This is a genomic window from Streptomyces sp. NBC_01016 (assembly GCF_026341035.1).
GTDB lineage: Bacteria > Actinomycetota > Actinomycetes > Streptomycetales > Streptomycetaceae > Streptomyces.
Map to the genome: position 1 here is coordinate 1309817 of NZ_JAPEOQ010000002.1, position 113377 is coordinate 1423193.

The window sequence follows — 113377 nt, forward strand, 5'->3', positions numbered from 1 at the left end:
GATCGACCCGGCTGATCGCCGTCGGTTCCGGTCTCCTCGCCGTGGCAGCTTTCGCGATTCCCTCCGCCAACGCGTCCGACACAGCGAACACGTTCAGCGCAGCGGAACTCACGCAGACCCGCGACGCGGTGCGCTCCGCCGATGTCGCCGGCACCGCGTGGGCCGTCGACGCCAAGACCAAACAGGTCGTCGTCACCGTCGACAGCACGGTCTCGCAGGCCGAGATCAACAAGATCCAGAAGGAAGCGGGTGACACCGCGGGCGCACTCAAGATCGAGCGCACGGCGGGCACCTTCAAGAAGCTGGTGTCCGGCGGCGACGCCATCTACGCGAGCAGCTGGCGCTGCTCACTCGGCTTCAACGTCAAGAACAGCGCAGGGGCCTACTACTTCCTGACCGCCGGGCACTGCACCGACGGCGCCGGGACCTGGTGGTCCAACTCCGGTCACACCACGACCGTCGGCAGCACCACCGGGTCCAGCTTCCCCGGCAACGACTACGGCATCGTCAAGTACGCGAGCAGTTCCCCCGCTCCTCCCGGCACCGTCGGCAGCGTGGACATCACGCGTGCCGCCACGCCGTCCGTGGGCACCACCGTCACCCGCCGCGGCTCCACCACCGGCATCCACAGCGGCCGGGTCACCGCCCTCAACGCCACCGTGAACTACGGCGGCGGCGACATCGTCTCCGGCCTCATCCAGACCACGGTCTGCGCCGAGCCCGGCGACTCCGGCGGCCCGCTGTACGGCGGCTCCACCGCCTACGGCCTCACCTCCGGCGGCAGCGGCAACTGCTCCTCCGGCGGCACCACGTTCTTCCAGCCGGTGACCGAGGCACTCAGCGCGTACGGCGTGAGCGTCTACTGATCCGACCGCTCCACCTCGCGTCACGTTCGGCAGCCGCAGCCAGCAGCAGGAGCCCCCGTCCGGCCATTTCGGCCGGGCGGGGGCTCTCCCTGTGTGCGGGCTCTCCCTATGTGTCCCTTACGGGGCTACCGTCGAAGTACACGCCTTTTGCGCCCACTTCGGACCCTGGGGGACCGTGAGATGGTCGAGGAACTGGTGACGGCGGGAGTGGCCGTCTTATGCGCCGGCGGGGTCTACGTGATGTCCGCGGCGCGGGTCGTCAAACAGTACGAGCGCGGGGTGGTGTTCCGGCTCGGCCGGCTCACCCGGTCGGTGCGCGGGCCGGGGTTCACGATGGTCGTGCCGTTCGTGGACCGGCTCCGTAAGGTCAACATGCAGATCGTGACGATGCCGGTGCCCGCGCAGGACGGCATCACGCGGGACAACGTGACGGTGCGGGTGGACGCCGTCATCTACTTCAAGGTGGTCGACGCGGCCGAGGCCGTGGTGCAGGTCGAGGACTACCGGTTCGCCGTCTCGCAGATGGCGCAGACGTCGCTGCGCTCCATCATCGGCAAGAGTGATCTCGACGATCTCTTGTCGAATCGCGAAAAGCTCAACCAGGGCCTGGAGTTGATGATCGACAGCCCGGCCGTCGGCTGGGGTGTGCAGATCGACCGGGTCGAGATCAAGGACGTGTCGCTGCCGGAGACCATGAAGCGGTCGATGGCCCGGCAGGCCGAGGCCGACCGTGAACGGCGGGCCCGCGTCATCAACGCCGACGCCGAGCTGCAGGCCTCGAAGAAGCTGGCCCAGGCCGCCGAGGTGATGTCCGACCAGCCGGCCGCGCTCCAACTCCGGCTGCTGCAGACCGTGGTGGCGGTCGCCGCCGAGAAGAACTCGACGCTGGTGCTGCCGTTCCCGGTCGAGCTCCTTCGCTTCCTGGAGCGGGCCACGCCCGGAGACGCGGCGCACGCGGCGAAGGCGGCCGTCACCCAACTCGCCGAGGGGGCACTGCCGGGGCTCACCGAGACACCGGCACCCACGCCCGTGTTCGAGAAGAAGAGCGCGGCGGGCACCCCCGAGCCCGTGGTCAACGGTGAGCAAGCAGGGGCGAAATCCGGACAGGACTAGACCTCGCCCTCCGCTCATCCGCGGGTGCACGGTGTGTTTGCAGTGGGGATCGACGTGCGGCGCGGGGGCGCACCCAAGTGGTGAAGGGCGTACGACGTTTGGCGAACGCGCGTCCGGAAGTCGACCTTGTGTGCTCCCTGTGACGGTCGGGATAGTGGGCCCGTCAGCCTCACGGATCCGGTCCGTCCCCACTCGAACCGGTATCCCAACCCCCCACAGGAGGACGTGAGTTGAAGCACCGACGCATACCCAAGCGGCGCGCCGCAGTGGTCGGAGCGGGAATCTTCGCCCTGGCCGCAGCGGGCATCACCTTCCAGACTGCGAACGCCAGCACCGACGCACCCGACCTGGTGGCCCAGAAACTCTCGATCGCCAAGGCCGGAACTCTCGCCTCGAGCCTGACCAAGGACCTGGGCGAGGAATCGGCGGGCAGCTACTACGACGCCAAGACCAAGCAGCTCGTCGTCAATGTCCTGAACGACGAGGCCGCGCAGACGGCGCAGGCCGCCGGCGCGAAGGCCAGAGTCGTCCAGAACTCGCTGGCCGAGCTCAAGGGCGCACGGACGACCCTGAAGCAGGACGCGACCATCCCGGGCACGTCCTGGGCCGTCGACCCCGCCACCAACAAGGTCGTCGTCACCGCCGACCGCACGGTCAAGGGCTCCGACTGGAACCAGCTCACCGGAGTCGTCGAGAAGCTCGGCGGCAAGGCCGAACTCAAGCGCAGCCAGGGCGAGTTCAAGCCGTTCATCGCGGGCGGCGACGCCATCTCCGGTGGTGGCGGCCGCTGTTCCCTCGGCTTCAACGTGACCAAGGGCGGCGAGCCGTTCTTCCTCACGGCGGGCCACTGCACCGAGTCGATCTCCACGTGGTCGGACTCCAGCGGCCAGGAGATCGGCACGAACGCCGACTCCCAGTTCCCGGACAACGACTTCGGGCTCGTGAAGTACTCGGCCGACGTCGACCACCCCAGCGAGGTCAACCTCTACAACGGCTCCGCGCAGCAGATCACCAAGGCGGCGGAAGCCACCGTGGGCATGAAGGTGACCCGCTCCGGCTCCACCACGCAGGTGCACGACGGCACGGTGAAGGGCCTGGACGCCACCGTGAACTACGGCAACGGCGACATCGTCAACGGCCTCATCCAGACCGATGTCTGCGCCGAGCCCGGTGACAGCGGCGGCTCGCTCTTCTCGGGCGACTCGGCGGTCGGCCTCACCTCCGGCGGCAGCGGCGACTGCACGTCGGGCGGCGAGACCTTCTTCCAGCCGGTGACGGAAGCGCTCTCCGCCACGGGCACGGAAATCGGCTGACCGGCACGTTTGTACCCCGCCCCCGGGAAACCGGGGGCGGGGCTTTTTTCGTGGCCGAAGGCCGAGACGTACAGGGCGCCCGAGCGGCTGCAGGACATCGCGAAGATGCCCGGCCTGTCGGCGGCCACTCCCGAGGAGGGCGTGGAGTCGTACGCGAAGGCGGTCGAGGAACTGCGCGAGCGGTGCGGGATCGTCACGATTCGGCGGGCTCCGTCGCGGCCGCCGTCCGCACACCCCGCCGCTTCTCGCGCAGGCCCGACACGATCAGTGTCGCGGCGATGCCCACCACCGCCCACGCGGACAGGACGAGCAGGGACTGAGTGAGGTCGTTGCCCTTGAAGTAGGCGATGGAGCGGGCCGCCCAGGTGCCCGCGCCCGGCGGCAGCCAGGGGCCGATCGCCTGCCAGAACGGCGGCAGCATCGGCAGCGGGAAGGCGCCGCCCGCGCTCGGGTTGCCCGCGACGACGATCAGCAGCACCGCGAGACCGATGCCGACGACGCCGGTGAGTTCCTCCAGGGCGAGCGTGATCGCGCCGACCGCGAGGGTGATCAGGGCGCCGAGCCCGGCCAGGCCCCAGAAGGATCCTGGCAGCGCGCCCAGGATCGAGTCGCCGATGATCAGCGAGCCGCCGATGCCGCCCACGATCGAGAAGACCGCGAGCGAGCCGAGCCGGATGGCGGCGCGCTGCGGGCTCGCCGGCTTGGACCCGGCGCTGATCGACATGATCGAGGCGCACAGATAGCCGCCGACGCACCAGCCGACGACGAGGTAGAAGGCCGAGAGGCCGTCGAAGTCCTGCACCGATGCCGGCGCCACGTCGACGGTCTTCACCGTGCGCTGCTGCTGGGCGTCGATCGTGGTGGCCAGCCCCTCCAGCGCGGACGCCAGAACGGTGCCGCCGCCGGACGCGACGTAGAGGGTGTCCTGCGCGCCCTTCGCGTGGAACACCAGGGCGCCGTCGATCTCCCGGTTCAGGACCTGCTCGCGCGCCGTCTTCGCGTCCTTGACCACCCGCGCGTCGAGCGGGGACCCCTGCAGCTTGTCCAGCTGCTGCGCGAGCTGCTTCGCCGCCGCGGGCTGCGGCGCGACGACGCCGAACGCGACGTCCTTCGGCTTCGGATTGTGCAGCGCGCCCACGTACGAGGTGATGAACAGGAGCTGGAGAGCCAGGACACCGATGACGAGGAGCGCGGCTCTGGGTGTGACGGCGTTCTTGAACTCTTCGGCGAACTTCATGCCTCAACGCTCGGGTGAGGCCCCGGCTCATGCAGTCGGGGAGGGCCGAACGGGTGGGTGGCGGGTTCCTGGGCGGTGGCTCCCGGGTGGCGGTTTCGACTCGCACAAGTATTCGAACATGGTTTACGGTGAGGGCATCGGCCCTGATGAGGCTGGTGTGACAGGTCGGATAGAGGGGGGAGTAGTGGCGAGGTGGTTCGGATGCGGGGTTTTACGCATCTGCACACCGCCTCAGGCTTCTCCCTGCGGTACGGGGCCTCGCACCCGGACGCGCTCGCCGAGCGGGCCGCCGCGCGCGGCCTCGACGCGCTCGCCCTGACCGACCGGGACACCCTCGGCGGCGCCGTCCGCTTCGCCAAGGCCGCGAGCCGGGCCGGCATCCGGCCGCTGTTCGGGGTGGACCTCGCCGTGGCCGCGCCGGTCGAGGCGGCCGAGCGCACCGAACGGCGGCGCGCACCGGCCAGGGGCGGCGCGTTCGTCGACGAGACGGCGCAGCGTGTGGCGTTCCTCGCCCGGGACGGCGCGGACGGCTGGGCCGAACTGTGCCGGCTCGTCACCGCGGCGCACCGGGATGTCACCGCCGTTTCCGGACAGGGCCGCCGCCCGCTGCTGCCCTGGGACGCGCTCGGCGAAGAGGGCGCGGAGCACGTTTTCGTACTGCTCGGCCCCGACTCGGACGTCGGCCGCGCGCTCGCCGCCGGTCGCCCGGACCGCGCGGCCCGGCTGCTCGCGCCCTGGCGGGAGCGGTACGGGAGCGCGGCGCTGCGGATCGAGGTCGTCTCCCACGGCCTGAGCGGCACCGGACCCGGCTCGCTGCGGCATGCCGCCCGCGCCCTCGGGTTCGCGGCGGACCAGGGGATCGCCCCCGTACTCAGCAACGCCGTCCGCTACGCCGACGCCGGACAGGGGCCGGTCGCGGACGTGCTTGACTCCGCGCGCCGCCTGGTGCCGATCGACCCGCGCGGCACGCTCGACAGCGGCGAGCGGTGGCTCAAGCCCGCGGGGGACATGGCGGCCATCGCCCTGAAGGTGACCGAGGCCGCCGGATACCGCGAGAACACCGCGCGCCGCCTCCTCACCGTCACCGAGGAGACCGCCCAGGCCTGCCGTGTCGACCCCGAGGACGACCTGGGGCTCGGCCGGGTGCACTTCCCCGAACCTGACCTCGTCGGCGCCGCCCGGCGCACTCCCGACCGGGTCCTTCGCTCGCGCTGCGATGCCGCGATGCTGGCCCGCCGCTACGACTACAAGCGCCGGTACTGGGAGCGCCTGGAGGACGAGCTGGGTCTCATCGAACGGCAGGGCTACGCCTCGTACTTCCTCACCGTCGCCCAAGTGGTGTCCGACACGCGGGAGTTGGGCATCCGGGTCGCCGCGCGCGGCTCCGGCGCCGGCTCGCTGGTCAACCATCTGCTCGGCATCGCCACCGCCGACCCGGTCGAACACGGACTCCTCATGGAGCGCTTCCTGTCCGAGCAGCGCATGGAGCTGCCCGACATCGACATCGACGTGGAGTCCGCCCGCCGCCTGGAGGTCTACCGGGCGATCCTGGACCGCTTCGGGCCCGAGCGGGTGGCGACCGTGTCCATGCCGGAGACCTACCGGGTCCGCCATGCCGTACGAGATGTGGGCCTCGCTCTCGGCATGGAGCCGGCCGAGGTGGACCGGCTCGCCAAGTCCTTCCCGCACATCCGCGCCCGCGACGCCCGCTCCGCGCTCCAGGAGCTGCCGGAGCTGCGCGGCATCGACCCGGAGGCGTATGGGGGGAGCAGGATGTGGGACCTGGTCGAGGCGCTCGACGCGCTGCCGCGCGGGATCGCCATGCACCCGTGCGGGGTGCTGCTCTCCGACACGACCCTGTTGGGCCGCACCCCGGTCGTGCCGACCAGCACCGAGGGCTTTCCCATGTCCCAGTTCGACAAGGAGGACGTGGAGGACCTCGGGCTGCTCAAGCTCGACGTGCTCGGGGTGCGGATGCAGTCCGCGATGGCGCACTCGGTGGGGGAGATCGAGCGGGTGACCGGCCGGCGTATCGAACTCGACGACCCGGAACAGGTGCCGCCGGGCGACCCGAAGACGTATCAACTCATCAAGTCCTCCCAGACCTTGGGCTGCTTCCAGACCGAGTCGCCGGGGCAGCGCGATCTGCTCGCGCGGCTGCTGCCCGAGACCTTCCACGACCTGGTCGTGGACATCTCGCTGTTCCGTCCCGGGCCGGTCGCGGCCAACATGGTCGACCCGTTCATCAAGGCGCGGCACGGCAAGCAGGCGCCCGCGTACCCGCATCCGGATCTGAAGGACGCGCTGGAGGAGACGTGCGGCGTGGTCGTCTTCCACGAGCAGATCATCCGGATCCTGCACGTGATGACCGGGTGCAGCCTCGCCTTCGGCGACTACACGCGGCGGGCGCTCTCGAAGGCGGACCAGGTCGGGCGGGTGCGGACCTGGTTCGGGCGGCAGGCGCGGGGGCGCGGATACGCGGAGGAGGTCGTCGAACGGACCTGGGAGATCATCGAGGCGTTCGGTGCGTACGGGTTCTGCAAGGCGCACGCCGTCGCGTTCGCCGTGCCGTCGTACCAGTCGGCGTGGCTGAAGGCGCACCATCCGGCCGCGTTCTACGCGGGGCTGCTCACGCACGACCCCGGCATGTACCCGAAGCGGCTGCTGCTCGCGGACGCGCGGCGGTGGGGGGTGCCGGTGCTGCCGCTCGATGTGAACGCGTCGGACCCGGCTTATCGAATCGAACTGGTGTCTGATGGTGGGGATGGTTCCGGCCGTCTCGGCGGTTTCGTTCACGGGATCCGGCTTGCGCTCGACGATGTGCGCGGCATGAGCGAGGCCGAGGCGGAGCGGATCGTCGCGGGGCGCCCCTACGTCTCGCTCCAGGATTTCCTCTCCCGCGCCCGCCCGTCCCGGCCGGTCGCCGAACGACTCGCGCAGGTCGGTGCGTTGGACGCTTTTGGTCGCAACCGGCGGGACCTGATGCTGCACATCGCCGAGTCGCAGCGGAGCGGGCGGGGCGGTGCGCAGGGGCAGTTGGCGCTCGGCGAGACCGACGCGGCCCCCGACACGGTCGCCCCCGCCCAGCTGCCCGACCTCGACGACGTCGAACGGCTCGGCGCCGAGCTCGGCGTGCTCGGCATGGACACCTCGCGCCATCTCCTGGGCGACCACCGGGAGTTGCTCGACGAGCTGGGGGTGGCCTCCGCGCACCGGCTGAAGGATCTGCCGCATGGGCAGGTGGTCCTGGTCGCCGGCGCGAAGGGCGCCGTGCAGACGCCGCCGGTCCGCTCCGGCAAGCGCGTCATCTTCACGACGCTCGACGACACCTCGGGCCTTGTCGACTGCGCGTTCTTCGAGGACAGCCACGACGCGAGCGCGCACACCGTCTTCCACTCCTGGCTGCTGCTCGTACGCGGCGTGGTGCAGCGCAGGGGCGGCGGCAGCGGCAAGGCGCTGTCGGTCACCGGGTCCGCCGCCTGGGACCTGGCCGAACTGGCCGAACTGCGCCGCACGGGCGGCCTGTCCGCGGTGACGGACCGGCTCACCGCGGAGCGCCCCGCGACGGACACGGCGGTGGACGGCCGCAGTATCCGCCTGGAGACGGGATACGACCTGCATCCCTGGGCGGACCTTCAGCCGCCCGGCGAACCCGTCAAGCAGAGCCGCAAGTTGTGGCATCAGAGTCCGGGGAGCGCGGGATGACGCGGACGACGCGAGGAAGTGAGGAAGCGGTGCCGACGCAGATCCTGTACGTCCACTTCCACGACCTGGTGGACGAGCAGCTCTACCTCCATCTGCTCTCCCTGCTGGCCGAGTTCACGCCCCTCGTGCAGGCGCTGCCGCCGGACGCGGCGCTCGCCGATGTCACGGGCAGCCTGCGCTACTTCGGCACGGACGCCCCGGCTCTGGCCGAGCGGATCCGGGCCCGTACGGGGGGCCTGTACGGCCTCCGCTCGACCATCGGCGTCGCCGCGAACCCGATGCTGGCCCGCATGGTCGCCGCCGACGGCCCGCCCTCGGCGGTCCGCGAACTGCCCGACGACCTCGACATGGTCACCGCCTTCCTCGCGCACAAACCGGCCGCCGCCCTGCACGGCGTGGGGCCCGCGACCGCCCGCACCCTGTCCTCGTACGGCCTCGACAGCGTCGGCAGGATCGCCGCCGCGCCGCTCGGCACTCTGCAGCGGATCCTCGGCGCCGCCGCGGGGCGCCGACTGTACGACGCGGCCCGCGGCCTCGACCCGACACCGGTGGTCCCGGCGGCCCCGGCCCGCTCGATCCGCGTCGAACACGACTTCCCGCAGGACGAGTTGGACCGCGACCGGCAGCGCGCCGCACTGCTCGCCCTCACCGACCGGCTCGGCCTGCGGCTGCGCGCCGAGGAGCAGACGACCCGCTCCCTCACCCTCACCGTCCGCTACGTGGACCGCAGCGCGACCACGCGTACCCGCGCCCTGCGTGAGGCGTCCGCCCACACCCCGACGCTGACCTCACTCGCGTACGAACTCCACGACCGGCTCGGGTTGCAGCGGGCCCGGGTCCGCTCCATCGCCCTGCGCGCCGACCGCCTGGTCCCGGCCGAACTGGCCTCCCGGCAGCTCCTGTTCGACCCGACCGACGAGCGGGACCGCCGCATCGAGGACGCGGTCGACCGCGCCCGAAGAAAATTCGGCCCGACCGCGATCCGCCCGGCCGCGGCGCCACCGCACGCGGCCTGACCGGACGGCGCTACCGGGCCCACGGCGGAGCGATACGCGTCCCGTCCGCCAGCTCCGCCTCAAGACCCACCGACGTCGTCACCCACATCGTCGCCGGCTCGTCCGCCGGGTTCTCCACCCCGAGCGTCGTGCCCGCGTTCACGATCGCGGTGTCGCCCGGCGCGAGGGTGTGCGGGGCGCCGTCGAGGGAGAGTCGCAGGGTGCCGGTCAGCAGGTGGAGGATCTCCTCGCGGGAGACCGTGTGTGCGGGCCCTTTCGTGCCCGCGGGGATCTCGCCCCGCCAGGCGCACAGCTCCTCGCTGCCGGTGGCGGGGGTGGCGTACGAGACGAAGCGGACGCCGTGCAGTTCGTGGACGACGGCCTCCGAGGCGCGGATCACCGGCATGGCTTCTCCTTCATGGCTTGTCTTGACGGCTCTTCTTGCACGATGGCCAAGCGGCTTGTCTTGCGGGATGGTCAAGCCGCTTGACCATATAGTCAGGCTGCTTGACCATCTCGTCAAGGGTGTTTGAATGGCCGCGTGCAGAACGCCGAAGCCCTGAGCCTGACCTCCGCCCTGCTCGCCGCCGCGAGCGAGCTGACGCGACGTATCCACGAAGGGGTCGTGGCCAGGGGGTTCGGCGACATCCGGCCCGCCCACGGCTTCGCCTTCGTACGGCTCTCCTATGGGGACGCCACCGCCACGGAACTCGCCGCCCACCTCGGTGTGACCAAGCAGGCCGCGAGTCAGCTCGTCGACGAGCTGGTGCGCAAGGGGTACGCCGAGCGGCGGCCCCACCCGCAGGACGCGCGGGCCCGGCTCGTCGTGCTGACCGGGCGCGGGTGGGACTGTACTCGGGCCGCCGAAGAGGCCGCCGCCGAAGCGGTGCGGCCCTGGGTGGAGCGGCTCGGGGAGGGGGAGGCTCACGCGCTCGCGGAGCGGTTGCTCGCCATTGCGCCCAACGGGCCGATCCGGCCCATCTGGTGACGGTCCGTCCGATCCACGCATGAGGACCGCCGCCTCCCGAAGGACAGGGAGGCGGCGGTCCGGTCGGTGGTGCTGCGGTCAGCGGCCGTGGCGGCCCGTCGCCGTCGCGCGGCGGCGCATCGAGGCGAACAGGCCCGCCGCGCCGATCGCCAGGGCGGCCGCGCCACCCATCGCGATGTACGGGGTGGTGGAGTCGCCGCCCGTCTCCGCGAGGTTCTGCGAACCACCCTGCGCGGCGGGGGAGTTGGCGTCGGCGGCGGGCGCGGCCGACTCGTGGGTCTTGTGGGTGTCGTCGCCCATGTCCATGCCGCTGTGGTCGACCGTCGACTTGTCGGCGTCCGCCGCGATCTGCTCGTCCGAGGGCGTCGTCGCCTCCTTCGTCGTGGCGGAGGCGGTGGACGCGCCGCCGTACGTCACGTCCGAGCAGGAGTAGAACGCCTCCGGGCTGTCCGAACGCTGCCAGATGCCGTAGATCAGCTGGCGGCCCGTGCGGTCCGGGAGCTTTCCGGAGAACGTGTAGTAGCCGCCCGATGCCGTCGGGTCCGTCTTCGTCGCGACCGGGTTCGCCAGGTCTAGGTCGGACCACTTCAGCGGCTTCGACGGGTCGTAGCTCTGCTTCGTCATGTAGAGGTCGAAGGTGCCCTTGTGCTGGGCGGTCACCTTGTACTTGAAGGTGTACGAGCCCGCCGAGACCTTCGTCGCCGGCCAGTCGTCGCGGGCCAGGTCCATGCCCTTGAACTCGTCGGAGTTCGCAGAGCACAGCTTGCCGTCGGGGATGTTCTCCTGGGACTTGCCGCCGGCCTCGCCGTCACGGATGCCGTTCCAGTCGTACAGGGCCTGCGGGCCGCCCTCGGCGACCGCCGCCTTGCACGCCGCCGACGTGGGGCTCTCGGCGCCCTCCGCGTAACAGGCGGCGACCCGGCTGGCCGGATCGCCGAGCGTGCCGTGCGCTGCCGCGGGCGTAGCGGACAGGGCGGTGAGGGCGAGGGGGATCGCTCCGACCGTGGTGAGCGCGGCGAGCTTGCGACGGCTTGCGGGCATGGGGGTACTCCTTGATCGAGTGCATTGGGGGGTGCGGCAAGGAAGTTAGCCCGAAAAAACGCGCTGTTCGGCCCTTGGGAGCGCTCCGAGTGGATCTTTATGGCCCCCTTAAGACGCCCCTCAGACTCCGCTCAGGACACCCACGCGTACCGCCCTCGGGGCGCCCATGCGTCCCGCCTCAGGACACCCACCGATACCGCCGCTCCGGCCGCCCCGTCCCGCCGTACCGGAGCGTCACCCGCGCCCGCCCCGTCCCCGCGAAGAACTCCAGGTACCGGCGCGCGCTCACCCGCGACAGCGAGCCCGCCTCCTGGGCGCACTCCGTCGCCGACAGGCCGTCCGGGTGGGCGCGCAGCGTCTGCTCCACCAGGTCCGCGGTGTGTGCGGCGAGGCCCTTCGGCAGTTCCCGCGAACCCGGCGGGCGGGCGCCGAAGATCTGGTCGACGTCCTCCTGACGCGCCTCGTCCAGGTCGTCGAGGCGGGTCCGCAGCGCCGCCACATGCCTCAACTGCTCCTGCAACGCGGCCTGGTTGAACGGCTTGATCAGATAGTGCAGCGCCCCCGCCCGCAGCGCCGCCCGCACCACCTCCGCGTCCCGCGCCGCCGTGATGAACAGCGCGTCCACCGCGGTACGGGCCGGATCCCGCTCCTCCGCGGCCCGCAGCGTCCGCAACACCTCGATGCCGTCCATGTCCGGCAAGTACACGTCCAGGAGCACCAGATCGGGCCGCAGCGACTCCGCGGCACGCAGCGCCTCCGCGCCGCTGTGTGCCACCCCGGCCACCACGAACCCGTCCATCGCGGACACGTACCGGCTGTGCAGCTTCGCAACCATGAAGTCGTCGTCCACGATCAAGACCTTGATCAAGACCTTTGTCACTGGCGCAGAGTAGGTGCGCGACCACAAGGACCACAACGTCCGTTGCTTGCGGAAGGGAGACAGCTTGTTAACGCGTGGGCAACATGTGGGCCACCTCACAACCAGCCCGCCGTCAAAACGATCCCAAGAAGTAGGTGGCACACGTGCGCCTGCGCACACCCCTCGCCCTGCTCGGGGCCGCGCTGCTCGTCCTGGTGGGGCCGCCGCTGCTCACCACGGGCAGCGGCGCCGACACCGGCACCCAGATCCCCGGCCTGCGCCTCATGGTCCCCAACACCCCCGGCGGCGGCTACGACATCACGGCGCGCACCGCCGCCAAGAACGCCGAGGACGCCGAACTCACCCACAACGTCGAGGTGTTCAACCTGCCAGGCGCCGGCGGCACCGTCGGCCTCACCCGCCTCGTCGGCGAACACGGCAACGGAAAACTCGCGATGTCCATGGGCCTCGGCGTCGTAGGAGCCGCCCGCTCCAACCACTCCCCGAAGACCCTCGCCGACACCACACCCATCGCCCGGCTCACCGAGGAGCCCGATGTCGTCGTGGTCGCGAAGGACTCCCCGTACAAGAACATCAAGCAGCTCATCGACGCCTGGAAGAAGAACCCCGGCAAGCTGCCCGTCGGAGGCGGCTCCTCGCCCGGCGGCCCCGACCACCTGGCGCCCATGCTGATGGCGCGCGCCGCCGGCATCCAGCCGAAGAAGGTCAACTACGTCCCGTTCGACGGCGGCGGCGAACTCCTCGCCTCCATCCTCGGCAACAAGGTCGCCTTCGGCGTCTCCGGCGTCGGCGAGTACCTGGACCAGATCAAGAGCGGCGAACTGCGCCTCCTCGCCGTCACGGGACCCGAACGCGCCGCCGGCCTCGACGGGCCCACGCTCAAGGAGTCCGGCTACGACGTGAACTTCACCAACTGGCGCGGCATCGTCGCCCCGCCCGGCCTGTCCGGCACCCAGCGCGACAAACTCACCAACCTGGTACGGAAGTTGCACGCTTCCAAGGAGTGGAAGAAGTCGCTGAAGACGAACGGCTGGGACGACGCCTTCCTCGTCGGCGACGACTTCGGGACGTTCCTCGACGCCGAGGACAAGCGGGTCGTGTCCGTACTGAAGGAGCTGGGCCTGTGAATCCGGTAGAGCCCGTGACCGCCACCGAATCCCGCCCGGACGAGGCCACGCGCACGTCCTGGCTGCGCGAACACTCCGAACTCGGCGTCTGCGTCCTGCTGTTGGCGCTCGGCCTGCTCGTCCTCACCGACGCGCTCACCATGAACGTCGACATCGCCCAGCGCGGCCCCGTCGGCCCGAAGACCGTGCCGATCGTCGTCGGCATCGGGCTGCTCGCCGTCGCCGTCCTGCTCGCCGTCGACGTACTGCGCGGCGGCAGGGGAGAGGCCGAGGCCGGCGAGGACGTCGACCTGTCCGAACCCGCCGACTGGCGCACCGTGCTGCTGCTCGCGGGCGTCTTCCTCGCCACCGCCGTGCTCATCGAACCGCTCGGCTTCCCGCTCGCGGGCGCGCTGCTGTTCTGGGGCGCGGCGTACGCGCTCGGCAGCCGCCACCTCACCCGCGACCCCCTGATCGCCGCCGGGCTCTCCCTCCTCACCTTCGTCCTCTTCAACAACCTACTCGGCGTCCCCCTGCCGGGCGGCCCCCTGATGGAGGTGCTGTGACCCCATGAACGCCCTCAACTCCCTCCTCGACGGCTTCGGTACGGCCCTCACCCCCATCAACCTCCTCTGGGCGGCGATAGGCGTCCTGCTCGGCACGGCCATCGGCGTCCTGCCCGGCATCGGCCCCGCGATGGCGGTCGCCCTGCTGCTCCCGGTGACGTACGGACTCGAACCCACCGGCGCGTTCATCATGTTCGCGGGCATCTACTACGGCGCCATGTTCGGCGGCTCGACGACCTCGATCCTCCTCAACACCCCGGGCGAGAGCGCCGCCGTGGTCGCCGCCATGGAGGGCAACCCCATGGCGAAGTCCGGACGCGGCGCGCAGGCCCTCGCGGCCGCCGCCATCGGACACTTCGCCGGCGGCATGATCGGCACGATCCTGCTGGTCGCCCTCGCCCCGAAGGTCGCCTCGCTCGCCGTCGACATCGGCGCACCCGACTACTTCGCCATCATGGTCCTCGCGTTCATCGCGGTGACCTCGGTGCTCGGCTCCTCCCGCGTACGAGGACTGGCGTCCCTGTTGATCGGTCTCACGCTCGGCCTGGTCGGGTTGGACCAGATGACCGGCCAACAGCGGCTCACCTTCGGCTCGTTGCAGCTCGCCGACGGCATCGACGTCGTCATCGTCGCGGTCGGCCTCTTCGCCATCGGCGAGGCCCTGTGGGTGGCCGCCCATCTGCGCCGCACGAGCGGCGAGGCGATCCCGGTCGGCCGCCCCTGGCTCGGCACCTCCGACGTGAAACGCACCTGGAAGTCCTGGCTGCGCGGCCCGCTCATCGGCTTCCCGTTCGGCGCGATCCCCGCGGGCGGCGCCGAGATCCCCACGTTCCTCTCCTACGTCACCGAGAAGCGCCTGTCCAAGCACAAGGACGAGTGGGGCAAGGGCGCCATCGAAGGCGTCGCCGGACCCGAATCGGCATCCTCGGCATCGGCCGCCGGCACCCTGGTCTCGATGCTGACGCTCGGCCTCCCGACCACGGCGGTCGCCGCGGTCATGCTCGCCGCCTTCCAGCAGTACGGCATCCAGCCCGGCCCGCTCCTCTTCGAACGCGAACCGGAACTGGTCTGGGGCCTCATCGCATCCCTCTTCGTCGGCATGGTGCTGCTCCTGGCGCTCAACCTGCCCCTGGCCCCCGTCTGGGCGAAGCTGCTGCGCATCCCCCGCCCGTACCTCTACGCCGGCATCCTCTTCTTCGCCGCGGTCGGCGCGTACGCGGTCGGCGGCGAGTCCATCGACCTCGTCATCCTGCTGGTCATCGGCCTCATCGGCTTCGGCATGCGCCGCTACGGACTGCCCGTGCTGCCCGCCGTCATCGGCGTCATCCTCGGCCCGAACGCCGAGCAACAGCTGCGCCGCGCCCTCCAGATCAGCGACGGCAGCGTCAGCGGTCTGGTCAACACGCCGTTCTCCGTGACGGTCTACGCGGTCGTCCTGCTCATCGTGGCGTGGCCGCTGCTGAAGAAGTTGGTGGTGCGCGGGAAGGGTAGTGACGTAGACAGGACGGCATGACCAACGAGAGCCGAGAACTCGCGATCCGCCGGGCAACGGACGCGGACGTGCCCGCCGTCAAGGCGGTCACGGACGCGGCGTACCACCACTACATCGAGCGCATCGGCGTCGTGCCCGCTCCCATGGAGGCCGACCACGCGGCGAACGTGGCGGCGGGCCGGGTGTACGTCACCGGGGAACCGGACGTGCTCGGCCTGGTGGTCGTCGAGGCCCGCCCCGACCACCTCTTCCTCGACAGCATCGCGGTCCACTCCGACGCCCACGGGCAGGGGGTGGGCCGCCGTCTGCTCACCTTCGTGGAGGAGCATGCGCGTGCTCTTGGGTTGTTCGAGGTGCGGCTGTACACGAACGCACTCATGTGGGAGAACCAGGAGCTGTATCCGCGCTACGGATACGAGGTCGTGGAGCGCCGCGCGGACGGCCCCTACGACCGCGTCCACTACCGCAAGCGACTGGGGCCGTCCTGACGGATCAGGGTCTCGGGTCTCAGCAGCATCCGTCCGGCCCCGCTCACTCGTCCGGCCACCACGTCTTGCGGACGTCCTTGCGCACTTCGGGGCGGTCCTGCTTCATGTCGGCCGCATCTTCGCGCAGCCGGCGCGTGATGGTGCTCGCTCCGGTCGGCTTGTGCATGGTCACTCGGCGCATGGTGCCTCCTGTACCTGCCTACACGCGTTCCAACGTTGCGTCGTTGTAGACCTTTTCCCGGAGCGTGGCCCTTCGAAGCGCAATTGTCAGTGGCGGATGTCACGGTGGGGCCATGACGACATATGGGGGAACGTCCGAAGGCGCGATCGACTGGGACGCGATGGCGGGGGAGTTCGACGACGAACCCGACCATGGGCTGCGGGATCCCGAGGTGCGTGCCGCCTGGGCCGAGAGGCTTGCCGGGTGGCTGCCGGAGGAGGCCGGTGACGTGGTCGACATCGGCTGCGGGACGGGGAGTATGTCACTCCTCGCGGCCGAGCGGGGGCATCGGGTGACCGGAGTGGACAGTGCGCCGGGAATGCTGGAACTAGCCCGGCGCAAGCTCGTGGGGCGTGACGCGGAGTTTCTGCTCGGGGACGCGGCGGAGCCGCCGGTGGCGGCGGGGGCGTACGACGTGGTGTTCGCACGGCATGTGTTGTGGATGCTGCCCGATGTCGCCGCCGTGCTGGGGCGGTGGGTTTCGCTGCTGCGGCCCGGTGGGCGGCTCGTGCTGGTGGAGGGGGTGTGGGGTGAGGTGAGGCCGGCCGGGATACCTGGGGTGCGGCTGGCCGACGCGCTCGCGCCGCTCGTCGCGGACGTCCGGCGGGAGCCGCTGGCGGGGGACGCGCGGCTGTGGGGGCGGGAGGTCGCGGACGAGCGGTACGCGGTGGTTGCTGTTATGTGAGCGGTTGGCGGGCGAGCAGGGCGGTGAACCCGCCCTGCTTGGCGAGGCGTTCGAGGTCGTCCAGGGCCCGCGTCGCCGCCTGTGCGGCGGCCGGGTCCCGGTCGGTGAGGCCGCTGTCGGCGAACTCGTCCTCGTCCAGGCGGATCACCTGGCTGCCGTCCGCCGACACCCACAGGTCGAGGTCGAGGTCCTCGGAGCGGATGTCGCCGTCGTCCGTGCGCACGGCGGGGCGGGTGATGTCGCAGTACCAGCCCTTGAGGGAGCCGTCCGCCGCGCGGACCTCCTTCACCGCGTACCAGCGGTCACGCCAGTAGTGCTCGGTGAAGACGTCGCCGGGGGCGAACTGGACGAAGCCGAAGTCGCGTACGCCGTCGCCCGCCCAGGGGCCGCGGACCGTGATGCGGGTGCCGTCGTCGTGGAGGAGGTCCACCGGGTAACTGATCTTTGTGCGGCCCGCTTTGATCAGGTGTACGTGGGGGGCGTTGTCAGTGGGGGAGGCTGAGGGTGAGGGTGCGGACATGGCGGATCTCCGTCGTGTCGAGGGTGTAGCCGAACCATTTGTTGATCGCGAGCATCGGTTCGTTGCCGGCGTCGTTGCCCGTGTACGCCACGGTGATGCCGGCCGTGCGGGACCGGTGCAGGGAGTCGTTCTTGGCGAGCTTGGCGAGGCCGCGGCCGCGGAAGGCGCGGGCTGTGCCGGTCATGCCCGAGAGGTAGCGCCCTTCGCCGTCGGTGAGGGCCGCGGTGAAGGCTGCCGGGGTGCCGTCCACGACTGCGACCGTCGTCAGGTCGTGGTTGAGGAGGGGCTGGTGCCAGGTGTCGCGCAACCACTGGTCGTAATCGGTGAGTTCGGCCTGGATGTCGCCCGGTTCGTCGCTGGTGGCCTCCGCGTCCAGGTGGAAGAGGGGGCGCGGGTCCGCCGCGTAGTCGGAGGCGGTGCGCAACTCCACGTTCGGCGGAGGGAGTTGGCGGGGTGGGAGGGTGTCGGCCGTGAGGTCGAGGCGGAGGAAGTGGGCGCTGCGGCTTGCGCGGTAGCCGCGGGCGGCGGCCCAGGCGAGATTGCGCGGGGCGTCCAGGGCCCAGCAGTGCACCTCCGTGGCGCCGTGCTGGGCGAGATGCTCCTCCGCCGTGCGCAGGAGGAGGGTGCCGGCGCCGCGGCCCGTGTGCTCCGGGTGAACGTATACGTTCGCGTAGCCCTGGCCCGGCTCCGGGCTGTCGTACGCGACGCCCACCTGCGCCGTGCCGATCACCTCGCCGTCGCCGGTCTGCGCGAGCAACTGGCGGTAGTGGGCGTCGGGGTGGGCGTTTGCGGCGGCGTACGCGACGGAGGCCGGGGTCGCGAGCATGGCGGGGAGGCAGGCGCGGCGGATCCGGGCGAAGGCCTCGGTGTCGGCCGGACGGTCGAGGTGCAGCGCGCGCACGATCACGGTCATGGGGGCGCACGCTACGCGCCGCGCGCCACCGGGTGCCTCCTATTTTTCGGTGCTGCGGGAGAATCGACCGCGTGACCTTGAAGATCCGCATTGACGACAGTGCCGCGCCCTACGAGCAGGTGCGGGCCCAGATCTCCGAGCTCGCCCGGTCGGGGGTGCTGCCCGTCGGGTATCGGCTGCCCACGGTCCGCGGGCTCGCCGAGGAGCTCGGCCTCGCCGCGAACACGGTGGCCAAGGCGTACCGGGCCCTCGAGACGGACGGGGTGATCGAGACGCGGGGGCGCAACGGCACGCTTATCGCGTCCGCTGGGGATGCGGCGGAGCGGGAGGCGTCGTCGGCGGCGCAGGCTTACGCGGAGCGGGTCCGGCGGCTGGGGCTGTCGGAGGACGCGGCCCTCTCCGCGGCCCGGGACGCGGTGCGCGCGGCATACGCGTAGGCGGGGCCGGGCCACTCGTAGCGGTGCGCGGCACCGGGGTGCCGCCTTGCCCACCCTGCCGCCCAAGGCGGCAGATTGCCCAAGGCGGAGCGGTACCTCGAGCCCCGGGGCGTAAGGGGACCAGGGGCTACAGGTACAGGCCCGCTTCCGTTCCGCCCCGCTGGTCCGGGACCGATGTCGGAGACACCCCGCGGCGCAGCGCGTACAGCTCCGCCAGGGTCGCGCCCTCGCGGCCCACGCCCTCGTCCGTGCCGAGCCAGTCCGTGGCCTCGTGGCGGGTCAAGGGGGAGACCTCGATGCGGGCCAGGCAGCGGCCGGGGCGGACCACCGCGGGGTGGAGGCGTTCCAGGTCTTCGTTGGTGGTGACGCCGACAAGGACGTTGCGCCCTTGGCCCAGCAGGCCGTCGGTCAAATTCAGCAACCGCGACAACGCCTGGCCCGCCGTGTGTTTCGCCTCGCCGCGGATCAGTTCGTCGCAGTCCTCCAGGAGGAGCAGGCGCCAACGCCCGTTCGCCGAGCCGTCGTCCTCGCCGATCGCGATGTCCATCAGATAGCCGACGTCCGAGAAGAGCCGCTCGGGGTCGAGGACGCAGTCGACCTGACACCAGTCACGCCACGAGCGGGCCAGGGTGCGCAGGGCGGACGTCTTGCCCGTGCCCGGCGGGCCGTGCAGGAGGAGCAGGCGGCCCGCGATGTCCTCGGGGCGCGTCTTCATCAGCTCGTCCATCGCCTCGGCGACCGGCGCCGTGTAGTTGGGGCGCACCTCCTCCCAGGTGCCGGCCGAGATCTGGCGCGTCGTGCGGTGCGGGCCGCGGCGCGGGGACACGTACCAGAAGCCCATCGCCACGTTCTCCGGCTGCGGCTCCGGCTCGTCGGCCGCACCGTCCGTGGCCTGCCCCAGGACCTTCTCCGCCAGCTCCGCCGTCGTCGCCGTCACGGTGACGTCCGCGCCCCTGCTCCACCGGGAGATGAGCAGCGTCCACCCGTCGCCCTCGGCGAGCGTCGCGCTGCGGTCCTCGTCGCGCGCGGAACGCAGCACCCGGGCGTTCGGCGGCAGCAGTGTCGCGGCGGTGCGCACCCGGTCGATGTTCATCGCGTGCGAGTAGGGCTGCTCGCCCGTGGCGAAGCGGCCGAGGAACAGCGCGTCGACGACGTCGGAGGGCGAGTCGCTGTCGTCGACGCCCAGCCGGACCGGCAGCGCGTCGAAAGGGTTCGCAGACATGCCGCCATGATCCGGCACGAACGGGTCTCCCGCAGGCAATTTCCGCAGCGTGCCCCGGCCTCGTACCGGCCGCCACGCGCACCCCGGCCGTCGAACCTCGTTACGAGTCCGTGGCAGCGGAGCTGGTCCTTCCGCCAACTCCCCTCGTTACCCTTGTCCTTGATGGGACGTCATGGGTGGGAATCGGGGGCGCGGCGATGGCGACTCATCGCCCTGCTCGGCGTGGGCATGGCCGTACTGGCGCTGGTGCTGACCGTGATCAACACGCTTCCGGACGGCAAACAGAGCACCGCGGGCACCACCACGGACGGTGACAGGGTGCACGGCACGCCCGGTGCGCCGCCGAAGGAGCTGGGTCCGCAGGTCGGTTGGGGGTTCACGCACACGCAGTTCTCCGCCGACGAGGGCTCGTCCGCAGCGACCGAGCGCGCGGAGAAGCTGCTGGGGGAGCGGCCGATGCCGCAGAACCAGCACATCATGGGCTGGGGCGCGAGCAACCCGGAGCCGGTGAAGGGGCGTTACCAGTTCGAGGAGATGGACCGGCGGATCGACTTCATCCGCAAGTCCGGCGGTACACCCGTGGTCACGCTCTGCTGCGCGCCCGACTGGATGAAGGGCGGCAAGGCCGGCGTCGGCAACACGGACTGGAGCCAGGCCAGCCTGGAGACCGCGCCGTCCCCCGAGCACTACAAGGACTACGCGAACCTCGCGGCGACGGTCGCCAAGCGGTACCCGTACGTACGGCACTTCATCGTCTGGAACGAGTTCAAGGGCTTCTGGAACGACGGCAAGGGCCGCTGGGACTACGAGGGGTACACGAAGCTCTACAACCTCGTCTACAAGGCCCTGAAAAAGGTCGACAGAGACATCATGGTCGGCGGGCCCTATCTCGTCATGGACAGTCACCATCCCCAGCAGACCGACGGCACCTCCGACGAGGTCAAGGGCGCCTGGGGGCGGATGGACCAGCGGATCGTCGACGCCTTCGACTACTGGAACAAGAACAAGGCGGGCGCCGACTTCGTCGTCGTCGACGGGTCCAGTTATACGAACGACGACGAGATGCTGCCGGACGAGTTCGCCGCCACCGACAAGTTCACCGACGTCAGCGAGTGGATCGAGCGGGAGACCGACGGGCTGCCGCTGTGGTGGGCCGAGTACTACGTGGAGCCCGCCGACAGCAGGGACGAGCGGCAGGGCTGGAGCGAGCCGCACCGCGTCGCCGTGCAGGCCTCCGGGATGATCGCGATGGTGATGGGCGGGGCGACGTCCGGCTTCTACTGGAACCCCGAGGACGAGAAGGGCGCGGGCTGCGCCGGCTGTCTGTGGCGGCCGACCGACCGTGCCTCCGGCGGCGGCGCGCTGCCGATGTACGGCCTGGTGTCGCGGTTCAACGAGGAGTTCGGGCCCGGCACGAAGTTCGAGAAGGTGTCGGTGGCCAAGGACGACGTGCCGAACGTGCGGGTGCTCGCCGACGACAAGACCGTGCTCGTCGTGAACACGCTGAAGCGGCCGATCAACGCGAAGATCGACGGCAAGCGGTTCGAGATGCGGGGCTACGAGGTGAAGTGGCTGCGGCGGTAGTGCCGCCACAGCCACTTCAGCCCCTGCGCGCCGTCAGTTCAGACCCGTCCTCAGTTCAGGCCCATGGTGATGAACCGCTGGATCAGCGACGCGAGCACCACCGCGAGCAGCGGCAGCGAGAACCAGAACGTGCTCTGCAACCACTGGAGTTGACGCACGCTCGGCCGCAGCGCGACCCGGACCACCTCGCGCGCCGTGAGCAGCACGATCAGGGCGGCCGCCGCGAGCGCGCCCACCAGCGACCACGGCGTCCAGGTGATCTGCGGCCCGATCGGCCCCGGCTCGGCCTTCGCGACCGGGCCCGGCGGTTCCTTGCGGAGCTGGTACATGGTCACGTCCGCGTTGACGTAGACCTTCTTCAGCTCCTCGCGCCGGTCCAGGTTCTCGACGAGGCGCGTGGGCCAGGCCTTGGAGTAGCCGACGTCCATCTGGAGATAGACGACCTGACTCTTGTTGAGCATGAGGTACGAGTTGGGGCCCGCGTCCTTGAGTGCCTTGACGAGGGAGCCGACGAGCACCGGGTCGACGGGCGCGAGCGTCGGCACGTACTGGACCTTCTCCATGTCGCGGGCGCCCCACGGCAGCGAAGGCGTCACGTTCTCGACGGTGTCGTTGCTCATCCACAGGAGGCGGACCGTCGGGTCGTCGTGGGCGTAGACGTAGTCCATCGCCGCGACCTCGCCCGGCCGGATCCGCTCGAACGGCTCGTTGCCCCAACGGGCCACCAGGAAGCCGCCCATGAGCACCAGGCCCGCCATGAGCGCGGCCAGCGGGGCGAGGCTGATGCGGTCCTTGTCGCGTTCCTTCGCCGTGACGCCGGTGCGCGGGAACAGCGCGAGGCCTGCGAGGAGCGCGACGCCGGGCAGGGCGAACATGAAGACCCTGAGCGCCATCTCGCCGCCGTAGGACTGCATGCCGAAGCCCAGGAACGGCACGAAGGCCAGCACGAGCAGCGAGCGCTCGCGGTACTTCCAGTCGCGGCGCCGCCACCAGCCCCAGCAGGCGAACGCAAGGACGGAGCCGGCGAGCAGCACGCGCGTGTAGAGGACGAGCTTGTGGGACGAACTGCCGTCCTGGATACGGCCGGAGACCGAGGACGTCACATTGCCGCCGACGCCTCCGATGCCGCCGAAGAGGTCGTTGAAGTGCCCCGACCAGTACGGCTCGGCGAGGAAGCCCAGCCAGACGACGACGATGACGCCGAACAGCAGCGGCAGGCCGCGCAGTTCGGACCTGCCGACCACGACCAGGACCGCGAGGACGCCCAGCATCACGAACGGGGTCAGCTGGTGCGCCGGGACCGTCGCCGCGAACAGGGCGATCAGGACGACGAGCAGCACCGCGCGCTGCCGTCTGTCGGTCGGCGCGACCTCGGTCTCCCCGGGGCGCCGCTTCGACCACAGCATCCGGGGCGCCCGGAAGTAGACCAGCAGGATCGCCACGAAGACCAGATAGAGGAGATACGTGAAGCCCTGCGGCGAGAAGTAGTCCTGGCCCACCCAGCCGCTCAGGACGAAGATCCAGACACCGGTCCACTTGGCACGCCAGCTCGCCCGCACGGAGCGCAGCAGCAGGAACATCGGTGCCAGGTAGAGGAGTTGGATGGCCGTCGGCCACCAGCGAATGACCTCGGTCAGATCGTTGACGCCGCAGGCCTTCGCGAGGAACGCGGCCGCGGCGAAGAAGCCGGGCCAGCTCCAGCGGGCGTCCAGGTCGGGGACCGCGGAGCCGGTGCGGTCGATGTAGTCCATGAAGCCCAGGTGCTGCCAGGCCGTCGCGAACCGCGGCTCCGCCTCGATGACGGCGGGCAGCGCGTGCAGGGACACGACCGTGGCGAGAAGCGTGAGCAACAGCAGGCGCTTGTGCGGCCGTTCGAGCCACAGGAGCGAGGCGAAGACGCCGATGAGCAGGGCCGCGCCGAGCAGCGTCACGGGGGGCAGGACGGAGATCAGTCCGAGCCCGCCCATCCGGTCCAGATCGGCCTCGCCCATCCCGAGGACGGGCCCCCAGTAGAGCCCGATGGCCGCCACGAGCAGCAGCGCGAGGACGACGACGGTGGGGGTGAGCCGCGTCCGCTCCGCCGGCTGGGCGGGGCGTGCCGGGGCGGCCGGATCCGGATCCGAGTTCGGCTCGGCGGTCGGTCCGGAGCCGGAGCCGGGTTCGGACTCGAGATCGGACTCGAAGTCGGATTCGAAGTCGGATTCGGGATCAAATTCGGTTTCGGTGTCGAAGGCCAGGTCGACGGCCTCCGGATACGGGTCGGGAAGGACGGTCGAGTCGTCCTCCCCGCGGATGTCGCTCGACGCCTGCGAGGCGGAGGCGGCAGCGGAGGCAGGGACGGATGCGGAGGCGGCGGCGGACGGGGAGGGCGGCATGGTCACCCACGTGGGCCTGCGCGTGCCGGCCGGCGGTGTCACCGGGCCCGGGCGGATGTCGGGCCGGCGCTCCTGGTGGTCCAGGTTCAGCTGCACCGCGAGCTGCAGCGTGTCCGAGTCCATCGCGTCCCGCAGCGCCCACTTGGGGCCGTCCTTCGTGGCCGGCTCCATCTTCGGCGTGCCGAGGTCGGCCAGGTCGCCGTCGCGCGGCGCGTCCTCGGGCGGCGCCGTGGCGGGCGCGGCGCGCACCACGCGCCACAGCTTCGGCGCGGCGATCGCCACGATCACGGCGAGCGAGGAGATCTCGGCGACACCCGCGCCGGTGAGCCCCATCCGGGGCAGGAGCAGCAGCGTGAGACCGAGCACGAGCAGGCACAACAGGCCCTGGAGCCAGGCGAGTCCGGAGGTGCGGCTCTGCGCGCGCAGCACCGCGAAGTACGTCTCCATGACCACCCGCAGCGCCGCCCCGACCGCGAACCAGCGCAGCAGCGGGGTCGCCGCGTCCGCGTAGGCGGCGCCGAAGACGTGCAGCACGAACGGCGCGAGGATGAAGAGCAGGGCGCAGATCGGGAGCATGATGCGGGCCATGCGGCGCAGCGCGGCCCGGGTGTTGGCGGCGAGCTGCGCCGGATCGTGCGAACCCTCCACGGTCAGCGAGGCACCCATGTTGATGGCCAGCAGGTTGACCGTGCCGCCGATGGTGGTCGCGATGTAGAAGTACGCGTTGTCCGCCGAGCTGACCTGCGAGGCGATGAGCACCGGCACCAGGTAGACGACGGCGAGCGAGAACAGCGAACCCGTGTAGTCGCCCGCGAGGAACCGGCCCATCTCGCGCAGCGACGGCGGTTCCGCCTTGCTGTCCGTGGCCGCGATGTGCCGCGGCACGAGCCGCCGGAACACGAGCAGGCCCAGCGGAACCACCGAGAACGCGATCGCGACGACCCACGACACGAACACCCCGGTCGCCGCGAACGACGCCGCGAACGCGACGAGCAGCCCCAACTTCACCAGCGAGAACACCGTGTTGCCCACCGGCACCCACAGCGCGCTGCGCAGCCCGGTGAGCACCCCGTCCTGCAGCGTGAGCAGCGACCAGGCGATGACGGCGGCGATGAACCCGAGCCCGTTCAGCGTCCCGTGCAGGAAGCTGTACGAGGGTCCCCACACGTCGAGCGTGAGCAGGAAGATCAGCGCGGCGAACGCGACGGCGACCGAACTCCCCGCGTACGTACGGAAGATGAACCGGCCGGTGGCGCGCCCCGCGACCGGGATGAAGCGGGCGAGGGCCCCGGTCAGCGTCACGGCGGTGAGGCCCGCGAGGAACTTCATCGCCGCGATCGCCGCCGAGCCCTGACCGACCGCGTCCGCCGTGTAGTAGTGCGCGGCGGCCAGCCAGAAGCCGACGCCGAGCACGCCGGATATGCCGGTGTTCAGCATCAGCGCATAGGCGTTCCGGAACAGCTGGCTCCCGCCCCCCGACCCGCCCATGCCGTTTTCTGTGCCCTTCTTGCCGCGCCCTATGCCGGGCAGCCTGAGCCGGCGTCCTGAGAGGGCCGGGGATCCGGCGTCGGTCGTGGTGGCCGGGTCGGCCTTGGCGCGGGTGGTCGTCGTGTCAGACACGGGTACGTGGGCCCTTCTGGCGGAGCGGGCCGGGCAGCAGGGCGGTCGCCTTGCGGCGGGCCTGCCGGGCTCTGCGGACCACGGCGTACCCCTTGGTGAGGGCACGGTCCCTGGCGAAGGTGCGGCCGATGGCACGGCCGTCGATGAGCCGCTCGAACTCGGTGACGTCGGTCGAGCGGCGCACGGTGATCCGCCGCAGGGCGTAGGGGCCCTGGGGCCGCCGGGCCAGCGCGTTGCCGACGGCGAGCGACTGGGCGAACCCGGCCGCGCGCACCGCCTGCCGCACCCGCCGGTCGGAATGCCCGTACGGATACGCGAAGGAGACCGGCGCCGGGCCCAGCTCACCGGCGACGATCTCCCGGCAGCGCAGCAGCTCGAACTCCAGGTCCGTGTCGTCGAGTTGGTCGAGCTGCGGATGCGTGTGGCTGTGCCCGCCGATCTCCATACCCTGCCCGGCGAGCGCCCGCACCTGGGGCCAGTCGAGCATCGCGTCGAGCCCGCCCCCGGTGTCGTACGCGCCGCGCAGCCACCCCGTCGAGATGAACAGGGTGGATGCGAAGCCGTGCTTGGCGAGGCTGGGCAGGGCGTGCGTGTGCACGCCCTCGTAGCCGTCGTCGAAGGTGATCAGGACGGGCCGGTCCGGGAGCGCCCGGCCGCCGCCGCGCCAGATCCCGGCGAGTTCGGCGGTGGTCAGCGGCGTGCAGCCGTGATCGGCGAGCAGTTCCATCTGCTCGGCGAACTGGGCTGGTGACACCGACAGTTGACGGGTCTCGGGGTTCGGGTCGGGAGAGACGGCGTGGTACATGAGGATCGGCACGGACCCGCCGTAGGACCACCGCTGCTGGGCGCTCACGCCGCCGTCTCCGTTCTCCCGACTTCCTTCGCGGGCGCGTCGATCTCCGCCACGGTGAATGTCGCGCCCGCGCCGCGCGCCCGCCAGCTGCCGAGCGCATAGCCCCCGGCCGCCGCCAGCACCCCGGCCACGATCGCCCCGGCGCGGCCCGCGCCCCCGGCCCGACCCAGCGCGAAGTCCCGTACGCCGCGCGCCGCTCCGACCGGCAGCACCCGCGTCGAATAGGCGCGCTCGGTCTCAAGTCCCTTGCCCGCGCCGACACTTCGGGCGACCAGCGCCTTGGACAGGCCTTCGGCGTAGGCGCGCGTACGGAAGTAGGCGAAGCGTTCACGGCCGGCCGGCACCCGGTGGTGGATGACGGCCCGGTCGTCGATCAGGAGCACCGCGTCCGGTCTCGCCCGCGTGATCCGGATGCACAGCTCCGTCTCCTCGCAGCCCAGCGGGCGCTTGTCGCCGTCCCGGCCGATGCCGGTCGCGAAGCCGCCCGCGATGTCGAAGGCGCCGCGCCGGAACGAGGCGTTGCCACCGAGCACGTTGCGCACCTCGACCTTGCCGCGCGGCAGGCCCTTGTACGAGCAGCCCACCACCCAGTCGAACTCCTCAGGGAACCAGCGGGGCCTGCGCCCCGAGGCCCAGATCGGCTCGGTGTGCCCGCCGACCGCGAGGACGCGCGGGTCGGCGTATCCGGCGGCGAACCAGTGCAGCCAGTCCCGCTCGGCGACGGCGTCGTCGTCGAGGAACGCGACGATGTCGCCGCGCGCGGCGGCGATCCCGGTGTTGCGCCCGGCGGAAAGACCCCGAGGCCCCGCGTTCGCCAGCACCTCGACGCCCTGCTCGCCGTCGAACTCCTTGGTGAGGCGGTCGAGGAGGGCCGGGTTGTGGTCGACGACGAGGAGCGTCTCCAGGGCGGCGTACGACTGTGCGCGCACGGAGTCGACTGCGGCGAGGATGTCGCTCCAACGGTCTTCGGTGTACACGCAGATGACGACGGACGCCGTCATCTGCGTGCCGTGTCGCTCCGTCAAGACCCGTCCCCCCGCACGAGGGTGAGCTTCGATGCGGTCTGCCTGCTGCGCAGGGCGCGACGGTTCGAGCGCTCCTTCATGATGACCTTGAGTACGCGCAGGCCGTCCCGGACGGCGCGCAGGTTGCTGGCGCCGTGGATGCGCAGGTACTCGTGGCTCGGTATCTCCTGGACCTTCAGGCCGGCCTTGACGACCCGGATGTTCATCAGGGTCTCCACCTCGAACCCGGTGCAGTCGAGGTCGATGTCGTCGAGGCAGTGCCGCCAGAACGCGTTGTACCCGTAGCAGAGGTCGGTGTAGCGGGCGCCGAACTTGGCGTTGACCGCCGAGCACAGCGCCCAGTTGCCGAGCTTGCGGATGGGCGTCATGTCGTCCGTGCCGCCGCCGTTGGCGAACCGCGAGCCCTTGGCGAAGTCGGCGCCGGAGACGAGCGCGGAGACGTAGGAGACGATCTCCTGGCCGTCGGCGGAGCCGTCCGCGTCGACCATGACGATGATGTCGCCGCTGCAGGCCGTGAAGCCGGTGATCAGGGCATCCCCCTTGCCCTTTCCGCGCTGCGGTACGACCACGACTTCCGGCCACAATTCCCTGGCCACTTCCACGGTGTTGTCGGTGGAATTTCCGTCCACCAGAACGACTTCGTGGATCCAGTCGGGAAGAGTCTTGAAGACGTACGGAAGATTTTCCGCCTCGTTCATGGCCGGAATGACCACGCTGACCCGCGGCGCGATCGCCAGGTGCGTGGAGATGGCCCGGTAACGGGCGGGAATTCTGCCTTCCGGCGATGTCCCCTCGGGTATCACTGGAGGCACAACGGAACTGCTCATGAGTCTGGTCCCTCTCGTCCGGTGGACCGCCCGCCCCCGGGCGGTCCGGCTTCGTGTCCGGTTCGAAAGGGGGGTTCTCACTCACGGCCGTGCCGGAAGACCTCTCCGTACAGGCCGGGTGAGCTGGCATTGCACACCGGTTTGTCGGACCGGTCGCGCGGCACGCGACCCGGCTCCCCCGGACGCCGGAGCGAGCGGGCTCACCGGAACGCGGCACCCCCCTGCCGCGCCCCGCCCCGGACCTTCGCGACCTCGGTCCCTCCCCTAGATCGCATTTCGTGCTGGTCCGATGCGGGTGGATGTACGACGGTATTGATGATTGAGACTGTATGGCAAGACCTGGAACGAGGCCTCACGTTTTTATTGTTTTGGCCATTTCCTTAACTTCCGTCCCCTCTTAGTGGATTTTCCCGATCCGTTTGCGAATCTCCTGGGCCGCGCCCCCACGCAGCTGTCGGATGATCCATTGCAAAAGAAAAGCGGAAGCGCTGAGTACCGCCACGGCGATCACTCCGCCGTCCACCGACCAGCGGTGCACGGCGAGCATGCCCTGGGCGACCAGCATGACGACCGCGATCGCGCCGGCCACCGAGGTGAGCGCCCGGGCCCACGGATCGAGCCCGCGCAGGGCGGCCGCGAACGCGACGCCGGGCGCGGCGAGCAGGAAGAGGAGCGCGAGTGGTCCGCGCAGCGGGGATCCGGCGTGCGAGAGCGCGAGAACGAGACCCGCGCCTCCCGCGACGACGCCCGCCCCCGCGAGCAGCTGAAGGCCGTCCGATGAAGACGGCTTGATGCCGATGGTCTGCATTGGCGACTTTGCCCCCCGACGCGCCGGATGCCGGGCTTCAATGTGGCGCAGTCCCGGGCCTGCGTCAAGGAGGCCACAGGGACAACTCCGGAGCCCTGCGGTCCAGTTGGTCGGCGCTCTACGGGCGTAGCGTCGATGAGCTGAGGGTATGTCATATCCCTGGCATGAACCTGCAACGCGAGCGGGCGGCAGAGACCCTGCTGATCCTGCTAAAGGGAGGTTCCATGAGATCTTTCCGGATTGCGGCCCACGTCTCCTCTTTCGTCCTTGCCGCGGTGGCAGCCCTGACCGGGGCCACAGCCGCGCAAGCCGCCGACTCCGCAGCCGCCACGGGCTATGTGGCCCTCGGCGACTCCTACTCCTCCGGCGTCGGCGCCGGCAGCTACGACGCCGACAGCGGCGCCTGCAAGCGCTCCACGAAGGCGTACCCGGCCTTGTGGGCAGCGGCCCACTCACCCTCAAGCTTTAATTTCACCGCGTGCTCGGGTGCTCGTACGGGTGATGTCATCGCCAACCAGCTCGGCCCGCTCGGCGCGGGGACCGGGCTCGTGTCCATCTCGATCGGCGGCAATGACGCGGGCTTCGCCGACGTCATGACGACCTGTGTCCTGTACTCCGAGTCCACCTGCGTGAAGCGCGTCAACGAGGCTCGTGCGTACGTCACTTCGACCCTGCCGAGCAAGCTCTCCGACGTCTACTCGGCGATCAGCACCAAGGCGCCCGCCGCCCACGTGGTGGTGCTCGGCTACCCCCGCTTCTACAAGCTCAGCGGCACCTGCGTGGCGGGCCTCTCCGAGAACGAGCGCTCGGCCATCAATGGCGCCGCGGACCTCCTCAACTCCACCATCAAGGAGAACGCCGCGACCAGGGGCTTCGCCTTCGGCGATGTGACCAGCACGTTTACCGGGCACGAGATCTGCTCCGGCGCCGCGTGGCTGCACAGCGTCAACTGGGCGAACATCGGCGAGTCGTACCACCCCACGGCCGCCGGGCAGTCGGGCGGCTACCTGCCCGTGTTCGCCTCCGCCGCGTAGCCGGATCCCGGTCCGCGGACCTCGGTGCGCGGACCTCAGTACGTGGGTGAACCGGTGGTGGCCCCGCTCGTCGGGGTCACCACCTTGCACGTGATCGCGTACGAGACGTAGTTGGACGTCACCGCCACCGGGCTGCGCACCTCGACACCGATCTGCCCGCGCAGCGTCCCGCCCTCCTCGTAGTGAGTCTGCGTGGTGGTGACCGTACGGGCCTTGTTCGCGGCGCCCTTGGGGACGATCAGCGTCTTCCAGCCGGGGTCCGAGGCCTCGCCGCCCCGCACCACCCAGCGGTACTGCACGGAGGCGGGTGCGCGGCCCACCGTGATCGTCGCGGCGAAGGCCGGGGCCGCGGCGGCCGGCGGCGGGCACGGGCCCGAGTAACTGCGGCGCACCGCGCGGACGTTGACCTTGACGGACTGGGCCGGGGTGGTCGTGTGGCCGCCGCTGCCGGAACCGCCGTCGCCGCCGTTCCCCCCGTTGGTGGAACCGCTATTGCTGCTGCCGCCGTTGTCGCCGGTGGTGCCGCCGCCGGTGTCGCCCCCGCTGCCGCCGTTGTTGTCGCCCGTGGTGCCCCCGCTGTTGCCGCTGTTGCCGCCCCCGGACGTGCCGCCGCCGTTGTTCGCGTTCCCGCCCGGGTCCGCGTCGCGGTTGAGCATGGCGTACGTGAGTCCCCCGATGGCAAGGAGGAGGACCACGATGCCCGCGATCATGGCCCTCGACGCGCGGCGCGGGTAGCGGGAGTCGGGCTCCGCGCGGACCGGGGCCGTGGTGGCCGTCTGCGGGGCGCCCATCGGGAGCGGAGTCAGGGGAGGGACGGGCGTGTGCGCCTGCTGCGACGTCATCGTCGGCTGCGAGGCGAGCGGGGAGGCCTGCACCGGGCCCGCGCGCAGGGTGCCGCCCGAACCGACGATGCGCAGGTTCTGCTCGGCCTCGGACGCCGGGGTCCGCTCGGCCGGATCCTTGCGCAGCAGCCCCTCGATCACGGGCGCCAGCGGCCCCGCGCGGTGCGGCGGCGGCAACTCCTCGTCCACGATGGCCCGCAGCGTGCTGAGCGGGGTGTCCTGGCGGAACGGCGAGTGCCCCTCCACGGACGCGTACAGCAGCACTCCGAGCGACCACAGGTCCGACTCGGGCCCCGGGGTTCGCCCCAACGCCCTTTCCGGGGCGAGGAATTCGGGCGATCCGATGACCTCGCCCGTCATGGTGAGTGCCTGCGTCCCCTCGACCATGGCGATGCCGAAGTCGGTGAGCACCACCCTGCCCTCGTTCGACAGGAGTACGTTGCCGGGCTTCACGTCGCGGTGCAGCACGCCCGCCTCGTGGGCGGCGCGCAGCGCGGCGAGCACCTCGGCGCCGATGTGCGCGGCGTAGGCCGGGGGCATCGGGCCCTCCGCGTCCAACTGCTCGGCGAGCGAGACGCCGCGGACCAACTCCATGACGATCCAAGGGCGTTGTTCCTCGGTGGCCACGTCGTAGACCGTCACGACGTTGCGGTGCGTGATCCGCGCCGAGGCCCACGCCTCCCGCTCCAGGCGCGCGTACATCCGCTGCACCTCGGCGTCCGGGAGCCCGGCGGGCGCGCGCACCTCCTTCACGGCGACCTCGCGCCCGAGCACCTCGTCGCGGGCCCGCCACACGGTGCCCATGCCGCCCTCGCCGAGGGGGTCGAGCAGCCGGTACCTTCCGGCGACCACACGCTCAACCACGGGCGCCCCCATTCGTGGGAAGACAAGCAAGCGTGACACGACAAGTCTGAACAAAAGTAGCTCAACCGAGCGCTGTTGCGGCCCCCCTGAACACCAATCCGCAGCCGAGGGCCACCACGACGAAGGCCGAACCGAACGGCACCGCGCGGCTCAGGCCGCGGCGTACGAACGCGGCGAGCGGGCCGCGCCCGGGCCGCGGCAGATCCGCGAGGGACTGCGCGATCCGGCCGCCGATGCGCACCACCGTGAAGCCGACCGCGGTGAGGGTGAGCGCGAGTCCGGCACCGTAGCCGAACACGAGTAACAGGCCGAACCACGCCTTGCCGAGCGCGGAGGCGCCGACGAGCACGACGACGGCCGAGGGGCTGGGGACGAGGCCTCCGGCGAATCCGAGGAACAGGGTTCCACGGAGGGTGGGTTGAGGCATCGGGTGCGGGTGCGGGTGCGGGTGCGGGTGCGGGTGGGGATGCGGATGCGCGTGGCCGTGATCGTGCCCGTGCCCGTGGTCATGCGTGTGCTCGTGCTCATGCCCGTGCTCATGGTCATGGGCGTGTGTGTGCGCCCGTACCGCCGTGCGGTAGCGCCACGCCCTGCGGAGGAGACCCACCCCCGCGGCCGTGACGAGCACACCGCTCGCCAGGCCCAGCCAGGCGATCACCGAGGGCGCGGCCGCGGAGCCGGCCGTGACGAGGATGCCCAGGGCGATCACGCCGAGCGTGTGCGTGACCGTCACCGACGCGGCGAGCGGCAGCACGTCCCGGAGCCTTGCCCGGCTGCGGGCCGCGGCGGCCGCCGCCATCAGGGTCTTCCCGTGTCCTGGCGCGAGCGCGTGCAGCGCGCCGAGGACCATCGCGATGCCGAGGGCCAATGCCCCGAATCCGGGGCCGAGTTCGTGCCGTGACACGAGTCCTGTGAGGGCCTCGGTCCAGCGGTCGGCGCCGCGGGGGAGCACCTCGGAGCCGGCCGGACGTCCGCGGTCGGCGTCGGCCGCGCCGCCCGCCGCCGGGGCCGCCGGGCCGCCGGGCACGGCCGTGACCGAGGCCGCGACCCGGTCGGGCGGCGAGGACAGCAGGTCCTTCGGGTAGCGCGTCAGCCGGTCCGAGATCGACGTGGCGGGCACGTTCGAGGCCTTCAGTGTCATCCGGTCGCCGCGCGCCGTGATCTCCCGCCAGCCCGGGCCCTTGGCGACGCCGGTGCGCAGCTCGACGCGCACCTTCTCGCCGTGTGTCTCGCCCTGCTTCTCGCGCAGCGGCGCGGTGAACGCGCACTCCACGCGCAGCGTCTTGAGTCCCGCCTGGCCGGGGCGCAGGCGTGCGTCGGCCGTACGCACCTCAAGGGCGGCCCGACGCCCGTCGACGTCGGCCTTGGCACTCCGCGCGGCACTCGCGCAGCGTTCCTTCGCCCACACCGCCCGCCCCCGCTCGTCGAGTTCGGGCCGCACCTGCTGCGTCGGGATCTCCGCCAGGTCCTCCACGTGGTCGACGCGCAGGGCGTCGCGGCCGACGAGCAGCCCGTCGTAGTGGTTGACGGTGAAGTTGCCGAGCGGGTGCGCGGCCGCCCCCGGGGCGCCGGCCAGGAGGAGCCCGACCGTGGCGGCGCCGAGAGCCGTGGGCAGCGCGACGTACCGCTTCCAGCGCCTCATCGTCCCGCCTCCTTCCCCGTGGCCCCGGCCAGTGCCGCCCGCGCCGCCTTCGCGCCCAGCGGCGAGAAGGCGGGGTTGCGGTCCAGCGCCTCGCGCAGCAGCTCGCGGCCCTCGGCCCGGTCGCCCGCGGCCAGTTCGATCACGCCCCGGTGGTAGAGGAACGCGGCCTCGCCGAATCCGGTGGCCGTGGCCCGCCGCGCGTACGGCAGCGCCTCCTTGTCGCGCCCGGCCGCGTGCAGCGCCCAGGCGAGCGCGTCCGCCGTGTGCACGGTGTGCCGGCGCTGCCACTCGGCGCGCGCCGCCTTGAGGCCCGCGGCCCGGTCGCCGTGCTCCGTGGAGGCGAGCGCCGTGTCCAGGTCGACGTCGACGCCGCCCGCCCGCGCGAGCCGCAGCCAGGTGCCGACGAGGGCGTACTGGCGCTTCGCCGCCCTGTCGTCGCCGCGCGCCTCGTAGAGCTCGCCGAGCTCCACCAGCGCGGTCGGCAGCGGGGCGCGCGCGACGACGGTCTTCAGGTCACGGATCGCGCCCGCCGTGTTCCCGCTCGCGGCCCGCGCCCTGCCGCGCCCCTCCAGGGCGGCGACCGCGGCCGGGTCCGCGCGCAGCGCCGTCGCGTAGTGGCGCAGAGAGTCCTTGTACTGGCCCTGGCGCCAGGCGAGTTGGCCGAGTGCGGTGGCCACGTACGAGACGTCGCCGGGCGCCGTGGCGCCGGCGAGCGCCCGGTCCAGGACCTTGCGCGCCGTCGTGACGTCGCCGCGCAGCTCATGTACGTATGCGAAGCGGGTGAAGCTCGGGATGCCGGGGCGGCGCGAGTCCGCGACGTCGGACGCCTTCAACGCGCCCTTGTAGTCGCCGAGTTCGACGAGCGCGTCGACGCGGAGCGCCAGTGCCGCCTCGCCGTAGGGGTTGACCTTCAGGGCCTTGCGCGCGAGCCGCAGCGCCCCGTCGAAGTCGTGCCGGGCCGCGGCGAGCGCGGCCTGCCCGGCGAGCGCCGGGTCGTTGCCGGGGCGCAGCTTCAGGGAGCGGGCCAGGGCGCGCTCGGCCTGGGGGTAGCGGGACGGGTCCGCGCTCACCCGCGCCTGCTCGACGTACGCCGTGCCGAGCGACGCCCACGACGCGTGGTCCCTGGGCTGGGCCTTCAGGTGCTTCTGCAGCTGGGACACGCCCCGGTCGAGGTCGCCGGAGGCGAGCCGGGCCGGAGCCGGGTTCGGGGCGGTGCCCGTGGTCACGGCCTTCGGCGGGGAGCCGTCGTCGGCGACCAGGGCGCCCGCGGTGAGGGCGAGGGCGAGCGCGGCGCCCAGGGCGAGCAGCCGCCCGAGCCCCGACGCCCCGATCCCCTTGCCGGACAAGGCCTGCATGCGCGCTCCTAGGGACGATTTCCGAGAGACGAAGAGGTGACGACGTGACGAGGTGACGAGGTGAGGTGACGAGGTGAAGAGACGAAGCGGTGAAGAGACAAAGAGACGAGTGGAAGGCGCGGCCCGCGGTGGGGAGGATCAGGCACGCGGGCCGCGCCGGTCGGTGGGTTGCCTGGGACGACCAGAAACGCTCAGCCGGAGAACGGCGGACCGAAGCCCGCGCGCCGCCTGCTCCGGCTGCGCCACCACACGAGCGCGGTGCCGATCAGCAGGAAGCCGGCGCCGGCCGCCGCGAGGGAGGCCGTCACGAGCGTGTCGTCGTCGCCGGAGTCCGAGGACACCGAGCTGCCGGTGAGCTGGTCGCGGACCTCGGTGTCGCTCTGCGTCTTGTTCTTGGCGAGCGGCCCGCGCGAGCCCTCCGTGGGCAGCGCCACGTACGGGAAGGTCGACTCGAACTTCTTGTCGTTGGCGTCGACGGCGTCGCCCAGGTCGTTCTTCTTGCCGAGGAGTTCGCCCTCGACGACCTGGAGCTCGGCGTCCACGACGTCGTCGGAGAGCCGACGCCCGTTCGGGAAGCCCGCCTTGTCGCCCTCGAGGACACCGAGACGCTTCGGTGAACTCGTCGGCGGTATCGACGTGTTGAGGCGCAACATCTCCGAGGGGCGCACGCCCGGCGGCTGGTTGAGGCCCTTCACGCCCTTCAGGAAGACGTCCACCAGATCGTTGCGCGGCGTCTTCGGAGCCTTGATCTTGTAGATCGACTCGATCAGCTTGGGCAGTTCGGGCTCGGTCACGAACGGCAGGAACTGGCTGTCGTTCCACGGCGAGGACGCGTTGAAGCGGTCCTTGACCTTCTGCGGGTTCACCACTTCGTTGACCAGCGGGCTGCCGAGCCTGGACACCTGCGTCCAGTCGCCCTTCGCATCCTTGCGCGAGGTCGTCGACCACACGCCGATGGTCGGCTGGTCCTTCGACTCCGTCAGGAACGCGGTGGGCACCTGGAGGGCGACCGTGTTCACGTTGTAGCCCTTGAGCGTGTCCCGGCCGACCTCCGAGAGGTTCCCGCCGTACAGCAGGTCGAAGACGCGCAGGTCGAGGAAGAACGGGTCGTCGGCCTGGCCCACGTACGAGGTGACGCCGCCGCCGACCTTCTTGACCGCCTGGTCGCGCAGCGTCTTGTAGTCGGGCATCGACGCCTTGCCGACGTTCGACGGCGCCACCGGGGCATCGTCGGCGATCTTCGACTTGGACACGATCTTCTGGTCCTTCAGGCGCAGCAGATCGATGTCGTAGGTCTGCGTGACGTTGAGGTTCGGGTCGTCGAGGCTCTTCACCGGGCCGGTGTTGTAGAGGAACGTGTTCCCGTTCTTGGTGTGGGTCTTGAACGTCCACCGGTACAGCAGATCGCCCTGCGCGTCGCCGTCGCTGTCGATGTGCACGTCGTAATGGGCGTCTTCGGGGAACGGGTAGAAGTTCGGGCCGCCCGCGGGCTCCTCGAAGGGGGTCCAGTTGGCCACCAGGGTCGTGGTGTCCGGCTTGTCGGGGCTCACGAACGCGTACACGTCGGTGTTGTCGTACTGGGGCTGGCCCGAGATCAGGGGGGCCTCGCGGTGGCTGGAGGCCTCGGCCCGCTGCGGGCCGAGGCCCGTCGCGCCGGCGGCCGCGACACCGCCCGCGGCGAGGCCGCCGCAGACCAGGAGCGCCAGGCCCTGTCGCCGGCGCCGCATGCGTGCGCGGGGTGCGCCGCGTGCCATGTCTGGGCTTTCCGAAGCCGATGCTTTCGATGGCTTCGCTGACTGAGAGGTCATGGGTCCGTCCTCACGCGGTCCGTGCACGAAGTGCGGTTGACGCCAAGCCATTCGGCGCACCGCGCCCGGCGGATTGGTCGTCCGCGGATCGATGCGTCGCGGATTGCCGCGCGGTGGGCCCGCGTTCCGCGCCCGTCCGCCCGTACTTCCTTCACGAAACTTCGCGGCGCCCCCGATCCGGACCGGGCCCGGCCGCGAACCACGTAGTGGGGGCGGCGCGGCACCGGGCCGCGCCGCCGGGCGGGAGGGGAACCGATGCGGGCGGACAAGTTGCTGCCATTGGTCGGGCAGGGGGACGTGCGGGCGTACGAGGAGCTGTACGAGCTGGTGTCGGGCGCGGTGTACGGGCTCGTGCTCCGGGTGCTGCGGGACCCCGCCCAGTCCGAGGAGGTCGCCCAGGAGGTGTTCCTCGAACTGTGGCGCGACGCCGCCCGCTTCGACCCGCGCCGGGGCACCGCGATGGCCTGGGTGCTCACCCACGCCCACCGCAGAGCGGTCGACCGGGTGCGCAGCGCCCGCGCGTCCAGGGAGCGCGAGGAGCGCGCCGCGAGCCGCTGGCACCGCACCGCCTTCGACGAGGTCGCCGAGCAGGTCGAGACCAACCTGGACCGCGAGTGGGTCCGCCGCTGCCTCGCAGGGCTCACCGAACTCCAGCGCCGCTCCGTGACCCTCGCCTACTACGAGGGGTACACCTACCGGGAGGTCGCGCAGCGCCTCTCCGTTCCGCTCGGCACCGTCAAGACGCGGATGCGCGACGGTCTCACGCGGCTGCGCGCCTGCCTGGGGGACGCCGCATGAACGACCGCATCCCGAAGAGCCACAGGGGCCTCTGGGGCCCGCGGGCCCACTCCCTCGCCGCGCCCTACGCCCTTGACGCCCTGGAAGACCGCGAACGGGCCCGGTTCGAGCGGCACTTGACGCGCTGCGAGTCCTGCGCCGACGAGGTGCGCGCGCTGACGGAGAGCTCGGTGCGGCTCGCCTGCTCGGCCTCCGTGGCCCCGCCCGCCGAGCTGCGCGAGCGGGTGCTGACCGCCGTACAGGTCACGGCCCAGGTTCCCGCGGCCCAGGCCCCCGCGGCGGACCGGCCCCGCACCGCGCCACGCGCGCGTGGGCTCCTCGTTCCGCTCGGCGTGGCCACGGGGGCAGGCGCGCTCACCGTGGCCGCGCTCTTCGCCGTACAGCTGGAGCGCACCTCGGACCAACTCGACGAGCAGCGGGCCGCCGCGCGCGAGGTGGCGGCGGTGCTCGCGGCTCCGGACGCCAGCGCGGTCCGCGCGGACGGGCTGAATGTCGTCGCTTCGCCGGAGCGGGGCAGCGCGGTGATCACTGTCACAGGTCTCGAAGCGCCGCCCCGCGGCAAGGCCCACCAGTTGTGGCTGATGGAGCCCTCGGCGCCGCCGCGCTCCCTCGGTGTGCTGCCCGAGGACGGCTCCGACACGCCGGTGGTGGCCACCGGCTTGACTCCGGACGCCTCCTCACTCGCTGTCACGACGGAGCCGGACGGCGGTTCTGAGCGCCCCTCAGGAGCCCCACTTGTCCAACTCGCCCTGGAATCGGTCGGATTCGGAGAGTGATCGCTTTCGAACCGTCAACCCCCTTACGGGGGAGGTGAATACTGCGACCGGGATACACGAGTGTCGCGCTGGGGCGATAGGGTTAACCTGCCCGGGCTGGGTGCCCTCGTACGGGTGGGGAGTGACATGGAACAGATAACAGTGCGCAGCAGGCCGCGAGTGCCTGCGATCACCTGCGGGAACAGTGCGACCAGTTCGCGCCTTGACCGCCATCTCTCGGTGCTCGGCGGTCCTGCCGTCCCGCAGCGCGAGACGGTGGAGGCGACGTCGCTGATGCGCGAGCTGACCACGCGTGACACGGCGCACAAGCGCAGCGACAGCCGCGCACGGATGCGGAGGGTCTCGCTCTTCGCGCCACTGCGGCGGCTTCGCCGCTCGCTTTTCGGCGGTCACTAGACAGCGGCCGCTCCAGCGACAGACAAGGCCCGTATCGCGCCTCCGCGCCGTCCGGTGTATCGCCGCGCATCACAGCGACCGTCATCCCCACGGCACGCGGCGGACACTCCGGCAAGGAGGACGATGCGGGCCTTTGTCGTGCCGACTTGTCGGCACATCGCGTAACGCCCTTGTCACGCACAGATGTTGACGGGGCAACCTCAAGGGTCCACTGTGGCGCGTGATCGTCGATGGCAGTTACAGCTACACCCACCTCACCCCCGGGAGGTACGCGTGTGTGACCTGCACGACCACCACGAGCACGAGCTGCCCGAGTCCACGCCCGGACCGCAGATCAGCAGACGCCGCATCATGCAGATGCTCGGCGCCGCCGGAGTGACCACCGCGGCGATGACCGCCCAGGCGGACCCGGCGATGGCCGCCGCGGTGGACGCCTCGGACGCGGCCCCGCTCGAATACAAGGCGCCCGAAGGCCTCGCGGAGGACAGTCCGGCCAAGACCGCCGCCCTCGGCTGGATCGGCGCCAACAGCTCCCGCATCACGGGCCTGAACGAGGAGATCTGGGAGCACGCCGAGCTGTCGCTGCGCGAGTGGAACTCCTCGCTCGCCGAGGCCGGCTTCCTCGAACGGGCCGGATTCGACGTGAAGTTCGGGACCGCCGGCTTCCCGACCGCGTTCACCGCGACCTACTCCTACGGCAGCGGCGGCCCGGTGCTCGGGTTCAGCGGCGAGTACGACGCGCTGCCCGGCCTCTCGCAGAACAAGGGCGTCGGACACCACGACCCGCGCGAGTACATCCACGACCCGTTCGCCCCGAGCTACGGCCCGGGACACGGCTGCGGGCACAGCGCGCTCGGCACGGCGGCCGCCGCCGCGGCGGCAGCGGTCGCGCAGGCCGCCAAGCAGCACAAGCTCCCGGTCACCGTGAAGTTCTTCGGCTCCACCGCCGAGGAGACCCTGATCGGCAAGACGTACGCGGTCAGCAAGGGCGTGTACGAGGGCCTCGACGCCTTCCTCGACTGGCACCCCTCCACCGCCAACGCCACCGGCTGGGGCACCAGCAACGCCATGACCGCCGTGACCTTCACGTTCCTCGGCGTCGCGGGACACGGCGGCACCCCGCTCGGGAACAAGTCCGCGCTCGACGCCGCCGTGATGATGGCGACCATGTCGGAGTTCCTGCGCGAGGAGAACATGGCGCCCTCCGCCCGGCTGCACTGGGTGATCAACAACGGCGGCGACATCCCCAACGTCACCCCGGAGATCGCCGAGATCAGCTACTACGTGCGTGAGGGCAGCACCGCCCGCGTCCAGGTGCTGCTCGACAAGGTGATCGCGATCTCCGAGGCCGCCGCCAAGGCCTCGCAGACCACGGTGCGGCACCGCATCACCTCCGCCTGCTGGAACCAGCTGCCCTCCAAGTCCTTCGCGGAGCTGCTGCACGACAACATGCGGCAGATCGGCCCGCCGAAATTCAGCGCGGAAGCACACCAGTTGGCGAAGGATCTGCAGAAGTCGCTCGGGCTTCCCGAGGCCGGAATGCACGACAAGGTGGGTGAACTCAAGCCGCCGGACCCGGTGTTCCTCGGTGGCGGCTCGACCGACGTCGCGGACATCAGCTGGAACGTGCCGACCGTGTCGATGGGTTCGGCGCTCGCCCCCATCGGCACGAAGATGCACACCTGGTCCACCGCGGCCTGCGCCGCCGCGGCCCCCGGGCAGGCGGCCGTGCTCGCCGCCGCGAAGTATCTGGCGGCCACGGCGGTCGACCTGATCACCCAGCCGGAGCGGCTCAAGGCGATCAAGGACGAGTTCAAGGACCGCACGAAGGACGTCGAGTGGAAGACGGCGATCCCGGACGGCTATGAGCCGCCCATGTACGAGCCGCCGGCGTGGTTCCAGAAGAAGACCGGGCAGAAGTGGCCGCCGAGCAACATCACGTGGCCGCCGAAGCGGGTCGTGTCCCAGGAGAAGTTCTCCTCGCTGGGACCGGCCCTGGAGCCGCAGAAGTAGCCCTCACCGTAAGGATGTTCACCGTCCGCCGCGTGTGTAGCGGCGGACGGCGAGCGGCACGCACACCGCGAGCAGCACCGCGCACCAGGCCAGTGAGCCCGCCACCGGATGCGCCACGGGCCAGGCAGCGCCGTGCGGCACCGGCGCGTTGCCGAACAGCTCGCGCACGGCCGTGGCCACCGCGCTGATCGGGTTCCACTCGGCGAGGGTGCGCACCCACCCCGGCATCCCGTCGGTCGGGATGTACGCGTTCGACAGCAGCGGCAGCATGAAGGTGGCGCCGCCCAACTGCCCCGCCGCCTCCTCGCTCTGCGAGGCGAGCCCGAGCAGGATCCCGACCCACGTCGCGGCGAACCGGAAGAGCAGGAGCAGCCCGAACGCGCCGAGCGCCGCAGGCAGCCCGCCCTCGATCCGCCAGCCCATCGCGAGCCCCACGAGCACGAGCGGCACCAGGCCGACCGCCGTCGTCAGCAGATCGGCGACCGCCTGCCCGAGCGGCACCGCCGCCCGGCTCATCGGCAGCGTACGGAAGCGGTCCATCACGCCCCGGTGCGAGTCCTGGGCGGCGCCGAACATCCCGGTCATGATCCCGTTCGCCGCGGTCGCCACGAGCATGCCCGGCACCAGGAACGCCCGGTAGTCCGAGCCCGGCATGGCGAGCGCGGAGCCGAAGACGTAGCCGAAGAACAGCAGGAACACGATCGGCATGGTCTGCGTCATGATCAGGATGGCCGGGGCGTGCCGGACGCGCTGGAGGTGCCGGCCGAGCATGGCCGTGCCGTCGTAGAGGATGGCGGTGCTCATGCGGCGACCTCCTGGGTCCCTGTGGGGGCGCGATCGGTGACGGTGAGGCGCAGGAACACCTCGTCGAGCGTGGGCGGACGCAGCGTCGCGTCGAGCAACGGGACGCCGGACGCGTCGAGTTCGCGTACGACGCGGGGGAGCGTGACGGCAGGGTCGAGGACGACGGCGCCCACGGTGCGGCGCTCCGCGTCCAACCGGGGCCGGGTGCCGGTGAGTTGGTCGAGTACGACGGCCGCCGCGTGCAGCGCCTGCTCGCCCGCCTCCTCGGCCACGACGACCTCCGCGTAGTGGCCGATCTGCGCCTTGAGCTCGGCGGGCGTGCCCGAGTGGGCGGCGCGGCCCTCGTCGATCAGCACGATGTCGTCGGCGAGCTGGTCGGCCTCCTCCAGGTACTGCGTGGTCAGGACGACGGTCGTGCCCTCGTAGGACAGCTCGCGCACGGCCTCCCAGATGCCGTTCCTGCTGTGCGGGTCGAGGCCGGTGGTCGGCTCGTCGAGGAAGAGCACGGCGGGGCGGGTGATCAGGCTCGCGGCCAGGTCGAGGCGGCGGCGCATGCCACCGGAGTACGTACGGGCCGTGCGGTCGGCGGCTTCGGTCAGATCGAAGCGCTCGATCAGCTCGTCGGCGCGGGCCCGGGCGCCCGGCGCGCGCAGCAGGCGGGCGAACAGGCGGAGGTTCTCGCGGCCCGTGAGGTCGCCGTCGACCGACGCGTACTGGCCGGTGACGCCGATGCGGCGGCGGACGGAGTGCGGGGCGGCGGTGATGTCGTGCCCGGCGACACGCGCGGTGCCCGCGTCGGGGCGGAGCAGCGTCGTGAGCAGCCGGACCGCGGTGGTCTTGCCGGCCCCGTTCGGCCCGAGCAGACCGCACACCGTGCCCTCGCGCACCGCCAGATCAAGGCCGCGCACGGCATGCACGGCCTTCGGCCCCTTGCCGAAGTGCTTCTCCAGACCTTCACTAAGTACAGCGTACGTAGAAGTCATGCCGCCACCGTAGCGCACTACGTACGGTGTACGTAACTAGGATGGTGCGCGAGGTGATGATCAATGGCGGGCCGAGCGGCCGAACCCGAAGTGATCTGGGCGCGCCCCGAGCGCGCCGGGCGGGGGCCGAGGCCTGCGCACAGCAGGGCCGACGTCGCGGCGACGGCGGTCCGCGTCGCCGACGCCGAGGGCATCGACGCGGTGTCCATGCGGAAGATCGCCGGTGAGCTGGGCATGGGCACGATGTCGCTGTACAACTACGTGCCGCGCAAGGAGGACCTGTACGAGCTGATGGTCGACGCCGTCAGCTCCGAGTACACGTTCTCGGAGCCGAGCGGTGACTGGCGGGCGGACATCCTCGGCCTCGCCCGGCAGTCGCGGGCGCTGATGCACCGGCATCCGTGGCTGCCGGGGCTGATGTCACCGGTCTACGGCTTCAGCCCGAACGCGCTCGCGTACCTGGAGTACTGCCTGACCTGCCTCGACCCGCTCGACCTGCCGTACGGCACGAAGATGGAGCTGGTCGCGGCGGTGACGAGCGTGGTCACGACGTACGTCGCCAACGAGATCGCGACGGCCGAGCGGACGCGCTCCCTACCGTGGAGCGCAGAGCAGGAACAGGCGGTACGGATCGCCTACTTGGGCGGGCAGGTGGCCTCGGGCCGGTACCCGCGCCTCGCGGCGTCGTTCGCCGAGGACGCGGGCCCGATCGACCTGGAGGCGGTGTTCGAGCGGGCGCTGAGGAGGACGTTGGAGGGGTTCGCGGCGGGGTGAGCGCGCCCGCCGGGCGGCCTGGGAGGCGGGCGAACAGGTCGCCCGCGCCCGCTTCCTGACAGCCCGGGCCGACGGCCGGCCGGATACTCGCGCTCTAATGCCGGGAGCGTTCGCCCCCGAGATCTCCCGAGTTTCACAGGATCGCGAACTGGCCTCCCGGGCCCTCCTCCTGGTGGTCGAGAACCGAGGCGGGGCGGTGGGCGGAGTCCGGGACCGGGAGGACGCGGGCCCGTTCCAGGTCCTTCGTCGTCATCGGGTCCGCGATGGCGGCCTCGCGCAACTCGTCCTGCTGCGGGCCGAGTTCCGCGAGGAGCGTCAGGACCGTGATGAGTTCCAGGAGTTGTGACGTCCACGGCTGCGGCCAGGTGGTCGGGCGCAGGGCCGCGAGCGTGCCGGCCTCGGCGGGTGCGGTGCGGCGCGCGAACCACTGCTCCAGGACCCCGACCCCGCTGACGTGGAAGTCCCAGGCCGCCGCGGGGACCGGGGAGATACGTCCGTCGCCGGCGACCAGGGCCTCCTCCTCGCGGTCGTAGAGGAGCTCCGTGGGCCGGGCAGGCAACGGGGAGCGCACATACGGGCGGCGGCCGCCCGGCAGCTTGGGGCGGTCGGCATCCGTGCCGCGCCGCTCCAACCACAGGACGCGGCGCCCGAGTTCGACCCCGCGTTCCCACACGTCCGCGTCGTCCGGCAGCGGCACGCGGATGTCGGGGGAGCCGTCGCGGGCGCCCGCCACCAGGATCCACGCGAACAGATCGGCCGCCGTCACCTCCTGGTCGTACGCGCCGGAGAGGTGGGTGAGCAGGCCCGGCGCCACGTTCGGCTCCGTGCCACCGGGGCGGCGGTACAGCGGGCGGATGCGGCCGGGGCGTCCGGCGGGGGAGCGGCCCTCCGGGAGGACGGCGGACGCGAGCAGCGCGGGGCCGCCGGCGTCGGGCACGTACCCCTGCTCGACGAGGAACAACTGCCGCTCGTCCGCGACCCGCCACAGCTCGGGGCGCGCCGCGTCGAGCAGCCGCTGGTCGGGGATGAGCCACTGCTCGTCGAACGGGCCGTGCAGCAGCGGTACGGGGTCCGGGCAGGGCCCCTCGGCGTGCGCGAGCGGCTCCGTGCCGGTGCGTTGGCCGGGGAGCTGGGCGGCGGCGGTGTGCAGGGTGCGGGTGCGTGAGGGTTCGAGGAGCGCCTCGCGCTCGGCTGGTTCGGCGCGCACGAAGGCGTTCCAACGGGCCTTCAGGGACGCGGCGTCCGGAGCGACCGGCCAGCCGCGTCCCGTACGCAGCGGTGCCACGGACCACGGCATGAGGTCCGCGAGCCCGATGGCCTCGGTGAGCGGGTCGTTCGTCACGACCGGCATGGTACGTCTCCCCCTTTCGCGGCAACGGTGTTGCGGTCGCGGGGCTCCGCCCCGGACCCCGCGCCTCAAACGCCGGCGGGGCTGAATTGGTCAATCCGCGTCCAACGTCACCGTGAACGAGAACCGGTCCCCCCGGTAATGGATCACCGCCACATCCAACACCCTGCCCTCCTCGTCGTACGTGACACCCGTGTAGTGCAGGATCGGACTGAGCAGCGGCACTTCGAGGAGCCGCGCCGTCTCCGGATCCGCGAGCCGCGCCTGCACCGAGTCCGTGATCCGGCTGATCCGCACGCCGACCACGTCCCGCAGCACCTTCGTCATCGGCCATCGCTCCAGGTCCGCGAGGTCCACGCGGGCGCCGAGGTCCGGACGGAGGTAGTTGCGGGCGTGGTTCGTCGGTTCGCCGGTCTTCTCGTCGAAGCGCAGCCGGTGGTACGTGGGGACGGCCCCGACCCCCGGGAAGTACTCGGCGAAGGCCACGGGGACCGGCACCGTGTCGTGGTCGAGCAGCCGTGTCGTCATGCCGGACTGCTGCGCGACGATCGCGTCGACCGAGCCCAACAGGCGCACCGGCGCGCCCTGTTGGGCATCCGGCTCGATGAACGTGCCGCGGCGCCGGTGCCGCGTGATGAGTCCCTCGTCCTCCAGTTCCTTCAGCGCCTGACGCATGGTGAGCACGGAGACCCCGTAGTGCCCCGCGAGTTGCTCCTCGGTGGGCAGGCGCAGTGGGTCCTGCGGCGATCTTCCAAGTATCGAGGCGCGCAGGGACTGCGACACCTGATACCAGAGCGGCAATTTGCGGTTCAGGACGATCGAGTCCGGGGCGAATGACGTCACGGGTTATCCGTACCGGTCGTCGGGGGAGTGGTGCAATGCGGCGGCCATGGGGTCTATCCGCGGAAGTGGCGCTCCAGGCCACGCCACACGTCGTCGTAGCCGCGCTGCAGATGCCCGGCGGTCGAGGCCTGCGGGGCGAGGGTGACGGGCCAGCGCGTCTCGAACATGAAGGCCAGGCCGTCGTCGACCTTCTGCGGCTTGAGGTCGGCCGCGCTCGCCTTGTCGAACGTGTCCCGGTCAGGACCGTGCGCCGACATCATGTTGTGCAGCGAGCCGCCGCCCGGCACGAAGCCCTCGGCCTTCGCGTCGTAGGCGCCCTCGATGAGCCCCATGTACTCGCTCATCACGTTCCGGTGGAAGTACGGCGGCCGGAACGTGTCCTCGCCCACCAGCCAGCGCGGCGCGAAGACGACGAAGTCGACGCCCGCGAGCCCCGGGGTGTCGGACGGCGACGTGAGCACCGTGAAGATCGACGGGTCCGGGTGGTCGTACGAGATGGTCCCGATGACGTTGAAGCGGCGCAGGTCGTATACGTACGGGACGTGGTTGCCGTGCCAGGCGACGACGTCGAGCGGGGAGTGGTCGTAGGCCGCGGACCAGAGGTTCCCGCAGAACTTGTTGACGACCTCGACGGGGCGGTCGACATCGTCCTCGAACGCGGCGACCGGCGCCCTGAAGTCCCGTGCGTTCGCCAGGCCGTTGGCGCCGATAGGCCCGAGGTCGGGCAGTTGGAACGGGGCGCCGTAGTTCTCGCACACGTACCCGCGTGCGGACTCGTCGAGGAGCTCGACCCGGAATCGCACGCCGCGCGGGATCAGTGCGACCTCGCCCGGCTCGGCGGCGAGCACCCCGAACTCCGTGCGCAGCAGCAGTCCGCCGTGCTCGGGGACGATCAGCAGTTCACCGTCCGCGTCGCTGAACACCCGGTCGTTCATGGGGGAGTTGGCGTGGTACAGGTGCACGGCCATGCCGGTGCGCTGCGTCGCGTCGCCGTTGCCGCCCAGCGTCCACAGGCCGGCCAGCCAGTCCGTGCCGGGTGCCGGCTCGGGCAGCGGGTTCCAGCGACGGCGGTTGGGGTCGGGGGCGGTCTCGGTGAACGGGGCCGTGCGCACCCCGCCGTTGTCGACACGGCTGAACTCCGGGTGCGCCGCCGACGGGCGGATCCGGTACAGCCACGAGCGGCGGTTGTGCGCCCGCGGCTCGGTGAAGGCGGTGCCGCTGAGCTGCTCCGCGTATAGGCCGAGCGGCGCGCTCTGCGGCGAGTTGCGCCCCTCGGGCAGGGCCCCCGGCACGGCCTCGGACCCGTGCTCGTTCCCGAAGCCGGAGAGGTAGGTCAGCCCCTCGGCGGTCTTGCGTACGTCCCCGCTCATCATCGCTCCCTGGTCAATGATTCCTATGCAACACCGTAGGATTCGCGGGTGGGCGGCGCAAGACCATCACCGTCCGTCGTATGGCTGACGCGTGGCGGTACCAGCGGCCGAGGGGAGGCCCGCGAGCGTCCTCCCCGCGAGGGATCCGCCGAACGCCAACGGTCCTCTACCGTCCCGAACATGCCCAGCCTTCCTGCTCTCCGCGCGGCCGCCGCGGCGCTGCTGACCTGCGCCCTGCTCGCCGGAGCCGTGGGCTGCGGGGCCGATGACAACGGACCGCGAGATGCCGGGGAGGTCCTCTCGCGCACCGACGCCGCGGGCCGTCACTACCGCCAGGTCCCGGTGGAGGGCGCACCCGAGATCGGCCTGATCGTGAAGCCGCAGACGGGCCCCGAGGGCGGCTGGGAGGTCCGCATCTGGGTACGCCGCTTCCGCCTCAGCCCCCACGGCACCCCGGCCCGGGCCGTCGAGCGCCGCGGCTACGCCCGGCTCTACCTCGACGGCCGCTGCCTCGCCCGGCTGCGCGCCGTCGACTACCGCCTCCCCGGCACCCGCCTGCACCGCGGCACCCACCACCTCACCGCCCGCCTCTACGCCGACGACCACACGGTGTGGGCGGTCGCGGACAAGCCCGTCCAGGCCACCGCGGACCTGACCGCGTCACCGTAGTCTGGCCTTCATGGAGCATCCAACGCCCCTGCGCCGCAAGCCCGTTCAGCGGCGCAGCGCCGAGCGTCTGACCCGGATTCTCGACGCCTGTGCCGAACTTCTCGACGAGACGGGCTACGACGAGCTGAGCACCCGCGCCGTCGCGCACCGCGCCGAGGTCCCCATCGGCTCGGTCTACCGCTTCTTCGGCAACAAGCGGGCCCTGGTCGACGCGCTGGCCGAGCGCAATCTCGACCGGTACGTGCGGCGGGTCACCGCGCGCCTCAGGGACGTCCCCACCGGCGACTGGCGGGCCGCGATGGACGCGGTGCTCGACGAGTACCTCGCGATGAAGCGCACGGCGCCGGGCTTCTCCCTGGTCGACTTCGGCACCCAGCTCCCCGTGGGCGCCCCGGACGCCGACCCCAACCACCGCGTCGCCGACACCCTCACGGACCTCCTCGCCCCACGCCTCGACCGCACCCCGGACCCCGCGCTGCGCCGCGCGTTCCTGGTCGCCGTCGAATCCGCCGACGCCCTGGTCCGGCTCGCGTTCCGCATCGACCCGGAGCGCGGGGACGCGGCGGTGATCGGGGAGGTGCGGGAGCTGCTGCGGGCGTACCTGGCGCGCGTGCTCGACTGACGCCTTTCGCGCAGCACGCGGGTGAACCGCTCGTGACCTGGAGTTTTGCGCTTATTGCTCGCGTGTCAACGTCTTGTTAACGATTGTTCGGCCCACCTAGCGTCGCGCTGGCTGCCTCCCCCACGGCGGCTGTTCGAAGGCGAACGTAGACGTGAGAAGGCCCCTCCCCATGCTGACCATCCTCGGTTTCGGCATGATCGCCACCTTCCTGGTGCTGATCATGATGAAAAAGGTGTCGCCCATCGCGGCGCTCGTGCTCATCCCGGCGCTGTTCTGCGTCCTGGTGGGCAAGGGAGCGCACCTCGGTGAGTACGTCCTCGCGGGCGTGGGTGATCTCGCGCCCACCGCCGCCATGCTGATGTTCGCGATCGTCTACTTCGGCGTGATGATCGACGTCGGCCTCTTCGACCCGATCGTGCGCGGCATCCTGAAGTTCGCGAAGGCCGACCCCGTCCGCATCGTCGTCGGCACGGCCCTGCTCGCCGCGATCGTCTCGCTCGACGGCGACGGCTCCACCACCTTCATGATCACCGTCTCGGCGATGTACCCGCTGTACAAGCGCCTGAAGATGAGCCTCATCGTGATGACGGGTGTCGCCGCGACCGCCAACGGCGTGATGAACACGCTGCCTTGGGGCGGCCCGACGGCCCGCGCCGCCACCGCCCTGAAGGTGGACGCCAGCGACATCTTCGTGCCGATGATCCCGGCGCTCGGCGTGGGACTGCTCTTCGTGTTCGCCCTCTCGTACGTGCTCGGGCGCCGGGAGCGCAAGCGGCTCGGCCATCTCTCCCTGGACGAGGACCTCACGGTCACCGAGACCGTCGAGGAGAAGGTGCTCGTCGGCGCCGGGAGCGGCAACAAGGGGACCGGCGCGGGCGCCGGCGGCGGATCCGCCTCCACCCCCTCGTACGAGAACGACGAGGGCGAGACGTTCTCCGGGCTCGACCCGAACCGGGCCACCCTGCGCCCCAAGCTCTACTGGTTCAACGCCGTGCTCACGGTGGTGCTCCTAGCCTCCATGATCATGGAGCTGCTGCCGATCCCGGTGCTGTTCATGCTCGGCGCCGCGCTCGCGCTCTCGGTCAACTACCCGAACATGACCGACCAGAAGGCCCGGATCGGCGCACACGCCGAGAACGTCCTCAACGTCGCGGGCATGGTCTTCGCCGCCGCCGTCTTCACGGGCGTGCTGCAGGGCACCGGCATGGTCGACCACATGGCGAAGTGGGTCGTGGGCGGCATCCCGGACTGGATGGGCCCGCACATGGCACTCGTCACCGGCGTGCTGTCCATCCCGTTCACGTACTTCATGTCCAACGACGGCTTCTACTTCGGCATCCTGCCGGTGCTCGCCGAGGCCGGGAACGCGCACGGCGTCTCGACCCTCGAGATCGCCCGCGCCTCGCTCGCCGGACAGCCGCTGCACATGTCGAGCCCGCTGGTCCCGGCGGTCTACGTGCTCGTGGGCATGGCTAAGGTCGAGTTCGGCGACCACACCAAGTTCACCGTGAAATGGGCGGCGTTGACCGCGCTGGTCGTCCTCGGCGCGGGTCTGCTGTTCGGAATCGTGTGACCGATGAATCCCGAGAACTGATGAATCCCGAGAGTCGATGAGTGCCGAGACCCGATGAGTTCCAAGAGCCGATGAGTGCCGAGACCCGATGAATCCTGTGACCTCATGAGCCGTGCCTGGCTGCTCCGCCTCGTCATCGCCTTCAGCTTCGCGCAGGGGGCGGTGTCGATGGCGCGGCCCGCGGTCTCCTACCGGGCCCTCGCGCTCGGCGCCGACGAGCGTGCCGTCGGCGTCATCGCGGGGGTCTACGCGCTGCTCCCGCTGTTCGCCGCCGTGCCGCTCGGCCGGCGCACGGACCACGGCCGGTGCGCGCCGCTGCTCCCGGTGGGCGTCGTCCTCATCGCGGGCGGGTGCGCGATGAGCGGACTCGCGAACAGCCTGGTGTCGATGGCCGCCTGGAGCGGTGTCATGGGGCTCGGGCATCTGTGCTTCGTCATCGGCGCCCAGTCGATCGTGGCCCGGCAGTCCGCGCCCGAGGACCAGGACCGGAACTTCGGCCACTTCACCATCGGCGCCTCCCTCGGCCAGCTCGTCGGGCCGATCGCCGCCGGAGCCCTGATCGACGGCCACGACATGGTAGGTACGAGTGCGCTCGCGCTCCTCGTGTCGGCGGGCGTCTGCGCGCTGGCCGTGACCTCGCTGTGGCGCATCGAGTCCCGTCGTACGCAGCCGGGTTCGCGCACGAAGGAGGCCTCCCGGGTCCCCGTGCACCGCATCCTGCGCACCCGCGGCGTGCCCGGCGGCATCTTCATCAGCCTCGCCGTCCTGTCGGCCACCGACATCCTCACGGCGTATCTGCCGGTGGTCGGCGAGCACCGGGGGATCGCGCCGTCCGTGGTCGGCGTGCTGCTGAGCCTGCGCGCGGGGGCGACGGTCGCCTGCCGCCTGGTCATGACCCCGCTCATCAACTGGCTCGGCAGGACGGCCCTGATCGCCACCACGTGCCTGCTCGCGGCGGTGCTGTGCGCGGGCATCGCGCTGCCCGTGCCGGTGTGGGCGCTCGGCGCGATGCTGATCGTGCTCGGCTTCTGCCTCGGGGTGGGCCAGCCGCTCTCCATGACCACGGTCGTCCAGGCCGCCCCTGCCGAGGCCCGCTCCACCGCCCTGGCGCTCCGGCTGACCGGCAACCGCCTCGGCCAGGTCGCGGCGCCCGCGTCGGCGGGCCTGATCGCGGGCGTGGCCGGGACGGCGGCGCCGTTCGTGATGCTGGGCGGGCTGCTGTTCGTGGCCGCCGGGCTCGGGGTCCGGGGCGGCGACAGGCGCGGCTCCGTGCGGGCGAGGACACGGGCTCCGCGCCTCCGTCGACGCGAGAAGGATCACCAGCGGCACTGAGCCTCCACCCCGGTACCCCCTGGACCCCAGAAACTAGCGACGCTAGTTTGGATCGGCACGTACGTGACATCCCGCACTCGCTCAGGGAGTTGTGCTCATCATGGTCCGCGCCGCTGTACTGCCCGCCGTCGGCTCCCCGCTGGAGATCGCCGACATCGACCTGCCCGAACCGGGGCCCGGCCAGGTCCGGGTGCGGCTGGCCGCCGCCGGTGTCTGCCACTCCGACCTGTCCCTGACCAACGGCACCATGCGGGTCCCGGTCCCCGCGGTCCTCGGCCACGAGGGCGCGGGCACCGTCGTCTCCGTCGGCGACGGCGTCACGCACGTGGCCCCCGGTGACGGCGTCGTCCTCAACTGGGCGCCCTCCTGCGGCAGCTGCCACGCCTGCACGCTCGGCGAGGTGTGGCTGTGCGCCAACGCCCTCACGGGCGCCGCCAACATCCACGCGAAGCGCGCGTCCGACGGCAGTGACCTCCATCCCGGCCTGAACGTCGCCGCGTTCGCTGAGGAGACGGTCGTCGCCGCGAACTGCGTGCTGCCGGTGCCGGACGGCGTCCCGCTCATCGACGCGGCCCTGCTCGGCTGCGCCGTGCTCACCGGCTACGGCGCCGTGCACCACTCCGCCCGCGTACGGGAGGGGGAGACCGTCGCGGTGTACGGCGTCGGCGGCGTCGGCCTCGCCACGCTCCAGGCCGCGCGCATCGCGGGCGCCTCGAAGATCATCGCGGTCGACGTCTCCCCGGAGAAGGAGGCGCTGGCGCGCGCGGCGGGCGCCACGGACTACGTGATCGCCTCCGAGACGACCGCGCGCGAGATCCGCGGGCTCACGGACAAGCAGGGCGTCGACGTGGCCGTGGAGTGCGTCGGCCGTGCCGTCACGATCCGTACCGCCTGGGAGTCCACCCGGCGCGGCGGCCGCACCACCGTCGTCGGCATCGGCGGCAAGGACCAGCAGGTCACCTTCAACGCCCTGGAGATCTTCCACTGGGGCCGCACGCTGTCCGGCTGCGTCTACGGCAACTGCGACCCGGCCCAGGACCTCCCGGTGCTCGCCGAGCACATCCGCGAGGGCCGCCTCGACCTGAGCACGCTCGTGACCGAGCGGATCGCGCTGGACGGGATCCCGGCGGCGTTCGACAACATGGTGGCGGGCAAGGGCGGCCGGGCGCTCGTCGTGTTTTAGCGATGCGGCGGTTTTGGCGATGCCCCGGTCTTGGCGTTGCTCCGGTTTTGGCGATGCCGCGGCCGATGAGTTCCCGGCTGGCGTCCGGTCTGTAGGAGGAGAAGCCTGATACAGGCCGGCACCGCGCCGGATCGGGAACCAGGAGGCCCACCATGCCCGCCACCGCTCAGAAGATCCGCCCCTGTCTGTGGTTCGACGGCAAGGCCGAGGAAGCCGTCGACTTCTACATGTCGCTCTTCCCCGGTTCCGACTCCGAGATCCTGGAGGTCCAGCGCTGGGGCAAGGAGGGGCCCGGTGTGCCCGGCTCCGTCCTCACCATGGAGTTCCGGCTCGCGGGCAACGAGTACCAGGCGCTGAACGGCGGCCCCGAGTTCAAGTTCAACGAAGCGGTCTCGCTCTCCGTCGACTGCGCCGACCAGGCCGAGGTCGACCGGCTGTGGGAGCGGATCACGGCGGACGGCGGCGAGGGCGGGCCGTGCGGCTGGTGCAAGGACAAGTTCGGGCTGTCCTGGCAGATCGTTCCGCGCCGGCTCGTCGAACTCCTCGCCGACCCGGACGAGGCGCGGGCCGCGAGGGTGCTGGCCGCGATGATGAAGATGGGCAAACTGGACGTCGCCGCGCTCGAGTCGGCTTAAAGGATCGGGGCTCCGCCCCGTACCCCGCGCCTCAAACGCCGGCGGGGCTGGATATGCCGATCCCCAGCGGGGTCCGGGGCGGAGCCCCGAGAGCGTCACCACGGACCCCGCGAGACGGAACACTCAGGCCGCCCCCGGTGACACCAACCGGGGGAACGACCTCGCCGCGACCAGGAACACCAACGTCGTCAGTGCGAACGGCCACGTGAACATGTGGCCGCCCACCGGCGCCGCCAACGCCCCGAACGCAGGCGCGCACACCGTCGCGGCGACCGCCCCCGCCACGGCATACGGCACCGTACGCCGCGTGCCCTCGAGGAACACCCCGCAGAGCGCGAGCGCGACCAGCACCGCGTTGTACGCGGACGTGCCGTCGGCCAGCTGCGCGGCGGGCTCGCCGAGGGCCCACGCGGTCGCCATGCCCGCGACGTTCCCGAGGCAGGCCACGCCCGCGACCCGCGGCCCGGCCACCAGCAGCCCGGCGAGCACCAGGGCCCCCGCGTACCACTGCGGCATCAGGAAGATCTGGCCGAATCCGGCGAAGAACCCCCGTACGGCTTCGTCGAGTTGGAGTCCTGTCCTGGCCCCGGACACCGCCTGCGGGAACGCGGCGATGCCGCCCCCGCCGGTCCACACCCGCGCGAACCCGGGCGCGGCCAGCGTGATGACGCTCGCCACGAGGCAGAACGGCAGCGTCAGGGCGGGCAGCCCCCACGCCCCGAGGGCCCGCCCCGCGGCGGCGGTGGCCACGGTCGCGGCGGCGCAGCCGAGCAGGGCCACGAGCACCGAGGACAGCTGGTCGGGGTTGAGGAAGACGGCACAACTCACGCCCACGAGGCAGGCGTTGAAGCCCTCCATGCCGAGCGTGAGCCGCTCCTTCTCCACGCCGAGCAGCGCCGCGACCAGCGTGCCGACGGCCGCGCCCCCGACCCCGTAGAGCCCGTACTCCCACCCGGCGGAGAACAGGGCCGCGGCGAACAGCGCGCCGGTGAGCGCGCGCGGCAGGAACGTCACCTGCCCGATCCCGCGCAGCACGCGCAGCGCGAACTGTCTACAGTCGGTTGCCCAACTCTGCCCGATTTCCTGGTGAATCGCGGCATCCACCGTCTGCGCCATGCGCCGCTCCCGTGTTACGAAGATGTTTCCCGGCCCGGCGAATGTACGCTACAGCTACTTCCGGGGAAGATCCCGGGCGGGGGCGGGAACGCGCCACGGCGCCCGCTCAGCGCAGCGCCGCCACTCCCAGCTCGGCCCGCAGCGCCCGCTCCCCGGCCCCGGTCACCCGCACCGCCCGCTCGGAGCCGACCCGCTCGACCCAGCCGGCCGCGAAGGCGTGGGCGCACAGCGCGGCGCCCGCCCGTCCGGCGAGGTGGAGACGGCGCTCCGTCCAGTCGAGGCAGCCGCGCGTCAGCGGCCGCCGCGGTCCGGGCTCCAGCGGCGCCCCGAGCGCCCGGAACCAGCCGTGCCCGGCGTCGGTGAGTGCGAAGGTGGAGGGGGCGGGGGAGTCGCCGGATCCGCCCAATCCGCCCGATGCGCCCAATCCGCCGGATTCGGCGTCGGCCCGCAGCAGCCCCCGCTCGACCATCGCGTCGGTGACCGTGATCCCGAGCCGGCCCGCCAGGTGGTCGTAACAGGTCCGCCCGCGGGCCATCGCCGTCCGCGCCGACGCGGCCCGCAGTGTCGGAGGCCGCTCGCCGCCGTCCGGCACGGCGTACCCGGCGAGGCCCTCCAGGAGCTGCGCGACCTGCGCGTCGGCGAGCCGCAGATACCGGTGGCGGCCCTGCCGCTCCTCGGCGAGCAGCCCGCCCGCGACGAGCTTGCCGAGGTGCTCGCTCGCGGTCGACGCCGCGACGCCCGCGTGCCGCGCCAGCTCGCCCGCCGTCCACGCCCGGCCGTCGAGCAGCGCGAGCAGGCAGGCGGCCCGCGTCTCGTCGGCGATCAGCGAGGCGAGGGCGGCGAGGCGCGGAGCGCCGGGTTCCTTCGAGGCGGCCATGCGTCAAGGATGACCCCGGCACGCTTCGGCGGCCGCCGATACGTCAGCGGTCGGTGGCTGCCGATACGTCAGCGGTCGATGGCTGCCGATACGTCAGCGGCCGGTGGGCTGCCGAAATATCAGTGCGTCCCCGCCGCCACCTGCTCGTACTGCACCGCGAGCCCGTCGAGCAGCGCCGTGAGCCCCGTCTCGAAGGCCCGGTCGTCGACGATCTCCTGTCGCTCGGCGAGCAGATGCGCCTGGCCGAGGTGCGGATAGTCGGCGGGGTCGTACGCCGCCTCGTCGTCGGGGAAGCCGCCCGCGAACGAGCCGAGCGCGGATCCCGTCACGAAGTACCGCATGAGCGCGCCGATGGACGTGGCCTGCGGCGGCGGCCACCCGGCGTCGACCATCGAGCCGAACACCGCGTCGGCGAGCCGCAGTCCGGCCGGGCGGCGGCCGGGGCCCTGCGCGAGCACCGGGACGATGTTCGGGTGCGCGCGCAGCGCCGCCCGGTAGGAGACGGCCCAGTCGTGCAGCGCGGTGCGCCAGTCCCGCCCGTCGTCCGTGTCGAACATCGACAGGTCGACCTGCGCGCTCACCGAGTCGGCGACCGCCTCCAGGATCTGGTCCTTCGTGCGGAAGTGGTTGTACAGGGAGGGCCCGCTCACCCCGAGCTCGGCGGCGAGCCGACGCGTCGAGACGGCGGCGAGGCCCTCGGTGTCGACGAGGGCGCGGGCCGCGTCGACGATGCGATCTCTGCTCAGGAGGGGCTTGCGCGGTCGGGCCATGCGGCACATAGTAGGGCTGCAAGCCAAAAACTAGCAGTGCTAATTAACTGCTTTACGATTCGATTCACGCGGGAGTGGCCATGAACCTGGAGCTGAGCGAGGAGCAGACGGCGGTGCGCCGGCTCGCCAAGGACTTCGTGGACCGCGAGATCGCGCCGAACGTGGTGGCGTGGGACCGGTCCGAGGAGGTCGACCGGGGCATCGTCAAGAAGCTCGGCGAGGTCGGCTTCCTGGGCCTGACCATCGACGAGGAGTACGGCGGCTCGGGCGGCGACCACCTCGCGTACACGCTGGTCACGGAGGAGCTGGGGCGCGGGGACTCGTCGGTGCGCGGCATCGTCTCGGTCTCCCTCGGCCTGGTCACCAAGCCGATCCAGCAGTGGGCGAGCGAGGAGCAGAAGCGGCACTGGATCCCGAGGCTGACCGCCGGCGAGGCGCTCGGCTGCTTCGGTCTCACGGAGCCGGGCCACGGCTCGAACCCGGCCGACCTCCAGACGCGTGCCGTCCGCGACGGTGACGACTACGTGATCAACGGCACCAAGATCTTCATCACCAACGGCACGTGGGCCGATGTCGTCCTTCTCTTTGCCCGCACCAACGACACCCCGGGCCACAAGGGCATCTCCGCCTTCCTGGTCCCGACCGACACCCCGGGCCTGACCCGCAACACCATCCACGGCAAGCTCGGCCTGCGCGGCCAGACCACGGCCGAGCTGGTCCTGGAGGACGTCCGCGTGCCGGCTTCCGCGCTGATGGGCCCGGAGGGCAAGGGCTTCTCGATCGCCATGTCCGCGCTCGCCAAGGGCCGGATGTCGGTGGCCGCAGGCTGCGTGGGCATAGCCCAGGCCGCCCTCGACGCGGCCGTCGGATACGCGGGCGAGCGCGAGCAGTTCGGCAAGTCCATCGCCTCGTACCAGCTGGTGCAGGAGCTGATCTCGGACATCTCCGTCGACGTGGACGCGGCCCGGCTGCTTACCTGGCGCGTCGCCGATCTCATCGACCGCGGCGAGGACTTCGCGACGGCGGCGTCCAAGGCGAAGCTGTTCGCGTCCGAGGCGGCGGTCCGCGCGGCGAACAACGCCCTCCAGGTCTTCGGCGGCTACGGCTACATCGACGAGTACCCCGTCGGCAAGCTGCTGCGCGACGCCCGCGTCATGACCCTCTACGAGGGCACGAGCCAGATCCAGAAGCTGATCATCGGCCGCGCGCTGACGGGTGTCTCGGCGTTCTGAGTACGCAGTTGAGTACGGGAGCGGATGGGGCCACGACCCCATCCGCTCCATGCTGTGCGGCATGAGTGACACACCGGTCAAGCAGCAGAACACCGTGGCCTTCTACGGACAGGCCGTCGCATCCTTCGTCGTCGCTCTCACCGCGACGGCCATCGGCATCTACAGCCTCGACGTCAGCGGCTGGATCCGCGCGTTCCTGGCGATCGCCGTCCTCTACCTCACGACCTCGGCGTTCACACTGGCCAAGGTGATCAGGGACCGCCAGGAGGCGGGCCAGATCGTGAGCCGCGTCGACCAGGCCCGCCTGGAGAAGATCCTGGCGGACCACGACCCGTTCAAACCGGTGGTGTGACGGGGGCAGCGTGACGGGGTCAGGAAGACGCCGGAGCGGACAGCAGTTTCGGGACGTCCAGGGCGCCGCCCGCCTCCGCGAACTCCCTTTCCACCGCTGCCCGTAGGGATGCGTCCGCGAGATGGTCCGCGGCCGTGCGGGCCAGTGCCGCCGCGCCGTCGAGGACCGCCCGGTCGGCCTCCGCGCCCCGCGCGCACGCCGCGAAGTCGGCGGTGTGCAGGGCCGTTCCGGCCGGGGCGACGGACAGCATGGGATGGATGGCCGGGATGCGGACGCTGACGTTGCCCAGGTCCGTGGAGCCGCGGGCGGAGTCCGGCGCGGCGCTGCCGGGCAGCACCGTGCGGCCCCGGCTCGTCAGGTGCTGGGCGAAACGCGCCGCGAGGACGTCGTTGTGCCGGACGGGGACACAGGGCGGGCAGTCGTCCCAGCGGGTGGTGACGGTCGTGCCGGTCATCGCCGCGGCGCCCTCGAAGATCCGCTGGACCCGGTCGGAGAGCTCCGCAAGCGACTCCACAGTGGCGGCCCGCAGATAGAAATGGGCCGCCGCGCGCTCGGGCACGACGTTGGGGCGCGAGCCGCCGTCGGTGATCACGCCGTGCACCCGGTCGTCCGGGAGGATGTGCTGACGCAGCGCGGCGACCCCCTGGTAGGCGGCGACCACCGCGTCCAGGGCGTTGCGGCCCATGAACGGTGCGGCGGAGGCGTGGGCGGCGAGCCCCGTGTACTCGACGACCACCTCGCGAAGGCCGAGGAAGGGCGCGTCGGAGAGGTCGGGCCCCGACGAGGGGTGGATCATCACGGCGGCGTCGATCCCGTCGAACGCCCCGGCGCGGGCGAGGAGTTCCTTGCCGGTGCCGTTCTCCTCGGCGGGCGTGCCGAGCAGCACAGCCGTGCCGCCGGTCCGCTCCAGGACGGGGACCAGCGCGAGGAAGGCGCCGACGGCCGCGGCGCAGATGATGTGGTGACCGCAGCCGTGACCGATGCCGGGCAGCGCGTCGTACTCGGCCAGCACCGCCACGGTCGGCCCGCTGCCCGAACCGGCTGAAGCCCGCAGGGCCGTGGGCAGTCCGTGCACCCCGACCTGTGCCGTGACGCCGTGGGCTCGCAGCAGATCGGCGACGCGGGCCACGGCGCGATGCTCCTCGAAGCCCGGCTCGGGGTCCGCGTGCAGGGCGTGGCCGAGGCCGAGCAACTCCGCGCCGAGGTCCTCGACTTCGGCGTCGATCCGGGCGTACACCTCGGGGCCCGCCCCCTCGTACGGGGAGGACCAGGCGGGCGCCGAGGCGGCGGCGTCGGCCGCTCGCCGGGCGATCCGCTCGAGATGGGCGCGCCCGGAGTCACTCGCGGCGGGAGCGGCGGGAGATGTGGTGGTGTCGGTCATCGGGCCTCCTGCGGCACGGTGTCGGCGACGGGCGGGGTGGACGGGGTGGAATCAGGTGCGACGGAATCAGGTGCGGCGGAATCCGATGCGGTCATCCGCCGGTGGAGGGCCACGCAGCCGATGCTGACCAGCGCCATCACGATGAACAGGACTGCCACAGGGGTCCAGGAGGCGCCCGAGGAACCGGCCATCCACTGCGCCAGGGGCGGCACCGCGCCGCCGCCGATCAGGCCGGCGATCTGGTACCCGAGCGAGAGCCCCGTGTAGCGCACGCGCGGCGGGAACCACTCGGTGACCATCGTGCCGACGGTGGCGTACGCGATGGTGCTGGCGAGCATGCCGAGCCCCATGCCCGCCCACAGGCCCACGAGGGTGTGCGATCCGGCGAGCCAGAACATCGGGAACGCCACGACCAGATGGGCCGCCATCCCGACGAGCGTGACGCGCCGGACGCCGAACCGGTCGCCCAGCAGCGCGGTGAGCGGGGTGAAGACGATCACCACGACCGAGGCGAACATCCCCGCGGCCGACGTCTGCGCCTCCGTGAAGCCCAACTGGGACACGGCGTAGGCCGACATGAACGTGACGATCACGTAGAAGCCGCCGACGGTGACGAGGAAGGCTCCGGTGGCGAGCAGCCAGGTCCGCCACGAACTGCGCGCGACGTCGAGGACGGGCAGCTTGCCTGCGGCCCCGTCCGCCTCCCGCTCCTCGCGCAGCGCCTCCTTGATCTCCGGCGCCTCTTCCAGGCGGCTGCGGATGATCAGGCCGGTGACCACGAGCACGCTCGACAGCAGGAAGGGGATGCGCCAGGTCCAGGCGAGCAGCGCGTCGTGGCCCGGCAGCGAGGCGAGGGTGAAGACCCCGGTGGCGAGGAAGAAGCCGAGGCCGTCGCCGACTTGGGGGAAGGAGCCGTACAGCGCCTTGCGGTGCGGTGGTGCGTTCTCCACCGCGTAGAGGACCGCGCCACCCCATTCGCCGCCGACCGCGAGCGACTGCAGGACGCGGATGATCAGCAGCAGTACGGGGGCGAGCGCCCCGGCCACCGCGTAGCCGGGCAGCAGCCCGATCAGGAACGTGGACGCGCCCATCAGGAGCAGGGAGCCGATGAGGGCGTGCTTGCGCCCGTAGCGGTCGCCTATGTGCCCGAAGAGGAGCGCGCCGAGCGGCCGGCCGAGGGAGCCCACGGCGAGGGTGGCGAAGGAGCTGAGCACGCCGAGCGCGGGGCTCATCTCGGGGAAGAACAACTTGGGGAAGACCAGGGCGGCGGCGGTGCCGTAGATGGCGAAGTCGTACCACTCGACAGTGGTGCCGATCAGTGTGGCGGTGGCGATGCGCAACGGGCTGCGCCCGCCGTCGACTTCGGGCGGGGCGTCCGCGTCCGCGGTTGGTCGGGCTGGGGGAGTCGTCATGGACCGGGGCTCCTTCTGAGGGCAGGACGGCGGGCCCGCGGGGGGCGCGCGGGGCGGGGACGGCCGACCGGGGAACAGGGCCAAGGACTATGGATTCGATTGGACCCATAAAGTGGTACCGGGACGCTACGAGCGGCGGAGAAGCCCTGTCAATAGGGTCCGCACCGAATCCAATAAGGCTTTGGGGCGGGCGAGTTCGCGTCCGGAGGCCATCCGATGGCGACGAGGACGACCGGGAGGACGCGTGGTGAAGGCGGAAGCCGGGAGCGGGACCGACGGCGCGGGCGCGGGGGCGCGCCACCCCGATCCGCTGGAGCGGCCGGGGCAGCGCAGGCCCTCGCGCGACATGGTCACCGAGATCCTGCGCAAGCGCATCGCCCTGGGCGGCTTCGCGCCGGGCAGCAGGCTGCCGGCCGAGCGCGAGCTCGCCGCGTCGCTTGGCGTCGGGCGCAACACCGTCCGCCAGGCGGTGCGCAGGCTCGCCGAGGAGGGCCTCGTGGTCACCACGCTCGGCCGTTCCGGCGGGACACGGGTGCGCCCCGCCCCGGCGGTGGAGGGCGAACGGGCCGCCGTGGCCGCCGACTTCAGGGCCACCATCCGCGACTACATGGAGTACCGGACGGCGGTCGAACCGTTCGCGGCCGCGCTCGCGGCGCGGCGCGGCTCCACCGCCGACCGGCGGGCCCTGGTGCGGATGCTCGACGAGGAGGTCGCCGACCTCGCCGCCTATCACCAGGTCGACTCGCGCTTCCACCTGGCGGTCGCCGCCGCGGCCGGCAACGAGGTCCTCGGCGAGGCGGTGGAACGGGCCCGCGCCGAGATGTTCGTCCGCGGCAACGCGCTCTGGTTGGACTGCGACTGGACCCTCGTCTACCCGCCGGACCGGGACCTCTCGCGGGTGTTCTGCGAGGAGCACCGGGCCATCGCGCTCGCCGTCCTGGCCGGTGACGCGGAGACCGCGGAGGCCCGGATGCGCGAGCACCTGGAGGACTCCGGCCGGCAATTCCTCGCGCTGCTCGACCACTTCGAGGCGAACGGCGGGAGCTGACGGCCCCCCGAGGGGGGCGAACTCGTTGACCAGCGACGCGGGTTGTGGTTAGCCTCCGAAATGGGTCCGGCCGAGTCCAAATAGCGAACCGTGCCCACCGGGAACCCCCGGCACCCGCGTCCCTGGAGGTACGGCACCTTGCACAGCCATGACGAAGCCCTCGCCCGCACGGTCCTCGACCACGTCGAGCAGCGGCTGCGCCTCGACCCGGCGCCGCTCGGCAGGCTCGGTGACGCGGCCGAACTCGAAGCCGCCCTCAAGGGCGCCCTGGGCGACGGACCGACCGCCCCGGACGACGTGCTGCGGCTGTTCACCGACCACATAGAACCGACCGTCGTCTCCTGCGACAGCCCGGGCTTCCTCTCGTTCATCCCCGGCGCCCCGACCAAGGCCGCCGCCCTCTTCGACATGGTGCTGTCCGCCTCCTCGCTGCACGGCGTCTCCTGGCTGGAGGCGTCCGGCGCCGTCGCCGCCGAGAACCAGGTGCTGCGGCTGCTCGCCGATCTCGCGGGGATGCCGGGCGGGGCGGGCGGCTGCTTCGTCAGCGGTGGGTCCGCGGGCAACCTGTCCGGACTCCTGGTGGCCAGGGACACCGCCCGTACGGCCGAAGGGAGCCCCGTGGAGCGGCCCCGGATCGCGGTCAGCGACCAGGCCCATTCGTCGATCGGCAGCACGTTGCGGATCATGGGCGTCGAGGCGCTCGTGGTGCCCACCGACGACCACCGGCTGACCGGCGACGCGGTGCGCGCCGCGCTCGCGGCCGACGGCGACCCCGAGAGCGTGGTCGCCGTCGTCGGCACCGCCGGCACCACCAACGCCGGCATCATCGACGACCTCGCGGGCATCGCCGACGCGGCCCGCGACCACGGCCTGTGGTTCCACGTCGACGCGGCCTACGGCGGCGGCGCCCTGTTCTCGCCGCGGCTGCGCGAGCGGTTCGCCGGCATCGAGCACGCCGACTCCCTCGTCATCGACCCGCACAAGTGGCTGTTCACGCCGTTCGACTGCGGCGCGATCCTGTACCGCAACCCCGCCCTGGCCCGCGCCGTCCACACCCAGGACGCCTCCTACCTGGACTGCATCCACACCGACGCCCCGCAGGAATGGAACCCGAGCGACTACGCGTACCACCTCACGCGCCGCCCCCGCGGCCTCCCGCTCTGGTTCTCGCTCGCCGTGCACGGCACGGAGGCCTACCGGGAGGCCGTCGAGGCGGGTCGGCGGCTCGCCGAGGAGAGCGCCGAACTGATCCGCGCCACGGACGGCCTGGAACTGCTGCGCGAGCCCGAACTCTCGGTCGTGCTGCTGCGCCGCACCGGCTGGGGGCCCGCGGACTACGACGCCTGGTCGCGCCGGCTCCTCGAACGGCAGATCGCCTTCGTGGTGCCGACGGTGTGGGAGGGCGAGACGGTGGCCCGCTTCGCCTTCCTCCACCCGGACCTCGGCCTGGACACGGTGCGTACGATCCTGGCCGACATGGTGGGGGACATGACGGCGGACATGACGGCGGACGCCGGATGAATCGCGTCCCGTTCCCGGAAACCGGGCTCTAAGCGCTCGCTCACCCCGGAGGGTAGGGTGTGGCACCAGCCCCACGGGAGGATGTGAGTGCAGCGATGACGCAGGACGAGCGCGGTGCGGACGAGGCCATGGACGAGATGCCGTGGGCCGATGTCACACCCGACGCGGCCCGGCGGCTGCTCGTCGCGGCGGTGCAGGCGTTCGCCGAGCGCGGCTACCACGCGACCACGACCCGCGACATCGCGAGCCGCGCCGGTATGAGCCCGGCCGCGCTCTACATCCACTACAAGACCAAGGAAGAGCTGCTCCTCAGGATCAGCCGGATCGGCCACGACAAGGCCCTGGCGATCCTGCGCCGTGCGGTCGAGAGCGAGGGCACGGCCGCCGAGCGGCTCGCCGAGGCCGTCCGGACCTTCGTCCGCTGGCACGCGGGGCACCACATGACCGCGCGCGTCGTCCAGTACGAGCTGGACTCGCTGGGCGAGGAGAACCGGCCCGAGATCGTGGCGCTGCGCCGGCAGAGCGACGCCTCGGTGCGGGAGATCATCAACGACGGTGTGAAGGCCGGGGAGTTCGATGTCCCCGACGTGCCGGGCACGACCGTCGCGATCCTCTCCCTCTGCATCGACGTCGCCCGTTGGTTCAACGCGGAGGGCCCCCGCACGCCGGACGAGGTCGGCGCTCTCTACGCCGACCTCGTGCTGCGCATGGTGAGCGCCCAGAGGTAGCTCAGAGGTAGTAGCGGGACACCGACTCCGCGACGCACACCGGCTTGTCGCCGCCCTCACGCTCCACGCTGAACGCCACGGTGACCTGTACGCCGCCGGCCACGTCCGCCACATCCGTGACCTTCGCGGTGGCGCGCAGTCGCGAGCCCACCGGGACGGGGGCGGGGAAACGGACCTTGTTCGTCCCGTAGTTGACGCCCATCTTCATGCCCTCGACCGTCATCAGCTGCGGGCCGAAGAGGGGCAGCAGCGACAGGGTGAGGTAGCCGTGCGCGATGGTCGTCTTGAACGGACCCTCCTTCGCGCGCTCCGGGTCGACGTGGATCCACTGGTGGTCGCCCGTGGCCTCGGCGAACCGGTCGATGCGGCTCTGCTCGATCTCGACCCAGTCGCTGTACCCGAGCTGCTCGCCGACGGCGCCCTTCAGGTCGTCGACGTCCTTGAAAACGCGCGGCTCCGCCATGTTCAACAGCCTCCGTGTCGATATGCCTAAGCGCTTGCTCAGCGCCCTCCGCATGCTAACAATGCAGCCCGCTTTATCAAGCCCCTCTCCGGAACGAGAGGCAGCGGGGTCCGGGGCGGAGCCCCGCGGCCTCAGCCCCGGCGCGGGCCGAACGGAACACCCGTACCCTCAAGCTCGTGCCACAGATTCCGGAGAAGATCCACGAGCTCACCGTCGGCCAGGTGTCGGCGCGCAGCGGCGCCGCCGTCTCCGCGCTCCACTTCTACGAGTCCAAGGGCCTGATCACCAGCCGCCGCACCTCCGGCAACCAGCGCCGTTACTGCCGTGACACCCTGCGCCGCGTCGCCTTCATCCGGGCCGCCCAGCGCGTCGGCATCCCGCTCGCCACGATCCGCGACGCGCTCGCCGAACTCCCCGAGGAGCGCACCCCGAACCGGGACGACTGGGCGCGCCTCTCGGAGGTCTGGCGGTCCGAACTGGAGGAACGGATCAAGCAATTGGGGCGGCTGCGGGATCACCTGACCGACTGCATCGGCTGTGGCTGCCTGTCCCTGGAGACCTGTGTCCTGTCCAACCCGGACGACGTCTTCGGCGAGCGCCTCACGGGCTCCCGTCTGATGGGGGAGCGCCGGGAGCGTCCCGCGGAGGCGTGAGCCTCGGGCCGAGCGCCCGGAAGACCGCGCTGAGCACGACCGCCGCGATCGCCCCGGCCGCGACCCCGCTGCCGAACAGGGTGCGGGCCCACGTCGGCAGCTCCGCGTACATCTCCGGAGACACGATCGGCAGCATGCCGATCACGAGGGCGAGCGCGATGACGACGCTGTCGGTTCCGTGCGAGAGGTCCGTACGGGAGAGCATTCCGAAGCCCATGACCGCGATCACCGCGTAGATGACGAGGCCCGCGGCGCCGACCACCGGCTCCGGGATCGCCGCGAGCACACGGGTCAGCGGCGTGATCAGCCCGCACAGGATCAGCAGCACACCGGCCGCCGCCGTCACGAACCGGCTGCGTACGCGCGTGAGTTGGACGATGCCGATGTTCTCGGCGCTGGTCACCATCAGCGACGTACCGAAGAGCCCGGAGACGAGCGAGACGAGCGCGTCGGCGCGGGCGATGCGCGGCACGTCGCGGCCCGCGTCGGGGGTGCGGCCCACGGCCTCGCTGTTGAGGACCGTCTGCCCGGTGGCCTCGGCGAGCGAGGCGAGGGCGAAGACCAGGAGCGGGATGGCGGCGAGCAGGTCGAAGTGCGGGGCACCGTACGGGAAGGGGTCGGGCAGCGCGAAGGTGCCGCCGTGCGCCACCTCGAGGTCGGTGCCCATGAGCGCGGCGATCACCGTGCCGCAGACCAGGCCGAGCAGCACCGCCATCTGCCGCCACACACCCCGCAGCACGAGGAAGAACACCGCGATCACGCCGAGCGTCGCGAAGCCGAGGCCCGGACCGGAGGCGACCATGGGCGCGGTCACCTTGATCATGTTGATGCCGATGAGGACGACCGTCGTGCCCATCACCAGGGGCGGGAACAGCCGGACCAGACGTCCGTAGAAGGGGAGTACGCAGAGCAGGAACGCGGCCGCGACCAGGACGGAGCCCGAGGCCGTCGCCGGGCCGTACTCCTGCGCGATCTGCAGGAAGATCGCCACCGCGGCGCCGCCCGGCAGCATCAGGAACGGCAGCCGGGCGCCCACCCGCAGCGCCGCCACCCCGAGCGACTGGAGCAGCGCGCCCACGCCGCACAGCACGAGGGTCGCGCTGAGCAGCGAGGCCGTCTGCGTCGTCGACAGCTTCAGCGTCGTCGCGATGAGGATGACGGAGGAGACGGGCGCGGCCACGCCCGCAAGCACGTGCTGGCAGGCGAGGGGGACGAGGCGCTTGAGAGGCAGCCGCTCGTCGACCGGTGCGACCGGTGGTGCGGCGGTCGCGGTCACCGGTTCAGCCACGGCAGCTCGGCCGCGGAGTAACGGTAGGCGCGGAACACGGCGTTGGGCTCCGACGGGAACAGCTTGCGGACCTCTTCCTCGGAGTAGCCGCCGAAGAACGGGACGATGTACTCCCAGCACAGGTAGCCGTCGGCCGTGACCTCGAAGAGGCGGCCCGCGGGGGAGTCGGTGACCAGGGTGTTGCCGTTCGGGAGGCGCTGGGCGCTGCCCATGAACGGCGCGAAGAACGACTCGCGCGCCGGGTCGTGGTACTCCCACGCGATCTTGCCGCTGGAGCGCTCGATCTCGATGACGCGGCTGAACGGCACGTCCCAGTGCGGCCGGAAGACGCCGTTGTCGAAGACGAGGAAGTTGCCGTTCTCCAGCTCGGTCGGGCAGTGCTGCTGCGAGACGACGCCCGGCTCCGAACGCCAGATGATGTCGCCGGTGGCACGCTCGATGACGACGACGGCCGACACGGAGCGGAAGCTGGCGAGGATGTTCCCGTCGGCGAGCGGCAGCACGCTGTTGATGAGCGGGTAGTGCTCGCGGGCGTAGTCCGGGTGCAGCGGAAAGTCCTCGCGGCCGAGGCGCTCGGAGACCTTCCACTCCCAGGTCGTGTTCCCCTCGGCGTCGACCTCCACGATCGTGTCCGCCCAGATCGTGTCTCCGTCGGGGCCGCTCGCCTCGGAGCCGGGCACGCCACCGCGCACGGCGGCGGCCGCGTCACCGGTCAGGGCTTCGAGCGCCGTGTAGAGGATCCGGCCGTCGCCGTAGTGGTGGGCGTCGTGGTGCTGAAGCGGGTCGCGGTGCTCGCGCAGCACCGTGCCGTCCGGGGTGATCTCCTGCATGAGGCCGCCGCGGTACTTGTGCCACATGGGGAAGAGAGCGGGCTCGTCGGGCAGTACGCCGTTGTAGGCGAGGTTCCCGTTCGCGAGGATCCGCGCGTGCCGGCCGGGGCGGTTCGGCAGGTTCCACTGGTGGACGACCTCGCCGTGCAGGTCGATCAGGTACACCTCGCCGGTGCCGGTCAGCGGGGCGAAGAGCGTGTAACCCCGGTACGCGGCGTCCTCGTCGAGGGCGAGGAGTCCGGTGCCGCGGCGGCGGCGCTGGTTCTGGTCGACACGAGCCATGGAGGCACTCCATCCAGTGGTGACGTCAGTGGTTGTCGTCAGTACTTGTCATCGGTGGTTAACTTTTTTAAGTACTGGTTAAGTAGTTAACCACGGCGGTAGGGTGCCGGGGAACAGGGGCCGAAGCGAGAGGGCGTTACAAGTTCATGAACGTGGGACCGGGCATTCGACGCAGGCGCCGCGGCCTGGAGCTGACCCTCGCCGAGGTGGCCCGCCGCGCCGGGGTCTCCGTCCCGTTCCTCAGTCAGGTCGAGAACGGGCGCTCGCGCCCCAGCATGGGCTCGCTGCAGCGCATCGCCGACGCCCTCGACACCACCGCCGTCGAACTCCTCGCGTCCGCAGAGCCGCCCCGCCCGGTCGACGTGGTGCGCGCGGCGGAGAAGCCCGCGATGGCCGACGGCGCGCGCCCGCTCGTCCGGGGCGAACAGCGGCTGCACGCCCTGGAGTTCACCGGCGACCACGACTGGGACCGGGTCTTCCGGCACGCGGGGGACGAGGTCATGTACGTCGCCGACGGCTCGATCGAGACCGAGGTCGACGACACCCACTACGTCCTGGAGCGCGGCGACACGCTGTACTGCGCCGCCGGACTCGCCCACCGCTGGCGCCCGTTGGAGCCGGGGACGCGGGTCCTCATCGTCGGCGTCGCCGCACCGTAGTCCGCACGGGAGTCCGCAACACCCCTTGTCGGTGGCCGTGGTTGGCGCGACCATGCGTCGCACACGTCAGACGGGGGAGGCCGAACGGCATGGCAGTGGCGATCACTTCACTCAAGTACGAGTCCGCCCGCACGGGACCGCAATCACTGGTCTACGACAACGACGGCTACCACCTGGTGCGCTTCCCGTACGCGGCGGCCGAGGAGTCGTACGACCCGTGGACCATGCACGATCCGGCGGGCGGCGGCGGCTCGTCGAGGTACCCGGACGCCCGCTCGGGGCTGATATGGCCCAGCCACAACGGCTGGGGCACGCTGTCCGCCCTCGTCTTCTGGGACGCGGACACCCGCGCGTCCGAGTACCGCGCCCGCTTCGTGCGCGACCCGCTGCGCCTCTCCACCGGCTACGACTCCACCGCCACCACGGACATCTCGCCCACGGGCGGCGGCCAGTACCGCTCGTACACCTGGCAGATGTTCGTGCACCCCGGCACCCCGCTCGGCTTCAAGGTCTCGGCCCGCTCCGGGGACACCGCGCTGAAGGTGCCGATCACGCTGGCCGAGTTCAAGCTGGCGATCCAGACGGATGTGATCACGCCCTGACGCGGGCGGCGGCGAGGCCGAGGGGCGCGGTCGAGGGGTGTTTTCCCACTCGTCCGCCACGCGCGCCCCACGCCTCGTAGAGTCGCCACCGTGATTGAGAACGAGGCTCCGGATTCGCACCTGCCCATGCTCGCGACACCGCAGGCCGAGCGGCTCCGGTCGCTCGTCGCCGAGAGCGTGCGGGCGCGATTCGGGGCGGAAGCCGGGGCGGAAGCCGGGGCGGAAGCGGGCCTCGCCCTCGTCGGTGACGCGGTCGAGCGCGACGGTCACCTCTTCCCGCTGGCGAACCTGGCGCTGCGGTGCGCGGAGGCGCCCGAGGCCGACTGGCCCGCGCTCGTCGACGCCCACTTCGCGGCGCTTGCGGACGCCTCGCGGGGTGGCGAGGACGCCGAGGAACTGCTCGCGGGGACGTGTCTGCGGCTCGTGCCCGCGGACGCCGCCGGCCCGGCGGCGCCGGTGCACGCGCGCGAGGTCGCCGAAGGGCTGCGCCTCGCGCTCGCGCTCGACGGGCCGGACTCCGTACGCCTGTTGACCGAGGAGGACGTGGCGCGGGCCGGCGCCGACGCGCTGTGGGGCGCCGCGCAGCGCGCCCTGATCCGGGCGCCGATGCGGCACGAGGAGGTCCGGCTCGACGGGCACCCCGTCCTCTACTCCGTGTACGGCGACGCGCACTCCGTGGCGACCAAGGCCGTCGTGCTGCCCGAGGTCGTCGCGGAGGTCACCGGGCGCCGGATGCCGGACGCGGGCGCCCTCGTCGCCGTGCCCACCCGGCACCTGCTCGCCTTCCACCCGATCGTCGACGGGAGCGCGGCCGACGCCCTGAACGACCTTGCCACGTACGCCGTCCGGGCCCACGACGAAGGCCCGGGGCCGCTCTCGCCCCGCGTCTACTGGTGGCACGACGGGCGCCTCACCTCGCTCACCGACGTCGACGACGCGGCCCGCACCGTCGAACAGCGCCCGCCGCGCGAACTCGTCGACGTGATGCAGGCGCTGCGCGCGCTCGACCGGGCGGGCCGGCTCGCCTCCGACGGGCCGCCCGCGCCCGACGCCGAGCCGGAGTCCTTCGACGCCGCGCTCGTCCACGCCCTCGCGCACGCGGAGAGCGACCCCGACGCCGCCCGCGTCGAGACGTGGGACGCCTGGGTCGCGGCGCAGCAGCGCGGATGCGCCCTGTTCGCGCACGGAAAGGATGGTGAACCCCCGGTGGACGACGTGGAGTTGGAGGCAGGGGGAGCAGGGGGAGACCCCGCCCGCGCCTGGCTCGACGCCTTCTACCTCACCCTCGTCACCCGCGACCGCGAGCGCACCACACGCCTGTGCCAGGTGCCGCTCGAGACACTGCGCGGCAGCGCTCCGGTGGACGACTACGTGCCGCACTGGATCGACGTTCTCCAGAGCCACTGGCTGCGCCGCCCCGTCGACGACGTGGTGGACCGGCTCGTCACCACCATCAAGGCCTCGCACCCCGACACCGCGACGCTCGCGCCGAAGGACTTCCTCAACCTCGTCGACTACCAGCCCGTCGCGCTGTTCCACCGGCTGCTCACGCACGACCACGAGGCCTTCGGCGAGGCGCTCGCGGAATCCCTTGTGCAGCACGCCGGTTACTGGGGCGATTCGGGGGCGCCGCGCGCCCGCGTGGCGCTCGGCCCGCTCGCACTCGCGTGCCTCGCGTACGACATGGACTTCCCCGTCCGCACCGATCTGCCGTACCTACCGCGGTACTTGCTCAACCGGCAGCGCCTGGAAGGCGCGGCAAGCTAGGGCCTGTCGTTTGGATCAGGGGGTGCGCCGAACTCGGGGCCGCACCCCCGTCGCGCTGTACGTCACCTGGTTCCGGCGGGCCGGCCTACGCGGAGACAAGCAGCCGCGCCAGCCTGGCCTCCGCCAGTGCCATGGGGGTGAGGACGGGCCGCGGCACGACGATGCCGCAGTGGGTGCACACGGGGCCCGACGAGGGTTCGTGCGCCAGATCGTGCTGCCAGACCAGGCAGCTGCCCGTGCACACCGGGCAGCACGCGCCAGGGTCGCGCTCAAGTGCCGTGATGAGCCTGCGCAGCACTTCGGCCAGCGGCTCGGCGGGATGCACGGAAGGGTCGTCGCACCAGGCGACTCCGAAGCCTCCCCAGGTCAGCCGGTGCCAGTCGTCCACGCTGCCCGGGCTTCGAAGTCCGTCGTGCTTCTCCTTGCGCCTGCGCTCCGCGAAGGCGACTTCGTACGCGAGCCAGACGGCCCGCGCCTCCTCAAGCTCCTCCAGCGCCGCGACGAGGCGGGCCGGATCGGGGGAGCGGTCCTCGGGGTCGAACCCCGCCCGGGAGCAGAGGTGGTCCCAGGTTGCTCGGTGCCCGTAAGGGGCAAATCTCTCAAGGCACTTGCGCAGTGAATAGCGCCGCAGTGCCAGATCGCTCAGCGGATCGCGCACCTGTCTCGCCAGACTTCGGAATCCGGCCATCGCCCTGCACCTCCGTCACACGTACGTCGGCGTCGCCGCAGCCATGAAGCGACGTCGCCGAGTAGACGTATCGACACGCGATTCGGATCCCTTTGAAGGCCACTGAGTCCCATCCGATTTCCGATGGGGCCCATCACCGTCACCTTCTGAGGCCGGGGAGTACCCGAGTGACCCCTGTTGCTTTCCGAAAACGTGACGCATGTTCATCTTCTGTCCTTGGCTAACCGTCGGTAACCTCCGGCGCCATGGGAAGCCTTATGGGAAGCCTTACGAAGAGAGTTACGGCCCTGGCGGCACTTGTGCTCACCGCCGGACTGCTCTCGCCGACGTCGACCGCGACCGCCGCCGACGAACCGACCCCGGCCGCCGACTACTGCAAGGGCCAGTGCGCGGACATCCTGCCGCCCGGAGCGAACGGCAGCGCCACACTCGCCCAGATCCTCGGCAACAAATTGCTGGGCACCCAGCCTCCGCACGCCGACGATCAGCTCGGTCCCTATGACGCGCTGTCGTCCGGGTATCCGTCCCTCACCGACGACACACTCACGAACTTCTTCAACGATTCCTCCTTCGGTGTCAAGGACGATCAAGTCGGTTCCGTCACCCGTCCCCGCGAGGATGTGACGATCACCCGTGACAAGAAGAACGGCGTACCCCACATCAAAGGTTCCTCGCGCTACGGAACAGAATTCGGGGCCGGCTTCGCCGCAGGTCAGGACCGCCTCTGGTTGATCGACCTGTTCCGTCACATCGGCCGCGGCGAATTGACGTCGTTCGCGGGCGGCGCCCTCGCGAACCGGGGTCTGGAGCAGGAGTTCTGGCCGCAGGCCCCGTACACCGAAAAGGATCTCGAACAGCAGGTCGAGTCCATCAAGGAGACCGGCGGGGCCCGCGGCAAGCAGGCCATGGACGACGCGCAGGCCTATATCGACGGCCTCAACGCCTATCGGGAGAAGTCGAAGAGCGGCCGCTACTTCCCCGGTGAGTACGTGCTCACCGGCAAGGTCGACGCGATCACGAACGTGGGCGAGATCCAGCCGTTCAAGGTGACCGACATGATCGCGCTGGCTTCCGTGGTCGGCGGACTCTTCGGCAACGGCGGCGGCGGAGAGGTCGACGCGGCCCTGTCGCTGCTCAAGGCGCAGGACAAGTACGGCGTCCAGAAGGGCACCGAGGTCTGGGAGGCCTTCCGCGGCCGCGAGGACCCCGAGGCCGTCACCACGATCCACGACGGCACCCGCTTCCCGTACGGCGAGAAGCCGGAGAACGCGCGCGGGGAGGCGCTCCCCGACAAGGGCTCGGTGGAGAAGGAGCCCCTCGTGTACGACAAGGAGGGCTCGGCGGCGGAGTCGGCGGCGGCCAAGAGGGACCCCGTCAAGGCACCCGCCAAGCTCAAGCCGCTCCAGGGCATGAACGACGACGGCGTGCTGCCTTCCGATCTGTTCACGCAGTCGGCGTCCAAGAAGGGCATGTCGAACGCCCTCCTCGTCTCCGGCAAGCACTCCGCTTCCGGCAACCCGGTCGCCGTGTTCGGCCCGCAGACCGGCTACTTCGCGCCGCAGCTGCTGATGATGCAGGAGCTCCAGGGCCCCGGCATCAGCGCGCGCGGCGTCTCCTTCGCCGGCGTCGGCATGTACGTCCAGCTCGGCCGCGGCCAGGACTACGCGTGGTCCGCGACCTCGGCGACCCAGGACATCACCGACACGTACGCGGTCCCGCTGTGCGAGCCCGACGGCTCCGCGCCCACCAGGCAGTCGACCTCGTACCTGTACCGGGGCACCTGCACGCCCATGGAGAAGCTGGAGAAGAAGAACGCCTGGAAGCCGACGATCGCCGACTCCACGGCCGCCGGCTCCTACCGGATGCAGGTCTTCCGTACGAAGTACGGGATCGTCAGCCACCGCGCCACCGTGGACGGAAAACCCGTCGCCTACACGGCACTTCGCTCCACGTACCGCCACGAGGCCGACTCGATCATCGGCTTCCAGATGCTGAACGACCCGACCTACGTCAAGGACGCCGCGTCGTTCCAGAAGGCGGCCCAGCACATCAACTACGCGTTCAACTGGTTCTACGCCGACTCCCGCGACATCGCGTACTACAACAGCGGCACCAACCCGGTGCGCGCCAAGGACGTCGACATGTCGCTGCCGGTGCGGGGCGAACAGGCCTATGAGTGGAAGGACTTCGACCCGGCGAACAACACGTCCGCCGTGACGCCCCCGTCCCAGCACCCGAACTCGGTCGACCAGGACTACTACGTCTCCTGGAACAACAAGCAGGCCAAGGGCTTCTCGTCACCCAACTTCAGCATGGGCGCGGTCCACCGCGCCGACCTGCTGAACGACCGGGTGAAGAAGCTCACCGAGCGGGGCGGCGTCACCCGGGCCGCGCTCACCCGGGCCATGGAGGAGGCCGCCGTCACGGACCTGCGCGGCGAGCAGGTGCTGCCGGAGATGCTCAAGGTCATCCGCAGCAAGCCGCTCGGCGACCTCGACAACCCGCAACTGACCAAGGCCGTGCAGCAGTTGGAGGCATGGGAGAAGGCGGGCGCCCAGCGCAACCAGACGTCCGCCGGATCCAAGACGTACGCGCATCCCGACGCCGTACGGATCATGGACGCCTGGTGGCCGCTGATGGTCGAGGCCGAGTTCAAGCCCGGCCTCGGCGACGAGCTCTACAAGTCCCTCACCGCACAACTGACCGTCGACGAGGCGCCGTCCGCCGGACACGGGCCGACCGGCTCGCACGCCGGATCGTCCTTCCAGTACGGCTGGTGGGGCTACGCCGACAAGGACCTCAGGTCGGTGCTCGGCGAGCCGGTGAAGGGGAAGCTCGGCGCCACGTACTGCGGCTCCGGCGACCTCTCGGCCTGCCGGGACGTCCTCCTCGCCACGCTGGCCGAGGCCGCCGCCAAGCCCGCCACCGAGGTGTACCCCGGTGACGACACCTGCAAGGCGGGCGAGCAGTGGTGCGCCGACAGCATCGGACACCGCGCCGTCGGCGGCATCACGCACCGCAACATCCAGTGGCAGAACCGGCCCACGTACCAGCAGGTCGTGGAGTTCCCGGCACACCGCGAGTGAACCGGGGCGGGGCGGGCACCCCTAGGGCACCCGCAGGGCGACCTACGTCGTGACCCGCCCCGCACCGAGCACCACCCGCGCCAACTCGGCGTGGCAGATGTCGCTGTGGGCCCCCGAAGGCGGGGGCCCATTGCGCACCACCTGCGCCGCGTCCACGCTCACACAGCCCGCGCCCGGCACCCCGGCCCGCAGCACGTCCGCCAGCGTGAAGCGCACGGCGCCGTCGACGTCCTGGAAGCCGTCGTGCCCGAGCGCGCCCCAGCGCTCGCCGAGATCGACCAGCGTCCTGTCGTCGCCCGCAAGCCGCGAGGCCAGCGGGTACATCACGCTCAGCGCCGTGTCGTGCCGCGAGAAGCACGCCACCAGCGGCCCGTCCACCCGCGCCTGCCGCCCCTTCAGCGCGCCCCGGCCGGCGAACACGTAGTGCGAGAAGGCTCCCTGAAGGAGCGTCACGGACTTCACGTTGCGGACGCCCTTCGGCATCCCGGCGAGCGCGAAAGAGACGAGCCGCGCGCCGAAGCTGTGCCCCACCAGGTGCACGCGCACCTTCGGCGCCTCCTCGGCGAGCCGCCCGAGCGCAGGGCCGAGCCCGGCCTTGCCGACCTTTCCCGCCCGCCGCTTCATCGCGAAATACGTGGCCTGGCGCAGCAGTTCGTGCGCACCCTTCCACGCCTTGGCGAGCCCGCCGGGCAGCCGGAAGGCCTCCGCCGCGCCCGGGCCCGCCGCCGTCTCCAGGGCCGCCGCGAACTCCAGGCACATCGCCCGGGTGTCCTCGTGGAGCATCGCGGGCGTGCTGTGCGGCCCGCCGTCCTCCGAGGTGTCGGAGCCGGACACCGAGGGCCCGACCCCGACCAACTGCCGTACGAGACCACCGAACTCGTCGAAGGCGGACGCCGCGTCCGACTGCTCCTCCAGGCGCCGCGCCAGCAGGTCCACGACGGGCCCACTGCGTGGGAAGGCCTCGGCGAGCCCCTGCCGGGTGCCCTTGTCGAGCGTGGTCCGCGGGACGGTGGCGGCCGTGGTCGAGTCGGCGGCCGACCGGTCGAAGTCCGGGATCTGCTCGTCCGTGAACCGCATGGACGGCCACAGGACGCCCACGTAGCCGAGGGAGGCGCCGGGCGCCAGGCCGGGGAACGGCGCGAAGAAGCGGTCGTACAGGCGGATCGCGATGGAGCGGCTGTTGTTCCAGCCGTGCGCGAAGACCACCAGATCGCGCACCTGGCGCGCTTCGCGCAGGAGCGTGGCGAGCTGCCGGGGGTCCGGATCGCCGTCGGCGTCGAACCTCAGCTCCCAGTAGGGCCGTACGTGGACTTCAGGTGCTTGACGTGCCTTGGGTGCGGACATGGCGAACCCCCGTGGTAGGCGTCGTGCGGCAACGCGTGCCGCGCATCGTCCCGCCGTACCCGGGGGTTGGCCAGATGTTCCGCCGTCAATTGACGGACGTATCAATCAAGTTGACGCTCCCGTGTCTCCGGAAGGGCCAGCACGCACAGCAGTGACACGACCGCCATGGCGCTGACGTACCAGCCCACCGACGAAGAGCCGAGCGCGCTCTGCAGTCGCGTCGCGATGAGCGGGGAGACGGCGCCGCCGAGGACGCCACCCAGGTTGTACGCGAAGGAGGCGCCGGAGTAGCGCACCTTCGCCCCGAACAGCTCCGGCAGATACGCGCCCATCGGCCCGTACACCACGCCCATGCAGAACAGGGCGCCGCCGAGCGCGAGGGCGATGAGCACCGGCTTCTCGGTGTCCATCAGCGGGAACAGGGCCAGGCCCCACACGATGGCGAGGCTCGAACCGATGAGCACCATCTTGCGGCGGCCGCGACCGTCGGAGCGGGTCGCCGCGAGCCAGGTGCCGGCCGCGAGGAACAGGCACGCCACCAGGGACACGGCGAGCATCGTGGAGCGCGGGATGCCGAGCGTCGTCGTGCCGTAGGCGAGGCAGTACGTCGTGGCCGTGTAGAAGAGCCCGTACGCGATGATCATGCCGCCCGCGCCGAGCAGGATCTCCTTCGGGTGCCGCTTGAAGACCTCCAACGCCGGTGCCCTGCTGGCCTCCTGCTCCGCCATCACCTTGGCGAAGACCGGTGTCTCGCTGATCTTCAGGCGGACGAACAGGCCGACCGCCACGAGGAGGAACGACAGCAGGAACGGGATGCGCCAGCCCCACGACTTGAAGGCGTCGTCCGAGAGGGACTCGGAAAGCAGCCAGAAGATGCCGGTGGCGGCGAAGAAGCCTACGGACGGGCCGAGTTGGGGGAACGCGGCGAACAACCCGCGTTTGCCGCGCGGCGCGTGCTCCACGGCGAGCAGCGCGGCCCCGCCCCACTCGCCGCCGAGGCCGACGCCCTGGAGGAACCGGAGCAGCACGAGAAGGATCGGCGCCCACAGGCCGAGGGTGCTGTACCCGGGCAGCAGGCCGACGAAGGCCGTCGACAGGCCCATCAGGAGCAGCGAGGCCACCAGCACCGACTTGCGGCCGATCCGGTCGCCGAAGTGGCCGAAGATCAGCGAGCCGATCGGGCGGGCCGCGAACGCGACGGCGTACGTCGAGAACGAGGCGAGGGTGGCGTTGATCGGGGTGAGGTTCGGGAAGAACGCGGCGTTCAGGACGAGCGCGGCGGCCGTTCCGTAGACGTAGAAGTCGTAGAACTCGATGGCCGTGCCGATGAAGCTGGCCACGGCCACGCGGCGCAGGCTCTCCGGCTGAGCCTGCGCCGGTTCCGCCTCGGCGAGGTCTTCCCTGGTTGAGTCGTCTTTGAGCACGACCGAACTGTCGTTGTCCGTGTACCGTCCAGTCAATATCTCGGAATGCCCGTCCCGGATCCCGAGATGACGATCACTCGGCGGTTACTTGTACGTGAGGTACTTGCGCCGTACGCCCCGGAATGCGGCCAGCTCCTGCTGCCACGCCCCGACGATCTCGTCCGTGGACGCGCCCGCGTCGACCATCGTGCGCACCCGCGTGGACCCGGTGAGCCGGTCGATCGCGTTGTCGGGACGCCAACCGAAGTCCTTCCAGGCCTTCTTGGCCGTCACCAGGAGGCCGATGCCGGTGCGTACCGGCTCGAACGCCTCGCGGTCGTCGACGTGGATCTGGACGCCGCCGATCGTCTTGCCCTGGAACTTGGAGAACGTCGGCGCGAAGTACGCCTCCCTGAAGTGCACGCCGGGCAGGGCGAGTTCATTGGCGGCCGCCGCCCAGCTCGCGTCGATGCCCTCGGCACCGAGCAGTTCGAAGGGGCGGGTGGTGCCGCGGCCCTCGGAGAGCAGGGTGCCCTCGAACATGCAGGTGCCGGAGTAGACGAGGGCCGTGTCGGGCGTCGGCATATTGGGGCTCGGCGGCACCCAGGGCAGGCCGGAGGCGTCGTAGAAGTCCCGCCGCTTCCAGCCGCTCATCAGCACCGTCTCCAGCTCGACGGGGTGCTCCAGGTACTCGGCGTTGAACAGGCGGGCCAGCTCGGTGACCGTCATGCCGTGCGCCTGCGCGATCTCGCGGCGGCCCACGAAGCTCGCGAACTTCCGGTCGAGGATGGGCCCGTAGGCGTTCCGTCCGGTGACCGGGTTCGGGCGGTCGAGGACCACGAACTTCTTGTCCGCGAGCTGGGCCGCCTCCATGCAGTCGTAGAGCGTCCAGATGTACGTGTAGAAGCGCGCGCCCACGTCCTGGATGTCGAAGACGATCGTGTCGACGCCGGACTCCGTGAAGATGTCGGCGAGCGCCTGACCGCTCTTCAAGTACGTGTCGTAGACCGGAAGTTTGGTCGCCGGGTCCTCGGTCTTCCCCTCGGAGCCGCCCGCCTGCGCGGTGCCGCGGAAGCCGTGCTCGGGCCCGAACACCGCCCTGAGGTCGACCTGTTCGTCGGCGTGCATCACGTCGACGATGTGCCGTACGTCGCGGGTGACGCCGGTCGGATTGGTGACCATGCCGACCTTCTGGCCCGCGAGCAGCGCGTAGCCGCTGTCCACCAGGCGCTCGAAGCCGGTGCGAAGGCGGGGACCACCGATGCCGGGGCCGCCGGCTCCGACGCTGCCGGGGGCGGCGCTCGCCGCTGCGCCGCCGACGCCCAGGCCACCCGCGACGCCCGCACTCGCCGCGAGCAGCCCTCGTCTCGACACGTTCATGGGTGAACCTCCGTGATCTTGGGGACTGGCGTGGCCCTGCACGCTAGTCGCGGAATCCCCGCTGCGGAACGAACCGACACCCTGAAGCCCTTTCGCAGCGACATACCGACTGGTTAGTCTGCCCGGCAGGCCGGAGCTTTCGGGGAGCTTTCGAAGGAGATCGATGGTGCACGATTCGCAGGGACAGTCCGCTTCGATCTACGAGGCCAGGCCCTGGCTGGGCGTCCTCAACGACGCGCAGAAGGCCCCGATCAGCCCGGCCGCCACCGTCGTGCACGCCTTCGCCGACGCGGTGCGCCGCGCCCCGGACCGCGCGGCCCTCGCCTACTTCGACGGCCGCCTCTCGTACGCCGACGTGGACGCGCTCTCCGACTCCGTGGCCGGTCATCTCGCCGCCCGCGGCCTGGAGCGCGGCGACCGCGTCGCGATCATGCTGCAGAACTCGCCGCACTTCGTGCTCGCGCTGCTCGGTGCGTTCAAGGCGGGCGCGGTCGTGGTCCCGGTGAACCCGATGTACAAGGCGGGGGAGGTGCGGCACGTCCTGCACGACGCCGAGGTGACCGGGCTCGTCTGCTCGGACCGGGCCTGGGAGTCGTATCTGCGCGAGACGGCGGCCGACTCTCCCGTACGCATCGCCCTGACCGCCTGCGAGCTGGACCTCCAGATGCGGGGCGACGAGCGGGTGCTGAACTTCGAGCGGGTCGAACCGGGGGCGTCGGACGCCGACGACCTCGTCGCGGTCGCGCACGCGGGGCACAAGGCACCGGCCGACCGCGACCTGTCCGGCGACGACATCGCGTTGATCAGCTATACGTCGGGCACCAGCGGCACCCCGAAGGGCGCCACCAACCTGCACCGCAACATCACCTTCAACGCGGAGCGCCAGCGCACGGGCCTCGGCCTGCCCGAAGGAGCCGTCTACTTCGCGCTCGCGCCGCTGTTCCACATCACCGGCATGGTCTGCGAGCTCGTCGCCTCCTTCGCCAACGCGGGCACCCTCGCGCTCGCCTACCGCTTCGAGCCGGGCGTCGTCCTCGACGCGTTCACCGAGCACCGGCCCGCGTACACGGTCGGCCCCTCGACGGCCTTCATGGCGCTCGGCGCGCAGCCGCAGGCGACGCGTGAGCACTTCGCGTCGTTCCACTCGATCTCGTCGGGCGGCGCGCCCGTGCCGCCCGCCCTGGTGGAGAAGTTCCGCGCCGCCTTCGGCCCGTACATCCACAACGGCTACGGCCTGACCGAGTGCACGGCGCCCTGCGCGTCCGTGCCGCCGGGCGTCGAGGCGCCCGTCGACCCGGCGTCGGGGACGCTCGCGGTGGGCGTGCCGGGGCCCGACGCGGTGGTCCGCATCGTCGACGACCACGGGAACGACGTGCCCTTCGGGGAGCAGGGCGAGATCGCGGTGCGCGGCCCGCAGGTCGTGCCCGGCTACTGGCGCCGTCCGGAGGCGACGGAAGAGGGCTTCCCCGACGGTGAGTTGCGCACCGGCGACATCGGCTTCATGGACGAGGCCGGCTGGCTGTACGTCGTCGACCGCAAGAAGGACATGATCAACGCGTCCGGGTTCAAGGTGTGGCCCCGCGAGGTCGAGGACGTCCTCTACGGCCACCCCGCCGTGCGCGAGGCGGCGGTCGTCGGCATCCCCGACGCGTACCGGGGCGAGAGCGTGAAGGCCTACGTGAGCCTGCGCCCCGGGGCGGAGGCGAGCCCCGAGGACCTGTCCGCGTACTGCAAGGAGCGCCTCGCCGCGTACAAGTACCCGCGCGAGGTCGAGGTCCTGGGCGAGCTCCCGAAGACGGCGAGCGGCAAGATCCTGCGCAGGGAGCTGCGGCAGTGAGGCCGTGACGCAGGTGGCGGGCGGCGAGTGGACGGCGAGCGGCCGGCGAGTGGGAAGATCCTCCGGCGGGAACCGCGTTCCCGTCAGTACGAGGCTCAGGCCGAGAACTACGGAAAGGCAGGTGGCGGCAGTGCCCAGGACGACCGACGGCGACGGCACGCCCGTCCCGCAACGACTCCTCGCGGCCGCCACCCGGCTCTTCGCCGACCGCGGCTACGACCGCACGTCGGTGCAGGAGATCGTGGAGGCGGCGGGTGTCACGAAGGGCGCCCTCTACCACTACTTCGGCTCGAAGGACGATCTGCTGCACGAGGTGTACGCGCGCGTGCTGCGCCTCCAGCAGGAGCGGCTCGACGCGTTCGCGGACCGGGACGAGCCGGTCGAGAAGCGGCTGCGGGCCGCCGCCGCGGACGTGGTCGTCACGACGATCGACAACCTCGACGACGCGTCGATCTTCTTCCGCTCCATGCACCATCTGAGCCCGGAGAAGAACAAGCAGGTACGGGCCGAGCGGCGCCGCTACCACGAGCGCTTCCGGGCGCTGATCGAAGAGGGCCAGAAGACCGGAGTCTTCACGACCGAGACGCCGGCCGACCTGGTGGTCGACTACCACTTCGGCTCGATCCACCATCTGTCCACGTGGTACCGCCCCGACGGCCCGCTGACCCCGCAGCAACTGGCCGACCAACTGGCGGACCTGCTGCTGCGGGCGCTGCGACCGTAGGGCACGGGGCCCGCCGGCTCAGCCCTCCTTGAGGGTGTTCAGGCCGTGGGTGATGAAGACCGGGACCAGCTCGCCGATGCGGTCGAAGCCCGCGCCCACGGTCTGGCCGAGCGTGTAGCGGTAGTGGATGCCCTCAAGGATCACGGCGAGCTTGAACCAGGCGAACGCCGTGTACCAGGCGATCGCCGACACATCGCGGCCCGACCGCTCGGCATAGCGCTCGATCAGCTCGGCGGGGGAGGGGTGGCCGGGCGCCGAAGCGGTCGTGGAGATGGGCGAGTCGGGCATGTCGAGCTGCGCGCTGTACATCGCCAGCAGACCCACGTCGGTGAGCGGGTCGCCGAGCGTCGACATCTCCCAGTCCAGGATCGCCTTGATCCGGTCGACCCCGTCGGCGTCCTGGCGCACCAGCACGTTGTCGAGCCGGTAGTCGCCGTGCACGATCGTCGGCGCGGGCGAGGTCGGCAGCTCACGGCCGAGCGCCGCCTGAAGCTCGTCGATCCCGGGGAGCTCGCGGTTGCGGGACGCGTCCAGCTGCTTGCCCCAGCGGCGCAGCTGCCGGTCGAGGAAGCCCTCGGGCCGGCCGAAGTCGCCGAGCCCGACCGCGGCGGGGTCCACCGCATGCAGATCGACCAGCGTGTCCACGAGGCCGAGCACCGCGGCGCGCGTGCGCTCGGGCCCGAGCGGGGCCAGCTCGTCGGAGGTCCGGTACGGCGTCCCGTCCACGAACTCCATGACGTAGAACGGCGACCCGATGACATCCTCGTCCTCGCACAGCAGCACCGGCTCCGGCACCGGCACGTTCGTGGAGTGCAGCCCCGCGATCACCCGGTGCTCGCGCTTCATGTCGTGCGCGGTCGCGAGCACATGCCCCAGCGGCGGCCTGCGCACCACCCACTTCGTGGCGCCGTCGCTCACCTGGTAGGTCAGGTTCGAGCGCCCGCCCTCGATGAGCCGCCCGGTCAGCGGCCCGGTGACCAGGCCGGGGCGCTCCCGGTCGAGGTGGGCGCGCAGCTGGTCGAGATCGAGGCCTGGGGGATGGCTCATTGCGGTCCTCCGAGAATCCGGGCAGCGAATCCGGGCAGCGTCCGGGGCTACTTCCGCCAACAGTGCGCCCCATCATGCCGACCAGTCGGTATGGCGTCCAGGGCCTCTCGGAAACGTGATCGTTCTTACGGGGCCGTGCCGCGCGGGCAACGGATCGCCGCCGCGCAGGCAACGGTGCCGTGCCCGCGCGGGCAGACGGAAGGGCCCGACGGAACACGCCGAGCCCTTCCCTCCACCTCCTCCGCGCGAGCGGATCAGTGGTCGTCCCAGTGCCCCTCGTGCGCGGCGTGCCGGTGGCCGTCGTGGAGGTAGTCGACGTGGTCGCCGTGGGTGACCGCCTCATGGCCGCAGTCCGCGCCGTGCCGGTGCTCGTGCCCCTCGTGCGCGACGTGCCCCGTCGGCTCGCACTCGTCCCAGTGCCCGCCGTGCTGGGCGTGCAGATGCCCGTCGTGCGCGTAGTCGACGTGGTCCCCGTGCGGCACCTCCTGGTGACCGCAGGACGGGCCGTGCGTGTGCTCGTGAACGGGGTGTTCCTGGTGGAGGGTGGTCATGACGCTCACCTTCGGTGACGGACGGCCTGGCTGACCCTCACAGGCTAGTCCGGAATGCCCCATATTCTCGGCTATGGGAGCCTCCGGCCATGAAGGCGATCAGTTACCGCTCGTACGGCGGCCCCGAAGTCCTCGAATACGGCGAGATCCGCGACCCCAAGGTCGGGCCCGACTCGGTCCTGGTGAAGGTGCGGGCCGCCGCCGTGAACCCCGTGGACCGGCACTGCCGCGCCGGGCACCTGGACGCGCTGCTCGACCCCGTCTTCCCGGTGATCCCCGGCTGGGACGTGTCGGGCGTGGTGGTCCAACCCGGCGTCGCCGTCACCGAGTTCGCGCCGGGCGACGAGGTCATCGGCTACGTACGCGAGGACTTCCTGTCCCGCGGCACCTTCGCCGAGTACGTGGCCGCGCCCGTGCGCACCCTCGCCCGCAAGCCCCGCAACCTCACCTTCGAGGAGGCGGCAGGCCTTCCGCTCGCCGGACTCACCGCGCTCCAGGTGCTGACCGGCGGCCTGGAGGTGCAGGAGGGCGACGTGGTCCTCGTGCACGCGGCGGCCGGCGGCGTCGGCTCGTTCGCGGTCCAGATCGCCCGGCACTTCGGCGCGCGCGTCATCGGCACCGCGAGCGAGCGCAACCACGACTACGTACGGGAACTCGGTGGCGAACCGGTCACCTACGGGGACGGCCTCGCCGAACGGGTCCGGGCGCTCGCCCCGGAGGGCGTCGACGCGGCGTTCGACACGGTGGGCGGCGAGACGCTCCGGGTCTCCGCCGAACTGCTGGCCCCCGGCGGCCGGCTCGCCTCCATCGCCGACGGCGACGTGGTCGGGCTCGGCGGCCGCTACTGCTGGGTGCGCCCGGACGCCGTCGACCTCGCCCGCCTCACGGCGCTCGCCGAGGCCGACGTGGTGACGGTCCACGTCGACGAGACACTCCCGCTGGAGCAGGCGGCGCGTGCCCACGAGTTGAGCGAGTCGGGCCGCACGCGCGGGAAAGTGGTGGTCACGGTCGACTGGGACGAGTGACCCCGCTCCCTCATGTACTGGGACGAGTGACCTCGCGCCCTCAGGCCTCGCGCCCTCACGCGATGAGCACCGCCGCGCACAGCGTGATCGCCACCGTGCAGAGCGCGGCGGCCGCCGCCTGCCGCCGGGTCATCACGGGCGGCGCGGCCTCGTTCCGGGCGAGCCCGGTGATCCGCTGGTGGGCTACCGCCACGAAGCCGAGCCACAGCACGAGACACAGCGCCGTGGCCACGAACCGCGTGGGCCCGACGCCACTGTTCAGCGTCGCCTTCACCGCGAGCACCGCGGCGACCGTGCCCGACAGCGTCGTACGCCGCCACGCGAGCCGCGTCCGCGCGGGCTGAAGGCCGGGGTCGCGCACGGGACCGCCCGCCTCGCTCACCCCTCCCACCCCACGAACACGATGACGACCATGGCCACCGAGACGAGCGCCACCACCACGCCGAGCACCGCGGGGAACTTCGACACCGGCAGGTCCTCGCCGCGCCGCATCGCCAGCTCGCAGCGCACCCAGTGCCCCACGGCCCGCAGCGAGCACAGCGCGCCCGCCGCGAGCAGCGCCAGCGCGAGCCCGACGCGCCAGCCCCAGCGCAGGTCCGGCAGGAACTGGTCCACGGCGAAACCGCCACCGATCAGCGCGAGCGCGGTGCGCACCCACGCCAGGAAGGTGCGCTCGTTGGCGAGCGAGAAGCGGTAGTCGGGAGTGTCACCCTCGTCTCTGATCCGTTCCGGCACGAACCAGAGACGGATACTGCGTACAAATTCGATCACTCGCGGCACATTACCCGTGCGCTTTCCACCGCTCGTACGCCGCGAGCCCGTCGGGCGTCCAGTCCCACTCGCCGATCCGCCGCTCCAGCTCTTCGGGGCTCAGGAAGGCGTGCCAGTCGATCTCCTCGACCTGCGGGCGCACCGGCAGGTCGAAGGTGACCTCGTAGACGTACGACCACCAGGACTGGCCGGCATCGCCCTCGTACAGGAACTTGAACAGCGGGGTGGGCTGCGGGAGTCCGCTCACCCCCAGCTCCTCCTCCGCCTCGCGCAGCGCCGCCTCGTCGTACGTCTCGCCGGCGCCGACCACGCCGCCGACGAACATGTCGTAGTGGGAGGGGAAGACGAGCTTGGTGGGGGTGCGGCGGTGCACGAAGATGTCGCCGGCCGGGTTCCTGGCGAGGATGAAGGCGCACCGGTGGCGCAGGTTCTTCGCGTAGGCCTCGCCGCGCGGTGACCGGCCGATGACGTGGTCGTGCTCGTCGACGATGTCGAGGATCTCCTCGGCCGGGTTCACTGCGGCGGGGGTCTCTTCGGTGCGGTTCTCTTCGGTGGGATTCACTTCGGCGGGGTTCATGCCCCGCAGGTTAGAGGGGCGCTCCCACCCGGTCCCGTCCGGTCGCGGCGGCGCCCGGCATCGCGGGGTGCAGCCCGAGCAGGACGACGCCCGCCACGATCCCGGCCAGGCCCACCGCCTCCCACGCGAGCGCCCCCGTGTCCATCCGCAACTGGTCGCCCAGGAAGCCCACGCCGCACACGATCCCGGCCAGCGGCTGCGCCGCGGTGAGCGCGGGCAGCGACCTCCGCAGCGGCGCCGTCTCGAACGCGCTCTGCACCAGGACGAGCCCCGTGACCCCCAGCACCGCCACCGCGTACGGCTGCCAGCCGGTGAACAGCTCGGGCCAGCCGCCCGCGGCGAACCGCTGCCCGCTCACCCGCGTCAACGCGTCCTGCACCCCGTACAGCAGACCCGCCGCCACCGCGAGCAGCGCGGGGCCCGCGCTCAGCCGGGAGCGCTTGGCGAGGGCCGCGAGGAACAGCGCCCCGCCGACCATCACGCCGATGATCAGCCAGTGCCGCAGCGGATCGGTGACCGCGCTGCCGCCGTGCGGCTGACCGGCCACGATGAACGCCGTGACACCGCCCGCGAGCAGCAACAGCCCGCCCCAGCCCTGCCGGCCGAGCGGCGATCTCGTCTGACGGCGCGACAGCAGCAGGGCGAAGAGGAGGTTCGTGGCGAGCAGCGGCTCGACGAGGGTCACCTCGCCCAGGCCGAGGGCCATCGCGCCCAGCACCATCCCGCACACCATCAGGCCGATCCCGCCGAGCCAGCGCGGCACGCGCACCAGGTCGAGCAGCAGCCGGGGTGAGAGGAAGTCGCTGAGCGGGGCCCGCACCGCCGCGTTCTGCTGGAGGACGAAACCGATGCCCAGACAGAACGCCGCGCTCACGGAGAGGACGAGGACGACAACCGACACGCTGACGACGATAGCGGCCCGCGCGGCCACCCGCGCGCGAGCGACCGCCGCCTCCTTACGACCTCCTTCCGCTTGTCCGAACTCACCTGCTGGTTCGACGAGTTGGTGAGGTGCGTCACGGGCTGCCCTTGACGCGGACGCCTCCGTACCGGTTTGCTGTGCTTGATCATCGTCTTGCCGTCCATCTCACCCACATCTGAACAGTCGTAAGGACCCCGCCGCGGTGCCCCCACCTCCGCCTCCGCTCGGGCGCTCCCGCAAGAAGCCCGCGCACACCCCTCCCTTCGGCGACCCCGCACTCGACGACGCCGAACTCGTCGCGGCCCGCTCCGCGCTCGCCCGCGGCCGCTGGACCGAGGTCAGATCCCTGCTCCGCGCCACCGGTTCCGACTGGGACCTGCGCGGCCACCGGGTCCTTGGCCTCGCGGGCGAACCCACGGCCCGGGTCTGGGCCCGCGACTGGCTGCTCGCCGAACCCGACTCCACGGACGCGGTCGTCCTGCTCGCCTGCGCGGGCGTGCTGCGCGCCGTCGAGGGCCGCGGCCGCCCCGAGAAGGCGCGCGCGGCATGCGTGGAGGCGTCGGAGCTCGTGCCCGACGACCCGACGCCCCTGCTCGGACTCATGCTCCTGGAGCGGGAGTTGGGCAGCGAGGAGGACGTCGTGCGGCTCTTCGACGAGGTGCGGCTGCGGCATCCCGGGCATCACCACGCACACCACCTGATGGTCGCGCGGCTCGCCGAGCGGCGCGCCGACGTCGGGCAGGACCCGCTGCACGAGGTGTACGACTTCGCGTCCTGGGCGTCCGAACAGGTCACGCAGGACTCGCCGTTGGCGCTGCTCCCGGTCGTCGCGCACGCCGAGCGCTATCGGGTGCTCGCGCGCGCGGGTGTGCTCGCCGACGACCCGAAGGCGTCCGGGCACTGGTCGGGGCGGCGCGCCCGGCTCGTGCTGAAGGCCGCGTTCGACTGGTGGTTGGAGTGGGGCGCCGCGCGCGACCGGCCAGGCGCCTCGCACCCGCGCGGCCGCATCGACCTCAACTACCTTGCGCACGCGAAGTACTGCGAGGGCCGCCCCGCAGAGGCGGCCGCCCTGTTCCACCGGATCGGCCGGCACAGCACGCCGTACCCCTGGTCGTATCCCGACCGGGACCCGTACGAAGCGTTCCGGGTCGCGCGCAGCGCCGCGCTCGGCTCGGCGTAGAGCACGGACGCAGAGCAGCCAACAACCAAGCCCCACCGCACCCCACTTCACCCCACCTCACTTCACTGCACGAAGGAAGGGACGCCCCCAATGAGCGCGAGCGAGCGACCGCCCGAGGCCACGGCGGATCCGGCCATTCACACGTATCTGGGCGAGACGAGCGCGCTGCGCGCCGGGCGGCTCGGTACGGCGGGGCTGCTGCTCTCCGTGCTCGCCGCGACCGGCCCGCTGATGGTCGTCGCGGGCGTCATGCCGACGACGTTCGCGGTGATGGGAGTGGTCGGCATGCCGCTGCTCTTCCTCCTCCTCGGCGTCGTGCTCGCGCTCTTCAGCGTCGGCTACGCGGAGTTGAGCCGGCACGTGCACAACGCCGGTGCGTTCTACGCGTACATCGCCCGTGGCCTCGGCCCGACCGCCGGCGCGGCGGCGGCCCTCGTCGCGCTCGTCGCCTACAGCTCGCTCCAGGTCGGCATCTTCGGCCTGTTCGGCTACGAGGTCGCGGGCCTCGCCGATCAGTATCTGAGCCTCGAACTGGCGTGGTGGATACCGGCGTTGGTGGCCGTACTCGCCGTTGGCGCGCTCGGCCTGCTGAAGATCGACGTGAACGCGAAGGTCCTCGGCGTGCTGCTGCTGATCGAGGTCGCCGTGGTGGTCGTCTTCGACATCGCGGCCATCGGCGACCCCGGCGCCCAGGGCCTGTCCCTGCACGCCTTCAACCCGGAGACCCTCTCGGGCGTCGGGCTCGGCACGGCGCTGTGCTTCTGCATCGCCGCGTTCACCGGCTTCGAGCAGGCCCCCGTGTACGCGGAGGAGACCAGCAGGCCGCACGTCCTGGTGCCGCGCGTGATGTTCTTCGCGGTCGGCGGCGTCGCCCTGTTCTTCGCGTTCAGCTCGTGGGCGATGACGGTGGCGACGGGGCCCTCGGGCATCGTGGGCGCGGCGCAGAAGCAGTCGGCGGGCCTTCTCTTCGGCCTGACGGAGGACCGGCTGGGCGGCGCGTTCACGGACGTCGTCCATGTCCTGTTCGTGACGGGCATGTTCGCGGCGCTGCTCAGCTTCCACAACGTGGTGGCGCGGTACGCGTTCGCGATGGGGCGCGAGGGGCTGCTGCCCGCCGGGTTCGGGCGGACGAACACGGCGACCGGCGCGCCCGGCAAGAGCTCGGTGCTGCAGTCGGTGATCTCGCTGATCGCGGTCGTCGGCTTCGCGATCGCCGACGACGGCCCGTTCGGCGACCCGACGGCGCCGGTCCTGCACCTGTTCACCTGGGGCGGCAACGTGGGCGCGCTCGGCGTCATCCTCCTCATGGCCACGGCGTCCCTCGCCGTCATCGTGTTCTTCGCGCGCCGCGGGGCCGCGGCCGCGCAGGCCTGGCGCCTCGTGGCGTCCGGCGTGGCGGGCGTCGCCCTCCTGGTGATCGCCGGCTACACGGTCAAGGACTTCGACGTCCTGGTCGGCTCGGGCCCGAACTCCCCACTCAACTGGATCCTCCCCGGCATCATCGCCCTGGCCGCACTGGCGGGCACGACATACGGCCTGCTCCTCCGCCGCCGAAACCCCCAGGCCCACGCCCGCATCGGCCTGGGCAACGAGGCCTTCCAGCTGGACCAACGTTCAAGCGCTTCCGGCGGCTGAGCATTTCAAGCCCTGCGGGGGTTGAGCGACGGGGCCGCTGAACCCCGTATTTCAAGCCCCGCCTTTCGAACGAGAGCCAGCGGGGTCCGGGGCGGAGCCCCGCGAGCGCAACCACAAGTGACGAAACCCTGACGGCGGGCCGTAACCCCTGGTACCCGTCCCCCAAACGGTGCTGCAATCGAGACGTGAAACCGAACCAAGGTCCACCGGTAGGCCGACGCCTAGTCCTCGGCATGCTGGGCGCAGGCGCGCTCACCGTGGCCGCGGCCCCCGCCCTCCAACACGCCTTCGAGCGCGTCGCCCAGAAGGACCCCACCGGCCTCACGGGCGTACTGCCCAACGGCGGCGGCTTCCGCTACTACTCGGTCGCCGCCTCCGTCCCCCACAAGAGCGCGGACACCTACCGCCTCAAGGTCGACGGCCTGGTCGACCACCCGTCGACGTACACCCTCCCCGAACTGAGGGCGCTGCCCCAGACCCGCCTCGTCCGCGACGTCCAGTGCGTCACGGGCTGGCGGGTCCCGCACACGCCCTTCGAAGGCGTACGGCTCTCGCGGATCCTGGACGCCGCGGGGGTGCGCCCCTCCGCGAAAGCCGTACGTCTGACCTGCTTCGACGGCACGTACAGCGAGAGCCTCACGCTCCGACAGGCGCGCCGCGCCGACGTACTGGTGGCGCTGCGCATGCAGGACAAGGACCTGAGCCACGCGCACGGCGGCCCGGTACGCCTCTACGCCGCCCCCATGTACTTCTACAAGTCGGCGAAGTGGCTCTCCGGGATCACCGTCACCGACGACGTACAGCCGGGTTACTGGGAGGAGCGCGGCTACGACATCGACGCCTGGGTCGGCCGCTCGAACGGACGCGACGATGAGCCCACGAACTGAACAACTCACGGCCACCGTCCGCCGGTTCACGCGCGCCGAACGCTGGGTGCACCGCGCCACGGCCGCCCTGATGGGTGTGTGCGTCGTGACGGCCGCCTGCCTCTACGTTCCGCAGCTCGCCGAACTCGTCGGCCGCCGCGACCTCGTGGTCACGCTGCACGAGTGGTCGGGCCTGCTGCTGCCGGTGCCGTTCCTGGTGGGCCTCGTCTCCCGCGCCTTCCGCGCGGACCTGGGCCGGCTCAACCGGTTCGGCCCCCACGACAAGGCGTGGCTCCGCGCCGTTCTGCACCGGCGCCCCGGCCACCGCCCGGCGGGCAAGTTCAACGCCGGGCAGAAACTGTGGGCGGCCTGGCTCGCCGGCGCCGTCCTGGTGATGCTCGGCACGGGCCTGCTCATGTGGTTCACGCACCTCGCCCCGCTCACCGTGCGCACCGGCAGCACCTTCGTGCACGACTGGCTGGCGCTGGCCCTCGGTGTCGTGCTCGCCGGGCACATCGGCATGGCGGTCGGCGACCCCGAGGCGCGCAAGGGCCTGCGTACGGGATTCGTGGACCGGGACTGGGCCGCGCGGGAGCACGGCGAGTGGCTCGACGAGCCCTGACCGTGCCGTGCAAAACCGTGCCATGCGAAGAGGGCGCCCCCGCCGACCGGCGGGGACGCCCTCTTCGCATGCTCGGGCAGTCGGTCCTCGGCTAGATCACCAAGGACAGCAGCAGCACCAGCGCACCGGCGACCACGGAGATGATGGTCTCCATGAGCGACCAGGTCTTGACGGTCTGGCCGACGGTGAGCCCGAAGTACTCCTTGACCAGCCAGAAACCGGCGTCGTTGACGTGGCTGAAGAACAGCGAACCCGCGCCGATCACCAGGACGAGCAGCGCCGTGTGGGTGTCGGTCATGTCGGCCGCGAGGGGCGCGACGAGACCGGCGGCGGAGACCGTGGCGACCGTCGCCGAACCCGTGGCGACGCGGATGACGACCGCGATGAGCCAGGCGAGCAGCAGCGTCGGGAGCCCCCAGTCCTTGGAGATCTCCATGATCATCTCGCCGACACCGGAGTCGACCAGGGTGCCCTTGAAGCCACCGCCCGCGCCCACGATGAGCAGCACGCCCGCGATCGGGCCGAGGGACTTCTCGGTGGTGGAGAGGACCTTGCCCTTGGTGAAGCCGGCCGGGCGGCCGAGGGTGAACATGGCGACGACGACGGCCGCGAGCAGCGCGATCATCGGGTTGCCGACCACGTCGAAGACGCGCTGGACGGTGGCGTCCGGGTTGTCCACGATGACGTCGACCAGGGCCTTGGACAGCATCATCACGACGGGCAGCAGGATCGTCGCCACGGAGGCGCCGAAGCTCGGACGCTTCTCCAGGTCGTCGGAGGCGCGCGCCGGGATCATCTTGTCGGGGGCCTGGACGTCGACCCACTTGGCCGCGTACTTCGAGAAGACCGGGCCCGCGATGACGACCGTCGGGATGGCGACGAGGATGCCGAGCGCGAGCGTGAGCCCGAGGTTGGCGTCGACCGCGTCGATCGCGACGAGCGGGCCGGGGTGCGGCGGGATCAGGCCGTGCATGACGGACAGACCGGCGAGGGCCGGGATGCCGATCCGCATCAGCGAGTAGTTGCCGCGCTTGGCGACCATCAGGACGACGGGGATCAGCAGGACGATGCCGACCTCGAAGAAGAGCGGCAGGCCGATCACGGCCGCGATGAGCACCATGGCCCACGGCATGGCCTTGCCGCCGGACTTGCCGGCCTTGGCGAGGATCGTGTCGACGATCTGGTCGGCGCCGCCGGAGTCGGCGAGCAGCTTGCCGAGGATCGCGCCGAGCGCGATCAGTACGCCGACGCCGGCGACGGTGTCACCGAGTCCGGCGCTGAAGCTCTCGATCACCTTGTCCAGCGGTGCACCGGCGAACGCGCCGAGCGCGAGCGAGCCGATGGTCAGCGCCAGGAAGGCGTGCATCTTGAACTTGGTGATGAGAAGGACGATGACGGCGATTCCCGCGAGCACGGCGATCCCGAGCTGGGCATGGCCCGCGGACGTGATCGGCTCGACGGTGTCCGCTGCCAGCATCTCGACGCTGAGTCTGGTCACGGTCTTATCCCTTGAACGAGTGGGGGGAGGGGGAGAACTTGCCGGTGTGGGGGGTTACGCGGTCGCGGCGGGGGAGTCGAGCCCGGCCAGGGCCGCGGTGGCCCGGTCGGCGATCTCCTCGGGCGATCCCGCGACATCGACGGCCACGCCCGCCTCGTCCGCCGCGAGCGGCTGGAGCGTGGCGAACTGCGAGTCGAGGAGCGAGGTGGGCATGAAGTGCCCCTCGCGATGCCCCATCCGGTCCTCGATCAGCTCGCGCGAGCCGGTGAGGTGGACGAAGACGGCGCCGGGGGCCTCGGCCCGCAGGCGGTCGCGGTAGCTGCGCTTGAGGGCGGAGCTGGAGACGACCCCGCCGAGTCCCGCGCGGCTGTGCGCCCAGCGGCCGATGGCGTCGAGCCAGGGCCAGCGGTCCTCGTCCGTCAGGGGGGTGCCGGCCGACATCTTGTCGATGTTGGCCTGGGGGTGGAAGTCGTCGCCCTCGGCGTAGGGAACGCCGAGTCGTTCGGCGAGCAGGGGACCGATCGTTGTCTTGCCGGTTCCTGCCACGCCCATGACCACGACGACGTGGGGGGTGCTCATCGGGTACTGCCTCGCTTCGCTGTCTTCGTCGACATCGCTGTGACACCACACTGAAACCCAATAGGTCTGATTAATTCAAGGGGGTGTGACATATAAGTCAGACCATTGGGCTCGGGGCTAGGGTTGTCCCATGACCACAATGGGCCGGGGCCTGCATGCCCGCGTACTGGAAAGCCTCGGTCCCGCGATCACTGCGGGCGAGTACCCCGCGGGCAGCGTGTTGCGTACGGATGAACTCGCGCAGCGCTTCGAGGTGTCCCGCTCGGTCATGCGGGAGGCGGTGCGCGTCCTGGAGTCGATGCACCTCGTGGCCTCGCGGCGCCGGGTCGGCGTGACGGTGCGGCCCGCCGAGGAGTGGAACGTCTACGACCCGCAGGTCATCCGCTGGCGCCTCGCGGGCGCCGACCGCCCCCGCCAGCTGCGTTCGTTGACGGTGCTCCGCTCGGCGGTCGAGCCGGTCGCCGCGGGTCTGGCCGCGCGGGCCGCGAGCGCGCAGCAGTGCGCGGCGCTGACCGAGTGCGCGCTCGGCATGGTGGCGACGTCACGGGGCCAGCAGCTGGAGGCGTACCTCGGCCACGACATCGAGTTCCACCGGATCGTCCTGAACGCGTCGGGCAACGAGATGTTCGCCCACCTGGGTGACCTGGTGGCGGAGGTCCTCGCGGGCCGCACCCACCACCAGGTCATGTTCGAGGACCCGGACCCGGCGGCGGTCAGCCTGCACGTCAAGGTCGCGGAGGCGGTACGGGAGGGGAACGCGCAGCGCGCGGAGGAACTCACGCGCGAGATCGCGGTGGGCGCGCTGCACGAGCTGGACATCCTGGCACCCTGAACTCCCGTGCCAGGCCTGGCAGTTACTCGATGAAGTCCCCGTCGACGTACACCCACGCCCCGTCCACCCGGGAGAACCGACTGCGCTCGTGCAGCTCGCCGCCCTTGTAGCGGGCGCGGAAGGTGACGGTGCCGTGCTGATGAAACGCGGACCCGTCGACCGCCTCCACAATCTCAAGCCCGGTCCACCGCGGCGCGTCACCGAAGTCAATGCCCGGCGGCCGCGTGTCCGGGTGCCAGGTCCGCATCAGATACGCCCCGTCCTGCCGCACGAAGGCGGCGTACCGCGACCGCATGAGCGCCTCGGCGGAGGGCGCCGCCGCGTCACCACGGTGGTAGCGACCGCAGCAGTTCTCGTAGGGGGAGGGGAGCCCGCAGGGGCAGGTGGGGGTGTGACGTGACATCCCCTCATTCTGCCAATGGTTCAAGCCTCGGCAGCGATCGAATGGATCAGGCCTCGGCGGCGATCGAGCAAATTAAGCCCCGCCGGCGATTGAGGCGCGGGGTCCGGGGCAGAGCCCCGAGTCGTCAACCACGGCCGACCGCCCCGAACCTCGACGTCACACCTGCTCCGCCCGAAACCCCGCCGGCGAAGCCCCCACGTGTTGCTGGAAGAACTTCGAAAAGTTCGCCGAGTCCGCAAACCCGACCGCAACCCCGATCCGCCCCACCGGCAACTCCGTATGCGCAAGCATCCGCTTGGCCTCCAGAATCACCCGCCGATCGATGAACGCCTTCGGGGTGAGCCCCGTCGCCGCCCGCACCGCACGGACCAGCGTCCGCCGCGAGTACCCCAACTCATCCGCGTACGCACTCACGCTGTGGTTGGACGTGAACCCGTGCTCGACCGCCGTACGGAACCGCGAGAACGCAGAGGCCACAGCGTCCTGCTGCGGCTTCCCGTCCTCCGCCTCCGCCGCGGCCTGCGCCGACACATGGGCCACGCGCAGCATCAGGGCCGTCAGGGTGTGCCGCAGCACCGACGTGTGCAGGCTCAGCGGCAGCGTGACCGTGTCCAGGTACTCGCGCCGCAACTGCTCCAATGAGGCGTCCAGTGCGGCGAGTTGGTGCGGGTCGGGGTGCAGCAGCGGCGGCCGGTCGTAGCGGTAGAGCCCCGTCGCCTCGACGATCGCCCGCGGCAGAAAGCCCGGCTGCATGGTCAACGCCGTGCCGACATACGCGTCGTCCGCGGAGAACCCGTGCACCTGCCCCGGCCGGATCCACAGGATGTCCCCGGCCCCCACCTCGTACTCGGTGAAGTCGATCATGTGGCGGACGGGGCCCTCGCGGAAGAACAGCAGGACGTGGAAGTCGATGCGGTGCACGCGCCGCGACAGCCCGACGCCACCCGCCCATGGACCCTCGGAGCCCATCGGCCCGACCTGTATCCCGACGCCGGACAGGCTCGCGCTCGGGTCGAACGGATAGGTGCGGATGTGCGCCGCCGTTCCCAGATGTGCGCTCGTCTGTGAGGGGTCCTGCTCCGTCATCCACTTTCCTTGACTTCGACCGATGTGTGTGTCCCATTTTCACCGAACGCTGGCACGGGGGCACCTGTCGAGCGAAAAGTATGACCTTTACATTCGTAGGTGGTTCGACCTGGGACTTTGGTCCCGGTCGGGCGGTGCCTTTTGGTACCTCGGCAGGACAACGGATGTGAAGGAAGCTGGACAGATGAGCACGCAGACACCGGACGGACTCGACCCCTTCGAGAAGCCCTTCGAGTGGACCGAACGCGACCAGCGTGCCGTCGACACCGCGCGCCTCCTGGCGGCGGACTCGGTGCAGAAGGTCGGCAACGGACACCCCGGCACCGCCATGAGCCTGGCCCCGGCCGCGTACACCATCTTCCAGAAGGCCATGCGGCACGACCCGGCCGACCCGGAGTGGACCGGCCGCGACCGCTTCGTCCTGTCGCCCGGCCACACCAGCCTCACCCTCTACACCCAGCTCTTCCTCTCCGGTTACGAGCTGGAGCTCGACGACCTGAAGGCGTTCCGCACCCAGGGTTCGAAGACGCCGGGCCACCCCGAGTACGGCCACACCGCCGGTGTCGAGACCACGACCGGTCCGCTCGGCCAGGGTGTCGCCAACGCCGTGGGCATGGCGATGGCCGCCCGCTACGAGCGCGGCCTGTTCGACCCCGAGGCCGCCGAGGGTGCCTCCCCCTTCGACCACACCATCTGGGCGATCGTCTCCGACGGCGACCTGGAGGAGGGGGTCTCGGCCGAGGCCTCGTCCCTCGCGGGCCACCAGAAGCTCGGCAACCTCGTCTTCGTCTACGACGACAACCACATCTCCATCGAGGGCGACACCGCGACCGCCTTCTCCGAGGACGTCCTGAAGCGCTACGAGGCGTACGGCTGGCACGTGCAGCGCGTCACGCCCACCGCCGAGGGCGACGTCGACCCGAAGGCCCTGTACGAGGCGCTCGCCGCCGCCAAGGCCGTCACCGACAAGCCGTCCATCATCGCGATGCGCACGATCATCGCCTGGCCGGCCCCGACCGCGAAGAACACCGAGGCCTCGCACGGCTCCGCGCTCGGCGCCGAGGAGATCGCCGCCACCAAGCGCGTCCTCGGCTTCGACCCCGAGCAGTCCTTCATCGTCGAGGACGAGGTCATCGCCCACACCCGTGGCGCCCTCGACCGCGGCGCCGAGGCGCACGCCGCCTGGGACAAGCAGCTCGCCGAGTGGCGGAACACCAACCCCGAGCGCTCCGCGACCCTCGACCGCGTGCTCGCGGGCCGCCTCCCCGAGGGCTGGGAGGACGCCCTGCCGTCCTTCGAGACCGGCACGAAGGTCGCCACGCGCGCCGCGTCCGGCAAGGTCCTCCAGGCCCTCGGCCCGGTCGTCCCCGAGCTGTGGGGCGGCTCCGCCGACCTCGCCGGCTCCAACAACACGACGATCGACAAGACCAGCTCCTTCCTCCCGAAGGGCAACCCGCTGGCCGAGGCCGACCCGTACGGCCGCACCGTGCACTTCGGCATCCGCGAGTTCTCGATGGCCGCCGAGATGAACGGCATCGCGCTGCACGGCAACACCCGCATCTACGGCGGCACCTTCCTGGTGTTCTCCGACTACATGCGCAACGCCGTCCGCATGTCGGCCCTCATGCAGCTCCCGGTCACCTACGTCTGGACCCACGACTCCATCGGTCTCGGTGAGGACGGCCCGACCCACCAGCCCGTCGAGCACCTCGCCGCGCTGCGCGCCATCCCGGGCCTGAACGTGATCCGCCCGGCCGACGCCAACGAGACCGCCATCGCCTGGCGCGAGATCCTCAAGCGCGGCACCGAGAAGCCGGCCCCGCACGGCCTGGCGCTCTCCCGTCAGGGCCTGCCGACGTACGAGGCCAACGAGGACGCGGCCAAGGGTGGCTACGTCCTGGTCGAGGCCTCGAAGGGCACCCCGGACGTCGTCCTGATCGCCACCGGCTCCGAGGTTCAGCTCGCCGTCGCCGCCCGTGAGCAGCTGGAGGCCGAGGGCGTCGCCACCCGCGTCGTGTCGATGCCGTCCGTCGAGTGGTTCGAGGAGCAGGACGCCGAGTACCGCGCCGCCGTCCTGCCGCCGTCGGTGAAGGCCCGCGTGGCGGTCGAGGCCGGCATCGGTCTGACCTGGTACCGCTACGTCGGTGACGCCGGTCGCATCGTCTCCCTGGAGCACTTCGGCGCCTCCGCCGACGCGGGCACGCTCTTCGCCGAGTTCGGCTTCACCGCCGAGAACGTCGCCGACAAGGCCCGCGCCTCTTTGAAGGAAGCACGAGCTCTCGCCGCCGCCCGCGCCTGACCCTCACACACTGAGAAACACCACCCCGTACGCCCGAAAGAAGATGAAGCAGAACATGAGCAACGCCGTCGCACCCCTCAAGTCGCTGTCCGACGAAGGCGTTTCCATCTGGCTGGACGACCTGTCCCGCACCCGCATCGAGTCCGGCAACCTCGCCGAGCTCATCGCGGCCCAGCACGTCGTGGGCGTCACCACGAACCCCTCGATCTTCCAGGCCGCCATCGGCAAGGGCGAGGGCTACGAGGAGCAGCTCGCCGACCTGGCCGTCCGCAAGGTCACCGTCGACGAGGCCGTCCGCATGATGACCACGCAGGACGTGCGCGCCGCAGCCGACATCCTGCGCCCGGTCTACGACGCCACGCAGGGCCGTGACGGCCGCGTCTCCATCGAGGTCGACCCGCGCCTGGCGCACAACACCGAGGCCACCATCGCCGAGGCCAAGCAGCTCGCCTGGCTCGTCGACCGCCCCAACGTGATGATCAAGATCCCGGCGACCCTCGCGGGCCTCCCGGCCATCACCGAGGTCATCGGCCTCGGCATCTCGGTCAACGTCACGCTGATCTTCTCCCTCGACCGCTACAAGGCCGTCATGGACGCCTACCTGGCCGGCCTGGAGAAGGCCCACGAGCGCGGCATCGACCTCGCCACGATCCACTCGGTCGCCTCCTTCTTCGTCTCCCGCGTCGACGCCGAGATCGACAAGCGCCTCGACAAGATCGGCACGGACGAGTCCGCTTCGGCGAAGGGCAAGGCGGCGCTCGCCAACGCGCGTCTCGCCTACGAGGCGTTCGAGCAGGCCTTCGGTACCGAGCGCGCCACCAAGCTGGAGGCCGCGGGCGCCAACAAGCAGCGCCCGCTGTGGGCCTCCACCGGCGTCAAGGACCCCGCGTACAAGGACACCCTGTACGTCGACGAGCTGGTCGCACCCGGCACCGTCAACACCATGCCCGAGGGCACCCTGAAGGCGACCGCCGACCACGGCGAGATCACCGGTGACACCATCACCGGCCGCTACGAGCAGGCCCGCGCCGAGCTGGCCGCCGTCGACGCGCTCGGCATCTCCCTCGACGAGGTCACCCAGCAGCTCGAGGACGAGGCCGTCGCCAAGTTCGAGATCGCCTGGAACGACCTGCTCTCCACCGTCTCCTCCCGCCTGACGGAGGCTGAGTCCAAGTGAGCTCCACCGCTTGGCAGAACCCGCTGAGGGACCCCCGCGACCGCCGTCTGCCGCGCGTCGCGGGCCCCTCCGGGCTCGTCATCTTCGGCGTCACGGGCGACCTGTCCCGCAAGAAGCTGATGCCGGCCGTCTACGACCTCGCCAACCGCGGCCTGCTGCCGCCGGGCTTCTCGCTCCTCGGCTTCGCCCGCCGCGAGTGGGAGGACCAGGACTTCGCGCAGGTCGTCCACGACTCGGTCAAGGAGCACGCCCGCACCCCCTTCCGCGAGGAGGTCTGGCAGCAGCTCGCCGACGGCATGCGCTTCATCCCCGGCGACTTCGACGACGACACCGCGTTCAAGCAGCTGCGCGAGTCCGTCGACGAGCTCGACGAGAAGCGCGGCACCAGCGGCAACTACGCGTTCTACCTCTCCGTACCGCCGAAGTTCTTCCCCAAGGTCGTGCAGCAGCTCAAGAAGCACGGCCTCGCGGACGCGCCCGAGGGCTCCTGGCGGCGCGCCGTCATCGAGAAGCCGTTCGGCCACGACATGGAGTCGGCACGCGACCTGAACGCGATCGTGCACGACGTGTTCTCGCCCGAGCAGGTCTTCCGCATCGACCACTACCTCGGCAAGGAGACCGTCCAGAACATCCTGGCGCTCCGCTTCGCCAACCAGATGTACGAGCCCATCTGGAACCGGTCGTACGTCGACCACGTGCAGATCACGATGGCCGAGGACATCGGCATCGGTGGCCGCGCCGGCTACTACGACGGCATCGGCGCCGCCCGCGACGTCATCCAGAACCACCTGCTCCAGCTGCTCGCCCTCACGGCGATGGAGGAGCCGGCCGCGTTCGACGCCGAGTCGCTGGTCAACGAGAAGCTCAAGGTCCTCAAGTCCGTACGGCTGCCCGACGACCTGGAGAAGTCCACGGTCCGCGCGCAGTACGCGGCCGGCTGGCAGGGCGGCGAGAAGGTCCCCGGCTACCTCCAGGAAGACGGCATCGACCGGGCGTCGAAGACCGACACCTACGCGGCCGTGAAGCTGGGCATCGACAACCGCCGCTGGGCGGGCGTCCCGTTCTATCTGCGCACCGGCAAGCGCCTCGGCCGCCGCGTCACCGAGATCGCCGTCGTCTTCCAGCGCGCCCCGCACTCCCCGTTCGACCACACCGCCACCGAGGAACTCGGCCAGAACGCGATCGTCATCCGCGTTCAGCCGGACGAGGGCATGACGGTGCGCTTCGGATCCAAGGTGCCGGGTACGTCGATGGAGATCCGCGACGTGTCCATGGACTTCGCTTACGGCGAGTCGTTCACCGAGTCCAGCCCGGAAGCGTACGAGCGGCTGATCCTGGACGTGTTGCTGGGCGACGCCAACCTCTTCCCGCGCACGGAAGAGGTCGAGGAGTCCTGGCGCATCCTCGACCCCATCGAGGAGAACTGGGACAAGGTCGGCAGGCCCGCCCAGTACGCCTCGGGCAGCTGGGGCCCGAAGGAAGCGGACGAGATGCTCGCACGAGACGGACGGAGCTGGCGCAGGCCATGAGGATCGACCTGACCGACACCACGGCAAGCAAGGTCAACAAGGCGCTCGTCGAAGGGCGCCGCGCCATCGGGACCCCCGCCGTGGGCATGGTCCTGACGATGGTCATCGTCACGGACGAGGAGAACGCGTACGACGCGACGAAGGCCGCCCAGGAGGCGTCCCGCGAGCACCCCTCGCGCACCCTCGTCGTCATCCGGCGCACCAAGCGCCTGGCCCGCGAACGCCACGGCAACCGGCTCGACGCCGAGGTCCGCCTCGGCTCCGAGGCCGGCACCGGCGAGACCGTGGTGCTGCGCCTGTACGGCGAGGTCGGCAAGCACGCCGACTCCGTCGTCCTGCCGCTGCTGCTGCCCGACGCCCCGGTCGTCGTGTGGTGGCCCGTGGACGCGCCGGAGAACCCCGCCAAGGACCCGCTGGGCGCGCTCGCCCAGCGCCGGATCACCGACGCGTACGCCGTCGAGGACCCGGTCGCCGCGCTCGCCCAGCGCTCGAAGTCCTACGCGCCCGGCGACACCGACCTGGCCTGGACCCGGCTCACCCCGTGGCGCTCCATGCTGGCCGCCGCGCTCGACCAGGCCCGCGCCGAGATCGTCTCCGCGGCCGTCGAGTCCGAGGCCGACAACCCCAGCGCCGAACTGCTCGCGCGCTGGCTCGGCGCCCGGCTCGGCGTCAAGGTCGAGCGGGTCACCACGGACGGCCCCGTCGTCACCGCGGTCCGCCTCGGCACGCCGGCCGGCGAGATCCGCATCGACCGCCCCGAAGGACCGCTCGCCAAGCTGACCCTCCCCGGCCAGCCCGAGCGCACCCTCGCCCTCAAGGTCCGCTCCACCGCCGAGCTGATCGCGGAGGAACTCCGCCGCCTCGACGCCGACGAGATGTACGCCGTGGCCCTGCAGGCAGCCGCCCACGGCAAAGTCACCAAGGAGTCCGTTCAACATGCCTGACACCGCCCCCTTCCTCACCCGCCGCCCGCAGTGGACGGCCCTTGAGGACCACCGCGCGAAGTTCAACGGCACGCACCTGCGCGATCTGTTCGCGAAGGACGCGGCCCGTGCCGAGCGCTACACGCTCGACGTCGGTGACCTGCACATCGACTACTCCAAGCACCTGATCACGGACGAGACCCTCGCCCTGCTCCAGGAACTGGCCACCGCCACCGACGTGTTCGGGCAGCGCGACGCCATGTTCCGCGGCGAGAAGATCAACACGACCGAGGACCGCGCCGTGCTGCACACGGCCCTGCGCGCCCCGGCCGACGCCGTGGTCGAGGTCGACGGCGAGAACGTCGTGCCGAAGGTGCACGAGGTCCTCGGCCAGATGGCCGCCTTCGCGGACAAGATCCGTTCGGGCGAGTGGACCGGCCACACCGGCAAGGCGATCAAGAACGTCGTCAACGTCGGCATCGGCGGCTCGGACCTCGGCCCGGCCATGGCGTACGAGGCGCTGCGCCCGTTCACCGCCCGCGACCTGACGTTCCGCTTCGTGTCGAACGTCGACGGCGCCGACCTGCACGAGGCCGTCCGCGACCTCGACCCGGCCGAGACGCTGTTCATCATCGCGTCCAAGACCTTCACGACGATCGAGACGATCACCAACGCGAAGGCGGCGCGCTCCTGGCTGCTGGCGGCGCTGGGTGACGACGCGGCGGTCGCGAAGCACTTCGTCGCCCTGTCGACGAACGCCGAGAAGGTCTCCGAGTTCGGCATCGACACGGCCAACATGTTCGCGTTCTGGGACTGGGTCGGCGGCCGCTACTCCTTCGACTCGGCCATCGGCCTCTCGCTGATGATCGCGATCGGCCCGGACGCCTTCCGCGAGCTGCTCGACGGCTTCCGCCTGGTCGACGACCACTTCCGCACGGCCCCGGCCGAGGCGAACGCGCCGCTGCTGCTCGGCCTCCTCGGCGTCTGGTACGGCAACTTCCACAGCGCCCAGTCGCACGCGGTGCTGCCGTACTCGCACTACCTCTCCAAGTTCACCGCGTACCTCCAGCAGCTCGACATGGAGTCCAACGGCAAGTCCGTGGACCGCCAGGGCCGCGGCGTGGAGTGGCAGACGGGCCCCGTCGTCTGGGGCACCCCCGGCACCAACGGGCAGCACGCCTACTACCAGCTCATCCACCAGGGCACGAAGCTGATCCCGGCGGACCTCATCGGCTTCGCGAAGCCGGTCGACGAGCTGTCCGACACCCTCGCGGACCAGCACGACCTGCTGATGGCCAATCTGTTCGCGCAGGGCCAGGCCCTCGCCTTCGGCAAGACCGCCGAGGAGGTGCGCGCCGAGGGCGTCGCCGAGGAGCAGGTCGCCCACCGCACGTTCAAGGGCAACCACCCGACGACGACGATCCTCGCGCGCGAGCTGACCCCGTCGGTCCTCGGCCAGCTCATCGCCCTCTACGAGCAGAAGGTCTTCGTCCAGGGCGCCATCTGGAACATCGACTCCTTCGACCAGTGGGGCGTCGAGCTCGGCAAGGTCCTCGCCAAGCGCGTGGAGCCGGCCCTCACCGAAGGTGCCGAGGTCCCCGGCCTGGACGCCTCGACGCAGTCCCTGGTCGGCACGTACCGCGCGCTGCGCGGCCGCAAGTAGCCCGCAACCAGCCTCAAACAGCCTCAACTAGCACTGAAGGTAAGTGAACTGACATGCAGCTCGGTCTCATCGGTCTCGGCAAGATGGGCGGCAACATGCGCGAGCGCATCCGCCGCGCCGGCCACACCGTCATCGGCTACGACCGCAACCCCGAGGTCTCCGACGTCGCCTCCCTCCAGGAGCTCGTCGAGAAGCTCGAGGGCCCGCGCGTGGTCTGGGTGATGGTTCCGGCCGGCGCCGCCACCCAGTCGACCGTCGACGAGCTCGGCGACCTGCTCTCCGAGGGCGACATCGTCGTCGACGGCGGCAACTCCCGCTGGACCGACGACGAGAAGCACGCCGAGGAGCTCGCCGCCAAGGGCATCGGCTTCGTCGACGCCGGTGTCTCCGGTGGTGTGTGGGGCCTGGAGAACGGCTACGCGCTCATGGTCGGCGGCTCCGAGGAGAACGTCGCCAAGGTCAAGCCGGTCTTCGACGCCCTCAAGCCCGAGGGTGACTTCGGCTACGTCCACGCGGGCAAGGTCGGCGCGGGCCACTTCTCCAAGATGGTCCACAACGGCATCGAGTACGCGATGATGCAGGCCTACGCCGAGGGCTGGGAGCTCCTGGAGAAGGTCGACTCCGTGGACAACGTCCGCGAGGTCTTCCGCTCCTGGCAGGAGGGCACGGTCATCCGTTCCTGGCTGCTCGACCTCGCGGTCAACGCGCTGGACGAGGACACGCACCTCGACAAGCTGCGCGGCTTCGCCGCCGACTCCGGCGAGGGCCGCTGGACCGTCGAGGCGGCCATCGACAACTCCGTGCCGCTGCCGGCGATCACCGCGTCGCTCTTCGCGCGCTTCACCTCCCGCCAGGAGGACTCGCCGCAGATGAAGATGATCGCGGCGCTGCGCAACCAGTTCGGCGGCCACGCCGTCGAGTCCAAGTAGGCGCCACACACGAAGCCCGCCGGACCTCGCGGTCCGGCGGGCTTTTTGGTGCGTCTACCGGTCGGCGTTGCGCCAGACCTTCGCGTCCAGGGTGACGTTCTTGCCCTCCGTCTTGCCCCGGAGCGTCAGCAGCCCGACGTCCCCCGAGCCGGCGTCCAGGCACAGGCGCTGCCCCACCGGCAGGTCGTAGACCCAGTAGGAGTCCTTGGCCGCATGCGCGTTGCGGCACGCTTCGCGGGTGGCCGGCTGCCCGGCGGGGAGCAGCGCGAGCGAACTCCCCGAGGTGGTGCCGGGCGCCAGCACCGCGCCGTTGCTGTAGACGGCGTAGGTCAGATCCTCGGTCGACTGCCCGTCGTCCGGCTTGGCCCGCACCGGATCGTCCGCGAGATACAGGTCCTGGCTGTCCGTCATCACGATGCCGTTGTACGTCGACGGGAGCGGGGGCGCCGAGGTCGGGGGCCCGCTCGTGGGGTCCGTCGGGGGAGCGGAGGTGGGGTCCGCGGCCGAGCCCGAAGGGGCGGGCGCCGCGCCCGACTTGGACGCTTTCGGCGACTTCGAGGCGCTCGGGGAGGCGGACTTCGACGCGGACGCCGACTTCGACGCGGAGCGCGTCGCCTCGGGGTGGCCGGAGGCCGCAGGACCTGCCGCTCCGTCGGCCTGCCGGCCGCCGGGCACGAAATACAGCGTGGCGGCCGCGCCGCACGCGACCAGCACGACCCCGGCGGCCGCCATCAGCCAGGCACGGGAGCGCCTGCGTCGGGGCTCGGTGCTCACAGCGGCGGTCTCGGCGCCCAGAGGTGCGACGGGAGAGGGGCTGTCGGGGGCCGTCGCCGGATGGCCCTGCTGCCCCTGCCCGGCGGTCGGTTCCTGGGAAAACGCGACGGGCGGTCCGAACACACCGGCGGGGGCGGCGCTCCCGGGCGTCTCGTCGGGACCCGTGGCACCGCGCGGCGGCGTCGCGTGACCCGTCGGCTCCGCCCCGGTCACCCGGGCCCCCTCGGCACGCGCCGCGATCCCCTCGGCGAGCTCACCCGGAAGCCAGGCGTCCGTCGCGGGCCCGGGACCACCGGGCAACGACTCACGGATCACCTGGACCGTCTCGATGACCTCCCGCACCGTCGGCCGGTCATCGGCCGGCTTGCTGAGGCAGCGGGCTATCAACTCCCGCAGGGCGTCCGGGACCTTGGACAGATCCGGCTCCTCGTGCACGACCCGGTACAGCACCGCGTGCGGATCGCCCTCCCCGTACGCGGTGCTCCCGGTGGCGGCGAACACCGCGGTCTGGCCGAGCGCGAACACATCGGCCGAGCCGCTCGCGGAGCCGCCGAGCACCTGCTCCGGAGCCATGTACGCGACCGTGCCCACGGCCGACCCGCTGCGCGTCACGGACGTCGCGTCCGCCGCCCGCGCCACACCGAAGTCGATGACGCGGGGCCCGTCGGAGGCCAGCAGCACGTTCGACGGCTTCAGGTCGCGGTGCACGATCCCCGCGTCGTGCACCGCCTGGAGCGCCTCCGCGATCCCGGCCGTCATCCGCAGCACCGTGTCCACCGGCAGCGGCCCGTGCTCGCGCACCGCCTCCGCGAGCGAGGGCCCGGGCACGTACGCGGTCGCGCACCACGGCACCGGGCTCTCAGTGTCACTGTCGACGACCGGCGCCGTGTAGAGCCCGTGCACCTTGCTCGCCGCGGCGACCTCGGTACGGAATCTGCGGCGGAACTCGGGGTCCTCGGCCAGCTCGGGTCTGATCACCTTGACCGCGACGGCCCGGCCGCCCGGCGTGTGCGACAGATAGACGCGCCCCATGCCACCGGAGCCGAGCCCCGCGACCAGGCGGTATCCGCCGGCCGTCCGCGGATCCTTGTCGTCCAGCGGACGGAAACCGCCGTTGCCGGGCTCCCTGTTCGCCCACACGTCCCGCTGCACCCCCAGGTTGCGTCGAAGGTCCATTGCATCACGTGACGCAACGCACCCCTCCGTCGGTGCCGGGCAACGCAAAAGACCCCAGAATCATCTGGGGTCTTTCTCTGTGTCCGAGGGGGGACTTGAACCCCCACGCCCGATAAAGGGCACTAGCACCTCAAGCTAGCGCGTCTGCCATTCCGCCACCCGGACAAGGTGTCTGCCGCCTGTGTGCGGGGCGTTTCCCGCGGCGACACAGAGAACATTACCAGGGATTCGGAGTGCCTCGATCAGCCCCCCGGCCCGGTGCCCCCGCCTGTGAACGGCACGTGACGAGAGGCGCCCGGCCTTGGGTCCGGGGGCCGGGGGAGAGAGGATGAGAGGTATCCACGGCAAGAGAGGAACCAGCGTGAGCGAGCCGAGCACGGGCAGGGCGGTCTCCGGACAGGACGAGGTCGTCGACCTCTGCCGCGAACTGATCCAGATCGACACCAGTAACTACGGCGACCACTCGGGCCCGGGCGAGCGCAAGGCCGCCGAGTGGACGGCGGAGAAGCTCGCCGAGGTCGGCCTCGAGCCGAAGATCTTCGAGTCCCACCCGGGCCGCGCCTCCACGGTCGCCCGGATCGAGGGCGAGGACCCGTCGCGGCCCGCCCTCCTCATCCACGGCCACACCGACGTCGTCCCGGCGAACGCGGCGGACTGGACCCACCACCCGTTCTCCGGCGAGATCGCCGACGGCTGTGTCTGGGGCCGCGGCGCCGTCGACATGAAGGACATGGACGCGATGACCCTCGCGGTCGTCCGCGACCGGCTGCGCACCGGCCGCAAGCCCCCGCGCGACATCGTCCTCGCCTTCCTCGCCGACGAGGAGGCCGGCGGCGTCTTCGGCGCCCGCCACCTGGTGCGCAACCACCCGGACCTCTTCGAGGGCGTCACCGAGGCGATCAGCGAGGTCGGCGGCTTCTCCTTCACGGTGAACGAGCAGCGCAGGCTCTACCTCGTCCAGACCGCAGAGAAGGGCATGCACTGGATGAAGCTGTCCGTGGCCGGCACCGCCGGGCACGGCTCCATGATCCACCGGGACAACGCGATCACCGAGCTGTCCGAGGCCGTCGCGCGCCTCGGCCGCCACAAGTTCCCGGTCCGCGTCACCAAGACGCTCCGGCACTTCCTCGACGAACTCGGCGACGCCCTCGGCACCGAGCTCGACCCGGAGGACATGGAGGAGACCATCGCCAAGCTCGGCGGCATCGCCAAGCTGATCGGCGCCACGCTCTCCAACACCGCGAACCCCACGCAGCTGAACGCCGGTTACAAGGTCAACGTGATCCCCGGCGAGGCCACGGCCAACGTCGACGGCCGCTTCCTGCCCGGCCACGAGGACGAGTTCCTCGCCGACCTCGACCGGATCCTCGGCCCGAAGGTCAAGCGTTCGGACGTGCACGCGGACAAGGCCGTCGAGACCACCTTCGACGGGGCGCTCGTCGAGGCCATGAAGACCTCGATCGAGGCCGAGGACCCGATCGGCAAGGCCATCCCGTACATGCTCTCCGGCGGCACCGATGCCAAGTCCTTCGTGGAGCTCGGCATCCGCAACTTCGGCTTCGCGCCGCTGCAGCTGCCGCCCGAGCTGGACTTCGCCGGCATGTTCCACGGCGTCGACGAGCGGGTGCCGGTGGACGGCCTCAAGTTCGGTGTGCGGGTCCTGGACCGCTTCATCGACGCGTCCTGACGTCAACCCGGCACAAGGTCGGAAATCGTTCGCACGTGCGCAATGGACCGGAAAGAGTGAAAGGCGCCGTACGCTCGTAGCCCCATCAGTTCTTCCTCGTTACAGGGAGTGCAGTCCGCGGCTGGGACTGCATTGCCAACTAGGAGGAATAATGCTCAAGAAGGTCATCGCCGCTGCGGCTGCCACTGGTGGTCTGGTTCTCGCGGGTGCGGGCATGGCCGTCGCCGACTCCGGCGCGCAGGGTGCTGCCACGCAGTCCCCCGGCGTCGTTTCGGGCAACGTCATCCAGGTCCCGGTCCACGTGCCGGTGAACGTGTGCGGCAACACGGTCTCTGTGATCGGGCTGCTGAACCCTGCCTTCGGTAACACCTGCGCCAACGACTGACACGTTGTTGTGCCTCACCCCTTGAGGGTTTGAGCCCACGGCCCCGGAGTGCGAGCCATGCACTCCGGGGCCGACGGGTTGGACACGGTTCCAGGGCAAGACTTAATAAGGCAAGGCAGGGAAACCTATGCGACAGGTCATGCGGAAGGGCCTGATCACCGTGGCGGCCGCGTCCGGCGTACTCGCCGTCACCGGTGGCTACGCGCACGCGGACTCGAGTGCGAACGGGAGCTCGTCGGACTCGCCGGGCGTCCTGTCCGGCAACTCCGTCGAGGCGCCCGTGGACGTCCCGGTGAACGTCTGCGGCAACACGATCAACGTCGTCGGACTGCTCAACCCGGCGTCGGGCAACGACTGCGGCGGCTCGGGCGGCGGCGACAAGGCCGGCGACCAGTCCTCGGACGGCGGCGCGCAGACCGGAGGGAACACCAGCGACTCGCCCGGTGTCGGCTCCGGCAACCACGTGTCGGTCCCGATTCACGTGCCGGTGAACGGGTGCGGGAACTCCATCGGCGCCGGCTCGGTCGGCAACGGGACGACCGGCAACGGCTGCTCCGACGACGGCGGGGGCGGCGGCACCACCACGCCCCCGGTGGACTCGAACACCCCGCCCTCGCGCGCCGGGGACCCGCAAGGCTCCTCGGAGCACTCGGGCGGGGCCAACGTTCCGGGCACGCAGACCGTCGACATGCCCAAGGGCGAGTCCCAGCTCGGGCAGACGGGCAGCCCGAGGGCGGCGGCCGGCGAGCTCGCGGAGACCGGCAGCTCCGTGCCGATCGGCGCGGTCATTCCGCTCGCCGGCGGCGCGCTGCTCGCGGGCGCGCTGCTCTACCGGCGGGCGAACGCTGCGGCGTGACATCAGGCACTACGAAAACGGAGCGGGCCCCGCACGGACGGGGCCCGCTCCGTTTTCGATTCCTGCCCGAGGGGCTCGGCCTGCCCTCAGGTCACCATGTGGCCCGCACCTGGCGGATGATCCGTCGGCGCAGGCGCACGCGGCGACTGCCGTCGCGGCGCAGGCTCAATCGGTCCAACTCCCAGTGTCCGTACTCTGCATGGTCCGTCAGCAGACGTGTCGCGTCCTTGCGGGAGACCCCGCGCGGTACGTACACGTCGACGAATTCGTATTCCGGCATCGCATCTATTGTGCGGGCAGCGGCCCGGTACGGATAGCGTCTGCACTATGTCTGATGCTGCGCAGCCCACCGCTGCCGAGGTACGCGCCGCCGCCGAGGCGGTCAAGGCTGCGCTCGACGTCCACTTGGCGGCGGTCGAGCGCCGGTCGGGAGAAGACGATCCGGCCGTCTACGAAGCGTTCAACGAACTCGCCGCCGCGGCCGAGGAGTACGACGAGCTCCTCTACGACCGCTACGACGAGGTCACCCCCTTCGAGATCCCCGGCAGCGAGGACTCGCTGCCGCCGTACGCGGGACCGGAGGAGCCGAACGCGCTGAGCGTGCTGATCCGACGCGACTACGCCGTGGTCGAGCCGCAGCGTCTCCTCGCCCAGGCCGGGCGGGTCGCCGACCTGGAGGCGGAGCCGGACGCGGAGACGGCGAACGGGGCGGGCAGCAGTGTGCACGCCGCGCTCGGCGTCCTCTTCGGCGAGTTCGAGCCCGATGAAATCGCCTCCCGGCACAAGGAGTTCGGCCTGGAGGAGGGCGACTCCACGCTCTGGGTCACGGCATCGGACGACTCCACGGATCCCGGTGAGTGGCTGGAGGCCCCCTTCGAGCAGGTCGACCCGCAGCGGGTCGTGTGCCGCTTCGATGTGAGCGCGGTCTTCGACGACGACGAGTTCGACCCCGACGAGCCCTCCGGGCCGGACGCGCCCCTGGAGGACCCGGACCGCTGACATCCGCCGGAGCGGTGCCCCACGCCACGGGGCTCCGCCCCGGACCCCGCGCCTCAAACGCCGGCGGGGCTGGAAGGATCGGGGCTCTGCCCCGGACCCCGCGAGCTCTCGTCCGAAGAGCGGGCTGGATTCGCGGGGCTTGATTTACGGCTGCGGTACCTGGGCAGCGACCAAGCCTCGCAGTCGTGTGGTGCGTGGCTTGGCTGCGATCTCCGATACGGCTCGCGGGAGGGCCGTGTCCGCGCCGTGGACCACCGAGAGGTGCCGCTCGCCGCGGCCGAAGGCCGTATAGACCCAGGGGCGACTGAGCGCCTGCGTGGCATCGCCGGGGAGCACGACCACGGCCGCGGGCCACCGGACCCCGACGGCCTGATGTCCGGTCACGGCCCACCCGTGCCGCACGGCCCCCTGCTCCACCTGCTCCTTCGGTACGAGGACGGGGGCGCCGTCGCACTCGAGCCGCAGGCCCTCCGCGTCGGCCCCGACGACCACGCCGGACCGGATCCGCCCGCGCCCGGTCACGTACACCGCCCGGTCACCGGGGTCGAAGCCCCCGAACCGCCCGGGCCCCGGGTTGAGCCGCTCCTTCAGCGCCACGTTCAACGCCCGCGTCCCCGCGGCGCCCCCGTGCCCCGGCGTGATCACCTGCGTCTGCTCGGCCGGCACCCCGATCGCCCGCGGCACCGAGTCCGCGACGAGCTGCACGGTGCGGTGGATCGCCTCGGCCGGGTCCCGCACCGGAACGATCACCACCTCCTTGCCGGGCGCCTCCACCTGGTTCAGCTCACCGATGCCGATACCGGAGACCAGCTCGCCGATCGGTCCGAAGTCCGGCGTGCGGGAGGCGATGCGCGGACAGATCTCCGCCGCGGCGACGTCCGCGAAGACCCGGCCCGGGCCCGCCGACCACAGCGTCCCCGGGTCTCCGCTGAGCACCAGGCACGTCCCGTCGGCAAGCAGTTCCACGAGCATCGCGGCGTCGCCCACGTCCAACTGCGGCGCGTCCAGGACGACCAGGACGTCGAGGGCGAACGCCCCGTCCCGGTCGAGCCCGGGGCCCTCCGCCTGCGCGAGCAGACCCGCGACGGTCGCGGTGGCCGTCTCGGGCGCGTCCGGGCCGAGGAGCTCGGCGGCCCGGCGGCGGCCGTCCGCACCGTGCGCGGCGACGCACACCCGCAGGCCCAGCTTGCCCGCGGCGGCCGCCGCGGCGATCGGCTCGGCACGGGCCGCCTCGCCGCCGGTGTGCAGGACGAGGCGGTGCGCGGCGATCGCCCGGATCAACTCGGCCGTCGTGCCGCGCTCGGCCGCGGCGGCCTCCTCCAGTCCTGCGGTGGCCGAACCCTCCTCCTTGGGCGCGGCGTTGAGCAGTCGGGCCAGCCCGTCGGCGAGGCTCTCCTCGGCGAGCGCGTACCGCTCAAGACCGACCAGGACGCGTACCGGCCGCTCCGCCTCTTCCTCCTCGCCGTCCTCCTCGGCGGCGGGCGCGGGGATCGGCGCGTCCTCCAGGGGGTCGTGGAAGATCAGCGCGTCGCCCTCCGCGACGGCGCTCTGCACGGCCTCCTCCGCATCGGGCACCCCTTGCTTGCCGAGCGCCTCGGCGAGCACCGACAGGTCGAGGGCCGTGTGCCCGGCGTTCGCGGCCTGCTCGAGCAGCCATACGGTGACGGCGCGGCCCCGCCGCTCGTCGTCGGGCCCGCACTCCGCGCCGAGCAGCGCCCGCGCGAACCCGTCGGCCTGCTCGGGGCGCACCCCGCTCACCCGCAGCAACTGCCAAGGATCCGCGCGCAGTTCGTCGCCCGCGCCCTCGCCCAGGGCCGCGGCGGCCGCACCGGCCAGCGATTCGGGAGCCCCGCCCTCGGCGAGCACGGCCCGCACCGAGTCGACGGATTCCGGGTCGGCGCCGGCCTGAACGGTGGCCTGCGGCCTGCGCACGGGTTCGGCGGGGGCGGCGGCCGGGGCGTCCTGCCGCGGCTCGGGCCGCGCGAGCACGGGGGCGGCGGCCGGCTTCTCCCCGCTCTCCACCGCGCGCACGGCGGCCAGCAGGTCGGCGGCGGTCCCGCTCAGCTTCGTCCCGGCGTCGATCGGCCCTTCCTTGGCGGCCTTCCGCTCCGCGATCCGCTCCCGGAACTCCCGCTGAGCCGCCAACTCGGCCTCGGCCTCGGACACGTCGGCGCCCTTCTCGGCACCATCCTTCGAAGAGGCTTCCGCGTCGTCCGCGTCGTCCGCGTCGTCCTCGGCCTCCGCGTCGACCTCGTCCGGCGTCGCCCCCGCGTCGGCGGCCTCCGCCCCTTCGGCGCTGTCCTCCGCGCCGTCGGCCCGGCCCGCCAAGTGCTCGGCGTCGTCGGCCCCGGCCGCCGCGGCTTCGGGTTCGCGATCCGTCCCGGCCGCCGCCTCGGCGTCGTCGGTCCCGGCCTCTGAGGCGGCAGCCCCGGCCCCGGCGCCGTCCGCCGACACCGGCTCCGCCTCCGCGCTCGCGGCGGCAGCCGGATCCGTGTCGGGGCGGGCCCCTGACTCGTTCTCCGCGGCAGCGGACTCCGTACTCACAACGTGCTCCAGTCCTGATCGGGATAGCGGTGCACGGGCGCCGACACATCGTCGAGCGCCTGGCAGATCTCGTCAGGAAGACTAAGGGCCTCCACTGACAATGCCTCCGTGAGCTGCTGCGCGTTGCGCGCGCCGACGATCGGCGCGGCCACTCCCGGCCGGTCCCTGACCCACGCGAGGGCCACCTGCAGCGGCGTCACGGCGAGCCCGTCCGCCGCCGTCGCGACCGCGGCCACGATGTGTCCTGCCGCCTCGTCGAGGTACGGCTCGACGAACGGCGCCATGTGGTCCGAGCCGCCCCGCGAGTCGGTCGGGGTGCCGGAGCGGTACTTGCCGGTCAGCACCCCGCGGCCCAGCGGCGACGAGGGCAGCAGGCCCATACCGAGGTCCAGCGCCGCCGGCAGCACCTCGCGCTCCACGCCCCGCTGCAGCAGCGAGTACTCCATCTGCGTACTGGCGAGACGCGTGCGCGTGCCGGGCGCGGCGAGCTGCCACGTACCGGCCTTGGCCAGCTGCCAGCCGCAGAAGTTCGAGACGCCCGCGTAGCGCGCACGCCCGCTGCTGACCGCGATGTCGAGGGCCTGGAGCGTCTCGTCGAGCGGGGTCCCGGGGTCGTACGCGTGCACCTGCCACAGGTCGACGTACTCCGTGCCGAGCCGGGCGAGCGAGGCGTCGAGCGCGGAGAGCAGGTGCCCGCGCGAGCCGTCGAAGCGCCGGTCGGGATCGGGCACGCTGCCCGCCTTCGTGGAGATGACCAGATCGCGCCGCGGCACCAGGCCCTCGATGAGCCGGCCGAGCAGATACTCCGACTCCCCGTCCCCGTACACGTCGGCCGTGTCGACGAGCGTGCCGCCCGCTTCCCAGAAGGCCTTCATCAGGTCGGCGGCGTCGTGCTCGTCGGTGTCCCGGCCCCACAGGAGGGTGCCGAGTCCGATCCGGGACACACGCAGGCCGGTGCGGCCGAGATGCCTCTGCTCCATGGGCGCTGAGGTTACTGGCCGAAGGTCAGGAACGGGGCCCCTGTGGATATCTGTCGCCGGGGTCGCCGGGTTAGGGTGCCGGGCGAGGCACCTTACCCATGGGTAATTCACTGGAACCGGCAAGGCGTTAAGGGGATGTGGTCAATGAAGCTCGGCATCAACCTCGGCTATTGGGGCGCGGGGATGGACGCGGACAACCTGGCCGTCGCGAAGGAGGCCGACCAGCTCGGTTACTCGGTGTGCTGGGCCGCCGAGGCCTACGGTTCCGACGCCGCCACGGTCCTCGCGTACGTCGCCGCGCAGACGGAGCGGATCGACGTCGGCTCGGCCATCTTCCAGATCCCGGCCCGCCAGCCCACGATGACGGCGATGACGGCCGCGACCCTCGACTCGCTGTCCGGGGGCCGCTTCCGGCTCGGCCTCGGTGTCTCCGGGCCGCAGGTCTCCGAGGGCTGGTACGGGGTCAAGTTCGACAAGCCACTGGCGCGCACCCGCGAGTACGTCGAGATCATCCGCAAGGCCATGAGCCGCGAGCGGGTCTCCCACGACGGTGCGCACTGGACGCTCCCGCTGCCGGACGGGCCCGGCAAGCCGCTGAAGCTGATCGTGCACCCCGAGCGCGAGCAGATTCCGCTCTACATCGCGGCGATCGGCCCGAAGAACCTGGAGCAGACCGGCGAGATCGCCGACGGCGCCCTGCTGATCTTCCCGGCTGCCGAGCACCTGGAGGAGACCGCGCTCCAGCACATCCGGGCGGGCCGCGAGAAGGCCGGCAAGACCATGGAGGGCTTCGACGTCTGTCCGACGGTTCCGCTCGCGCTTGGTGGGTCCGACGAGGCTTCCGTGAGCACGCTCGCCGACATGTTCCGGCCGTACACCGCGCTCTACGTGGGCGGCATGGGAAGCCGTAAGCAGAACTTCTACAACCAGCTCGCGCAGCGCATGGGGTACGAGAAGGAGGCCGCCGAGATCCAGGACAAGTACCTGGCCGGCGACAAGGAGGGCGCGGCCGCGGCGATCCCGCAGCAGCTCATCGACTCCACCACGCTGCTGGGATCCGTGGACCGGATCGCCGACCGGATGCGGGCCTACGCCGAGGCCGGTGTCACCACGCTGACCATCAACCCGGCCGGGCTCACGCTCGACGACCGCCTGGCCTCGTTGCGCGCGGGTATCGAGGCGATGGAGCGCGCCGGGCTGGCGTAAGGATCCAGGAACGTTCTTCTGCGGCCGTGGTGGGGGCTCGGGGGGTCTTCCCCGCCACGGCCGACGCCTTGCACAACGCGCCACGAGGGGCCTGGTTACGGCTCGTCCCGCGCCCCGTGTCCTCCGTTCGGACGAGTTGACCCGCATATCTGTTGCCCTGCCTCATGTCCCGCATTTGACTCGGACTTTGCAGTACTGCGGAGTCGGGTGCGGCGAGGTGGAGGTTGCGGATGCTGTCGGCCAAGAGTCTGTTCCAGGAGATCATCGACAACGACGAGTCGTTCCGGCTGTTCTGCTCCATCGCGGCGAGCGGTGAGTCCCAGGGCGGCTGGGAGAACGGGCGGATCGCCGCGCTGGTCCCCGAGAGTGAGCGCGGCCTCGCCCCCAAGATCGCGCGGCACGGTGCGGACGAGGACAAGCACGGGCGGATTTTCAACGCCCTCATGAAGAAGCGCGGTCTGGAGCCGGCGCCCGTCCCCGCCGAGGCCGACTACACGATGCTTCTGGAGAAGCACGGGATCGGGCTCGCGCACGACCAGCTGCGGCGCGACGAGCGGCTCTCCGTGCAGGAGATCGTCACGTACCTGGCGCACAGCCGCGTCACCGAGCAGCGGGCCTCCGAGCAGATGGTGATGCTCCGCAAGCACTTCGCCGACGACCCCGACCTCGG

103 protein-coding genes and 1 tRNA gene (2 of these 104 cut by a window edge) are annotated in these 113377 nt (G+C 71.3%); 55 read left to right on the top strand and 49 right to left on the bottom strand.

The annotated features are described in order from the left end of the window. The 3 genes from OG746_RS32685 to OG746_RS32695 all read left to right on the top strand — a co-directional run. Nucleotides 1–866, top strand: partial view of a S1 family peptidase gene (locus tag OG746_RS32685; protein ID WP_266721260.1) — the 3' portion only. 40 nt of this gene lie to the left of the window's left edge; only the last 866 of its 906 coding nucleotides appear in the window; the start codon falls outside the window, past its left edge; it ends in the stop codon at nucleotides 864–866. 180 nt (nucleotides 867–1046) lie between these two features. Further along, the gene (locus OG746_RS32690) at nucleotides 1047–1979 is read left to right on the top strand and encodes a slipin family protein (protein WP_266721261.1); all 933 of its coding nucleotides are present in this window, start codon (nucleotides 1047–1049) and stop codon (nucleotides 1977–1979) included. Nucleotides 1980–2209: 230 nt separating this feature from the next. Then, complete coding sequence (locus OG746_RS32695) at nucleotides 2210–3292, top strand: S1 family peptidase (RefSeq protein ID WP_266721262.1); 1083 nt, start codon at nucleotides 2210–2212, stop codon at nucleotides 3290–3292. Nucleotides 3293–3485: 193 nt separating this feature from the next. On the opposite strand, the gene OG746_RS32700 is transcribed toward OG746_RS32695, so the two are convergent. After that, nucleotides 3486–4529: a DUF3533 domain-containing protein gene (locus OG746_RS32700; protein WP_266721263.1), complete on the bottom strand. Its 1044-nt coding sequence runs from the start codon at nucleotides 4527–4529 to the stop codon at nucleotides 3486–3488. A 201-nt stretch (nucleotides 4530–4730) separates the two neighbouring features. On the opposite strand from OG746_RS32700, the gene OG746_RS32705 reads away from it, so the two are divergent. Further along, nucleotides 4731–8234: a DNA polymerase III subunit alpha gene (locus tag OG746_RS32705; RefSeq protein ID WP_266721265.1), complete on the top strand. Its 3504-nt coding sequence runs from the start codon at nucleotides 4731–4733 to the stop codon at nucleotides 8232–8234. Then, on the top strand, nucleotides 8231–9250 hold the full coding sequence (locus OG746_RS32710; RefSeq protein ID WP_266721267.1) for a DNA polymerase Y family protein: 1020 nt from the start codon (nucleotides 8231–8233) through the stop codon (nucleotides 9248–9250). The genes OG746_RS32705 and OG746_RS32710 overlap by 4 nt, the downstream gene beginning before the upstream one ends. 10 nt (nucleotides 9251–9260) lie before the next feature. Here the strand turns inward: OG746_RS32710 and OG746_RS32715 are convergent, their stop codons facing one another. After that, on the bottom strand, nucleotides 9261–9635 hold the full coding sequence (locus tag OG746_RS32715; RefSeq protein ID WP_266721269.1) for a cupin domain-containing protein: 375 nt from the start codon (nucleotides 9633–9635) through the stop codon (nucleotides 9261–9263). Between the two features lie 135 nt (nucleotides 9636–9770). Here OG746_RS32715 and OG746_RS32720 point away from each other — a divergent pair, with 135 nt between their 5' ends. Further along, the gene (locus OG746_RS32720; protein WP_266721271.1) at nucleotides 9771–10217 is read left to right on the top strand and encodes a MarR family winged helix-turn-helix transcriptional regulator; all 447 of its coding nucleotides are present in this window, start codon (nucleotides 9771–9773) and stop codon (nucleotides 10215–10217) included. Between the two features lie 78 nt (nucleotides 10218–10295). Here OG746_RS32720 and OG746_RS32725 read toward each other — a convergent pair whose 3' ends face one another. After that, nucleotides 10296–11258, bottom strand: coding sequence for a lytic polysaccharide monooxygenase auxiliary activity family 9 protein (locus tag OG746_RS32725; RefSeq protein WP_266721273.1), 963 nt, complete (start codon nucleotides 11256–11258; stop codon nucleotides 10296–10298). A gap of 178 nt (nucleotides 11259–11436) precedes the next feature. Beyond that, entirely contained in the window at nucleotides 11437–12126 is a 690-nt protein-coding gene (locus tag OG746_RS32730; RefSeq protein ID WP_266725583.1) for a response regulator, read from the bottom strand. Nucleotides 12127–12281: 155 nt separating this feature from the next. Here OG746_RS32730 and OG746_RS32735 point away from each other — a divergent pair, with 155 nt between their 5' ends. From OG746_RS32735 to OG746_RS32750, 4 genes are read left to right on the top strand one after another with little or no spacing between them, the layout of a single operon-like run. Beyond that, entirely contained in the window at nucleotides 12282–13265 is a 984-nt protein-coding gene (locus tag OG746_RS32735; protein WP_266725585.1) for a Bug family tripartite tricarboxylate transporter substrate binding protein, read from the top strand. A 14-nt stretch (nucleotides 13266–13279) separates the two neighbouring features. Then, entirely contained in the window at nucleotides 13280–13810 is a 531-nt protein-coding gene (locus OG746_RS32740) for a tripartite tricarboxylate transporter TctB family protein (RefSeq protein WP_266721275.1), read from the top strand. A 4-nt stretch (nucleotides 13811–13814) separates the two neighbouring features. Beyond that, a complete protein-coding gene (locus OG746_RS32745) occupies nucleotides 13815–15323 on the top strand; it encodes a tripartite tricarboxylate transporter permease (RefSeq protein WP_266721276.1) in 1509 nt (502 codons plus the stop codon). Then, nucleotides 15320–15790, top strand: a complete 471-nt coding sequence (locus OG746_RS32750; RefSeq protein WP_266721278.1) for a GNAT family N-acetyltransferase — start codon at nucleotides 15320–15322, stop codon at nucleotides 15788–15790. The genes OG746_RS32745 and OG746_RS32750 overlap by 4 nt, the downstream gene beginning before the upstream one ends. A 43-nt stretch (nucleotides 15791–15833) precedes the next feature. Here the strand turns inward: OG746_RS32750 and OG746_RS32755 are convergent, their stop codons facing one another. Then, nucleotides 15834–15971, bottom strand: coding sequence for a hypothetical protein (locus OG746_RS32755; protein ID WP_266721280.1), 138 nt, complete (start codon nucleotides 15969–15971; stop codon nucleotides 15834–15836). Nucleotides 15972–16083: 112 nt separating this feature from the next. Between OG746_RS32755 and OG746_RS32760 the strand changes: the two genes are divergently transcribed. Next, nucleotides 16084–16695 (top strand): class I SAM-dependent methyltransferase, encoded by a 612-nt coding sequence (locus OG746_RS32760; RefSeq protein ID WP_266721282.1) that lies wholly within the window; start codon nucleotides 16084–16086, stop codon nucleotides 16693–16695. On the opposite strand, the gene OG746_RS32765 is transcribed toward OG746_RS32760, so the two are convergent. Beyond that, the gene (locus tag OG746_RS32765) at nucleotides 16688–17215 is read right to left on the bottom strand and encodes a ribonuclease FAU-1 family protein (protein WP_266721284.1); all 528 of its coding nucleotides are present in this window, start codon (nucleotides 17213–17215) and stop codon (nucleotides 16688–16690) included. The genes OG746_RS32760 and OG746_RS32765 overlap by 8 nt on opposite strands. Beyond that, nucleotides 17181–18128, bottom strand: coding sequence for a GNAT family N-acetyltransferase (locus OG746_RS32770; protein WP_266721285.1), 948 nt, complete (start codon nucleotides 18126–18128; stop codon nucleotides 17181–17183). Before OG746_RS32770 ends, OG746_RS32765 begins: the two co-directional genes overlap by 35 nt. A gap of 71 nt (nucleotides 18129–18199) precedes the next feature. Here OG746_RS32770 and OG746_RS32775 point away from each other — a divergent pair, with 71 nt between their 5' ends. Then, nucleotides 18200–18565, top strand: coding sequence for a GntR family transcriptional regulator (locus OG746_RS32775; RefSeq protein WP_266721287.1), 366 nt, complete (start codon nucleotides 18200–18202; stop codon nucleotides 18563–18565). A 127-nt stretch (nucleotides 18566–18692) separates the two neighbouring features. Here the strand turns inward: OG746_RS32775 and OG746_RS32780 are convergent, their stop codons facing one another. Then, nucleotides 18693–19787: a DUF5925 domain-containing protein gene (locus OG746_RS32780; protein WP_266721289.1), complete on the bottom strand. Its 1095-nt coding sequence runs from the start codon at nucleotides 19785–19787 to the stop codon at nucleotides 18693–18695. A gap of 162 nt (nucleotides 19788–19949) precedes the next feature. Between OG746_RS32780 and OG746_RS32785 the strand changes: the two genes are divergently transcribed. Further along, on the top strand, nucleotides 19950–21371 hold the full coding sequence (locus OG746_RS32785; protein WP_266721291.1) for a GH39 family glycosyl hydrolase: 1422 nt from the start codon (nucleotides 19950–19952) through the stop codon (nucleotides 21369–21371). A 50-nt stretch (nucleotides 21372–21421) separates the two neighbouring features. On the opposite strand, the gene OG746_RS32790 is transcribed toward OG746_RS32785, so the two are convergent. The 5 genes from OG746_RS32790 to OG746_RS32810 all read right to left on the bottom strand — a co-directional run bounded on the left by OG746_RS32790 (nucleotide 21422) and on the right by OG746_RS32810 (nucleotide 28879). Beyond that, a complete protein-coding gene (locus OG746_RS32790; protein ID WP_266721293.1) occupies nucleotides 21422–25366 on the bottom strand; it encodes a lipopolysaccharide biosynthesis protein in 3945 nt (1314 codons plus the stop codon). After that, nucleotides 25359–26171 (bottom strand): polysaccharide deacetylase family protein, encoded by an 813-nt coding sequence (locus OG746_RS32795; protein WP_266725587.1) that lies wholly within the window; start codon nucleotides 26169–26171, stop codon nucleotides 25359–25361. The genes OG746_RS32790 and OG746_RS32795 overlap by 8 nt, the downstream gene beginning before the upstream one ends. A 44-nt stretch (nucleotides 26172–26215) precedes the next feature. Further along, entirely contained in the window at nucleotides 26216–27220 is a 1005-nt protein-coding gene (locus OG746_RS32800; protein WP_266725589.1) for a glycosyltransferase family 2 protein, read from the bottom strand. Between the two features lie 20 nt (nucleotides 27221–27240). Next, entirely contained in the window at nucleotides 27241–28071 is an 831-nt protein-coding gene (locus OG746_RS32805; protein ID WP_266721295.1) for a glycosyltransferase family 2 protein, read from the bottom strand. A 397-nt stretch (nucleotides 28072–28468) separates the two neighbouring features. Beyond that, entirely contained in the window at nucleotides 28469–28879 is a 411-nt protein-coding gene (locus tag OG746_RS32810) for a hypothetical protein (RefSeq protein WP_266721297.1), read from the bottom strand. Nucleotides 28880–29103: 224 nt separating this feature from the next. Between OG746_RS32810 and OG746_RS32815 the strand changes: the two genes are divergently transcribed. Further along, nucleotides 29104–29913: an SGNH/GDSL hydrolase family protein gene (locus OG746_RS32815; RefSeq protein WP_266721299.1), complete on the top strand. Its 810-nt coding sequence runs from the start codon at nucleotides 29104–29106 to the stop codon at nucleotides 29911–29913. Between the two features lie 35 nt (nucleotides 29914–29948). Here the strand turns inward: OG746_RS32815 and OG746_RS32820 are convergent, their stop codons facing one another. The 4 genes from OG746_RS32820 to OG746_RS32835 all read right to left on the bottom strand — a co-directional run bounded on the left by OG746_RS32820 (nucleotide 29949) and on the right by OG746_RS32835 (nucleotide 36343). Next, nucleotides 29949–31631 (bottom strand): serine/threonine-protein kinase, encoded by a 1683-nt coding sequence (locus tag OG746_RS32820; protein WP_266721301.1) that lies wholly within the window; start codon nucleotides 31629–31631, stop codon nucleotides 29949–29951. 49 nt (nucleotides 31632–31680) lie between these two features. After that, nucleotides 31681–33261 carry a sulfite exporter TauE/SafE family protein gene (locus OG746_RS32825; RefSeq protein ID WP_266721303.1) on the bottom strand — a complete coding sequence of 527 codons (1581 nt, stop codon included), beginning with the start codon at nucleotides 33259–33261 and terminating at the stop codon, nucleotides 31681–31683. Further along, nucleotides 33258–34616, bottom strand: a complete 1359-nt coding sequence (locus OG746_RS32830) for a tetratricopeptide repeat protein (RefSeq protein ID WP_323179711.1) — start codon at nucleotides 34614–34616, stop codon at nucleotides 33258–33260. Before OG746_RS32830 ends, OG746_RS32825 begins: the two co-directional genes overlap by 4 nt. 191 nt (nucleotides 34617–34807) lie before the next feature. Next, nucleotides 34808–36343 carry a DUF4331 domain-containing protein gene (locus OG746_RS32835; RefSeq protein ID WP_266721305.1) on the bottom strand — a complete coding sequence of 512 codons (1536 nt, stop codon included), beginning with the start codon at nucleotides 36341–36343 and terminating at the stop codon, nucleotides 34808–34810. A 336-nt stretch (nucleotides 36344–36679) separates the two neighbouring features. On the opposite strand from OG746_RS32835, the gene OG746_RS32840 reads away from it, so the two are divergent. From OG746_RS32840 to OG746_RS32855, 4 genes are all read left to right on the top strand, one after another. Beyond that, nucleotides 36680–37222, top strand: a complete 543-nt coding sequence (locus OG746_RS32840) for an ECF RNA polymerase sigma factor SigK (RefSeq protein WP_266721307.1) — start codon at nucleotides 36680–36682, stop codon at nucleotides 37220–37222. After that, nucleotides 37219–37998, top strand: a complete 780-nt coding sequence (locus tag OG746_RS32845; protein WP_266721309.1) for an anti-sigma factor — start codon at nucleotides 37219–37221, stop codon at nucleotides 37996–37998. The genes OG746_RS32840 and OG746_RS32845 overlap by 4 nt, the downstream gene beginning before the upstream one ends. A gap of 126 nt (nucleotides 37999–38124) precedes the next feature. Continuing rightward, nucleotides 38125–38394: a hypothetical protein gene (locus tag OG746_RS32850; RefSeq protein WP_266721311.1), complete on the top strand. Its 270-nt coding sequence runs from the start codon at nucleotides 38125–38127 to the stop codon at nucleotides 38392–38394. A gap of 273 nt (nucleotides 38395–38667) precedes the next feature. Then, a complete protein-coding gene (locus OG746_RS32855; RefSeq protein ID WP_266721313.1) occupies nucleotides 38668–40407 on the top strand; it encodes an amidohydrolase in 1740 nt (579 codons plus the stop codon). A gap of 18 nt (nucleotides 40408–40425) precedes the next feature. Here the strand turns inward: OG746_RS32855 and OG746_RS32860 are convergent, their stop codons facing one another. Then, on the bottom strand, nucleotides 40426–41211 hold the full coding sequence (locus OG746_RS32860; protein WP_266721315.1) for an ABC transporter permease: 786 nt from the start codon (nucleotides 41209–41211) through the stop codon (nucleotides 40426–40428). Next, a complete protein-coding gene (locus tag OG746_RS32865; protein ID WP_266721317.1) occupies nucleotides 41208–42194 on the bottom strand; it encodes an efflux ABC transporter ATPase subunit, DrrA-related in 987 nt (328 codons plus the stop codon). The genes OG746_RS32860 and OG746_RS32865 overlap by 4 nt, the downstream gene beginning before the upstream one ends. 63 nt (nucleotides 42195–42257) lie before the next feature. Here OG746_RS32865 and OG746_RS32870 point away from each other — a divergent pair, with 63 nt between their 5' ends. Next, the gene (locus OG746_RS32870; protein WP_266721319.1) at nucleotides 42258–42968 is read left to right on the top strand and encodes a TetR/AcrR family transcriptional regulator; all 711 of its coding nucleotides are present in this window, start codon (nucleotides 42258–42260) and stop codon (nucleotides 42966–42968) included. A gap of 133 nt (nucleotides 42969–43101) precedes the next feature. On the opposite strand, the gene OG746_RS32875 is transcribed toward OG746_RS32870, so the two are convergent. The 3 genes from OG746_RS32875 to hmgA all read right to left on the bottom strand — a co-directional run bounded on the left by OG746_RS32875 (nucleotide 43102) and on the right by hmgA (nucleotide 46529). Further along, a complete protein-coding gene (locus OG746_RS32875) occupies nucleotides 43102–44319 on the bottom strand; it encodes a type ISP restriction/modification enzyme (protein ID WP_266721321.1) in 1218 nt (405 codons plus the stop codon). Nucleotides 44320–44409: 90 nt separating this feature from the next. Beyond that, nucleotides 44410–45159: a GntR family transcriptional regulator gene (locus OG746_RS32880; protein WP_266721322.1), complete on the bottom strand. Its 750-nt coding sequence runs from the start codon at nucleotides 45157–45159 to the stop codon at nucleotides 44410–44412. A 53-nt stretch (nucleotides 45160–45212) separates the two neighbouring features. Beyond that, on the bottom strand, nucleotides 45213–46529 hold the full coding sequence (gene hmgA / locus OG746_RS32885) for a homogentisate 1,2-dioxygenase (RefSeq protein WP_266721323.1): 1317 nt from the start codon (nucleotides 46527–46529) through the stop codon (nucleotides 45213–45215). 180 nt (nucleotides 46530–46709) lie between these two features. On the opposite strand from hmgA, the gene OG746_RS32890 reads away from it, so the two are divergent. The 6 genes from OG746_RS32890 (at nucleotide 46710) to OG746_RS32915 (ending at nucleotide 52543) form a co-directional block, all read left to right on the top strand. Beyond that, a complete protein-coding gene (locus OG746_RS32890; RefSeq protein WP_266721325.1) occupies nucleotides 46710–47198 on the top strand; it encodes a hypothetical protein in 489 nt (162 codons plus the stop codon). A 10-nt stretch (nucleotides 47199–47208) separates the two neighbouring features. Then, complete coding sequence (locus OG746_RS32895; protein ID WP_266721326.1) at nucleotides 47209–47820, top strand: TetR/AcrR family transcriptional regulator; 612 nt, start codon at nucleotides 47209–47211, stop codon at nucleotides 47818–47820. Nucleotides 47821–47989: 169 nt separating this feature from the next. Beyond that, nucleotides 47990–49393 carry a CitMHS family transporter gene (locus OG746_RS32900; RefSeq protein ID WP_266721328.1) on the top strand — a complete coding sequence of 468 codons (1404 nt, stop codon included), beginning with the start codon at nucleotides 47990–47992 and terminating at the stop codon, nucleotides 49391–49393. Nucleotides 49394–49498: 105 nt separating this feature from the next. Beyond that, nucleotides 49499–50725 (top strand): MFS transporter, encoded by a 1227-nt coding sequence (locus tag OG746_RS32905; RefSeq protein ID WP_266721330.1) that lies wholly within the window; start codon nucleotides 49499–49501, stop codon nucleotides 50723–50725. A 100-nt stretch (nucleotides 50726–50825) separates the two neighbouring features. Then, on the top strand, nucleotides 50826–51908 hold the full coding sequence (locus OG746_RS32910; RefSeq protein ID WP_266721332.1) for a Zn-dependent alcohol dehydrogenase: 1083 nt from the start codon (nucleotides 50826–50828) through the stop codon (nucleotides 51906–51908). A 152-nt stretch (nucleotides 51909–52060) separates the two neighbouring features. After that, nucleotides 52061–52543: a VOC family protein gene (locus tag OG746_RS32915; RefSeq protein WP_266721334.1), complete on the top strand. Its 483-nt coding sequence runs from the start codon at nucleotides 52061–52063 to the stop codon at nucleotides 52541–52543. Nucleotides 52544–52666: 123 nt separating this feature from the next. On the opposite strand, the gene OG746_RS32920 is transcribed toward OG746_RS32915, so the two are convergent. From OG746_RS32920 to OG746_RS32930, 3 genes are all read right to left on the bottom strand, one after another. Next, nucleotides 52667–53659, bottom strand: coding sequence for an urea transporter (locus OG746_RS32920; protein ID WP_266721336.1), 993 nt, complete (start codon nucleotides 53657–53659; stop codon nucleotides 52667–52669). 106 nt (nucleotides 53660–53765) lie between these two features. Further along, on the bottom strand, nucleotides 53766–54536 hold the full coding sequence (locus tag OG746_RS32925; RefSeq protein WP_266721337.1) for an ArsR/SmtB family transcription factor: 771 nt from the start codon (nucleotides 54534–54536) through the stop codon (nucleotides 53766–53768). A gap of 119 nt (nucleotides 54537–54655) precedes the next feature. Further along, entirely contained in the window at nucleotides 54656–55306 is a 651-nt protein-coding gene (locus tag OG746_RS32930; protein WP_266721338.1) for a TetR/AcrR family transcriptional regulator, read from the bottom strand. 80 nt (nucleotides 55307–55386) lie between these two features. On the opposite strand from OG746_RS32930, the gene OG746_RS32935 reads away from it, so the two are divergent. Then, nucleotides 55387–56538, top strand: a complete 1152-nt coding sequence (locus OG746_RS32935) for an acyl-CoA dehydrogenase family protein (RefSeq protein ID WP_266721340.1) — start codon at nucleotides 55387–55389, stop codon at nucleotides 56536–56538. A 61-nt stretch (nucleotides 56539–56599) separates the two neighbouring features. Then, nucleotides 56600–56890 carry a YiaA/YiaB family inner membrane protein gene (locus OG746_RS32940; protein WP_266721342.1) on the top strand — a complete coding sequence of 97 codons (291 nt, stop codon included), beginning with the start codon at nucleotides 56600–56602 and terminating at the stop codon, nucleotides 56888–56890. A gap of 19 nt (nucleotides 56891–56909) precedes the next feature. On the opposite strand, the gene OG746_RS32945 is transcribed toward OG746_RS32940, so the two are convergent. Together OG746_RS32945 and OG746_RS32950 are read right to left on the bottom strand one after the other, a co-directional pair. Beyond that, complete coding sequence (locus OG746_RS32945; protein WP_266721343.1) at nucleotides 56910–58271, bottom strand: M20 family metallopeptidase; 1362 nt, start codon at nucleotides 58269–58271, stop codon at nucleotides 56910–56912. Continuing rightward, entirely contained in the window at nucleotides 58268–59683 is a 1416-nt protein-coding gene (locus tag OG746_RS32950) for an MFS transporter (protein ID WP_266721345.1), read from the bottom strand. Before OG746_RS32950 ends, OG746_RS32945 begins: the two co-directional genes overlap by 4 nt. A 244-nt stretch (nucleotides 59684–59927) precedes the next feature. Between OG746_RS32950 and OG746_RS32955 the strand changes: the two genes are divergently transcribed. From OG746_RS32955 to OG746_RS32965, 3 genes are all read left to right on the top strand, one after another. Further along, a complete protein-coding gene (locus tag OG746_RS32955; protein WP_266721347.1) occupies nucleotides 59928–60731 on the top strand; it encodes a FadR/GntR family transcriptional regulator in 804 nt (267 codons plus the stop codon). A 138-nt stretch (nucleotides 60732–60869) separates the two neighbouring features. Further along, nucleotides 60870–62252, top strand: a complete 1383-nt coding sequence (locus OG746_RS32960; protein WP_266721349.1) for a pyridoxal phosphate-dependent decarboxylase family protein — start codon at nucleotides 60870–60872, stop codon at nucleotides 62250–62252. A 95-nt stretch (nucleotides 62253–62347) separates the two neighbouring features. Beyond that, on the top strand, nucleotides 62348–62980 hold the full coding sequence (locus OG746_RS32965) for a TetR/AcrR family transcriptional regulator (RefSeq protein WP_266721351.1): 633 nt from the start codon (nucleotides 62348–62350) through the stop codon (nucleotides 62978–62980). Between the two features lies 1 nt (nucleotide 62981). On the opposite strand, the gene OG746_RS32970 is transcribed toward OG746_RS32965, so the two are convergent. Continuing rightward, the gene (locus OG746_RS32970; protein ID WP_266721353.1) at nucleotides 62982–63443 is read right to left on the bottom strand and encodes a MaoC family dehydratase; all 462 of its coding nucleotides are present in this window, start codon (nucleotides 63441–63443) and stop codon (nucleotides 62982–62984) included. Nucleotides 63444–63619: 176 nt separating this feature from the next. On the opposite strand from OG746_RS32970, the gene soxR reads away from it, so the two are divergent. Then, entirely contained in the window at nucleotides 63620–64096 is a 477-nt protein-coding gene (gene soxR / locus OG746_RS32975; protein WP_266721355.1) for a redox-sensitive transcriptional activator SoxR, read from the top strand. On the opposite strand, the gene OG746_RS32980 is transcribed toward soxR, so the two are convergent. Next, entirely contained in the window at nucleotides 64044–65384 is a 1341-nt protein-coding gene (locus OG746_RS32980) for a uracil-xanthine permease family protein (RefSeq protein WP_323179712.1), read from the bottom strand. The genes soxR and OG746_RS32980 overlap by 53 nt on opposite strands. Further along, nucleotides 65369–66496, bottom strand: a complete 1128-nt coding sequence (locus tag OG746_RS32985) for an aryl-sulfate sulfotransferase (RefSeq protein ID WP_266721356.1) — start codon at nucleotides 66494–66496, stop codon at nucleotides 65369–65371. Before OG746_RS32985 ends, OG746_RS32980 begins: the two co-directional genes overlap by 16 nt. Nucleotides 66497–66642: 146 nt before the next feature. On the opposite strand from OG746_RS32985, the gene OG746_RS32990 reads away from it, so the two are divergent. The 3 genes from OG746_RS32990 (at nucleotide 66643) to OG746_RS33000 (ending at nucleotide 69524) form a co-directional block, all read left to right on the top strand. After that, nucleotides 66643–67155 (top strand): helix-turn-helix domain-containing protein, encoded by a 513-nt coding sequence (locus OG746_RS32990; RefSeq protein WP_266721358.1) that lies wholly within the window; start codon nucleotides 66643–66645, stop codon nucleotides 67153–67155. 89 nt (nucleotides 67156–67244) lie between these two features. Next, nucleotides 67245–67757 carry a hypothetical protein gene (locus OG746_RS32995; RefSeq protein ID WP_266721360.1) on the top strand — a complete coding sequence of 171 codons (513 nt, stop codon included), beginning with the start codon at nucleotides 67245–67247 and terminating at the stop codon, nucleotides 67755–67757. 90 nt (nucleotides 67758–67847) lie between these two features. Beyond that, nucleotides 67848–69524, top strand: a complete 1677-nt coding sequence (locus OG746_RS33000; protein WP_266721362.1) for an immunity 49 family protein — start codon at nucleotides 67848–67850, stop codon at nucleotides 69522–69524. An 85-nt stretch (nucleotides 69525–69609) separates the two neighbouring features. Here OG746_RS33000 and OG746_RS33005 read toward each other — a convergent pair whose 3' ends face one another. After that, nucleotides 69610–70212 (bottom strand): hypothetical protein, encoded by a 603-nt coding sequence (locus OG746_RS33005; protein WP_266721364.1) that lies wholly within the window; start codon nucleotides 70210–70212, stop codon nucleotides 69610–69612. A gap of 257 nt (nucleotides 70213–70469) precedes the next feature. On the opposite strand from OG746_RS33005, the gene OG746_RS33010 reads away from it, so the two are divergent. Next, nucleotides 70470–73298 (top strand): penicillin acylase family protein, encoded by a 2829-nt coding sequence (locus OG746_RS33010; RefSeq protein WP_266721366.1) that lies wholly within the window; start codon nucleotides 70470–70472, stop codon nucleotides 73296–73298. A gap of 42 nt (nucleotides 73299–73340) precedes the next feature. On the opposite strand, the gene OG746_RS33015 is transcribed toward OG746_RS33010, so the two are convergent. From OG746_RS33015 to OG746_RS33025, 3 genes are all read right to left on the bottom strand, one after another. Beyond that, nucleotides 73341–74642: an alpha/beta hydrolase family protein gene (locus OG746_RS33015; RefSeq protein ID WP_266721367.1), complete on the bottom strand. Its 1302-nt coding sequence runs from the start codon at nucleotides 74640–74642 to the stop codon at nucleotides 73341–73343. A 101-nt stretch (nucleotides 74643–74743) separates the two neighbouring features. Further along, the gene (locus OG746_RS33020) at nucleotides 74744–76066 is read right to left on the bottom strand and encodes an MFS transporter (RefSeq protein ID WP_266721369.1); all 1323 of its coding nucleotides are present in this window, start codon (nucleotides 76064–76066) and stop codon (nucleotides 74744–74746) included. A gap of 84 nt (nucleotides 76067–76150) precedes the next feature. Beyond that, nucleotides 76151–77425, bottom strand: coding sequence for an exo-beta-N-acetylmuramidase NamZ family protein (locus OG746_RS33025; RefSeq protein ID WP_266721371.1), 1275 nt, complete (start codon nucleotides 77423–77425; stop codon nucleotides 76151–76153). A gap of 163 nt (nucleotides 77426–77588) precedes the next feature. Here OG746_RS33025 and OG746_RS33030 point away from each other — a divergent pair, with 163 nt between their 5' ends. Continuing rightward, entirely contained in the window at nucleotides 77589–79262 is a 1674-nt protein-coding gene (locus OG746_RS33030) for a class I adenylate-forming enzyme family protein (RefSeq protein ID WP_266721373.1), read from the top strand. 130 nt (nucleotides 79263–79392) lie between these two features. Further along, complete coding sequence (locus OG746_RS33035; protein WP_266721375.1) at nucleotides 79393–79986, top strand: TetR/AcrR family transcriptional regulator; 594 nt, start codon at nucleotides 79393–79395, stop codon at nucleotides 79984–79986. An 18-nt stretch (nucleotides 79987–80004) separates the two neighbouring features. On the opposite strand, the gene OG746_RS33040 is transcribed toward OG746_RS33035, so the two are convergent. Both OG746_RS33040 and OG746_RS33045 read right to left on the bottom strand, forming a co-directional pair. After that, nucleotides 80005–81033 carry a phosphotransferase family protein gene (locus OG746_RS33040; RefSeq protein WP_266721377.1) on the bottom strand — a complete coding sequence of 343 codons (1029 nt, stop codon included), beginning with the start codon at nucleotides 81031–81033 and terminating at the stop codon, nucleotides 80005–80007. A 254-nt stretch (nucleotides 81034–81287) separates the two neighbouring features. Beyond that, nucleotides 81288–81584: a hypothetical protein gene (locus OG746_RS33045; protein ID WP_266721379.1), complete on the bottom strand. Its 297-nt coding sequence runs from the start codon at nucleotides 81582–81584 to the stop codon at nucleotides 81288–81290. An 89-nt stretch (nucleotides 81585–81673) separates the two neighbouring features. On the opposite strand from OG746_RS33045, the gene OG746_RS33050 reads away from it, so the two are divergent. Beyond that, nucleotides 81674–82609, top strand: a complete 936-nt coding sequence (locus OG746_RS33050; RefSeq protein ID WP_266721381.1) for an NADP-dependent oxidoreductase — start codon at nucleotides 81674–81676, stop codon at nucleotides 82607–82609. Nucleotides 82610–82664: 55 nt separating this feature from the next. Here the strand turns inward: OG746_RS33050 and OG746_RS33055 are convergent, their stop codons facing one another. The 4 genes from OG746_RS33055 to OG746_RS33070 all read right to left on the bottom strand — a co-directional run bounded on the left by OG746_RS33055 (nucleotide 82665) and on the right by OG746_RS33070 (nucleotide 84858). Next, nucleotides 82665–82991: a DUF202 domain-containing protein gene (locus OG746_RS33055; RefSeq protein WP_266721382.1), complete on the bottom strand. Its 327-nt coding sequence runs from the start codon at nucleotides 82989–82991 to the stop codon at nucleotides 82665–82667. After that, nucleotides 82988–83380: a YidH family protein gene (locus OG746_RS33060; protein WP_266721383.1), complete on the bottom strand. Its 393-nt coding sequence runs from the start codon at nucleotides 83378–83380 to the stop codon at nucleotides 82988–82990. The genes OG746_RS33055 and OG746_RS33060 overlap by 4 nt, the downstream gene beginning before the upstream one ends. Nucleotides 83381–83390: 10 nt before the next feature. Continuing rightward, the gene (locus OG746_RS33065; RefSeq protein ID WP_266725593.1) at nucleotides 83391–83897 is read right to left on the bottom strand and encodes an NUDIX hydrolase; all 507 of its coding nucleotides are present in this window, start codon (nucleotides 83895–83897) and stop codon (nucleotides 83391–83393) included. A 70-nt stretch (nucleotides 83898–83967) separates the two neighbouring features. Further along, nucleotides 83968–84858: a DMT family transporter gene (locus OG746_RS33070; protein WP_266721384.1), complete on the bottom strand. Its 891-nt coding sequence runs from the start codon at nucleotides 84856–84858 to the stop codon at nucleotides 83968–83970. Between the two features lie 223 nt (nucleotides 84859–85081). On the opposite strand from OG746_RS33070, the gene OG746_RS33075 reads away from it, so the two are divergent. The 4 genes from OG746_RS33075 to OG746_RS33090 all read left to right on the top strand — a co-directional run bounded on the left by OG746_RS33075 (nucleotide 85082) and on the right by OG746_RS33090 (nucleotide 89182). Continuing rightward, nucleotides 85082–86059 (top strand): hypothetical protein, encoded by a 978-nt coding sequence (locus tag OG746_RS33075; RefSeq protein ID WP_266721386.1) that lies wholly within the window; start codon nucleotides 85082–85084, stop codon nucleotides 86057–86059. A 90-nt stretch (nucleotides 86060–86149) separates the two neighbouring features. Further along, complete coding sequence (locus OG746_RS33080) at nucleotides 86150–87694, top strand: APC family permease (protein ID WP_266721387.1); 1545 nt, start codon at nucleotides 86150–86152, stop codon at nucleotides 87692–87694. A gap of 233 nt (nucleotides 87695–87927) precedes the next feature. Beyond that, a complete protein-coding gene (locus OG746_RS33085; protein WP_266721388.1) occupies nucleotides 87928–88581 on the top strand; it encodes a molybdopterin-dependent oxidoreductase in 654 nt (217 codons plus the stop codon). Next, nucleotides 88565–89182: a cytochrome b/b6 domain-containing protein gene (locus OG746_RS33090; RefSeq protein ID WP_266721389.1), complete on the top strand. Its 618-nt coding sequence runs from the start codon at nucleotides 88565–88567 to the stop codon at nucleotides 89180–89182. Before OG746_RS33085 ends, OG746_RS33090 begins: the two co-directional genes overlap by 17 nt. Nucleotides 89183–89273: 91 nt before the next feature. Here the strand turns inward: OG746_RS33090 and OG746_RS33095 are convergent, their stop codons facing one another. Further along, nucleotides 89274–90680, bottom strand: a complete 1407-nt coding sequence (locus tag OG746_RS33095) for a GntT/GntP/DsdX family permease (RefSeq protein WP_266721391.1) — start codon at nucleotides 90678–90680, stop codon at nucleotides 89274–89276. 54 nt (nucleotides 90681–90734) lie between these two features. Further along, nucleotides 90735–91259, bottom strand: a complete 525-nt coding sequence (locus tag OG746_RS33100; protein WP_266721393.1) for a gluconokinase — start codon at nucleotides 91257–91259, stop codon at nucleotides 90735–90737. A gap of 130 nt (nucleotides 91260–91389) precedes the next feature. On the opposite strand from OG746_RS33100, the gene OG746_RS33105 reads away from it, so the two are divergent. After that, nucleotides 91390–92091, top strand: coding sequence for a FadR/GntR family transcriptional regulator (locus OG746_RS33105; RefSeq protein ID WP_266721395.1), 702 nt, complete (start codon nucleotides 91390–91392; stop codon nucleotides 92089–92091). A 22-nt stretch (nucleotides 92092–92113) separates the two neighbouring features. On the opposite strand, the gene OG746_RS33110 is transcribed toward OG746_RS33105, so the two are convergent. Together OG746_RS33110 and OG746_RS33115 are read right to left on the bottom strand one after the other, a co-directional pair. Further along, entirely contained in the window at nucleotides 92114–92494 is a 381-nt protein-coding gene (locus tag OG746_RS33110; RefSeq protein ID WP_266721397.1) for a YchJ family protein, read from the bottom strand. Nucleotides 92495–92650: 156 nt separating this feature from the next. Continuing rightward, nucleotides 92651–93580 carry a helix-turn-helix domain-containing protein gene (locus OG746_RS33115; RefSeq protein WP_266721399.1) on the bottom strand — a complete coding sequence of 310 codons (930 nt, stop codon included), beginning with the start codon at nucleotides 93578–93580 and terminating at the stop codon, nucleotides 92651–92653. 184 nt (nucleotides 93581–93764) lie between these two features. Between OG746_RS33115 and tkt the strand changes: the two genes are divergently transcribed. Genes tkt through gnd form a run of 6 tightly spaced genes read left to right on the top strand, consistent with a single transcriptional unit; the run spans nucleotide 93765 to nucleotide 102100 of the window. Then, nucleotides 93765–95879 carry a transketolase gene (tkt, locus tag OG746_RS33120; RefSeq protein WP_266721401.1) on the top strand — a complete coding sequence of 705 codons (2115 nt, stop codon included), beginning with the start codon at nucleotides 93765–93767 and terminating at the stop codon, nucleotides 95877–95879. Nucleotides 95880–95934: 55 nt separating this feature from the next. After that, nucleotides 95935–97056 (top strand): transaldolase, encoded by a 1122-nt coding sequence (gene tal, locus OG746_RS33125; protein ID WP_266721402.1) that lies wholly within the window; start codon nucleotides 95935–95937, stop codon nucleotides 97054–97056. Next, on the top strand, nucleotides 97053–98585 hold the full coding sequence (zwf, locus tag OG746_RS33130; RefSeq protein WP_266721403.1) for a glucose-6-phosphate dehydrogenase: 1533 nt from the start codon (nucleotides 97053–97055) through the stop codon (nucleotides 98583–98585). Before tal ends, zwf begins: the two co-directional genes overlap by 4 nt. Beyond that, nucleotides 98582–99529, top strand: a complete 948-nt coding sequence (gene opcA / locus OG746_RS33135; protein WP_266721405.1) for a glucose-6-phosphate dehydrogenase assembly protein OpcA — start codon at nucleotides 98582–98584, stop codon at nucleotides 99527–99529. Before zwf ends, opcA begins: the two co-directional genes overlap by 4 nt. Then, nucleotides 99522–101171, top strand: a complete 1650-nt coding sequence (gene pgi / locus OG746_RS33140) for a glucose-6-phosphate isomerase (RefSeq protein WP_266721407.1) — start codon at nucleotides 99522–99524, stop codon at nucleotides 101169–101171. The genes opcA and pgi overlap by 8 nt, the downstream gene beginning before the upstream one ends. 53 nt (nucleotides 101172–101224) lie before the next feature. Beyond that, complete coding sequence (gene gnd, locus OG746_RS33145; RefSeq protein WP_266721409.1) at nucleotides 101225–102100, top strand: phosphogluconate dehydrogenase (NAD(+)-dependent, decarboxylating); 876 nt, start codon at nucleotides 101225–101227, stop codon at nucleotides 102098–102100. A gap of 54 nt (nucleotides 102101–102154) precedes the next feature. Here gnd and OG746_RS33150 read toward each other — a convergent pair whose 3' ends face one another. Both OG746_RS33150 and OG746_RS33155 read right to left on the bottom strand, forming a co-directional pair. Beyond that, nucleotides 102155–104050 carry a serine/threonine protein kinase gene (locus tag OG746_RS33150; protein WP_266721411.1) on the bottom strand — a complete coding sequence of 632 codons (1896 nt, stop codon included), beginning with the start codon at nucleotides 104048–104050 and terminating at the stop codon, nucleotides 102155–102157. Nucleotides 104051–104130: 80 nt separating this feature from the next. Continuing rightward, nucleotides 104131–104215: transfer RNA gene (locus OG746_RS33155), tRNA-Leu, on the bottom strand. Nucleotides 104216–104411: 196 nt separating this feature from the next. Here OG746_RS33155 and OG746_RS33160 point away from each other — a divergent pair. The 3 genes from OG746_RS33160 to OG746_RS45470 all read left to right on the top strand — a co-directional run bounded on the left by OG746_RS33160 (nucleotide 104412) and on the right by OG746_RS45470 (nucleotide 106978). Then, a complete protein-coding gene (locus OG746_RS33160) occupies nucleotides 104412–105737 on the top strand; it encodes a M20/M25/M40 family metallo-hydrolase (protein ID WP_266721412.1) in 1326 nt (441 codons plus the stop codon). 151 nt (nucleotides 105738–105888) lie between these two features. After that, nucleotides 105889–106122: a chaplin ChpH gene (chpH, locus tag OG746_RS33165; RefSeq protein WP_266721413.1), complete on the top strand. Its 234-nt coding sequence runs from the start codon at nucleotides 105889–105891 to the stop codon at nucleotides 106120–106122. Nucleotides 106123–106249: 127 nt separating this feature from the next. Next, nucleotides 106250–106978 (top strand): chaplin, encoded by a 729-nt coding sequence (locus OG746_RS45470; RefSeq protein WP_323179713.1) that lies wholly within the window; start codon nucleotides 106250–106252, stop codon nucleotides 106976–106978. 91 nt (nucleotides 106979–107069) lie between these two features. Here the strand turns inward: OG746_RS45470 and OG746_RS33180 are convergent, their stop codons facing one another. Beyond that, a complete protein-coding gene (locus OG746_RS33180; RefSeq protein ID WP_111666225.1) occupies nucleotides 107070–107258 on the bottom strand; it encodes a DUF5703 family protein in 189 nt (62 codons plus the stop codon). Nucleotides 107259–107305: 47 nt separating this feature from the next. On the opposite strand from OG746_RS33180, the gene OG746_RS33185 reads away from it, so the two are divergent. Next, nucleotides 107306–107977: a hypothetical protein gene (locus tag OG746_RS33185; RefSeq protein ID WP_266721416.1), complete on the top strand. Its 672-nt coding sequence runs from the start codon at nucleotides 107306–107308 to the stop codon at nucleotides 107975–107977. Nucleotides 107978–108121: 144 nt separating this feature from the next. Here the strand turns inward: OG746_RS33185 and OG746_RS33190 are convergent, their stop codons facing one another. Continuing rightward, entirely contained in the window at nucleotides 108122–110521 is a 2400-nt protein-coding gene (locus OG746_RS33190; RefSeq protein WP_266721417.1) for a helix-hairpin-helix domain-containing protein, read from the bottom strand. Then, complete coding sequence (locus tag OG746_RS33195; protein ID WP_266721418.1) at nucleotides 110518–111501, bottom strand: aldo/keto reductase; 984 nt, start codon at nucleotides 111499–111501, stop codon at nucleotides 110518–110520. Before OG746_RS33195 ends, OG746_RS33190 begins: the two co-directional genes overlap by 4 nt. 144 nt (nucleotides 111502–111645) lie before the next feature. On the opposite strand from OG746_RS33195, the gene OG746_RS33200 reads away from it, so the two are divergent. Continuing rightward, entirely contained in the window at nucleotides 111646–112707 is a 1062-nt protein-coding gene (locus tag OG746_RS33200; protein WP_266721420.1) for an LLM class F420-dependent oxidoreductase, read from the top strand. Between the two features lie 230 nt (nucleotides 112708–112937). Then, nucleotides 112938–113377, top strand: the 5' portion of a protein-coding gene (locus OG746_RS33205) for a ferritin-like domain-containing protein (RefSeq protein WP_266721421.1). The gene runs 349 nt beyond the window's last position; the window shows 440 of its 789 coding nt (coding positions 1–440); it begins with the start codon at nucleotides 112938–112940; the stop codon falls past the right edge of the window.

Excerpts from the sequence above, each read along its gene's own strand:
- OG746_RS32810 (WP_266721297.1), bottom strand. The coding sequence starts at position 28,879 with ATGCAGACCATCGGCATCAAGCCGTCTTCATCGGACGGCCTTCAGCTG.
- OG746_RS45470 (WP_323179713.1), top strand. The coding sequence starts at position 106,250 with ATGCGACAGGTCATGCGGAAGGGCCTGATCACCGTGGCGGCCGCGTCC.
- OG746_RS32725 (WP_266721273.1), bottom strand. The coding sequence starts at position 11,258 with ATGCCCGCAAGCCGTCGCAAGCTCGCCGCGCTCACCACGGTCGGAGCG.
- OG746_RS32845 (WP_266721309.1), top strand. The coding sequence starts at position 37,219 with ATGAACGACCGCATCCCGAAGAGCCACAGGGGCCTCTGGGGCCCGCGG.
- OG746_RS32965 (WP_266721351.1), top strand. The coding sequence starts at position 62,348 with ATGACGCAGGACGAGCGCGGTGCGGACGAGGCCATGGACGAGATGCCG.
- OG746_RS32820 (WP_266721301.1), bottom strand. The coding sequence starts at position 31,631 with ATGGGGGCGCCCGTGGTTGAGCGTGTGGTCGCCGGAAGGTACCGGCTG.
- OG746_RS32755 (WP_266721280.1), bottom strand. The coding sequence starts at position 15,971 with ATGCGCCGAGTGACCATGCACAAGCCGACCGGAGCGAGCACCATCACG.
- OG746_RS32815 (WP_266721299.1), top strand. The coding sequence starts at position 29,104 with ATGAGATCTTTCCGGATTGCGGCCCACGTCTCCTCTTTCGTCCTTGCC.
- OG746_RS32745 (WP_266721276.1), top strand. The coding sequence starts at position 13,815 with ATGAACGCCCTCAACTCCCTCCTCGACGGCTTCGGTACGGCCCTCACC.
- OG746_RS32915 (WP_266721334.1), top strand. The coding sequence starts at position 52,061 with ATGCCCGCCACCGCTCAGAAGATCCGCCCCTGTCTGTGGTTCGACGGC.
- OG746_RS32785 (WP_266721291.1), top strand. The coding sequence starts at position 19,950 with ATGGGACGTCATGGGTGGGAATCGGGGGCGCGGCGATGGCGACTCATC.
- OG746_RS32830 (WP_323179711.1), bottom strand. The coding sequence starts at position 34,616 with ATGCAGGCCTTGTCCGGCAAGGGGATCGGGGCGTCGGGGCTCGGGCGG.
- OG746_RS32945 (WP_266721343.1), bottom strand. The coding sequence starts at position 58,271 with ATGACCGACACCACCACATCTCCCGCCGCTCCCGCCGCGAGTGACTCC.
- OG746_RS32870 (WP_266721319.1), top strand. The coding sequence starts at position 42,258 with ATGGCGGGCCGAGCGGCCGAACCCGAAGTGATCTGGGCGCGCCCCGAG.
- OG746_RS32860 (WP_266721315.1), bottom strand. The coding sequence starts at position 41,211 with ATGAGCACCGCCATCCTCTACGACGGCACGGCCATGCTCGGCCGGCAC.
- OG746_RS32835 (WP_266721305.1), bottom strand. The coding sequence starts at position 36,343 with ATGCGGCGCCGGCGACAGGGCCTGGCGCTCCTGGTCTGCGGCGGCCTC.
- OG746_RS32930 (WP_266721338.1), bottom strand. The coding sequence starts at position 55,306 with ATGGCCCGACCGCGCAAGCCCCTCCTGAGCAGAGATCGCATCGTCGAC.
- OG746_RS33115 (WP_266721399.1), bottom strand. The coding sequence starts at position 93,580 with ATGACGGAGCAGGACCCCTCACAGACGAGCGCACATCTGGGAACGGCG.
- OG746_RS33150 (WP_266721411.1), bottom strand. The coding sequence starts at position 104,050 with ATGGACCTTCGACGCAACCTGGGGGTGCAGCGGGACGTGTGGGCGAAC.
- OG746_RS32910 (WP_266721332.1), top strand. The coding sequence starts at position 50,826 with ATGGTCCGCGCCGCTGTACTGCCCGCCGTCGGCTCCCCGCTGGAGATC.
- OG746_RS33090 (WP_266721389.1), top strand. The coding sequence starts at position 88,565 with ATGAGCCCACGAACTGAACAACTCACGGCCACCGTCCGCCGGTTCACG.
- OG746_RS33040 (WP_266721377.1), bottom strand. The coding sequence starts at position 81,033 with ATGAGCCATCCCCCAGGCCTCGATCTCGACCAGCTGCGCGCCCACCTC.
- OG746_RS33080 (WP_266721387.1), top strand. The coding sequence starts at position 86,150 with ATGAGCGCGAGCGAGCGACCGCCCGAGGCCACGGCGGATCCGGCCATT.
- OG746_RS33180 (WP_111666225.1), bottom strand. The coding sequence starts at position 107,258 with ATGCCGGAATACGAATTCGTCGACGTGTACGTACCGCGCGGGGTCTCC.
- OG746_RS32805 (WP_266721295.1), bottom strand. The coding sequence starts at position 28,071 with ATGAGCAGTTCCGTTGTGCCTCCAGTGATACCCGAGGGGACATCGCCG.
- OG746_RS32865 (WP_266721317.1), bottom strand. The coding sequence starts at position 42,194 with ATGACTTCTACGTACGCTGTACTTAGTGAAGGTCTGGAGAAGCACTTC.
- OG746_RS32710 (WP_266721267.1), top strand. The coding sequence starts at position 8,231 with ATGACGCGGACGACGCGAGGAAGTGAGGAAGCGGTGCCGACGCAGATC.
- OG746_RS32705 (WP_266721265.1), top strand. The coding sequence starts at position 4,731 with ATGCGGGGTTTTACGCATCTGCACACCGCCTCAGGCTTCTCCCTGCGG.
- OG746_RS32840 (WP_266721307.1), top strand. The coding sequence starts at position 36,680 with ATGCGGGCGGACAAGTTGCTGCCATTGGTCGGGCAGGGGGACGTGCGG.
- opcA (WP_266721405.1), top strand. The coding sequence starts at position 98,582 with ATGAGGATCGACCTGACCGACACCACGGCAAGCAAGGTCAACAAGGCG.
- OG746_RS32825 (WP_266721303.1), bottom strand. The coding sequence starts at position 33,261 with ATGAGGCGCTGGAAGCGGTACGTCGCGCTGCCCACGGCTCTCGGCGCC.
- OG746_RS33005 (WP_266721364.1), bottom strand. The coding sequence starts at position 70,212 with ATGGCCGGATTCCGAAGTCTGGCGAGACAGGTGCGCGATCCGCTGAGC.
- OG746_RS33100 (WP_266721393.1), bottom strand. The coding sequence starts at position 91,259 with ATGAGCACCCCCCACGTCGTCGTGGTCATGGGCGTGGCAGGAACCGGC.
- hmgA (WP_266721323.1), bottom strand. The coding sequence starts at position 46,529 with ATGAGCGGGGACGTACGCAAGACCGCCGAGGGGCTGACCTACCTCTCC.
- OG746_RS32850 (WP_266721311.1), top strand. The coding sequence starts at position 38,125 with ATGGAACAGATAACAGTGCGCAGCAGGCCGCGAGTGCCTGCGATCACC.
- OG746_RS32935 (WP_266721340.1), top strand. The coding sequence starts at position 55,387 with ATGAACCTGGAGCTGAGCGAGGAGCAGACGGCGGTGCGCCGGCTCGCC.
- tkt (WP_266721401.1), top strand. The coding sequence starts at position 93,765 with ATGAGCACGCAGACACCGGACGGACTCGACCCCTTCGAGAAGCCCTTC.
- OG746_RS32750 (WP_266721278.1), top strand. The coding sequence starts at position 15,320 with ATGACCAACGAGAGCCGAGAACTCGCGATCCGCCGGGCAACGGACGCG.
- OG746_RS33185 (WP_266721416.1), top strand. The coding sequence starts at position 107,306 with ATGTCTGATGCTGCGCAGCCCACCGCTGCCGAGGTACGCGCCGCCGCC.
- OG746_RS32890 (WP_266721325.1), top strand. The coding sequence starts at position 46,710 with ATGCCCAGCCTTCCTGCTCTCCGCGCGGCCGCCGCGGCGCTGCTGACC.
- OG746_RS32760 (WP_266721282.1), top strand. The coding sequence starts at position 16,084 with ATGACGACATATGGGGGAACGTCCGAAGGCGCGATCGACTGGGACGCG.
- OG746_RS33105 (WP_266721395.1), top strand. The coding sequence starts at position 91,390 with ATGACCACAATGGGCCGGGGCCTGCATGCCCGCGTACTGGAAAGCCTC.
- OG746_RS33025 (WP_266721371.1), bottom strand. The coding sequence starts at position 77,425 with ATGAACGTGTCGAGACGAGGGCTGCTCGCGGCGAGTGCGGGCGTCGCG.
- chpH (WP_266721413.1), top strand. The coding sequence starts at position 105,889 with ATGCTCAAGAAGGTCATCGCCGCTGCGGCTGCCACTGGTGGTCTGGTT.
- OG746_RS32995 (WP_266721360.1), top strand. The coding sequence starts at position 67,245 with ATGGCAGTGGCGATCACTTCACTCAAGTACGAGTCCGCCCGCACGGGA.
- OG746_RS32925 (WP_266721337.1), bottom strand. The coding sequence starts at position 54,536 with ATGGCCGCCTCGAAGGAACCCGGCGCTCCGCGCCTCGCCGCCCTCGCC.
- OG746_RS32690 (WP_266721261.1), top strand. The coding sequence starts at position 1,047 with ATGGTCGAGGAACTGGTGACGGCGGGAGTGGCCGTCTTATGCGCCGGC.
- OG746_RS33010 (WP_266721366.1), top strand. The coding sequence starts at position 70,470 with ATGGGAAGCCTTACGAAGAGAGTTACGGCCCTGGCGGCACTTGTGCTC.
- OG746_RS33110 (WP_266721397.1), bottom strand. The coding sequence starts at position 92,494 with ATGTCACGTCACACCCCCACCTGCCCCTGCGGGCTCCCCTCCCCCTAC.
- OG746_RS33200 (WP_266721420.1), top strand. The coding sequence starts at position 111,646 with ATGAAGCTCGGCATCAACCTCGGCTATTGGGGCGCGGGGATGGACGCG.
- OG746_RS32800 (WP_266725589.1), bottom strand. The coding sequence starts at position 27,220 with ATGACGGCGTCCGTCGTCATCTGCGTGTACACCGAAGACCGTTGGAGC.
- OG746_RS33085 (WP_266721388.1), top strand. The coding sequence starts at position 87,928 with ATGCTGGGCGCAGGCGCGCTCACCGTGGCCGCGGCCCCCGCCCTCCAA.
- OG746_RS32765 (WP_266721284.1), bottom strand. The coding sequence starts at position 17,215 with ATGTCCGCACCCTCACCCTCAGCCTCCCCCACTGACAACGCCCCCCAC.
- OG746_RS32990 (WP_266721358.1), top strand. The coding sequence starts at position 66,643 with ATGAACGTGGGACCGGGCATTCGACGCAGGCGCCGCGGCCTGGAGCTG.
- OG746_RS32970 (WP_266721353.1), bottom strand. The coding sequence starts at position 63,443 with ATGGCGGAGCCGCGCGTTTTCAAGGACGTCGACGACCTGAAGGGCGCC.
- OG746_RS32795 (WP_266725587.1), bottom strand. The coding sequence starts at position 26,171 with ATGTACCACGCCGTCTCTCCCGACCCGAACCCCGAGACCCGTCAACTG.
- OG746_RS32920 (WP_266721336.1), bottom strand. The coding sequence starts at position 53,659 with ATGGCGCAGACGGTGGATGCCGCGATTCACCAGGAAATCGGGCAGAGT.
- OG746_RS32985 (WP_266721356.1), bottom strand. The coding sequence starts at position 66,496 with ATGGCTCGTGTCGACCAGAACCAGCGCCGCCGCCGCGGCACCGGACTC.
- gnd (WP_266721409.1), top strand. The coding sequence starts at position 101,225 with ATGCAGCTCGGTCTCATCGGTCTCGGCAAGATGGGCGGCAACATGCGC.
- OG746_RS32905 (WP_266721330.1), top strand. The coding sequence starts at position 49,499 with ATGAGCCGTGCCTGGCTGCTCCGCCTCGTCATCGCCTTCAGCTTCGCG.
- OG746_RS33045 (WP_266721379.1), bottom strand. The coding sequence starts at position 81,584 with ATGACCACCCTCCACCAGGAACACCCCGTTCACGAGCACACGCACGGC.
- OG746_RS32940 (WP_266721342.1), top strand. The coding sequence starts at position 56,600 with ATGAGTGACACACCGGTCAAGCAGCAGAACACCGTGGCCTTCTACGGA.
- OG746_RS32770 (WP_266721285.1), bottom strand. The coding sequence starts at position 18,128 with ATGACCGTGATCGTGCGCGCGCTGCACCTCGACCGTCCGGCCGACACC.
- pgi (WP_266721407.1), top strand. The coding sequence starts at position 99,522 with ATGCCTGACACCGCCCCCTTCCTCACCCGCCGCCCGCAGTGGACGGCC.
- OG746_RS32700 (WP_266721263.1), bottom strand. The coding sequence starts at position 4,529 with ATGAAGTTCGCCGAAGAGTTCAAGAACGCCGTCACACCCAGAGCCGCG.
- OG746_RS33050 (WP_266721381.1), top strand. The coding sequence starts at position 81,674 with ATGAAGGCGATCAGTTACCGCTCGTACGGCGGCCCCGAAGTCCTCGAA.
- OG746_RS32900 (WP_266721328.1), top strand. The coding sequence starts at position 47,990 with ATGCTGACCATCCTCGGTTTCGGCATGATCGCCACCTTCCTGGTGCTG.
- OG746_RS33195 (WP_266721418.1), bottom strand. The coding sequence starts at position 111,501 with ATGGAGCAGAGGCATCTCGGCCGCACCGGCCTGCGTGTGTCCCGGATC.
- OG746_RS32780 (WP_266721289.1), bottom strand. The coding sequence starts at position 19,787 with ATGTCTGCGAACCCTTTCGACGCGCTGCCGGTCCGGCTGGGCGTCGAC.
- OG746_RS32715 (WP_266721269.1), bottom strand. The coding sequence starts at position 9,635 with ATGCCGGTGATCCGCGCCTCGGAGGCCGTCGTCCACGAACTGCACGGC.
- OG746_RS32950 (WP_266721345.1), bottom strand. The coding sequence starts at position 59,683 with ATGACGACTCCCCCAGCCCGACCAACCGCGGACGCGGACGCCCCGCCC.
- OG746_RS33015 (WP_266721367.1), bottom strand. The coding sequence starts at position 74,642 with ATGTCCGCACCCAAGGCACGTCAAGCACCTGAAGTCCACGTACGGCCC.
- tal (WP_266721402.1), top strand. The coding sequence starts at position 95,935 with ATGAGCAACGCCGTCGCACCCCTCAAGTCGCTGTCCGACGAAGGCGTT.
- OG746_RS32895 (WP_266721326.1), top strand. The coding sequence starts at position 47,209 with ATGGAGCATCCAACGCCCCTGCGCCGCAAGCCCGTTCAGCGGCGCAGC.
- OG746_RS32875 (WP_266721321.1), bottom strand. The coding sequence starts at position 44,319 with ATGCCGGTCGTGACGAACGACCCGCTCACCGAGGCCATCGGGCTCGCG.
- OG746_RS33030 (WP_266721373.1), top strand. The coding sequence starts at position 77,589 with ATGGTGCACGATTCGCAGGGACAGTCCGCTTCGATCTACGAGGCCAGG.